This window comes from Lysobacter sp. CFH 32150, from assembly GCF_022758295.1.
Classification (GTDB): domain Bacteria; phylum Pseudomonadota; class Gammaproteobacteria; order Xanthomonadales; family Xanthomonadaceae; genus CFH-32150.
The window spans coordinates 1-115,343 of record NZ_JALDWJ010000001.1 but is presented as its reverse complement, the minus strand read 5'-3'; the positions used below and the strand labels follow the sequence as shown (position 1 = coordinate 115,343).

Genomic DNA, 115,343 nt, shown 5'->3' with positions numbered 1-115,343 from the left:
GCGAGGGCCACGGCCTGCAAGCCCGAGGAACAGAAGCGGTTGATGGTCTGCGCAGCGACCGTGTTCGGCAGGCCTGCCAGCAGTACGCCGATCCGGGCGACGTTCATGCCTTGCTCGCCCTCGGGCATCGCGCAGCCGATGATCGCGTCATCGATCCGACCGAGGTCGATGCCCGGCGCCTGTGCGACCACGCTGCGCAACACGTGCGCGAGCATGTCGTCGGGACGAGTATTGCGGAACACGCCACGGGGTGCCTTGCCGACCGGAGTGCGGGTGGCGGCGACGATGTAGGCGTCTTGGATTTGCTTGGTCATGGGATCTCTGGCAGGCAGGTGTTTTTAAACGTAGCCGGCAACAACAACCCTCTTGTTGAACCGGTGCTGTTCGTAGGCGTTCTCTGGCGGGGGAATCCTGACGACTTGCTTGAATCCGACTTTCTTCATGAGCCAGATCAAGCCTTCGATGCTTGGCGCCATGCAGATGCCGGTGGTGCTCGCTTCGGGAACATGGGTTTCGTGGGATTCGTCGATCAATCCGAATACCCCGTGCAATGGCTGGACATATTCGTACGAGCCCCAATCGACGGTGCCCGACATGTTGGGCACGACTTGCGTTTCCACGACGCATGCACCGCCGTTCGCGCCGATCAATTCCCGGCAAAGGCGCAGCAGGCCAACGGGATGTTCAACGTGGTAGAGCAGTCCGTAGCAGACGACCAGATCGAAACTGCCCAATTGGGCAGGCTTTACTTCATAGATATCGTGTTGCGCGAGCCGAAGGTTGTCGAGGCCGTATGCCTGGCGGATCAGTTCAGCGTCGGCGATGTGTTCAGGCCTCGCATCGATGCCGAGGACATCGCGTGCCCCACGTCGCGCAAGTTGCGTCGCGAAGTAGCCTTGGTGGCATGCGATGTCGATCGCGGACATCTGTCCCCATCCACCGCGTTCGGCCACATAGGGATCGAGTGCATCCCACAACATCGCCAGCCGGGTCGGATGGATGGGTTTGACGTGTTCCGGCGTCCGGCAAGGTGCGGTCAGGTCGTTCGGAAGGTCGAACTCGTAGAACCAGTCCCTTGCGGCGATGCGTTGCGACAGCGAATTATCCATGCGTCCGTTTCCGAATTTGTTGAACAAACATAGTAAGCGGTCCGCAAGGCAGGGTGGTTCAGTACCGATCAGTTACGCAGCGGCTTGCCGGTCTTGAGCATGTGCGCGATGCGTTCCTGCGTCTTCGGCATCTGCGCCAATTCGACGAAGTGCTTGCGCTCCAGCTTGAGCAGCCACTCTTCGTCAACCAGCGCGCCGCGATCGACTTCGCCGCCGCACATCACGGTGGCGATGCGCGTGGCTACCTCGAAGTCGTGCGGGGAGATGAAGCGGCCTTCGAGCATGTTGACCAGCGATGCCTTAAATGTGGCGATGCCGACGTCGCCGGCCACCGCAATGCGGCGTGCGGGCAGGGGCGGGCGGTAACCGCCCTCGGCCATTGCGCGCGCCTGCGCCTTGGCGACGTGCAGCAGCTCGTAGGCATTGAACACGATGCGATCGCCGGCACGTGCCAACCCTAGTTCGCGGGCTTCGAATGCCGACGTCGACACCTTGCCCATCGCTGCGCTTTCGAACGGCGTCTTGAGGTGGACGAACACGTCACCACCCGGACCCGCTGCTTCGGACGCGCGTACCGCGAATTCTTTCAGGCCGCCGCCTGCGGGCAACAAGCCCACGCCCGCTTCGACCAGCCCGATGTAGCTTTCAAGCGCCAGCACCGTGGCCGCCGAATGCATCTGGAACTCGCACCCACCGCCCAGCGCCAGACCGCGCACCGCCGAGACAACGGGCACGAGCGAGTACTTGATCCGCTGGCTGGTGGCCTGGAAGTTGGCGACCATCGCTTCGAACTCGGCCAGCTTGCCGGCCTGTAGCGCAGCGAGCGCACCGGCAAGATCGGCGCCGGCCGAGAACGGCTCCTTCGGCTGCCAGATCACCATGCCCGCGAAACCATTCTCGGCGCGGGCGATGGCCTCAGGCAGGCCGGCGAGCACGGCATCGCCGACGGTATGCATCTTGGTCTTGAAGCTGACGACGGCGATCTCGTCATCGTCAGTCCACAGACGCACGCCTTCGTTCTCGTACACCGTGCGGCCCTGCGAAAACTTCTCGCCGGGGATCGGGTCCGGGAAACGCTGGCGCGTGTAGACCGGATTGGACGAACGCGGTACCTGCGCGTTGCGCGCTGGACTGAAGCTGCCGTCGCTGCCATGTACGCCTTCGCGGCCATCGAACACCCAGTTGGGCAAGGGCGCACTGCTCATGGTCTTGCCGGCGACGATGTCCTCGGCGATCCAGTCGGCCACTTGCTTCCAGCCTGCGGACTGCCAGGTCTCGAACGGACCTTGCGACCAGCCGAAGCCCCAGCGCAGCGCCTGATCCAGGTCGCGCGCGGTGTCGGCGATGCTGACCAAGTGATACGCGGCGTAGTGGAAGGTGTCGCGGAAAACAGACCACAGGAATTGCGCCTGAGGGTGCGGGTTGGCGCGCAGTGCTGCGAACTTCTCGGCGGGATTCTTGAGCTTGAGGATTTCGACGACTTCAGGCGCGGCTTCACCGGCGCTGACACGATAGTCCTGTGCCTTCGGATCCAGCACGAGGATGTCCTTGCCGCGCTTGGTGTAATAGCCCGCGCCGGTCTTCTGGCCCAATGCGCCTCTTTCGACCAGCGCTGCCAGCACCTTGGACGGCTTGAAGTGCGCGTGCCACGGATCGTCGGACAGGGTGTCGGCGAGGGTCTTGATGGTGAGGGCGAGGGTGTCCAGGCCGACCACGTCCGCGGTGCGATATGTCGCCGACTTGGGACGGCCGATCAGCGGACCGGTCAGTGCATCGGCCGTGTCGAAATCCAGCCCGAACTGCTCGGTGTGGTGCATGGTCGCCGAGATGCCCATCACGCCGATGCGGTTGGCGATGAAGTTCGGCGTGTCCTTGGCGATCACGACGCCTTTGCCTAGCGTAGTGACCAGGAAGCTTTCCAGCACTTGCAGCACCGAAGCGTCGGTAGTCTTGGCCGGGATTAGCTCGGCCAGGTGCATATAGCGCGGCGGGTTGAAGAAATGCACGCCGCAGAAGCGGTGGCGCAGCTGCTCAGGCAGTACTTCGGCCATCTTGTTGATGCCCAGGCCCGAGGTGTTGCTGGCCAGCAAGGTGTGATCGGCGACGAATGGCGCGATCTTCTTGTACAGATCCTGCTTCCAGTCCAACCGCTCCGCGATGGCTTCAATGATCAGGTCGCAGCCGCGCAACAGTTCCAGGCCAGTGTCGTAATTGGCCGGCGTGAGCTTCTCAGCAAGCGATTTGCTCGCCAGTGGGGCGGGACTGAGCTTGCCAAGGTTGGCGATGGCCTTGGCCACGATGCCATTTGGATCGCCTTCCTTCGCCGCCAGATCGAACAGCACGGTATCGACACCCGCGTTGGTGAGGTGCGCCGCGATCTGCGCGCCCATGACGCCGGCGCCGAGCACGGCGGCGCGGCGGACAAGCAGTTTGTCAGACATGTTCAGCAAGTCCTTGTTTATGAAATATTTTTTGAAGCCGATTTATTGCTGGAAACCGGCAGCGGCAAAGCGGATCAGTTCGCGGGCCGCATGTTCACGATGCGCCGCCTCGGTGACACCGGCGGGTCGCCTGATCAGGCCGAAGTCAGCCATGGCGTAGGTCAGGGCGCCGACCAGGATGTCGAGTCGCCAATACAGGTCTTCCTTGCTCAGTTTCGGCAGGCAGGCGGCAATCGCCTTGGCGAATTCGCGCAGCACGTGGCCGTAGTGGTCGGACACGAACTTGCGTAGCGAATCGTTCTTTTCCGCATAGGCGCGGGCGATGACGCGGGCGAACGAGCCGCCGTGGCGGTCCTGGGCGATCGCAAGCGCGGGTTCGATGAAGGCGGCGAGGATGGGTTCCAGCTCGCCCGGGTGCTGTTCGGTCGCGGCTTTCAATGCGGCAAGGCGTTTGGTGCTCATGTCGTCCATGCGCCGGCGGAACACCTCGTTGACGAGGTTTTCCTTGCTACCGAAGTGGTAATTGACTGCGGCGATGTTCACGTCGGCGCGGCTGGTGACCTGTCGCAACGAGGTGCCGGTGAAGCCGAACTGCGCGAACAGTTCCTCGGCGGCACCGAGGATGCGGTCTTTGGTCGAAAAGTGGGTGGTTGCAGTCATCGAGCCGATCCTAATCAAACGCTTGTTTGATGCTAGCCCCATACGGTAGCGCACGTCAATTCAAGCGACGCGGGCGATGCTGCAAAGCAGAGCGTCAATCGGCTAGAATTACCGCCAGCCATATCGGCTAAACCCGCGTCGCTACGCGGGTTTTTCTGTTATTCTTCGGGCCCGCACACGGACGTGTAGCGGCCCGCCTACTGGAGATATTCCCCATGGCGCTGGAGCGCACCCTGTCCATCATCAAGCCCGATGCCGTCGCCAAGAACGTCATCGGCGAAATCTATTCGCGTTTCGAAAAATCCGGCCTCAAGGTCGTCGCCGCGAAGATGAAGCATCTGTCGAAGCAGGAAGCCGAAGGCTTCTACGCCGTGCATCGCGAACGTCCGTTCTTCAGCGCGCTGGTCAACTTCATGATCTCCGGCCCGGTGATGATCCAGGTGCTGGAAGGCGATGGTGCGGTGCTGAAGAACCGCGACCTGATGGGCGCCACCAATCCGAAGGACGCCGCGCCCGGTACGATCCGCGCCGATTTCGCCGATTCGATCGACGCCAACGCCGTGCACGGTTCGGATTCGCTCGAGAACGCCACGAACGAAGTCGCGTACTTCTTCCCCGCCACCGAAGTCTACGCGCGGTAATAGGCCAGTGACCGCAGCCCTCCGATGAGTACAGCAGCCGCCAAGCAAAACCTGCTCGACCTCGATCGCGAGGGCTTGGAGTGCTTCTTCGCCGACACGCTCGGCGAGAAGCGCTACCGTGCCCACCAGGTGATGAAGTGGATCCATCACCACTACGTCACCGATTTCAGCGAGATGACCGATCTTGGCAAGGCGCTCCGTGCCAAGCTCGAGGAACACGCGGAAATCATCGTGCCCAAGGTGCAGTTCGAGAAGCCATCGACCGACGGCACGCACAAGTGGCTGCTCGGCATGGACGGCGGCAACGCCATCGAAACCGTGTTCATTCCCGCCGATGGCCGGGGCACGTTGTGCGTTTCTTCGCAGGTCGGCTGCGCGTTGAATTGCCAGTTCTGCTCGACTGCGACGCAAGGCTTCAACCGCAACCTGAGTACCGCCGAGATCATCGGTCAGGTATGGGTGGCGGCGAAGCACCTCGGCAACCTCCCGCACCAGCGCCGCAAACTCACCAACGTGGTGATGATGGGCATGGGTGAGCCGCTGGCGAATTTCGACAACGTCGTCCGCGCGATGAGCGTGATGCGCGACGACCTTGGCTTCGGCCTCGCTAACAAGCGCGTGACGCTCTCAACCGCGGGCATGGTGCCGATGATCGATCGCCTCGGCGAAGAGAGCGATGTCTCGCTCGCCGTGTCATTGCACGCACCATTCGATGAGTTGCGCAGCGAACTCGTGCCGCTCAACAAGAAGTACCCGATTGCCGAATTGATGGCCGCCTGCCAGCGCTACGTGAAGCGCAAGCCGCGCGCGTCGATCACCTTCGAATACACCATGATGAAGGGCGTCAACGACCAGCCTGAGCATGCGCGGGCACTGGCAAAACTCATGCGCCAGTTCGGTAACGCGGTGCAGATGAAAGATGCGGCCAAGGTCAACCTGATCCCGTTCAACCCGTTCCCGGGCACACGCTTCGAGCGGTCGTCCGATGACGAGATCCACGCGTTCCAGAAGCTGCTGCAAGTGTCGGGCGTGCTGACCACGGTGCGTCGCACCCGCGGTGATGACATCGATGCGGCCTGCGGACAGCTCAAGGGCCAGGTCATGGACCGCACGCGCCGCCAGGCCGAGTTCCGCAAGCAGCTCGCGGCGCAGGACATATCCGATGCTGCGTAGCACGGTCGGCGTGTTGGTGCTTACGCTGCTGGTTGCCAGCGGTTGTTCGCGCCTGAGCTTCATCCGTCCGGACCCTGGCACCAAAGAATTCGAGCGGGTATCGGTCTCGCAGCCCGTCGAGGTGCGCGAGTCGCCCGCGGCGGAACAGCGTACGGCTGTACGCAATCGGCTATTGCTGGCACAGCGCGAAATCATGCGCAGCAACCTCGATGGTGCCGAGCGCGAAGCCCGCGGGGCATTGAAGATCGACGGCAACTCTTCCGACGCCTACACGCTGCTCGCAGTCATCGAGGAACGGCGAGGCCGTAGAGCCGAGGCCGGCGGTTACTACCAGCGAGCAGCCGAGCTGGCGCCGAAGAACGGCGGTGCTCTCAACAATTACGGAGCCTGGCTCTGCAGCAATGGCCGCGCCGGCGAATCCTTGGTGTGGTTCGAACGTGCCCTGCAGGATCCCTCGTATGCGACGCCGGCTTCTGCCCTGGCCAATTCTGGCGCCTGTGCGGATGAGATCGGCCAGGCTGCCCGTGCCGAGCGCGAACTGCGTGCTGCGATCGAACTCGATCCGCAGAATGCTGTTGCCCTCGCAGCACTGGCTCAGCTGCATTTCCGCGCCGGACGATACATGGATGCCCGCGCCTTTTCGGAGCGTCGACTCGCCGCGGCACCGGCCGATGCGCGTGCGCTACAACTTGCGTCACAAATCGAACATAAACTCGGCGACACAGCCGCAGCCGCTCGCTATGTTCGGCGATTAGGGGAGGAGTTCCCGGGCGCAGTGCAGGGGACCCCAGGGGGATCTACGCAGCGATGACGTACGACCATCAAATGATGACCGTCGGCGAAAGCGGTTGCGGCGAGCGGTTGCGTAAAGCGCGCGAAGCCGCCGGCCTGAGCCTGGAAGACGTGGCCAGCCAACTGAAGATGCCACGACGCGTTGTGGAGTCTCTGGAGAACGAGGACTGGGACCGGTTGGGCGCGCCGGTCTTCGTCCGTGGCCAGTTGCGGAGCTACTCCCGGCTGCTCGGCCTGACCACATCGACCACGCTGTCGGCTTCCGGAGTTGCTCCGATCGAACCGACCACCCTGGTCAGCCACAGCTATACCCCGCGCGTGCAACGCCTGTTCGAACAGGGGACGCGCCGCATCATCTATATCGTCATGACGATCGCGATCGCGGTGCCGGTGTGGCTGGCAACCAAACCGCATCTGAACAACAACGCCAGCGTGCAGCCGCTCGATGCACCAGTGCCAGGCGGGGAGATGGCTGGCCCGGTATCGCTGGATATGACGCCGGAGCCAAACCAGGCTGCCACCACAGTGCAGGCGCCGCTGGTGGCTTCATTCACGCCGATGTCCCCGCGGCCATCGGCGAAACCGGCCCTGTCCCTGCGTTTTTCCGGCGATAGCTGGGTGCAGGTGACCGCGCCGGACGGGCGCACGCTGGAGCAGGGTCTGCTGCCCGCGGGCGAGACGCGTAACTACGCCGTGGGCGAAGTCGGGCGCGTCGTGCTCGGCAATTCCACCGCCGTGGTAGTGCAACAAGCGGGGCAACCGCTCGACCTCACGCCGTTCCGCCGAGCGAATGTCGCGCGCTTTACGGTATCCTCTGACGGTTCCCTCGCGCCGGTCGCCGACTGACCCGCGTCGCGGGTCCATCCCAGCCAGTCGGCCAGCCGGCGGTGCGGGGCGCAGCGCCTGCGTGTGATCCGATCTTCGTGATTCGATCGCGTCAGCGCTAACAGGCCTGACGCGCGCATTGGCGCGGATGGCACACCGGATCACACAACCCAGAGGCGGCATGGCAGCGGCATGGCGATAGACGACCTGCTTGACGAGCACGAACAAAGCGAACGCGTCCGCGGCTGGCTGCGGAACAATGGCGCCGGCCTGATTGGCGGCGTGGTGCTGGGCTTGGCCGCCATCGGCGGCTGGCAGTGGTGGCAGCAGCAGCGCAACGCCGCCAGCGAAGCCGCCGGCGCGCGTTTCGACGCGGCACTGAAGACGATCGAATCCAAAGACCTGAAAAAAGCCGGCCCGCTCGTGAAGGCGCTTGCCCAGGATGGCGGCACCTACGCCGCGCTTGCGAGCCTGCAACTGGCCAAGGCACAGGTCGAAGCTGGTCAGCGTGATGCCGCCATCGCCACCTTGCGTGCGACCAAGACCGACGACGTCGCGCTCGCCGTGGTGGTTAAGTCGCGCTTGGCGCGATTGCTGATCGACGCCGGCAAAGCCACCGAGGCACTGACGCTGATCGGCGACAAGCCCGAAGCCGCCGCCGCAATCGAGGCCCGCGGCGATGCGTTGGCCGCACTCGGCAAGCAAGTGGAAGCCCGCGCCGCCTACTCGCAGGCGCTGGCCAAGATCGATGTCGCGGCGCCCCAACGCCGTCTGGTCGAACTGAAACTGACTGAGGTCGGCGGCACGCCGACCCGTCCTGAGGACCGGACTTTATGAGGTTTGATCTGATGAGGTCATCGTCGATGCCGAAGCGCTCTGCCGCCATTCCCGCTTCCATCCTGATTTGCTGCGTGCTTGCCGTGAGCGGGTGCTCCACCGTCAAGGGCTGGTTCGGTGGCGGCAAGGACGACAAGAAGGCGCTGGAGCCGGCCGAGCTCACTGACTTCACGCCGTCCGTCACTGTCAACAAACTTTGGTCGGCTTCGGCCGGCAAGGGTGAAGGCCGCGCCGGCGTGCGCCAGGGTCCGGCGATCGCCGATGGCCACGTCTATGCCGCCGCGATCGAAGGTGGCGTGCGCGCATTCGACCTTCAGACCGGCAAGCCACTGTGGCACTACGACCCGAAGAAAGAGAAAGACAAGCCAGAGCTACGGCTTTCCGGCGGCCCGGGTGCAGGTGAAGGCCTAGTCGTGGTCGGCGGCCTCGATGGTGAGGTGATCGCGCTCGATGCCAGCAACGGCGCCGAAAAGTGGCGCGGTAAGGTCAATAACGAAGTCATAGCCGCGCCGGTGATCGGTAACGGCATGGTGTTCGTGCGCAGCAACGATGGCCGCCTCACTGCGTTCGACGCCGCCAGCGGTGAGCGCCGTTGGTTCTGGAGCCGTGAACTGCCGTCACTGAGCGTACGCGGCAACGATGCGCCGGTACTTGGTCCGGGTTATGTCTTCGTCGGCAACGACGATGGCACCGTGGCCGCGCTCTCGATGCAGGACGGCAGCCTTGCGTGGGAACAGGCCGTCGCGCAGGCAGAAGGACGCAGCGAACTCGACCGCATGGCCGACGTCGACGGGACGCCCGTGCTCGATGGCAGCACGCTGTACGCAACCAGCTTCAAGAAGCAGACCATGGCGATCGATGGCCCGAGCGGACGACCGCTGTGGACGCGTGACAACGGTGGCGTCGGCCGTCTCGGCAATGCCAGCGACCGCCTCATCGTCTCCGACCCGGCGGGCACCGTCTGGGCGATCAACAAGACGGATGGCGGCGCGCTCTGGTCGCAACCGGCCTTGGCGCGTCGCAAGCTGACTTCACCGGCGGTGCAGGGCGATTACGCCGTGGTCGGCGATTACGACGGCTACCTGCATTGGTTGCGCCTCGACGACGGCCAGTTCGCCGCGCGCAGCCGTGCCGGTGGCGACGCCTTGCGTGCCGCGCCGGTGGTGGTCGATGGCGTCCTGGTCGTGCAGAACATCGATGGCGAACTGAGCGCGTTCCGCCTGCAGTAAGGCGAGGGCGCATGGCGCCAATCCGCGGCCCCGGGTAGTCTGCCGGGGCCGCAGCTTTTTTACGGCCTCCCAGGCCTTCAACAGGATCCATCCATGTTGCCTCTCGTCGCCCTCGTCGGCCGTCCCAACGTCGGTAAATCGACGTTGTTCAACGCGCTGACCCGTACACGCGACGCGCTGGTGCACGACGAACCCGGCGTCACCCGCGACCGCAACTACGGCGTGTGCCGGCTCGACCCCGAGAGCCCATTCGTGCTCGTCGACACCGGGGGTATCGCAGGCAGCGATGAAGGCCTGGCCGGTGCCACCGCCAGGCAATCGCGCGCCGCGGCGGAAGAAGCCGACCTGATCCTGTTCATCGTCGACGGCCGCGAAGGCGCGTCCACCATCGACGATGACATCCTCGCCTGGCTGCGCAAAGTCGACACGCCGACCTTCCTCATCGTCAACAAGATCGACGGTCTCGATGCCCAGGCTGCGCTGAACGAATTCGCGCGCTATGGCATCAAGGACATGCTCGGCGTCTCCTCCGCGCACAAGCACGGCATCGATACGTTGCTTGCGAAGATGCTGGCGACGCTGCCGAAGGATGGCGATGCCGAAATCCTCGACGACGATCCGGAACGCGTGCGTGTCGCCTTCGTCGGTCGCCCCAACGTCGGCAAGTCGACGCTGGTCAACCGCATTCTCGGCGAAGAGCGGATGATCGCCTCCGACGTGCCCGGCACGACCCGCGATTCGATCGCCGTCGATCTCGAGCGCGACGGCCGTAAATATCGCTTGATCGACACCGCCGGCCTGCGCCGCCGCGGCAAGGTCGAGGAAGCGGTCGAGAAATTCTCGGTGGTCAAGACGCTGCAGGCGATCGAGCATTGCCAGGTCGCGGTGATCATGCTCGATGCCGGCGAAGGCGTCACCGATCAGGACGCTACCGTCCTCGGCGCGGTACTCGACGCCGGTCGCGCACTGGTTGTTGCCGTCAACAAGTGGGACGGGCAGAGCGAGTACCAACGCCAGCAGACCGAAGGGTTGCTGGCGCGCAAGCTCGCCTTCGTCGATTGGGCCGAGGCAGTGCGAATTTCTGCGCTGCACGGTTCGGGCTTGCGCGAGCTGTTCAAGGCGATCCATCGCGCCCACGCGTCGGCGACGCACAAGTTCAGTACTGCTGAAACCACCAAGGCGCTCGAAGTCGCCTACGAAACCAATCCGCCCCCGGTGGTCCGTGGCCACGTCGCCAAGCTGCGTTTCGCCCATCCGGGCGGCGAGAATCCACCGACGTTCATCGTCCACGGCACTCGCCTGCGCACACTGTCCGAGACCTACCGGCGCTATCTCGAAAACTTTTTCCGCAAGCGTTTCAAGTTGGTCGGCACACCGATCCGGTTCGTGTTCAAGGAAGGCGAGAACCCGTACAAGGACAAAAAGAACGTGCTGACCGACAAGCAAGTGGCGAAGAAGCGGCGTCTGATTCGGCACGTCAAACGCGGCAAGTGATCGCCTCGCGCGACATCACCCTCGGCATCCTCGCCGGCGGCCGTGCATCACGGCTCGGTGGACTCGACAAGGCCTGGCTCGAACGTGATGGCGTGCCGCAGGTGCTGCGGATCGCACGTCGCTTCGCGCCAGAAGTTGGAAAAGTACTGGTCAGCGCCAATCGCGAGCCCGAGCGCTATGCCGGACACGGACTTGATGCCGTGGTCGACCGCATCCCGGATGCCGGCCCGCTCAGTGGCCTCGATGCGCTGGCGCAGGCTTGCACCAGCCCGTGGCTGCTCACGTTGCCGGTCGACCTGATCGGCGTCAACGAATGCTTGTTGCCAAGCCTCGTTGCCGCAGGCGAGCAGGGATCCTATGCAGAGGACGATGACGGCCTGCAGCCATTGGTCGCGTTGTGGCGCGTTGTCCTGCTGCGTGAAGCCGCGACGCAAGCACTCGAAACGCGGGATATGGCGATCCAGGCGTTGCAGGCGCGGGTCGGCATGGTCCGAGTACGTTTTGCCGGCGTACGCTTTGGCAATCTCAACACGTTCGCGGATCTACAAGCTGCCGGTTTCCAGACATGACGAACTTCCCGACTGGCCTGTTGTTCGACGAAGCCCGCGCCGTTATCGAGCAGGTGGCATCCGGGCAGCGCCTCGCACATGAGCGCTTGGCGCTCTCGCGCACGCACGGCCGCGTGCTGGCGCAGGACGTGATCGCGCCAATCGCGCTGCAGCCGTTCGACAACAGCGCGATGGATGGTTACGCCTTGCGCCATGTCGATCTGGCTGGTGATGGCGAAATCGCATTGAGGCTGACCGGCGAGCAGTTCGCCGGCCGCGCACTTGGTCTCAAAGTCGGCCATGGCGAATGCATTCGCATCACAACGGGGGCACCGCTGCCGACAGGGGCGGATACGGTCGCGATCAAGGAAAACGTGCGGGTCGATGGCGACACCGTGTTCGTCCCCGCCGACACCAAACCCGGTGCGAATGTCCGTCGCGCTGGCGAAGACGTGCGGGTTGGCGATCTGGTGCTGCAACGCGGCTGCATGCTGACGGCGCCGCGCGTTTCAATCGCCGCCTCGCTCGGCGTCGATCAGCTCGAGGTCAGCCAGCGTCCCACGGTCGCGGTGTTCACCACGGGCGACGAACTGGTCGAACCCGGGCTGCCGCTGCAACCAGGCGATATCTACAACTCCAATCGTGAGCTGTTGATGGGCCTGTTGCGCGCCGACGGATTGGAGCCGACCGCTTGGCCAACCCTGCCTGATGACCCGGCACGCGTGGCTGCGATGCTGCGCGATGCCGCATCGAGTTTCGATGTCGTGATCACCTGCGGCGCGGTGTCCGCCGGCGAGAAAGACCATATCCCGGCGCTGCTTGCCGAGCATGGTCGTGTGCATTTCTGGAAGGTACGGATGAAGCCCGGCATGCCATTGTTGTTCGGCCACCTCGACCGCGCACAGTTCCTTGGCCTGCCGGGGAATCCCGTGTCGGTCCTGGCGACCTACCTGACGCTTGGGCGCGAGTTGCTCGATGGGTTGCAGGGCAGGGTGGAGCCACGCCCACGCTTCAAGGCCCGACTCAGCGCCGCCATCGACAAGCCGCATCCACGCCGCGAATTCATGCGCGGCCGGCTCGGTTACGGCGATGACGGCGGGCTGCATGTCACCCCGAATGACGCTACGGGCTCACACCGGCTGCATGCCGCGGCGCAATCCGATGCGTTGATCGTGGTCGCCGATGGACCACAGCATCTTGCCGCCGGCGGCGTGGTCGAGGTGCTCCCGTACTGAAGACGGCGGATAATCGCGATATGGGCATCCGCGAACTCACCCCCGTCGAAGCACTGGAACGCCTGCAGGCCGGCGCGCTACTGATCGACGTGCGCGCCGAGCACGAGCGTGCCCTGGGGATGGCGAGCGGTGCCCGCGGCATCGTGCGCGAACAGCTCGAAGCTGATCCTGCCGCATCAATCCCCGACCGCGACATGGAAGTGCTGCTGATCTGCCAAAGCGGTCGTCGCTCGCATGACACTGCATTGGCGTTGTATGCGAAGGGATACACGCGGGTCGCATCCATCGCCGGCGGGACCACCGCCTGGGACATGGAATGCCTGCCGATGGCGAAACCCGACCTCGATGCCGATTTCAGCGAACGCTACTCACGCCATTTGCGATTGCCCGACGTCGGTCTCGACGGCCAGAAAAAACTCGAAGCTGCACGTGTGTTGCTGATCGGGGCGGGCGGACTCGGCTCGCCCGCCGCGTTCTACCTCGCCGCCGCGGGCGTTGGCACGTTGCGCCTCGCCGACGACGACGTGGTCGATCGCAGCAACCTGCAACGCCAGATCCTGCACACAGAAGCGCGTATCGGCATCGCGAAAGTAGACTCGGCCGCCACTACGTTGTCGGCACTCAACCCCCGCACCAAGATCGAAGCCGTCGCCGAACGTGTCACTTCCGGCAATGTCGAACGCCTGCTCGACGGCGTCGATGTCGTGATCGATGGCGCCGACAACTTCCCGGCGCGCTATCTGCTCAACGATGCCTGCGTGAAGCTGGGCAAGCCACTGGTATACGGCGCAGTGCATCGCTTCGAGGGCCAGACCAGCGTCTTCGACGCGGGCCGCCAACGTGGCGTCGCGCCGTGCTACCGCTGCCTGTTCCCGGAACCGCCGCCACCGGAAGCCGCACCCAATTGCGCCGAAGCCGGCGTGCTCGGGGTGCTCCCCGGCGTGGTCGGCCTGCTGCAAGCGACGGAGGCGATCAAATTGATCCTCGGCATCGGCGAACCGCTGACCGGGCGGCTGCTGCACTTCGATGCGCTGGCGCTGCGCTTCCGCGAGACGCGGTTGTCCCCCGACCCGGACTGCGCAGTCTGCGCGCCGGGTGCACCATTCCCTGGTTATATCGACTACACCGCATTCTGTTCCGGGCGGTAGGAGCAAGCCCGCCACCGAGGAGGCAGTCATGGAAGTCATGCATCGGCTGGTGTTAGCCGGGATCCTGGCGTGGACTTCGACGGATGTGGATGCGACTGGCGCCTGCGGCGCAGCGTCGGGCGCGGGCCATGGGGAGCGGATTGCGACCATCGCCTGCAACGAAAACACCTTGTGGTTCAGCCCGTTCATCGACACGGACGGCCATCTGGCGAGCACAAAGGTGGCCGAAGGCGAGACAAGCCGCCTGAACGACGGCATGACGCCGGCATGGAAACGCGTCGTCGAGTACTGGAAAGGAAGCGGGCTGCTGTGGCGGATGACGGGAACGGAAGGCGCTTCCGACTGCGCATATCCGGTCGACGATCGCATCCATGCGTCCTCCTGCCGTGCCTTCGTCATCGATACGCCGTGGTCTGCCGCCTTCGTGTCCTATGTCATGGCGAGGGCCGGCGTCCCAGGATTCCGGCCTTCCGCCAGCCACATCGACTTTGTCCGCGATGCATACCTGCGTACCGCAGGCAGTCCGTTTCAATTCTCCGATCCCGATATCGAAAGACCCGGAGTAGGCGACCTCTTGTGCTTCTCGCGATCGTCGTCGGTGGTGTTCGGTCACCAGGGATTGAAGGACTTCCTCGACCGGGACCCGCATGGCTCCCTCGACATGCACTGCGAGGTCGTCGTTGCCGCCAATCCCGGTGGCAATGGCAAGGTGCACCTGGTCGGTGGCAACGTCCTGCAGGGGGTCACGATGCGCGAGTTGCACGTGAACCGGAATGGGTTGCTGTGGTCCTTGCCGCGTCGATTCGGGATCGACACCACGTGCAGTCCGGATAACGGGAAGGGATGCAGTTTCAATCGACAGGACTGGGTGGCTTTGTTGAAGCTCAATCCAGCGTTGGCGACTCCCCGATCTCCGCAGCCGGCCACGACGCCTGCCACGCGTCCGCCCACTTGCTGCCTGAAATGCGCCGCGGATGTCGCCCCTGGGATTCCGCGCTGTTGAGCGATCAGCCCCGGTATCTGCAGCGTTTCATTGCTCTTTGGGGGTGGTCGCTTTCCGCCGCGTCCGTCGCTTCGACCGCGGATCGACCTGCACCCCGAGCACGGCATTGCAGTGGATGCAGCAGTAGCTCAGGCAGCGGCCGTTGGCCTCGCCACCGATCATGCCGACGATGTTCTCGATGTTCACGTGCAGCACCCGCTTTCCGCATTTCGGGCATTCGCCTTGGTTGGTCATGTCAGGACCTCGACGATCGTTGGCTCAGGGAGATGGCGGGACGGCCGCGAAGGCCGACAAAGCCTTCCCATAGCCGGAGTCTGCGCCAACGGTGTTGTGGTCGGCGTTAGGGAAGTCGACGATCTGCGGCGGTTTAGGTAGCGCTGCGATCAGGCGCGCGGTGTTGGCGGCGGGAATCACCTGGTCCTTGCCGGCGCGGACCACCAGGATCGGTCCAGCGTATTTCGCCAGATAGCGCGTCGATTCGTAGCGATCCTGAACCAGCCAGCGCACCGGCAGCCATGGGTAATGCGCCTGGGCGACGTCGGCCATGCTGTCGAAGGGCGTGACCAGCGCCAGCTTGGTCACCGGTCTCTGTGAGGCGACGTAGCTGGCGACACCGCTGCCGAGGCTGCGACCGATCACCACGATCGGCGCGTCCGGCTGCCGTGCGCGCACCTGGTCGTACACCGCCAGCGCATCTTCGAGCAGGTCGGCTTCGGTCGGCGTCCCTTCGCTCGCACCATAGCCGCGATAGGGAACGAGGTAGACGCTGCTTTCGGGGAACCATTGCGCGAATTCGTCGCGCCGTTCCTCGACGCGTTCGGCGTTGCCGCCGAAATAGATGATCGCGTTCGGCTTGCCGATGTTGACCAGCCAGCCATTGAGCATGACGCCGTTGCGCGCGATGCCGAAATCGGTCTGCTGGACTTCGGCCTTGGTCAGTTGCGGGTAATACAACAGTTCGCGCTGCTTGGCGTAGAGCCAGGCGCAGGCGGCGCTGTAACCGAGGACGGGCAGGGCGACGAGACCAAGGATAAGTTTGTTTCGCATGCTGGCTTTGGGAGTCATTGTTTCAGTCGTGCTTGCGTTGGGCGGCTTCGAACGCGGCCAACTGCTCCGGCGTCGCGTCGCGCTGATGTTGCGCCTTCCACTGCGGGAAAGGCATCCCGTAGATCGCCTCCCGTGCCTCGTCCTTGGTCATGGTAATGCCGCGGGCCTCGGCGGCTTCGCGGTACCAGTCGGACAGGCAGTTGCGGCAGAAGCCGGCGAGGATCATCAGGTCGATGTTCTGCACGTCCGGGCGCTCCTGCACCAGGTGCTGCAGCAGGCGGCGGAAGGCGGCGGCCTCGATCTGGGTGGTTTCGAAATCTGTGTCGGACATGGCAATCGGCCGGTCGGAGAAGGACGCTGTCGGATAAGCCCACATGCCAGATAAGCATGCGGTCAGATAAGCGATAATGCGCGGCCCGAACTCTAGCGCAGCGCCTACCCGAACGCATGACGTCCTCCGCGCGCACCGCAAAGATCCTCGACGGCAAACGCATCGCCGAGGACCTGCTCGACAACCTGAAGGCGCAGGTCGACGCGCGGGTGGCGGCCGGCAAGCCGCGACCGGGGCTGGCCGTGGTGCTGGTCGGCAACGATCCGGCGTCCAGCGTCTATGTGCGCAACAAGCGTCGCGCGGCCGAGAAAGTCGGCATTCGCGCGATTGATTACGACCTGCCGGCCGACACCTCCGATGCCGAGTTGCTGGCGCTGATCGACAAGCTCAACGCCGATCCCGAGGTCCACGGTATCCTCGTGCAGCTGCCACTGCCGGACCGCCGCGACGCGACCCAGCTGATCCACCGCATCGACCCGCGCAAGGACGTCGATGGCTTCCATCCAGAGAACGTCGGCCACCTGGCGTTGCGCCAGTTCGGCTTGCGTCCGTGCACGCCGCGCGGCATCACCACGCTGCTGGCCTACACGGACCGGCCGGTGCGGGGCGCCAGCGCCACGATCGTAGGGGTCAGCAACCACGTCGGCCGGCCGATGGCATTGGAACTGCTGATCGCCGGCTGCACCACGACCAGCTGCCACAAATTCACGCCGCCTGAAGTGCTGGAAGCTGCCGTCCGCGGCGCAGACATCCTGGTGGTGGCGGTCGGGCGTCCCGCACTGATCCCGGGCGAGTGGGTGAAACCGGGCGCTGTGGTGATCGACGTCGGCATCAATCGCCTCGACGACGGCCGCCTGGTCGGGGACGTCGGCTTCGCGGAGGCCGCACAGCGTGCCAGCTGGATCACCCCCGTGCCGGGTGGGGTGGGGCCGATGACGGTGGCTACGCTGATGCAGAACACCCTGGAAGCGGCCGACGCGGCGGTCGGCACGTCGTAGGAGCGGCTTACAGCCGCGAGCTCTTGGCCAGATAACCCGCGAAAATCAGAAGCTCGCGGCTGTAAGCCGCTCCTACAGGACACGGCATTGCAACTGCAACGAGCGCCGGACCCGCCGAACGGGTTACAATGGCGCGCTTCTCCCCCCGGACCCGCCCATGCTGCGCATCCAGGCTGAAGCGCTTACCTACGACGATGTTTCCCTCGTCCCCGCGCACTCGGTCGTCCTGCCAAAGGACGTTTCGCTCGCCACGCGACTGACCCGCGACCTGCGTCTGAATCTGCCGATCCTCGCCGCGGCGATGGATACAGTCACTGAAGCGCGCCTCGCCGTTGCGATGGCCCAGCTCGGTGGCATCGGCATCATCCACAAGAACATGAGCCTCGAACGCCAGGCGATGGAAGTCGCGCGGGTGAAGAAGTTCGAAGCCGGTGTGATCCGCGAACCATTCACCGTCGGTCCCGAAACTACCATCGGCGAAGTACTCAAGCTCACCCGCGCCCGCAACATCTCCGGTGTGCCGGTGGTTGACGACAACGGCCAGCTGGTCGGCATCGTCACCGGCCGCGACATGCGTTTCGAGAAGAAGCTCGACGATCCGGTCCGCCACATCATGACCAAGAAGGATCGCCTCATCACGGTGCGCGAGGGTGCATCCGATGACGAAGTGATCCAGCTGCTGCACAAGCACCGCATCGAGAAGGTGCTCGTGGTGAACGACGAGTTCGCGCTGCGCGGCCTGATCACGGTCAAGGACATCCAGAAGAAGTCCGACAACCCGAGCGCCGCTTACGACAGCAGCGAACGCCTGCTGGTCGGCGCCGCAGTCGGCGTGGGTGGCGACACCGAACAACGCATTGAGGCATTGGCGGCTGCCGGCGTAGACGTCGTCATCGTCGACACCGCGCATGGCCACTCGCAAGGCGTGATCGATCGCGTTGCCTGGGCCAAGAAGCGCTTCCCGGGCCTGCAAGTCATCGGCGGCAACATCGTCACCGGCGATGCCGCGCTGGCGCTGATGGATGCGGGCGCGGATGCGGTGAAGGTTGGCGTCGGTCCCGGTTCCATCTGCACCACCCGCATCGTCGCCGGCGTCGGCGTGCCGCAGGTCACTGCGGTCGCGATGGTCGCCGAAGCGCTGCAGGATCGCATCCCGCTGATCGCCGACGGTGGCATTCGCTACTCGGGCGACATCGGCAAGGCGATCGTTGCCGGCGCCTCGACGGTGATGGTCGGCGGCCTGTTCGCCGGCACCGAGGAAGCTCCCGGCGAGGTCGAACTGTTTCAGGGTCGCAGCTACAAGAGTTATCGCGGCATGGGCAGCCTCGGCGCGATGGAGAAGGGGTCGAAGGACCGTTATTTCCAGGACGCTTCCGACGCCGACAAGCTGGTGCCTGAAGGCATTGAAGGCCGTGTTCCGTACCGCGGCCCGCTCAGCGGCGTGGTGCACCAGCTCGCTGGTGGCCTGCGCGCGACGATGGGTTACGTCGGCTGCGCGACGATCGAAGAGATGCGCAAGAAGCCGTCGTTCGTGAAAGTGACCGGCGCCGGGCAGCGCGAAAGCCACGTGCACGATGTGCAGATCACCAAAGAGCCACCGAATTACCGGATGGGCTGATGCCGACCACAGAAGGGAGACGCGAGTTTCCCTTCTTCGTTTTGGAACCACGGAAAGTACTGACTAGAAGTGCCATGACCGACATCCATAGCGACAAGATCCTCATCCTCGATTTCGGCGCGCAGTACACGCAGCTGATCGCCCGCCGCATCCGCGAGATCGGCGTCTATTGCGAAATCTGGGCCTGGGACCACGATCCGGCCGAGATCGCCAAGTTCGGCGCGAAGGGCATCATCCTTTCCGGCGGTCCGGAGTCGACCACGCTCGAGGGCGCTCCAAAAGCACCGCAGCAAGTGTTCGATGCCGGCCTGCCGATCCTCGGCATCTGCTACGGCATGCAGACGCTCGCTGCGCAGCTCGGTGGTGCGACGGAAGCGGCCGATGCACGCGAATTCGGGCATGCCGAAGTCGAACTGGTCGCGCAGGATTCGTTGCTCGATGGCCTCAAGGACCATCCAGGTTCGCCGCCACGGCTGGATGTCTGGATGAGCCACGGCGACCACGTTTCGGAGGCGCCGCCGGGCTTCACCGTCACTGCGCGTACCGACCGCATCCCGGTAGCAGCCATGGCGAACGAGGACAAGCGCTGGTACGGCGTGCAGTTCCATCCTGAAGTCACCCACACCAAACAGGGGCAGGCGCTGTTGCGCCGCTTCGTGGTCGACATCTGCGGGTGCCAGACGCTGTGGACCGCCGAACACATCATCGGAGACCAGATCGCGCGGGTTCGCGAGAAGGTCGGTTCGGACGAAGTCATCCTCGGCCTGTCGGGTGGTGTCGATTCCTCGGTGGTCGCCGCGCTGCTGCACAAGGCCATCGGTGACCAGCTGACCTGCGTGTTCGTCGATACCGGCCTGCTGCGCTGGCACGAAGGCGACCAGGTGATGGCGATGTTCGCCGAGCACATGGGCGTCAAGGTTATCCGCGTCAATGCGGCCGATCGTTACTTCGAGAAGCTCCAGGGCGTCAGTGACCCGGAAGCCAAGCGCAAGATCATCGGCAACCTGTTCGTCGAGATCTTTGACGAGGAATCGCACAAGCTCACCAACGCCAAGTGGCTGGCGCAGGGCACCATCTACCCCGACGTGATCGAGTCCGCGGGCAGCAAGACCGGCAAGGCGCACGTCATCAAGAGCCACCACAACGTCGGCGGGCTGCCCGAGGACATGAAGCTCGGCCTGGTCGAGCCGTTGCGCGAGTTGTTCAAGGACGAAGTGCGCCGCCTCGGCGTCGAACTCGGCCTGCCGCGCGAGATGGTGTATCGCCATCCGTTCCCGGGCCCGGGCCTGGGCGTGCGCATCCTCGGTGAAGTGAAGCGCGAATACGCGGAACTGCTGGCGCGCGCCGACGACATCTACATCGACGAACTGCGCAAGGCCGACCTGTACGACAAGACCAGCCAGGCGTTCGCAGTGTTCCTGCCCGTAAAGTCGGTTGGCGTGGTCGGCGACGCACGCGCGTACGAATGGGTGATCGCCTTGCGCGCGGTCGAGACCATCGACTTCATGACGGCGCATTGGGCACACTTGCCCTATGAGTTTTTGGGCAAGGTTTCTAATCGAATTATTAATGAGTTACGCGGTGTTTCTCGCGTTGTTTACGATATCAGCGGCAAGCCGCCCGCGACCATCGAGTGGGAATGAGCGAGACCCCCGACGAACGCTGGATGCACCACGCGCTCGCGCTCGCGCAGCGCGCGGAGCATGAGGACGACGAGATCCCGGTCGGCGCCGTGCTGGTCTCAGCCGAAGGCGACATCCTCGGCGAAGGCTGGAATCGCAACATCACGGAGCGCGATCCGACCGCGCATGCCGAGATCGTCGCGATGCGCTCTGCCGGCGCGAAGGTCGGGAATCATCGCCTCCTCGGCAGCACGTTGTATGTGACCCTCGAACCCTGCGCGATGTGCGCGATGGCGATGGTGCACGCACGCATCTCGCGGCTGGTCTTTGGCGCCAGCGATCCCAAGACCGGCGCCGCCGGCAGTGTGTTCGACCTGCTTGCCGATCCACGCCACAACCATCGCGTGGAAGTGCAGGGCGGGGTGCTGGCGGATGAAGCTGGCGCCAGACTCAGCAATTATTTCCGCCGCAAGCGCGGCAAACCGCCGCTCGCCTGATCAGCGGCGCCGCGCGCGCGCATGCGCGTGGTCCATCTCGTCGTTCACGAGCTTGACCGCAAGGGCCGACTCGCGCGCCAGCAAGATGCTGGCGGCGAACATGCTCAGCACGCCCAGCACGGCCAGGATCGTCGGTGCCGCACCCAGGCGATAGCCAAGCAGCGAATCTGCGGCGACGGTCAAGCTGGTGCCGACGAAGAAACTGATCGCCAGGTAAAGGCATTGGCTGCCGCGCATGACGAGCAGGGTGCGGCGCCGCTGTAGGGCGATCCGCTGGTCTAGCAGGTCGCTCTCGGCGGGATCGTCGGCTGCGGCGAGGTCCTTCAGCAGCACCCGCGTGCGGTCGATGATGCGTGCCAGCCTTGTATTCGCCGACATCAGCAACGATGCGGTCGCCGTGAGGAAGAACGCGGGCGCGAGCATCGCGGTCAGGATCGCGTAATGGGTCAGCGCGAGGTTCTGCGGCATGGGGACGGTCCGTGGCGGGTGCTGGGCTATCATGCCGCGACCCCAATCCAACTACGAGCCCGACCGCGAGCGCATGGCTGCGAATTCATACGAAGGCCGGCTGATCTGGATCGACCTGGAAATGACCGGGCTCGATACGGAGCACGACTCGATCCTCGAGATCGCCACCATCGTCACCGATGCGCAGCTCAACGTGCTGGCCGAAGGCCCGGAACTGGCGATTGCGCACCCACTGGCCGCGCTCCAAGCCATGGACGAATGGAACCGTACCCAGCACGGCAAGTCGGGGTTGTGGCAGCGCGTGCTCGACAGCACCGTCAGCCTGGACGCGGCGGAGGCGAAGACCCTGGCGTTCCTGTCCGAATGGGTGCCGGCGAATGCATCGCCGATGTGCGGCAACTCGATCTGCCAGGACCGCCGCTTCCTGCACCGGCTGATGCCGGCGCTGGAAAAGCACTTCCACTACCGCAACCTCGACGTCAGTACGGTCAAGGAACTGGCGCGGCGCTGGGCGCCGTCGGTGTTGGCCGGGGTACGCAAGCAGTCGGCCCACACCGCGCTCAGCGACGTCCACGATTCGATCGCCGAGTTGGCCTACTATCGGCGCCATATGGGCACTTTGGCGGGATTGCCGCCGGCCTGAACGGTCACCCGGGGATGTTCGGCGGTAGGCATGGGGAAGTACGGCACAGCGGGTAGCGGCGACCGATGCAGCGGTCTGCGTCGCATGCTCGCCTGCTTGTTGTTGTTTCTGCCATTGGCCGTACTCGCTGCCGGTCAGGCTCCGGCCAACACACCGGCACCCACGTTCGACAAACAAGCCATCGACAAGCCGGTCAGCGCCTACTTCCGCGAAACCTGGACGACACGCGACGGCCTGCCGCACAACCAGGTCAACGCGATCGCCCAGACCCCCGATGGCTACCTCTGGCTCGGCACCTGGGAAGGCCTGGTCCGCTACAACGGCCTCGAGTTCCACGTCTTCGACCGACGCAACACGCCGGCACTGCAGGACAACGGGATCCGCGCGATTCGTATCGCCGCCGACGGCGCGCTGGTGCTCAGCACGTCGCGCGGCGGCGTCACCATCCACCGCGGCAACACCTGGCGCACCCTGACCACTGCCGATGGCCTGGCCCAGGACGAGGTCATGGACGCCGTCGAGGACCGCAAGGGGCGCTTGTGGGTCGCCACGGAAAGTGCCGGCATCACCCGCATCGATGGCGGCAAGTCGCGCCAGTTCACCCAAGGCAGTGGCCTGCCTTCGAGCGTGATGTTCGGGCTGCTGCTGGACCGCGACGACTCGGTCTGGGCTGCGACGGCGGAAGGGCTGGTGCACCTCGTCGACGATCGCACGACCCTGTATGGCGCCGCGGCGGGATTGCCGGATGCCCCCGTGTTTCGCCTGCTCCAGACTGCTGACGGCCAGCTCTACGTAGGGACCGAGAACGGCGCTTACCGCCGCGTCGGCGAACGTTTCGTACCGCTATCCGAACGCCTGCCAGCGGACGGCGTGCCGAGCCTCGCACTCGATGCCAGTGGAGCGATGTGGGTCGGCACGGTCAACCACGGCCTGCTGCGGCTGACCGACAACAGTGTCGAGCAGTTCAGCAGCCAGCGCGGTCTGCCCAACAACCGCGTGGCAGCACTGTTCGTCGACCGCGAGGGCAGTCTCTGGGCCGGCACCAACGCCGGGTTGCTGCGCCTTCGCGATGCGCCATTCAGTACCTACAACACCGAGCACGGGCTTAGTGACGACTACGTGCGCGCGTTGGCCGAGAGTCGCGATGGCAGTATTTGGATCGGCACGAGCCGCGGCCTCAACCGCTGGCGTGGTGGCAAGCTCGACGGGGTGTTCACCAGCGCTGATGGCTTGCCTGGCGATTCGATCCTCAGCCTGCTCGAAACCGCCGATGGCAGCTTGTGGGCCGGTACGTACGTCAGCGGGTTGATGCAGCTGCGAGATGGCCGCGTGATCGAACACTTCGACACCCGCAGCGGCATGCCTGGCAGCAATCAGGTACGCGCTTTGGCGCAGGCGCCGGACGGCACCTTGTGGATCGGCACTTCGCGCGGCCTGGTGCAATTGCGCGACGGCAAGTTCCGGCGTTTCGGCGTGGCCAACGGGTTGCCGCGCGAATTCATCCTCAGCCTCCACATCGCCAAGGACGGCACGCTCTGGGTCGGCACCGCCAACGGCGCTGCACAGGTCATCCGCGATCGCATCGTGCCGCTGGATCTGCACGCGATGAACTCGGCGCAGGACGTATTCGATTTCCACGAGGACATCGACGGCACGCTCTGGGTCGCGACCGATCGCGGATTGGTGCGACACCGGGCAGGGCGCAACCATGTGATCGGACTGGCGCAAGGATTACCGGTCGACACCTTGTTCCAGGTCATCGACGACCGTGCGGGTGGTCTCTGGCTGACCTCCAACCGCGGCGTCATGCGCATCGACCGCAAGGAGGCGGAGGCAGTGCTGGATGGCCGGCGTCCGCGCCTCGACGTCGACCATTTCGGCGAAGCCGATGGTCTCGCGAGCAGCCAGTGCAACGGCGGTTCCGGCCCGGCGGCGTTGCGCGATCACCGCGGCAACATCTGGGTTGCGACTGCCAAGGGCGCCGCTACGGTCAATCCATCCGTGCTGCACAGCTACCAGCGGCAGCAGCCCTCGGTGGTGATCGAGCAATTGCTGGCCGACGATCGTGCCGTGCTGCCGCAGCCGAAGCTCGTCCTGCCTGCAGGCACGCGCAAGCTCGAGTTCCACTACGCTGGTCTGAGTTTCCAGATGCCGAGGTTGATCCGTTACCGCTATCGCCTCGAAGGCGTCGACGATCACTGGGTCGAACGCGGCAACCAGCGCTTCGCGCAGTACACCAATCTCAAGCCGGGGCAGTATCGTTTCATCGTCAGCGCTGCAGCGCCCGGGCTGGGGCAGGGCTGGAATCCGGACAACACGGTCGTGCAGATCGAGATCCCGCCGCATTTGTGGCAACAGGTCTGGTTCCTGCCGCTGTGCGCGCTGGCATTGTTGCTGCTGGCGTTCGGCTTCTATCGCTGGCGGATCGGACAGCTTGACCGGCGTGCCACGCAACTGGCGGCCCTGGTCGACACGCGCACCCAGGACCTGCGCGAACAGACCGCACGCTTGCTGGCCGCCGATAACGAGAAGACCCGCCTGCTGCAGCAATTGCAGGAAAAGTCGGAAGCGTTCGAGCGTCAGGCGCGCGAGGACGCGTTGACCGGCCTGGCCAATCGCCGCAGCCTCGATGAGCAGCTTGCGCGCGAGTTCGAAGCAGCAGCGCGCGATCAGCGCCCACTCAGCTTCGCGTTACTCGACCTCGATGATTTCAAACGCATCAACGACGACTACTCGCACGCCGCGGGCGATATCGCGCTGCGGGAAGTCGCCATGGCGCTGCGAAACGAATTGCGCGATCACGGCATCGGCGCCCGTTGGGGTGGCGAGGAATTCGCGGTGGTTTTCCCCGACACGCCGATCGAACAGGCGCGAGTGCACTGCGAACGTATCCGCCGGGCCATTGAAGCGCTCGACTGCAGTGGTTTCGCGCCGGGCTGGAGGATGACGCTCAGCGGCGGCGTGGCCGAACGCACGGGTTTGGCCCACCACGAAAAACTGGTCAGTCGCGCCGACTCGTTGCTATACGAAGCCAAGCGCGCCGGTCGCAACCGCATCCACGGTTGAGACCGGCGATCGGAAGGTCTAGCTCGCCTTCGACTTCGCCAGCTTCAACCAGGTGTCGACCACCGTGTCGGGATTCAGCGACACCGACTCGATCCCTTGCTCCATCAGCCACTGCGCCAGATCCGGATGATCGGATGGGCCCTGGCCGCAGATGCCGATGTACTTGCCCTTGGCGCGTGCGGCGCTGATCGCCATCGACAACATCTTCTTGACCGCCGGGTCACGCTCGTCGAAGAGGCCGGCGACGATGGCCGAGTCGCGGTCGAGGCCGAGGGTGAGTTGGGTCAGATCGTTGGAGCCGATCGAGAAGCCGTCGAAGATGTCGAGGAACTCGTCGGCCAACAAGGCGTTCGACGGTACTTCGCACATCATGATCACCTTCAGGCCCGGCCCTTCTCCAGAACGGTCGCCCTGCTTGAGGCCGTTCTCTGCGAGCACCTCGAGCACCTTGCGGCCTTCACTAAGGGTGCGCACGAACGGAATCATCACCCACAGGTTGTCCAGACCCATCTCGTCACGGACCTTGCGCACCGCGCGACACTCGAGCGCGAAGGCGTCCTTGAACGAAGGGTCGACGTAACGGCTGGCGCCGCGGAAGCCGATCATCGGATTCTCTTCGTGCGGCTCGTAACGCGAACCGCCGATCAGGTTGGCGTATTCGTTCGACTTGAAGTCGGACAGGCGGACGATCACGGGATTGGGCGCGACTGATGCGGTGATCGTGGCGATGCCTTCGGCCAGGCGATCGACATAGAAATCGACCGGGCTGGCATAGCCGGCCATCTTGGCGTCGATCTTCTTCTTGGTTTCCGCGTCCTGTTGTGCATATTCGAGCAACGCCTTCGGATGCACGCCGATGTGGCTGGCGATGATCATTTCCAGCCGTGCCAGGCCGATACCCGCGTTCGGCAGCATGCCGAAATCGAAGGCGCGATCGGGGTTGGCGACGTTCATCATGATCTTGAGCGGCGCCGGCGGCATGTTGTCGAGGTCGGTCGTCGTACGCTCGAAGGGCAGGGCGCTGCCGTAGATGAAACCAGTGTCGCCTTCGGCACAGCTGACCGTGACCACATCGCCATCGACGATGGTGTCGAGCGCATTGCCGGTGCCGACAACCGCGGGCACACCAAGCTCGCGCGCGATGATCGCGGCGTGGCAGGTGCGGCCGCCGCGGTTGGTGACGATGGCGGCGGCGCGCTTCATCACCGGCTCCCAGTCCGGATCGGTCATGTCGGCGACGAGCACGTCGCCGGGCTGAACGCGGGACATGTCGGCGAGGCTGCGCACCACGCGCGCGGTGCCGCTGCCGATCTTCTGGCCGATCGCGCGGCCTTCGGCGATCACTTCGCCGCGTTGCTGCAGGGTGTAACGCTCGATCTGCGTCGCGTGGCCGCGCGACTTCACCGTTTCAGGGCGTGCCTGCACGATGAAGAGCTTGCCGCTGACGCCATCCTTGGCCCACTCGATGTCCATTGGGCGGCCGTAGTGCTGTTCGATCACCAGCGCCTGCTTGGCGAGCTCGTGGACGTCGGCGTCGGAGATGGAGAATTTGTTGCGCAGCTCTGCGGGCGTGTCTTCGTTGCGCACGCGTTCGCCCGGCGTCGACGAATACACCATGCGGATCTGCTTGGAACCGAGCGAACGGCGCAGGATCGCGGGCTTGCCCTGTCGCAAGGTTGGCTTGTAAACGTAGAACTCGTCCGGATTGACCGCGCCCTGGACGACGTTCTCGCCCAGGCCATAGCTGGCGGTGATGAACACCACCTCGCGGAAACCGGATTCGGTGTCGAGCGTGAACAGCACGCCTGACGAACCGACGTCCGAGCGCACCATCAGCTGCACGCCGGCGGAGAGGAACACGTCCTCGTGCTTGAAACCGTGGTGCACGCGGTAAGCAATCGCGCGGTCGTTGTAGAGGCTGGCGAAGACTTCCTTGACCTTGTGCACGACGTCATCGGCACCGGTGACATTGAGGAAGGTTTCCTGCTGGCCGGCGAAGGAGGCGTCGGGCAGGTCTTCGGCCGTGGCGGAAGAACGCACTGCGACCGCCACGTCGTTCCCATTTGAAGCCGCACCACCGTTCTCGTCGCACAGCTTGCGGTACGCAATGCGGATGTCCGCATCGAGATCCGGCTGCAACGGCGCGTCGATCACCCAGCCACGGATTTCGCCGCCGGCTGCGGTGAGCGCAGGGACGTCCTCGACATCCAGCGTCGCCAGCTTGTCGAAGATGCGCTGGTGAAGGTTGTTGTGGGCGATGAAGGCCTTGAACGCATCCGCACTGGTGGCATATCCCCCTGGCACCGACACCCCGAGCTTGGCCAGGTTGCCGATCATCTCGCCGAGCGAGGAATTCTTGCCGCCGACCTGGGCGAGGTCGGTCAGGCGCAGGTCGTGCAGCCACAGGATGTTGGCGCTCAAGGCGGGCACTCCGAAGGAAAAAGCAGGGGAGGACCGGACAAGCGCCGGCCGAAGCCGTTATTTTAGCAACCCAGCCAGCCGCGGCGCTTGCCGTTCACATGGAGTCCCTCGCATGTCCGTCACGCGTCCGGTGTTCTATGTGTCCGACGGCACCGGGATTACCGCCGAAACCATCGGCCACAGCCTGCTGACCCAGTTCTCCGGAACCGTTTTCGCGACCGACCGCATTCCGTTCGTGGATACCGCAGACAAGGCGCGTGAGGCGGCCACGCGCATCCGCGAAGCTGGCGAAGCCGGCGGCGTGCGCCCGATCGTGGTCAATTCCTGCGTCGACAGCGAACTCAACCGATTGCTCGCCGAGAGCGGGGCACTGATGCTGGATGTGTTCGCACCTTTCATCGCACCGCTGGAGCACGAACTTGGGGAGCCGCGTCAGCCGCGGGTGGGACAGGCCCACGGCATCGCCGACTTCGACACCTACCATCGCCGCATCAACGCGATGAACTACGCGCTGACCCACGACGATGGCATCAGCATCGACTACAACGAGGCCGACATGATCCTGGTCGGCGTGTCGCGTGCCGGCAAGACACCGACCTGCGTATACCTGGCGCTGCATTACGGCATCCGCGCGGCCAATTACCCGCTGACCGAAGAGGATCTCGAATCCGACCGCCTGCCACCGCGGTTGCGCGTGCATCGCAACAAGCTGTTCGGCTTGACCATCGACCCGATCCGCCTGCAGCAGATCCGCCAGGAACGGCGGCCGAATTCGCGCTATTCGCAATTCGATACGTGCAAGCGTGAAGTCGCTGCTGCCGAAGCGATGTTCAGCATCGAGCGCATTCCGACGCAAAGCACGACGCACACTTCGATCGAGGAAATCGCCAGCAAGGTGCTGACCACCCTCGGAATCCATCGCGAGATGTTCTGAGCGAAATGTTCTGCAGCGAGATGTTGTGAAGCTGGGGTCCCGCGGATCGCGCAATGTCGGGCACTGCGGAGAATGATCAAGTTAGGCCTGAAAAAGCCATTCGTCAATGCTGCCGAAGATGCTTTTGCGCGTGTAGCATCGGGCCATGTCTCAGGTTCTCGCCCGCACCGCACGCATCCCCAGGCTGAGCCGTTTCGGCTGGCTGATGGGGCTGTATGCCGAGAATCACACGCGCCTGGTACGCCTGTTTGCGCCGGGTGATCTCGCGGTCGGCAGTTACGCCTCCAGCATCAGCGACGGCATCGACGTGGCGCTGGAAGTGATCGAGCAGCACGCCTACACGGTCGAGCTGCGCCTCAGTTATGCCTTGCGCGATCCGGTCACCGGTGAACCGGACCCTTCCGCGCACCTGCGCCTGTACCGCGATGCCCGCCAGGTCGAAGCCACGCATTGCTACGTCGGCCGCCGCTGGCAGGACGTGATCGGCATGTACCCACCGCCGGCCGAAGTAATCAGCCATCGCCTGCGCATGAACACGTTCCTCGGCAAATGGCTGCAGTACCTGGCCGAGCAGGGGCATGGGGTCGCCACCTTGCGGCGATTACCACTCGTAGCGCCGATCGCCGCCTGATCCCTAAAAAAGAAGGCCCGCTTGCGCGGGCCTTCTTTTTTGTTTGGCGTCCCCACGGGGATTCGAACCCCGGTCGCTACCGTGAAAGCGCACGAAGCGGCGACCGCCGCCGTTCGCAGGCGTTCACAGAATGGCGTCACCATTGACTTTCAGAAGGGCCGGCGTACATTGCGGGTCGCGGGCGTTCGCCATGAATTCCCCATAACTCCCCAAGATGGACGGTCACCACCGTGGCAAGGTTGCCGATCGAACACCAACTGGGCACGCCGAGCGCGCGCGCGAAATTGAAGCCGCGCGGCGAGCCGTACTGGCGCCAGGTCATCGCCGGCACCTTCCTCGGCTATCGCAAGGGCAAGCGCGCCAGCGCGTGGGTGGTGCGTCAGCGCACGACTGGCGGCTATGCCGAGCAACGCCTGGGCACGCCCGACGACACGCTGCGTCCCGATGGCGAGATCGTGCTGACCTACAGCCAGGCGATTGCGCGGGCGCAGGCGGTGCAGGTCGATGCGCGCCAGCCCGAGCCGCGGCACTACGGCGACGGCCTCACGCTCAATGGGGTGCTCGACTATTACTTCGCGCAGCATCTGGCCGGCAAAGGCTCCGAAGCGATGGCGAAGGCCTCGATCGCGCGCCACGTCGCCCATGGGATCGGCGAGAAGCTGATCACGGCGCTCGATGCCGGCGCGCTACGCGCCTGGCATAAGGCGCTGGCCAGCAAGCTGCCGGCGCGGCGCAAGCCGAACCCGCTGGCCAAGCGCAAAGGCAAGTCCGACGCGGACCCGACGCGCGCCTATGACATGGCCGACCCGAGCAACATCCGCGCCCGCCGCAACACCGCGAACCGGGTGCTGTCGATCGTCAAAGCGGCATTCAATTTCGCTTGGGAAAACGATCGCCTGCCGGCCAATCTGCCGAGTTACTGGATGAAAGTCGCGCCGTTCGCCATCGGCGAGGATCCGCTGCCGCGCATGCTGGAACGCGACGAGATCGTGCGCCTGCTCAACGCCGCCGCACCCGACCTGCGCGACCTGCTCTCAGGCGCGCTGATGACCGGCGCCCGCTACGGCGACCTGCGGCGGCTGCGCGCCCGCGATTACCTGGCCGATGACGCGCTAGTCCGCATCGCGCAATCGAAAACCGGCAAGACCCTCATGCAGCCTCTGACGCCTGAGGGCATCGCCCTGTTCGATCGCTTGACCGCTGGCCAGATGGCGGCGGCCCTGGTGTTCGCACGCGCCGACGGCCGCGCCTGGGAGCGCGGCGACGTGCGCCGGCCGATGCTCGCGGCAGCGACGGCCGCGCAGCTGGTCGACGTCACGTTCAAGACCACGCGTGCGACCTACGGCAAGCTGTTGCTGCAGGCGACGCGCGATATCGAAATGGTGGCCAAGGCGCTGGGGCACAGCGACAGCCGCATCACGCGCAAGCATTACGCGCAGTACCTGCCCAGCGAGTTGCAGCGTGCCGTTGCGCAACTGCCCGCGCTGGGGCTGGGCACGGACAACAAGATTTCCCGCATGGGGAAAAAGCGGCGCGCCGGCTGATTAGAGCAACCGGCGCGCCTTCCACAACCGAAAGGAGCCTTCGATCATGGCAACAGCAAACGTAACAAATCTCGCGCAACCAGACGCCTCGCGTCATTGCCTGCCGATCGCCGACCTCGACCGTGCAGACGATCTTGTCGGCAGGGCTCGCGCGATTGTTGACTTGATGGGCGCAGCCAGCGTCAGCGACGCGCGCCCAGGATGGGACTCAATCCAGCTCGCGGGAAACGCCCTCCAGGAGATGCTGCAAGAATTGCTGGAAATCACCCAACGCAAGCGGGCGGAGTAACTGACATGGCCGCGCAAATCATTCCGTTTCCGCGACGCGTTAGGCCGCTTGATGCGTCGGCACGCAGTCTGCGGGCGCTGCTGCTCGCGCAGTCAGGCGTGCGCGCGCTGCCCGCATCCGGACGCTCGCCGATCGAGGATGCCACGCAGTTGGTCCAGCGTGAATTCCCCACCATGCCAAGTGACGAAATCGAGGCCTATGCCCGACGACTCGTGCGGATGCGTGAGATCCTGGACGAAGCGACGCCACGCGGACGCACATGAACTCGTCACTGCCCTGGGCCGTGCGACGCAGCTGCGTCGCGGCGCACCGCGTGCAGCCGATTGGCAAAGGGCGCCAAGCGGAGCACAAAGCGAATCCGGATCCGCTATACGCCGCTGCTCGCGCAGCGGCGTCACGGCTCGCGCGGCTGCCGGCTACCGTGTGGGCGCTCGATATCAATTGGCGCCAACACGCGATCCAACTCGACTACGCAGCCCGCGTCCAGCCGATCAGCCGCAAGGCGGGGGAGGAAAAGAAAGCGCACGCGGCCATCGCCAGCAGTTTGCGCAAAGCCGCGCATTACTTGGGTCGTGACGGGCAAGTCGACCCGCTGTTCGCAGGCACATTGCATGCGTTGTCTCTCCGCTGGGAGCAGCGATGGAAGCCTTACCTGGCGCCAAAGACGTGGCCAACGCTCAATGCTGACTCGCCGCGCCTATCCGACTTCCTGGACGACCTGGCGGCATGGATTGACGGAGGCGCCGGGGCATCCTACGGCATGCACATGCATGGGTTCGAGAGACAGCAAGATGGGCCCAACGGTGCGGCGATGGTGGCCTATGAGCGAGTGACATGGCTCATGGAAGAACTCACCGGTCAGCCGCACCCAACGCGGGTCGCTGAGATCGTGACCGCCTACCATCCGACGGCAGATGACCGGGATCGAGGCCGGACGCTCAGAGCCCGACGCGGAAAAACCGCGAAAAAATAGCTGCGACTTTTCCTCGCCTGCCGTTCGCGGCGCTGGTCGAATGTCTCCGCACCCCTAATCGTTCACCGGGGGTCGGAGGCTCAAGTAATGCACCAAACGCCCGACAGTCGCGATACGCGGAGCGATGATCTGCTGGCGACTATCCAGCCCTCCTATGCGCCGTTAGTGCCCGCATGCGCCCGCTTCGGCATCGGCCGCACGATTGCCTTCAAGCTCGCGCGGGAGGGCACGATCGAGACCTTCCGCATCGGTGCACGGACATTTGTCACCCTGGCGTCGCTCGAACAGCTGCCGCGGTTGATGAAGGCGCGACGGTGAACGGCGCAGCACTGGCCACGACGAGGGCTCGCTGGCTGTTTGATGATGCGTACTTGCGTCTCCTGGTGCCCAGGATGCGCACCTGGCTCGCCGGGGAATGCGTGCGGTACGCATATGGCAAGGACACGGTGCGGAGCGCATATGGGGGCGTGCTGTCTACCACGGCCGCCGACGCCGCACACGGATTGTTGGCTGGTCCGCTGGACCGCGCGCTCCGCGGACGGCATCTCACGCGTGAGCAAGCTGCTTACCTGCTGGAACAGCTTGGCTGCGTTGAAAGGCTGATCGCGGGGCATCCAGGCACCGCCTGCGTCCGCTACTACATTCCGCTGAGTCTGGTGCGGGAGCTCGCCTCGTGATTCGTCCCCCCACCCCTCGGTGTAGAGGGTCGCCGCAGCACAGCTCGGCGTGGCAATCGCGCGGCGCCGAGATGGGTCCTCCCTTGATAGGTGCCTATGCGGGTAATTCGGACCGCGTTTGCTGTGTAGATAGCGCCCTGAGGAGTTACTGAAACATGGCGAGTCGTCGCTACTGGATTGTGTTGTCTCGAAATTCGCGACCGAGGAACCGCAAGCCGTGCGGGATGTGCGCCCTCATGTGCGGCCACTCGTGCGGGGATAACTCTTTGATCCTAAAGGCGTGTGCGGCATGTGCGGGGTCACTCGCACGTAAGGCGCGCGCAGGCGCATGCGCCCGCGGACGCGCACATGCGCGCAGGCGCCCGCGACGCACGCACGCCGCACACCCCACACACGCTTGTCGTGGCGCGCATTTCACCCCGCACGAGTGGCCGCACATGAGGGCGCACATCCCGCACGCGCGCATGTTCCCTCTCTCACACTGTTCTGAAAAAGTAAGAAGAGGAAGAAATCCCACTGCCGCCCGCACCTGGTGCGCTCTTGCAGTTGCGATTGAACGACGCGCGCAACAGAAAGTGACGCTGCGCGCGCGCACTCACTCCAAGGGGGTGCGGGGGCAAGTGCGCAATGGCTGACTTCTTGCGCCGCTTTGCATCATGGTTGCGCCACATCTTGGGCAAGGCGCCTATGCAGGCCCCACAGCGAGCAGAGCCCGCGCAGCGCCCTGTACGTCGTGAGCGCTGGGAAGACCACGATCTTCCTTGCGATAGCGAGTAGTCCAATGTCAGCGCAGACCCTGCAGGCGCAACTGCCGGTATTACCGGACAAGGCGATCTTCAGTGACCCGGCGCACACGATCCGTTCCGCCGATGGCTTGGCGTTGCTGACATACGATCCAAGCACCCGCGCGGCATTCATCTACATCATCGCAAGCAAGCGGTGGACGATTCTCGCGCCGATCGATTTTGCGGCATTCGCCATCCTGGTCGCGGCTTCCGGTCATGCCATTCCCGATTCGGAAGATGCGCGACGCTGGGTAGCCACGTGTATGCCGCGTGGCACCGGCGCCAAGGTGCATTGAGCGGCACGGATGACCTCCTTGATCGCCGACACCGTCGCCCGACTAAGGGTGTGTCGAGATGCGGGAATGGCGCCGCCGCCAGACCTGGTCGACAGTGCTGTCGCGTGCTTAGAAAACACGATCGATGCGGCGCTGCTACGTGAGGATCGGGATCTTCTGATCCGGCGCGCAGCGCTTCTATTGCCGGGTACGGCTTACCAGCGGGCTGCGGCGCTAGCGATCGTGGCGAAGGCGCTCATGCGCACCCGGCCCCTCTGGAAAGCAAAGCCGCCAGCCAACCCGCTCACGACACCGCGAGAGTTTCTCCACGCGGCCGCCTTGCGCGCAGATCTTCCAGTGTCACAGCGGCAGTTCTATCGCTTGTTGAACGTTACTCCGACTGACACGGCTGGGTATGGTGCTGTCAGTGGAGATGCACCGACGATAGCGCCATGAAGATCGTGTTGACGTTCTACGATGAGATAGAAGACGGCCACGCCGAACAGGTGCTGGCGCAACTCCGATCCGAACCCGCCGCCGACGTAGATGTGCGGATCAATTCGCCAGGCGGATCCGTGTCCGCAGGGCTCGCGATCTTCAATGCATTGAAGCCGCGCAAGCCAACCGTCTACATCGACGGGGTAGCAGCCTCGATCGCCAGTCTGATTGCAATGGCAGGCGCTCGCATCATCGCTGCTGAGAATGCATTGGTGATGATCCACGATCCGTGGGCCAGCACGCAGGGTAACGCAGCCGAACTGCGCAGGACTGCAGAAATTCTGGACAAACACCGCGATGCAATGCTGAGCGCTTACGCGCGCTCGGGCCTTGCACGCAAGGATCTGCTGACCTTGCTTGCTGCTGAAACGTGGATGAGCGCAGAGGAGGCGTTAGCGCTCGGCTTCGTGGATGAGGTCGCGGAAGCCTTGCGCTACGCCGCACATGCACCGGCCAGCTTCGCCGGCTACTACAACACCCCAAAGGAGTTACTCATGGATCCGAAAAAAAAGCGCGGTGCTGTCGGCGGCGATCCGCAGGTGCCGAACCCTTCGGCGAGCACCGAAACACCTTCGTCGCCGGCGCCAACGCCCAATGCAACCGAGGTCCTCATAGCCGCGCTGCGTGATCGCAATGTCACGATGACCGCAATGGTTGCGCCCTACATCGATACCAATCAGGACATTCGCAACTACACCCTGCAGGCACTGGCGGACCCTGCGATCACAACGGCCGCTTTCGGACAGCAAGTGCTTGCGCTGCTCGGTCGCGACTGCGCACCGATCGCCGGCGTGGTCACGGTCGACGGCTACGGCAATACGCTGCTGAACGGGCGCCCATCCAGTGATATGCGCGTCAGTGGCGGCCATGCAGACGGCGGCGACTTCGTCCAGGCCACGAGTGATGCGCTTGCGATCCGGGCTGGAATCAAAGTCGAAAAACCGCACGCTGGTGCGCGGGACGTACAGGGCATGAGCCTGTCTGACATCATGCAGGCGTGCGTGCGACGCAGCGGCCGTAGCGTTGTTGGGTTCGGTGACCGGTCGCGCGGCGGTCTGGTTCGCGCGGCACTGTCGACTTCCGACTTCCCCGCGATCCTGGAAAACTCACTCAACAAGGCCCTGCGCGGCGGTTTTGAAGCCGAGCCGGCTACGTTCGAGGCTTGGACGCGCAAGGTGTTGGTACCGGATTTCAAACCGCAGTCTCGACCAATCCTCGGTAGCGCACCGGACCTGTTGAAAGTGGTCGAAGGGGCGGAATACACCTTCGGTGCGCTGGACGAAGACAAGGCCGTGCCGTACAGCGTCGGCAAGTTCGGACGCCTGGTGCGGCTGACCTGGGAAGCGATGGTGAATGACGATCTCGGTGCCTTCCTGCGCATGACGCAGGCACTCGGGCAGGCGGCAGCACGTGCCGAAGGCGATGCTGTCTATGCAACCTTCGCCGAAAACAGCGGCGCAGGTCCGACGATGCAGGACACAGTGCCGCTGTTCCACGCGACACACGGCAACCTGGCCACGAGTGCGAGCACTATCGATGCGGATTCTCTCGGCGCCGCCCGCGTGCTGTTGCGCCGGCAAACCGCCCTGGGTGGCGGTGTGCTGAACCTGACGCCGCGTTACCTCTTGGTTGCGCCCGAGCACGAACAGGCCGCCGAAACGCTGCTCGCAGCTGCAGCGCGCAGCATGTCGCAAGGGGCCGACAACGCCCTCGTGCCGGCATGGTTGGCCAAGCTTGAGCTGGTCGTTGAGGCCAGGCTCGACGGCGGCGCGTTCTATGTCCTCACCGGCGCCGAATCAATCGACACGCTGGAGCGCGCATGGCTGGAGGCTGACAACGGCCCGGTGGTCTCCGAGGAAGATGGTTTCTATGACGATGCCAAGGCGTTCAAGGTCCGGCACGTGTTCGGTGGTCGCTGGCTCGACTGGCGCGGAGCCGTCAAGGTGCCGATCACCTAAATGGCTTGTCATTCCACATGCGCGTTCTTCGAGACGGGGTCGCGCGTATGTGCTGCTGGGAGCCAGCCGGGCCAGCCGATGGTGTCCGCAACAACATCGGCAGCAAGGGCCGCAGCTTCATCAGGCGTGGTGACCTTGTAGAGATCCCGCCGGGGATAACCTCGGCGGGGTCTAGTTTCATTTATCGAGGCTAATGGCGATGAAGCAGCAGGAACGACGCTATTTCGACTTGCCGGACGGACGAAAGTTACCGCTCCCCTTGCTTCCCAATCTCGATGAATTTTTGCTCGCCGGCAATTTTCGCGAGTTTACAGAGGGCCGGTTCTGGGCCTTCTTCGATGACGATACGCGCACCGGCGCGACCTATCAGTGGGATCACCAACTCTGGCACCTACATCAGCCCCACACGCGTGAATCCTTCTGGGCGTATTGCGAAGACCTGCTGCGCTGGGATGAAGAAAACGAACGTAACCGGCAGGTTGTGACTGCGCTAGGCACAGCGCTCGGTGTTCCTACCAATGACGGAGGCGCCAATGACTGAGCCAAATTTACGTGTCCGGATCTCCGCAGATCTTGCCGATATTAAACAAGGCCTCGGCCTGTTACGCGGCGACCTGGCCAAACTGAAAACGGACGCTGCGCGAGCGGTGCCCGATGCTGGTCAGTGGTCGCGCGGGATTGCGGGTGCTCGCCATGAGGTTGTCAAGTTAGCGGGTGCGTTCCTGAGCCTTCGCGCTGTCGGTGCAGTCATCCGCGGAATCATCGAGAACACGCGCGAGTCCGAAGAGGCTATGGCGCAGCTTCGCGCCGGCATCAAGTCGACTGGCGGCATCGCCGGCGTTACGGCCGATGAGATTGCGCTCTACGCCAGCGCGCTTCAAAAGACGACGACTTTCAGCGATGACGCGATCGTTCGAATGTCCGCGGTGGTCGCGACGTTCACCAATATCCGTGGCGCGGTGTTCAAGGATGCAATCCCCGCGATCCTCGATCTCAGCGTTCGACTTGGCACCGATCTCAACTCCGCTGCCATCCAGGTGGGCAAAGCGCTGAATGATCCGGTCAAAGGCATCACCGCGCTGGGTCGCGCAGGTGTGCAATTCTCGACGCAGCAGAAGGAAGTCATAGCCGACCTGGTCGAGACCGGAGACGTCGCCAAGGCGCAGCGCATCATTCTGGCCGAACTCACTACACAGATGGGCGGATCAGCGCCGGCCGCAGCGGATACGCTCTCCGGGGCGCTGCAGCAGGCACGAAACGCTTTCGGTGATCTGCTGGAGGGTGACAGCAGCCGCGGTGGGCTGAAGGACGCCAAGGTCGCGCTGCAGGAGCTCGCGCGGACCCTCAACAGTGCTGAGGTCAAAGCCGGCTTCGCATCGATCGTGAACGGTCTGGGAAACCTGATCAACTTCGCTGCTCGCGCAGTGGGTGCTGTCAATGGCATCCGCGTCGCGATCATTGACGCTCTGGCCAAGGATTCGCAGAAGACCTACCTCGGGTTGCTGGCGAAGTACTCAGCCCTCCAGGACGATCTGGCCAGTCTGGAGGGTGGACCCTTGCAGCGCGCCAGGCTGGTCGCCGGCGGTCGCTCTGGTGAGGTCGATCCATTGAAGGGACCGGCGGAGAATGCGGAGAAGTTGCGAGCCAAGCTCCAGGACATCAACGTGCTGCTGGCGAAGATGCGAGCGCAGCAATCCGCGAAGACCGCACCTGAGGGAGCCGCCGCTTCCGACAACCCCACGGGCGCAGCTTCCAGTTTCGACCCAGGGAAGGTTGGAAAGGGATCCGACGAGGCACGGCGCAAGGCCGAGGCCCTACGCAAAGAGATGGAGCGACTGGAAGCCCAGAGCAAGCTGGCGATGGAGCGGCTACAGCAAGAGGAGATCAAGCGCGAAGAGGCGCTGCAGGATCAACTCGATGCCGCTGACATCGAACTACTCCGCGCTACTGGCCGCAACGCTGAAGCATCGTTCAAAGAGATCGAAGCACGCTATGGCGAATTGCTGGATCGGCTGCGCAAGAACAGCAACGTCGCCGGCGTCGCGATAGTCGAGCAGTTGATCGACATCAAGAAGGTCCAGGCACGCCTGGAAGAGTTCCGGACCAAGATGCAGGAAATCACCGGAGCTCTACAGGCTGGCCAGACATCCCTCGGCGCCCAGGCAGCCGGCGGACTCATTAGAGATAACGAAGCCGAAGAGAAGGTCGCCACCCTGCGGGCAAAGTCACTGCAGCAGCTGCAGGATCTGCGCACCGCAGTGCAGGCCTACTACGAATCCACCAAGGATCCCGCCGTCCTCGCCTTCCTCCAGGAGCTCACCGGCAATATCGGTGATGTCGCTGCATCTCAGGATCGCCTGCAGCAGCAAGCGAAGGATATCGCGGTCGACTCGCTGACCAACTTCCTGACTGACCTAGCGACCGGCGCCAAGTCAGCGAAGGATGCCTTTAGGGACTTCGTGAGTTCCTTCGTCCGAGGCATCGCGCAGATGATTGCCCAGCAACTCGCGTTGATGGCGGTAAAGACTGCCATGCGGGCGATGGGGTTCGCGGTTATGCACGGTGGTGGCGTCGCCGGCGAAGGGGGCAGCATTCGCCAGGCAAATCCAATGCTGTTGGGGTTCGCGCCGCGTTACCACGGCGGGGGCATCGCCGGCCTCGGGCCGAAGGAAGTGCCAGCGATCCTCGAGCGCGGAGAGGAGGTGCTGACCAGGAACGATCCGCGGCACATCCGGAATGGTGGCGGCCAAGATCGCACGATCGTGAAGACACCAGTGGTGGCGATTGGCGACCGAGCCGTGGCCGACGCTTTAGCCGGTGCTGCAGGTGAACAAGTGATTCTGACCCACGTGCGCAATAACTGGGAGGGCTTGGTTCGTTATGCCGGCAGCTGAAAACACACGTCCTACGCGAACTGCTTCGTTGCAAGCGCAGAGATGAGGGCGGCAAGGATGGCCACCAAAATGGCCATGCGTCGATCAGTGCCTTTGTCGGCTTCCTCCTCTAGTCGGAGCAAGCCATCGGCGGTTGCGAATACACGTACCTCGCCGGCTTCCCATGGCTCGCGAGGGCAGCCGTAAATCTCAAAGCTCTCGCCGGGCTTCAGCATGATCTGGCAGAGCAACTCCGCGGTTTGATTGATTTTCTCTCCAAGAGAGCCTGCGGGTCTTCCTTGGCTCGCCATCGTGTCGGCGTGGACATAACCGGCATGGAAGAGCGCCGCAGCACCATAGAAGTCGACATACGTTCCGCGATTACGCGGCACCGCCTTCAGCCAATCAGTTGCCGACATCTCGCCTGCAGCTGCAAGAGATCGCAACAATTCCAGCTCGAAACGTTGTTTCTTAACCCACGGAAGTTGCATGGCCAGTCCAGCGCAGTTGTCGGCTCCGGCGCATGGTAGCCCTGGATTCAATCTGAGCCGTGCAACTATTCCCCAACCGCCCCCCAAAAACACTTAGGGCCGCCTCTCGGCAGCCCTAAGTGTTTGTTTTAACTGGCGTCCCCACGGGGATTCGAACCCCGGTCGCTACCGTGAAAGGGTAATGTCCTAGGCCTCTAGACGATGGGGACAGGTGAAACTTCAGCAAAGTGGTGGAGCCAGCCGGGATCGAACCGGCGACCTCTTGCATGCCATGCAAGCGCTCTCCCAGCTGAGCTATGGCCCCACTGCTGGAAAGCGCGAAAGTTTAGCGGGCTGCTGGAGTAAGCGTCAAGCGCCGTGTGCGCGCTTTAGTCGTCAATGTCGCCCTCCGGTTCAGAACCATACGCGCAGGCCCATCACGAAACGGGTGTCCTCGATGCTTGCGTCCTCGTCGCGGCGGAAATTCGCGGCGTCGCCATAAGCCCGTTCCCACGCGACGCCAATGTAGGGCGCGAACCGACGGGTGAACTCATAGCGCAGGCGTAACCCACCCTCGATCCGATTGAGCCCAGGACCGATGCCGCGGGGCGCGTCGCCCTGGCCATAAAGCTCTGCTTCGGCCTGCCACTGGAGGATTAGGCGATTGGTCAGCAAGGTGTCGTATTCCGCCTCCAACCGCGCAGCAGTCTGGCCGGACTGACCGATGTAAACGGTGGCTTCGACCTCGAATTTGTACGGCGCCACGCCCATCACCCCGAACGCGACGAAATCTTGCGAGGCGCCGGGCTCGCTGTCATGGCGAATGCCGGCGACGACATCCCACCAACGGGCGACGCTGCGTCCGTAGAGCACCTCGAGGTCGGCGCGCCGCGTGCGGCCGTCGATGCGCTCGCCCTCGCTACGCAAGCGGAGTTTGTTGAGATCGGTGCCGATCCAGCCTTGGCCTTTCCATTCCAGGCCGTTGCCGTGGTCGGCATTCGATGTTTCCAGACGATCCAGCAAGAAGTAGTACTGGATGCTGTTGTCATGCGCCGCATGGCCGCCAATATCCTGGAAGGCGGCAGCGCGGTCGTCATCCGTGAGTTCTGGAATCGGTGTGCGCGGCTGTTCAGTTGTCGCCGCAGGCTTCGGTTTGACCTCATGCTGCGCGTGGTCCTGCGTGACGGCTGTTGGCATCTGATGTTGCGAATGGTCCTGGGCACGCGCCACTGCGCTCAACGCCAGCAGGCCGATCGTGAATGGGGCGAGTGCGATGGTACGCGTGCTCATTCCTCGACCCTCACTTCACGCATCATCCCGGCTTCCATGTGATAGAGCAGGTGGCAGTGATACGCCCAGCGGCCGAGCGCATCGGCACGGACGCGGTAGCTGCGCTTGCTGCCTGGTGGCATGTCGATGGTGTGTTTACGCACCTGGAAGTTGCCGTGTTCGTCCTCCAGGTCGCTCCACATGCCGTGCAGGTGGATGGGATGGGTCATCATCGTGTCGTTGACCAGCACGATGCGCATACGCTCGCCGTAATTGAGCTTCAACGGGTCGGCGCTGGAGAACTTGACGCCATCGAATGACCAGGCGAACTTCTCCATGTGTCCGGTGAGGTGTAGTTCGATCGTGCGCCCGGGATCGCGCCCGTCGGGATCTTCGAATGTGCTCTTGAGATCGGCGTAAGTGAGCACCTTGCGGCCGTTGTCGCGCAGGCCGATGCCCGGATCATCGAGCTTCGGCGTTGGCGACATGGTCTGCATGTCGACCAGCGGGTTGCCAGTTTCGCTGGCGGGATGGCTCACCATGTTGCCGTGGTCCATGCCTTGCACCTGCATGTTCGCGCCACAACCGCCTTCCATGCCTTTCATCTTCGACATGTCGTGGTCCATGCGGCTGCCGTGGCCCATGTCCTGCATCGTCAGCAGCGGACGCGGATCGACTGCAGGCACGGGTGCGCGCAGACCCTCGCGAACAGCAAGCGTGCCGCTGACGTAGCCGGTGCGCCCCATGTCTTGCGCGAAAATCGTGAACGCGTCCTGGCCCGATGGTTCGACGATCACATCGAAGGTCTCGGCAGCGGCGATGCGGAACTCCTCCACCGATACCGGGTGCACGTACTGTCCATCGGCGGCGACCACGGTCATCTTGAGGCCGGGGATACGCACGTCGAAGTGGGTCATCGACGAGCCATTGATGAAGCGCAGTCGCACTTTTTCGCCGGAGCGGAACAAGCCGGTCCAGTTGCCGAGCGAAGTCGTGCCGTTGATCAGGTAGGTATAGGTGTGTGCATTGACGTCCGACAGATCGGTCGGCGTCATGCGCATTTCACCCCACGACTTACGGTCTGCGCTCGTCGCATCGAGTCCGTTTTTATCGACATCGCGGAAGAAATCGCCGACCGTGCGTTTGTAATAGTTGTCGTGGCTCGGCATTTTCTTCAGCCGCGAGAACAGCGCTGCCGGATTCAGGTCGGTCCAGTCCGACAACAGGACCACGTAGTCGCGGTCATAGGCGAACGGCTCGGGATCGGCAGGATCGATCACCAGCGCGCCATAAAGTCCGGCTTGTTCCTGCATCGCGGAGTGGCTGTGGTACCAGTAGGTGCCACCCTGGCGCACCTGGAGGCGGTAGGTGTAGGTCTCGCCACGATGGATGCCGTTGAAGCTCAGCCCCGGCACGCCGTCCATGTTGGCCGGCAGCAGGATGCCGTGCCAATGCAGTGAAGTTTCATGGCCGTGGATCGAACCGGCCGGCAATTGATTGGACACGCGCAAAGTGACGGTGTCGCCTTCGCGCCAACGCAGGATCGGCGCGGGCAGGGAACCATTTACCGTGATCGCAGTGCGCGTGCGACCGGTGAAGTTCATCGGGGTTTCGCCGATGGCCAGATCGAACTCGGTGCCGGCGAGCACATTCGGCCGGTCCGGTGATTTCAGCGCCCATAACGGCTTCGACCAAAGCCCGAGGCCGGCGACGGCGCCACCCGCGGCTAGTCCCTGCACGAAATGTCGTCGCGACAGTTTGGAGCGCTGTTCGTAATCGGAAAAATCTGCAGACATCGAGCACCTCGCAAAAGTTATCCGCAACAGGACGAGCCTTGCTGCTTGGGCGGGCAGGGCACCGTTCCATAGGAACAGAACACGCAGCAGTCGCCAGTTTTGGGTTGCAGGACTTCGCCGCAGCCGGCGCAGTCATAGAAGAACCAGCAGGCGTCGACGGGCATGGTTTCGGCCGTGCGATGCCCGCAGAGCGGGCAGGTCAATGTGCTTTGCAGTTCAAGCTTGGTCGTGATCAAGACAGCCTCGGCAGGACGAATGCGAACAACGCTCCAATCGCCGTGCAGAGCAGGGCGATACTCCACAGCCACCCACTGGCCCGACGCAGACGATTGCAGGCCCTCGCAAGATCCGGATCCGCAGGACAGGGCAGCGCGCGTGCGCGCCAGAGGAGGGCGCCTGACAACGCCAGCATCGCGAACGCGACGCTGAAGACGCCTGCTTTGTGTTCCGACAACCAGATCAGCTGCGGCACCGCAGTCACCAATCCGGCCAACGCTGCGCCAGCACCCAGCGTCACCATCACCGCGGGCAAGACGCAGCACACCAGCGTGCCGCTGCTGGCGATCAACGTGACCGCCGCTACGCCGAGGTTGCGGCGCAACGGTGCATTGGCGGCGTCAGTCATCGGTGGCCACCCGCTGCTTGATGGCTTCCAGCGAAGCGTCGCTGCGCCGGATCGCCACGATCGTGTAACCAGAATCCTTGATTGCCTTTTGCAGGGCGGCATCGTCGATGTCCATGCCGTCCTTCAGTTCCACCGCGACGAGGCGATGTTCGAGACTGACGTACACCGCGTGCGTGGCCGGGAACTTCTTCAGCGTCTTCTCGATGCCCTGCGCGCAGAACGCGCAGACCAAACCGTTGACGTCCATCTCGATGGTCCTGGCCGAGGCCAGCATCGAAACGCTTAGCAGCAAACCGAATGCGGTTGCCTTGAGGAATTTCATTTGCGCTACTCCATATCAGAAGGTGAACATGGCCATGGCCTGCAATTTGCCGTCGGTCGTAGCGCCGATCTCCACCCACGTTCCACCCTTGAAGAAGCGGACGAGCAGGGCAGTCTCGGTGCCATCAAACAGATCGCCGGTGTAGCGGCGGCCCTGGACGACGAACCAGGTGGCCAGTGTTTCGTAGTCGTGCGCGTAGGGCGCCCAGCCGAGTTGCAGGGTGTCGATGCGATGCGAGTACCAATCGCTTTCCTGCAGGTCGGAACGAAACGCGGCATACAGCCGCCGGGTTTCGAGATCGGCCTGGAAGCCGGCGTTGCGCGCCAGCGTGCTGCCGGCGAAATCGTTGCCGGTCGCACGCCCTAGCCCGCCCCAGACGAACACGTTCGCCTGCGCGCCCGGCAGGTTCCAGCGCTTCGCCAGCAGATTGCCGCGGATGTAAGTGATATGACGCTGCTTGGCGCCGTCCTCGCTGGTCAGCGCGGTCCAGCCGACGCCCGTCGACCACCAATAACGCGGCGCATAGAACACCTGCGCCTCGCTCATGGTGCCGGCGCCGTATTCGAACATCGCAGTCGTGCCTTTTGCGAATGCGATCGGCTTGGCGCCCAATGGCGGCGCCAGCATGCCCAGGGCAAGTGCGCCCAGGACAGGGAATATCGGTTTCATGGGAAGTCTCCCGAATGCGTCGCAATCGCGACGAACCATGCCGCACTACGGCATGGAGTCGGAACCGGGGAGACTCAGGCGATCGGTGGCCTCAGCGGCGGTCCGTGTGCAGGCGTGATCCGCCCGAGCACGGGCGGCGGGAACTCATTCGCGGCCATGGCCAAGTACGGCAGCAAGTGCGATTCGGCTCCAGGTACCGCCAGGAAATTGCCGGCCATGCAATACGCCATGCCGCAGCCGTGATCGGGCCCGCAGCAATCGCCATCGCAATTTTCATCCGGCGCAGTATCTGCCTGCGGCGGGGCGATGGCGTCGGACTTGTCGGCCATCATCATGTCGTGACACGGCATATCTTCGTCGTCAGCGGCCACTACGGCTGGAACCGGCTCGAGTGCTCCTGCGACCTGCGCAAACGTGTTGCTGGCCACGGCCATGCCTTGCAGCGACATCAGTACGGCCAACAGGCCGCACAGGCTGCGTTTGATCGATTGGCGGGTACGGCTGCGCATGGGTGCAAATTAACCCCTAAACCGGGGCAGCGGCAAGGCGAGCGGCAATCGGCAGTCGGTGCGGATTTACCGTATATCGGCAGAGGACGCTGTCAGGCTATCCCCTCAAGCGCGACAGACGGTGCAAGCCATGCGCTGCAAGCTCTTCTGAATGGCGGCTGGTGGCAATGCCGAAGGTGTCCAGTGCGTGCGCGTAGAGCGTCAGCAGGCGGTCGTTACCGATCAGGTGAACGTGTCGCGGATGCGGCGACTGCGCGCGGATCTCGTGCCCGATCAGCAAGCCCGACAGGTACGAGGGCGATTCCATGTCCGACAGTCGTCCGAGGAGTCCTGCCGTGCGCACTCCGAACAAGTGGTGCAGCAATCCGCCTGCGTCGCCGCTGCGTAGGAGGCCTTTGTCGAACGCTGCGGCATCGAAAGGTGGATCCTCCGCCGACATCAGCCTTGCCAGCACGCTGTGGGTGCGGAACAAGGCGTAGGCTTCGCCGGTCATCGCGGTATGAATGGATTGGATCATCCCATCGCGTACTTGGGCCCATTTGCTGTGCGTCCCGGGTAGGCAGACGGTGTGGGTACCGTCGCCGATGGCATCCAACAGGCCAATGATCTGCGTTTCCTCGCCACGCATGACGTCGGCCGTCGAAGTGGAACCGTGATTGATCATACCGGGGACGATTCGCAATTCACGGCCGGCCAACGCAGTCGTGGATTCTTCGAGAGACACGATCGCCGCCGCAATTTCGCTCGCGCCCGCCGGACATTTCACGTACGGCACTTCCTTCCAGCCGCCACGCGCACCGACCATGCCGCACATCATGATGAGCGTGTCGTCCCATCCATCGATATGGCGGGCAAGCACGTCAGCGAACCGGCGCTCGCAGGACAGTGCGCCAACGTCGACACGGCGCTGGTCGAGGACAACGCCACGATCATCGAGGCAGTAGGCACGCAGGCTGCTGCTGCCCCAGTCGACCGCGATCATGCGGTCGTCACCAGGCGGTCTTCCGGCAAGCCGCGCACATCCGCCATCGGCAGGCGATAGATGCCACCCGCATGGGGCATGTGCACCAACTCATCCACAGTCATGTCCTCACGCGCGGTAGTGACGTACAACTCGGCGAAGTTCGCGCCACCGAACGTGCAGCACGATGGATTCTTGGCCGGGATCGCGAGGATACGCTCGATGCTGCCATCGTGGCGGTAGCGCACGACGCGCGCGGCGCCCCACTGCACGTTCCACAGGAAGCCTTCGGCATCGATGATCGAACCATCCGGTGAAGCGCCTTCCGCATCGACATGCGCGAACCCACGCACGTTGGAAACCGACGCGAGATCCGCCTCATAGTCGCAACAAAGAATTTCTGGCACCCGGGAGTCGCAGAAATACATCGTGCCACCATCGAGACTGAAGCAGATGGAGTTGGGAATGGCGGCGGCTGGCAAGGCGAGGCGGCGTAAGCCGCGGGCGAAGGAAAACTGGTAGTAGCCGCCGGTCGCCGAGTCGTCGCGCTCATTCTTGGTGCCGAACACGAAGTTGCCATGGCGATCGGTGCGGCCATCGTTGATCCGCGTATCGTCGCGGTCACGCTCGACTTCGGCGACTTGCTTCAACGCCAGGGCATCGACGCCATCGACGTCGGTCAGGTAGAGGCCCTTCGCCAGGCCCAGCAGCAGCTGGCCGTCGTCGCACAGCGAAAAGCAGCCGAGGCGCTCGGGCAAGTTCCAATGGCGGGTGACACCGCCGTCCGGCACGTGCATCCACAATCGCGCCGCCGTGATGTCGGTCCAGAACAGTGCGCTGCGTCGTTCGCACCACAGGACGCATTCGCCCAACTCGCAGCGGCTGTCGACCGCGAGCTCCGGTTCGACCTTCGCCGCTGCGTATGCGGTCATGCCATTACCACTCGGCGACGCTGCCGTCGGCATGCCGCCATACCGGATTGCGCCATTGTGGCGGACTGGCAGCAGCAGCACGCAACCGCTCTTCGTCGATCTCCACGCCCAGGCCGGGGCCCGGCAACGCGGCGATGTGCCCGTCCACGCATTCGAAATCTTGCTTGTTGATCACGTAGTCGAGCAGGTCGGCGCCATGGTTGTAGTGGATGCCGATGCTTTGTTCCTGCAGCACGGCGTTCCATGAGACGAAATCGACTTGCAGGCACGCCGCCAATGCCACCGGCCCGAGCGGGCAGTGCGGTGCGAGCGCGACATCGTGGGCTTCGGCCATGGCTGCAATCCTGACGCATTCGGTGATGCCGCCGGCATGCGACAGGTCCGGCTGCACGATCGACAGGCCACCGCCTTCGAACACGCGCTTGAAGTCGAACCGCGAGTACATGCGCTCGCCGGCGGCGAGCGGGATGGGGGTCGCCGCCGCCAGCTGCGGATAGTACTCGGACTGTTCAGGCAGCACCGGCTCTTCGACGAACAGCGGACGCAGCGGTTCCAGCTCGCGCAGAAGCACCCGTGCCATCGGCACGCTGACGCGGCCGTGGAAGTCGATGCCGAAGCTGACCGAATGCCCGAATGCAGCGCGGATCTCGGCCACTTTTTCCACCGCCGCATCCACGGCACGCGGCGTGTCGATCATGCCGAACTCTTCGGTACCGTTGAACTTGAACGTGTCGTAGCCCAATGCCTGCAATGTGTTTATCTGCGCAATGATGTCCGCGGGCCGATCGCCACCGACCCAGCGGTATGTCTTCATGCGGTCGCGCACGCGTCCGCCAAGCAATTCGTAGACCGGCACGCCCAGCGCCTTGCCCTTGATGTCCCACAAGGCCTGGTCGATGCCGGCGATGGCGCTCATCAGCACCGGGCCACCGCGATAGAACCCGCCGCGATACATGGTCTGCCAGAGGTCGTTGATGCGCGATGGATCCTTGCCTATCAGGTATTCCGACAGCTCGTGCACGGCCGCTTCCACGGTCTGCGCGCGACCTTCGACAACCGGTTCGCCCCAGCCGGCGATGCCCTCATCGGTTTCGATCTTGAGGAACAACCACCGCGGTGCGGCGTGATAGGTGCTCAGGCGCACGATCTTCATGCTGTGTGTTCCAGCAAGGCCTGTCGGAAGGCACGCGCGTGCTCGCGCGTGGTTTCGACCGACTGGCCTGGTTTGTAAAGGTCGCCGCCGATGCCGGCCCCGGTGCTGCCCGTGGAGAGGTAGGCGGGCAACATGGTCGGGGTAACGCCACCGACGACGAAAAGTGGAATAGGGGGCAACACCGCGCGCAGCGCGGGCACCAGTGATGGTCCGTACACCGAGGCCGGAAACAGCTTGAGCATCTGCGCGCCGGCCGCGATGGCGGCGAACGCCTCACTGGCGGTGGCGAAGCCGGCGACGACCTGCAACCCGCGCTGGACTGCATGACGGATCACGGGCGGATTCGTATTCGGCGTGACGATGAAACGCACGCCGAGGTCGAGCAGCGTGTCGACGTCCTGCTCGCGCAGCACGGTGCCGCCACCGATCCAGGCCTTCGCACCGAACTCGCGCACGACGGCGCCGATGCTGGCAGTCCAGTCCGGTGAGTTGAGCGGAATCTCGATGGCGTCGAAGCCTTCCTCGACCAATGCACCAACGTGCTCGACTGCTTCCTCCGGCCTGATGCCGCGCAAGATCGCGATCAGTGGCAGTCGAAATGGCGGGTCAGAGGCGAGGGCGGCTTGGCTCATCCGTCGTGGCTCACTCGTGATAGAGCTGCGACCGGCCGCCATCGATCAGGATGTCGGTGGCGTTGATGAAGCGTGCTTCGTCGCTGGCGAGGAACAACGCGGTATAGGCGACCTCTTCGGGCGTGCCGATACGCTTGCACGGCAGCAGTTCGGTTTGCTCGCGGCGCTTGGCCTCGGGGTCGGGGCTGGCTGCGAACCAGGCCGCGATGCGCGGCACCAAGATCAATCCGGGGGATATAGAGTTGACCCTGATGCCACGCGCCGCGTATTCGATCCCCAACGCACGGGTCAGGCCGATCAGGCCGTGCTTGGCGACGGGGTAGGGGAATGCGCCAGGAATGATCTTGTGCGCATGCACTGAAGCGATGTTGACGATGCTGCCCGCGCCCTGCGCCAGCATCGATGGCAGCACGGCGCGCGTCGCGTTCCAGGCGCCTTTGAGGTTCAGCGACAGGCAACGGTCCCAATCGTCGTCGCTTAACGACAGCGGATCGCGGAACACGTCGCCGCCCGCATTGTTGATCAGCACGTCGATTCGGCCGTGGCGGGCACGCGCCTGTTCGATGGCCGCTCCGATGGCGGCGACATCGGTCACGTCGGCACGCAGGTATTCCACCTGGGGCGATGGCTCGTCGGGGGCATCGCGATCGACGCCAAACACAAGCGCCCCGTGCTGGGCGAACAACTGCGCCGTCGCCGCGCCGATGCCGCGCGCCGCGCCGGTGACGATGGCGATCTTGCCCTGCAGGCGGGCGCTCATGACGCGCACCGCAGATGCAGGGGCAGCAAGCGACTCAAGCGGCAAGCCTTGTCGTCGTCCTGCTTCGCCATGCTTGGTCCTCCCGGCCCTGTGCTTCCTGTTGCCTGTGGAATCCGGAGACGTACGAACCCGCATTGGTCCCCTGCGCGGGGTAGCGAAATGGCCGTCCGGCGGCGCTGGCGGGGGATAGCCCCGCGGCAGCACGATGCGTGAAAAAGATATATTCGGCCAATGAAATTTTCGTCATATTGTATTCCTCCAGAGAATACTCAGGAAAAACACATGAGTCAGTCAGGCACGAACTGGGCGAACGCAACGCGACTGAAGACGCGGCAATTGCTGTTGCTGTTGCAACTGTCCGAGCACGGCTCGGTCCTGCGTGCAGCCGAGGCGGCGAATATGACCCAGCCGGCGGCATCCAAGCTGCTGACGGAGATGGAGAGCATGCTCGGGGTCAAGCTGTTCGACCGCCACGCGCGCGGTGTGGTGCCCACCTGGTATGGCCAGGCCCTGATTCGCCATGCCCGCGCCGCGCTGACCGAACTCAGCCGTGCGCATGATGAGATCGTCGCGCTGCGCAAGGGGCAGATGGGGGAGGTGGCCATCGGCACCGTGGTCAACCCGGGTACCAACCTGGTGCCGCAGGCCATTGCAGCGGTCAAGCGCGAATTCCCCAACCTGCTGATCCGCGTCGAAATGGACTATAGCCGCCCGCTGGTGGCCAAGCTGGTCGACGGCCGGTTGGACATGGTGGTCGGCCGCATCCTCGGGCCGGACGGGTTGGCGGAACTGGACTTCGAGCCCTTGGCCGACGAGCCGCATTCGCTGATCGCACGCGCCGGGCACCCCCTGACACGCCGCCGCGACCTGGAGCATTCGGACCTGCTCGAGTACGGCTGGATCCTGCCGCCGCCGGCCAGCCTGCTGCGTGCGCGCATGGATGCGATGTTCCTGGAACACGGGCTTCCGTGGCCGCAGAACATCGTCGAAACCTCAGCCTTGCCGGTGATCACCGACCTGCTGCGAAACAGCGACCTGCTGACGGCGCTGCCGGTGGATTCGGTCGCGCCCTACACGCAGGCGAATATGTTGACCGTGCTACCGATCGAGTTGGGCGTGAGCATCGAATCGTTCGGCATCATCCGCCGCCGCGACCAGTTGCTCTCGCCGGGCGGACAACGCGTGCTTGAAGTGCTGCGTATCACCGCCGGTCGGCTCTACGCGGAGCCACCGCCTCAGCAGAACGCACGGCGCCCGCGGTCAAACAACCTCGACCACTTGGGCGAGGACTGAGTAGTGCCGGCCGTTTAGATGTATTCCAGACAAATATAGATCGCTCGGAATATTTCATTTGTATGGCATGACGGCGGATGCCTATTCTCCGCCCGAAGCCGCGCAATGCCTCTCATCCCACCCCCGGGCAAGCACGGTCGACATCCGCCGAAGAGTGGAGATCGCAAGCCAGTTTGAAGCGGTACATCGGGCGCCGGCCAATAGGGCCCCGACCACAACTCGAGATCGTGCCAAGGGTCCTGGGAGGGAACTAGCATGTCAACGCGCCAACCGCGCCACCCGTCAAATCGGGGGGTGCTTCAATGTCATACCCGCGAATCAACGCGCCAACCGCGCCACCCGTCAAATTGGGGGGTGCTTCAATGTCATACCCGCGAATTCCAGCGTTCGGCCCTTGCCCTCGCTGCATTGAGCGCTAGCGCGCATACACGGCAGCGCGCGTCTTCAACGATGTCTGGTCGATTTGCCTGGATGGCCCTGCCGGATTCCCGGCCCGAGACCTGCACGTTCAACGAGTCGCGACCGCGCGATTACCGCATCGGTCGCCACCACGGCGTCACGTGACGGACCGGTTCTGTAGCCGCTCCGACCGCCATTCCAAATCTCGCATGTGCCCCTGGGAGGGAACATCCATGTCATCGCACCAGAGCCAGCCGGTTTCCCGGAAGGCGAATCAAGGCTCCATCCGCGACGCGAAGCGTTCGGCCATCGCGCTCGCCATCGCTGCATTGTTGAGCGCTAATGCGCACGCGCAGGATGCAGCTGCGGCCAAGGACGACCAGGAAACGAAAGAGGAAGCGAAAAAAGAGGAAGCAACCTCGCTCGATACCGTCGTCATCACCGGAATCCGTGGTTCTGTCTACAGGGCGCAGGACATCAAGCGTGACGCCGACACCTTCGTCGACTCGGTCACTGCACTCGATATCGGCGCGTTGCCCGATCGCAGCGTCACCGAAACGCTCTCGCGCATTCCCGGCGTGACCATCGACCACTTCCTGTCGGTGGGCGATCCGGAACACTTCTCGGCCGAAGGCAACGGCGTGCAGGTCCGCGGTTTGACCCAGGTTCGTTCCGAACTGAATGGTCGCGACAGCTTCTCTGCATCCGGCGGCCGCAGCCTGAGCTTCCAGGACGTGCCATCCGAACTGATGTCCGGCGTCGACGTCTACAAGAACCAGAAGGCCGACATGATCGAAGGTGGCCTGGGCGGCACCGTGGATCTGCGCACCTTCATGCCCTTCGACTTCGATGGCCAGAGGATCAGCGCCAGCGTCAGCGAGAACTACGGTGACTTCGTCGAGAAATACAAGCCTTCCGTCTCCGCGCTGTACAGCAACAGCTGGGACACCAGCGTCGGCAAGGTCGGCTTCCTGGTCGATATCGCGCACTCGGAACTGGCCACCCGCACCGACGGCATGTTCGTGCGGCCGTTCTTCAAGAACGACAACAACGATCTGAACGGCGACGGCGTCAACGAGGAGCTCTGGCTGCCGCGAGGCGCCGACTGGCGCACGCTGGAGTACGAACGCGAGCGCGATGGCGCCTATGTCGCCATGCAGTGGCGCCCCACCGACGCCATCGAGCTCTACGCAACCGCCTTCCAGAGCAAATACGACGAGCTCTGGTTCGAGGACGCCATCTTCGTCTCGAACGATCCCCTCCAAGTAGCGCTTGACACAAGCCAGCCTTATGTAATGGACGGCAATGTGTTCCGTTCGGGCCGGCTCACCCAGGCCGGCGGCGTCCCCATGGGAACGGATATCCGCGCTTCCCACCGCGATTCCAAGACGACCGACTACTCCGTCGGCATGAATTGGAAACTCACCGACAGCACCGAACTTTCGACCGAGCTGCAGTACATCAAGGCCACCACCAAGAGCCTGGATTCCACAGTGTCGTTGGGCGTCAACGTGCCCTATATCGACGTTGCCGTCGGTGACGGTGGCGTGCCGTCCATCGGCGTCGACGAGCAGTTCACGGGAAATCCCAATAACTATTATTGGGGCTTCACGATGGATCATCAGGACGACAACAAGGCCGATGAAGTAGCCTGGCGCGCCGACCTCAAGCACAGCTTCGACGGCGGCTTCCTCGAGTCGTTCGAGTTCGGCGTCCGCTTGACCAATCGGGACGCCACCAGCATCGATACCGGCTACAACTGGAAGCCGGTGTTCCAGACCTGGATGCGTGGGTGGGCGCTGCCGGGCACCGGCCCAATGCCGCCGCTGGATCTGAACAGCACAGTCAACTCCAGCCTGGTGCACCTCAATACGTTCAACAATTTCTACCGCGGCGACGCCAACACGCCGGGTTCCTTCTTCGCGCCCATACTGGAAACTGCGCTTGGTTATCCAGGCAGCTACCAGGACATCCACGATGCCGCATCCCCTTACTACAATTGCTGCATAACGTACGCACGGACGGAACTGGACAACCGGCACACCAACGTCCAGAGCGAGAAGACCCAAGCCGCCTATGCGATGCTGAACTTCGCCCTGGACGACGCACGTATCGACGGCAACATCGGCGTGCGCGTGGTTCGCACCAAGAATTCCGCCAAGGGTTTCCTGATCTACCCGAATGTTTCCTATGCGCCCTACCTGGGGGCCGGTGAATCGGAGCCCGTCACTGCCAAGAATTCCTACACGGACGTGCTGCCCAGCCTGAACCTGCGCTGGGAAGCTGCCGACGACCTGATCGTGCGTTTCGCCGCCTCCAAGGCCATCGCCCGACCGGCCTTCAGCGACATGCAGGCCTACCAGGTGCTGAACGCCAGCCCGCGATCCGGCGTCACGCCACCGACCGACGGCAGCCCGCTGCCTGTCAGCGACCTGGAGCTGACCGGCAGTTCCTTCGACAACCCCTACCTGGAGCCGATGAAGGCCAACCAGTTCGACCTGTCGCTGGAGTGGTACTTCGCTCCGGACAAAGGCGGCATGGCCTGGATCAACTTCTTCCACAAGGACATCAAGGACTATTTCCGCCGCCAGTCGCAACTGGTTGCCTATCCGGGCGCCGATGGCAACGAATACAACTACCTGATCAGTCGCCCCGTGAACGTCGGCACGGCGCGCATCCAGGGTGCGGAGATCGGCTGGAACCAGTTCTTCGACTTCCTGCCTGCGCCCTTCGATGGACTGGGAATGTCGGCGAACTACACCTATATCGACAGCTCGACCAAGGTGCCGAACAATCTTGATACGGTGCCGCGAGACACCGATGGCTCGCTGTTTGGCGACCAGCCGGCCGATGGCCTGTCCAAGAATTCCTACAACGTGGCCGCCTTCTACGAGAAAGGCCCCTGGCAGATCCGCCTGGCCTACAACTGGCGCAGCGAGTACCTGCTGTCGGTCGGTGCCAATGGTTACAACGGCGGAGACGGCGGTATTCCCTGGAAACTGCCGGTGTACAGCGACGACTACGGCCAGCTGGATGGCTCGATCTTCTACAAGATCACCGACCACATCCAGCTCGGCCTGGAGATGAACAATCTCAACAACGCCGAGCAGCGCACGATCATGGAGCAGAACGCGGCCGGCCGCCGCGTCACCTCCTGGTACGTGAACGACACGCGCTACGCCGCGACCCTCCGCGTGACGTTCTGAGCGTGACTGGGAAGGGGAGGTGCTTCCTCCCCTTCCTCGGTCAGCTGGATGCCTCGCTGTTCTACACCATCAACAACCACGTTTGGATCGGTGTGCAGGCACCGACCGAGATCGGTATCGACTGGAACAACTGAACCGCGCGAGCTGCCGGCATCGGTACATGACCTGTGGCGACATGAAGACCTCGCTCCGGCAAGCAACTACTCCGCAATGGTGCAACGCATGGGGTGGTCGTGCTGAAGATCCAACCTCGAACCCGAACCGCCGAGACTCAATGAAGAAGATGCCACGCCAATCCGTCGCGACCTCACGATCGATCGCAGCGGGACTAACTGCGGCCCTGATGTTGTGCGCATGCGGCCCACAAGCTGCGCCACCGCCCGCACCGCAGGCTGCGACGGCCGGCATTGCGAATCCAGCCTCGTGGCCAAAGTCGGCCAGCCACGGCTTGAAGAACGCGGAGACCGAAGCCTTCGTCGGCGAACTGATGGCGAAGATGAGCCTGGAGGAAAAGGTCGGCCAGATGATCCAGGGCGACATCTCCAGCGTCCGCCCCGAAGACCTGCGCAAATATCCGCTCGGTTCGATCCTCGCCGGCGGCAACTCGCCACCGCTGGGCGCGCCCGATCGCGCGCCGGCCGGACCGTGGATCGAAACCGCCCGCGCCTATCGCACCATTTCACTCGAGGAACGCGAAGGCCACGTGCCGATCCCGGTGATGTTCGGCATCGACGCCGTGCACGGCAACAACAACGTGATCGGTGCGGTGATCTACCCGCACAACATCGCGCTGGGTGCTGCGAACGATCCTGCATTGATGCGTCGCATCGGCGCCGCCACCGCGGCGGAAACCGCAGCAGTCGGCATCGACTGGGCGTTCGGACCGACGCTGGCCGTACCGCAGAACGACGGCTGGGGTCGTGCGTACGAAGGCTATTCCGAGAATCCTGATCTGGTCCGCAGTTATGCCAGCGAGATGGTGCTCGGTTTGCAGGGTGAAGCAGGCGCGCAACTACCTTTGCAAAGCGGCCATGTCGCATCTTCGCCCAAGCACTTCCTCGGCGATGGTGGCACCCACGCCGGCATGGATCAGGGCGACAACCGCTCCAGCGAAGCGGACCTGATCCGCATCCATGCTGCGGGCTATCCCGCTGCGATAGAAGCCGGCGCGATGACGGTGATGGCATCGTTCTCGAGCTGGCAGGGCGTGAAGATGCACGGCAACCGCAGCCTGCTGACCGATGTGCTGAAAGGGCGCATGGGCTTCGACGGTTTCGTCGTCGGCGACTGGAACGGGCACGGACAAATTCCCGGTTGCAGCAACGAGAGTTGCGCCGCGACCTTCAATGCCGGCGTCGACATGGCGATGGCGCCGGACAGCTGGAAAGGCCTGTACGAGAACACGCTGGCCCAGGCACGCTCCGGCGAAATACCAATGGCGCGCATCGACGATGCGGTACGCCGCATCCTGCGGGTCAAGTATCGCCTGGGCCTGTTCGATCAGGCGCGTCCATGGGAAGGCAAGGCTGGCGTGATCGGTGCGCCCGAGCATCGCGCACTGGCACGCGAGGTGGTTCGCAAATCGCTCGTGCTGCTGAAGAACAATGGTGGGGTGTTGCCGATCAAGGCGTCGGCGAAAGTGCTCGTCGCCGGTTCCGGTGCCGACGACGTTGGCCAGCAGTCCGGTGGTTGGAGCCTCTCGTGGCAGGGCACGGGCAACCAGCGTGCCGATTTCCCGAATGCGCAGACGATTTTCGAAGGCTTGCGCGAGGCGCTGCAGTCGAGCGGCGGACTTGCGGAGTTGAGCGTCGACGGGAAGTTCAAGCAGCGTCCCGACGTGGCCATCGTGGTGTATGGCGAAACGCCTTACGCGGAACTTGTTGGCGACATCCAGACCCTCGAATTCCAGCCGGGCGAGAAACAGGACCTTGCCTTGTTGAAGAAGCTGAAAGCGCAGGGCATTCCGGTCGTATCGGTGTTCCTGTCCGGACGTCCGTTGTGGGTGAACCCGGAGCTCAACGCTTCCGACGCTTTCGTCGCAGCATGGCTGCCGGGCACCGAAGGCGGCGGCATCGCCGACGTGCTGGTCGCTGGCGCCGATGGCAAGCCGCGTCATGATTTTCACGGCAAGTTGTCGTTCTCATGGCCACGCACCGCGGCGCAACTGGAATTGAACAAGGGCCAGGCGAACTACGACCCGTTGTTTCCACTCGGCTATGGCTTGACCTATGCATCGACAACGACCGTGCCGATGCTCGCCGAAGTCTCCGGCGTGAGTGCCGCCACTACCAACGCCGGCAACTACTACCGCAACGGGCGCAGCCTGCCGCCATGGCAGTTGGCTTTGCGCCACGACGCAAAAACGACGCTCGCCACAGGCAACAGCGCGGACTCCGACGGCGGCGCATTGTCGTTGCGTGCCACCGACGCCAACGGCATCCAGGAAGGTGGACGTCGCCTGCGCTGGAGTGGCAGCAGCGAAGCATCGGTGGCCGTCGTCAGCAATGCCGCTGAGAAGTCGGTGAACCTCGAACGCCAGGCCAACGCCGACATGGTGTTGCAGCTGCAATACCGCGTCGACAGCGCGCCGGAGGGACCAGTGTCGCTTGCAATGGATTGCGGCGCGGGTTGTCGCGGCGCCGTCGACGTGACTTCGATCTTCAACGCACCTCCGGCCGGGCAGTGGCGCACGGTCAAATTCAGGCTCGACTGTTTCCGCAAGGCGGGCGCGAAGCTGGCGAATGTCGTCGAACCGTTCGTACTGAGCACGGCTGCCGCGTTCGAACTGTCGATAGCGGAAGTGCGACTGGTGGCGGACCCGGCCGGCGCGGTGTGTCCCGGCCAATGATCAGCGTGCGCTCCTACTGCCTGGCTGCGTTGCTTGTTGTCGGCAGTATCGGCGCTGCGCGTGCCGCGGATGCGGCTGCGCCGTACGAATGGAAGAACGTGGCCATCGGTGGCGGCGGATTCGTCACCGGCGTGACGTTCCATCCACGAGAGAAGGGTCTTGCTTACGCGCGCACCGACGTCGGCGGCGCCTATCGTTGGGACGACAAGTTGCAGCGCTGGATTGCGCTGACCGACTGGCTCGGTCCCGAAGACGACAACCTGATGGGCATCGAAAGCATCGCGATCGATCCCTCCGATCCCGAGCGGCTGTACCTGGCAGCAGGCACCTATCTCAACGCGAAGGTAGGCAACGGCGCGATCCTGCGTTCATCTGATCGCGGCCGCACGTTCCAGCGCACCAACCTGCCGTTCAAGCTGGGCGGCAACGAGATGGGTCGCGGCAACGGTGAGAGGCTGGCGGTCGATCCCAGCGATGGACGCGTGGTGTTCTTCGGCTCGCGCAACGCGGGACTGTGGCGCAGCGAGGACGGTGGCGCCGTCTGGGCCCCGGTCAAATCTTTTACCAACATCGCCACCTCCGTGTCCGCCGGTGTGCAGACGTCATGGGCCGGTTTGCAACCGGTGGGCATCGTGTTCGTGGTGTTCGATCCGGCCAGCAGTCAGCCGGGCAGGGCGACGCCGAAGCTGTACGCCGGCGTCTCCACCCGCGACACCAGCCTGTACGAATCCAACGATGGCGGCGCGACATGGATCGCGGTGCCGAAGCAGCCGAAGGGCCTGCGCCCCAACCACATGGTGCACGCGAGCGATGGCGCCTTCTACCTGAGCTACGGCGACGAACCCGGCCCCAACACCATGAACAACGGCGCGGTGTGGAAATACACGCCGACCTCGGGCGAATGGGAAGACATCACGCCCGCGCCGCAATCCACCGACACCGAACGGGACGGTTTCGGCTGGGGCGCGGTGACGGTGGATCCACGCAATCCGCAGGTCCTGCTCGCCACCACGTTCTGTCGTTATGAGCCGCACGACGAGATCTTCCGTAGCACTGATGGCGGCAAGCATTGGACGCCGTTGCTGCAGCATTCCCGCTTCGATCACTCGGCTGCGGCGTGGACGCGCGATGCTTATCCGCACTGGATGGCGGACATCGAGATCGATCCCTTCGATGCGGATCACGCGATCTTCGTCACCGGCTACGGGCTTTGGGCCTCGCGCAACCTGACTACATCCGATCGCGGCCAGGGTGTGGAGTGGTGGTTCAAGAACGCCGGCCTGGAGGAAACGGTACCGCTGGCTTTGATCAGCCCGCCGCAAGGCGCGCATCTACTGAGCGGCGTGGGCGACATCGACGGCTTCCGCCACGACGACGTGGACAAGCCGACGTTGCAGTTTGCCGGCCCGCGCCTCACCAACACCGAAAGCATGGCCTTCGCCGGACAAGCGCCGCAGATCGTTGTGCGCAGCGGGCGCATCCGCGACCGCCGTAACAACGAAGTGCGTGCAGCGTGGTCGCAGGATGGCGGCACCACGTGGCAGCCCTTCGCCAACGAACCGCCGCAGACGAGCGAAGGGGCAGGGCACATCACGATCGCCGCCGACGGCAAGCGCGTGATCTGGACGCCGGTGAAATCCGGCGCGTGGATCACCGCAGATTTCGGCAAGCACTGGCAAAAGGTCAAGGGTGTGCCCGATGGCGCGGTGATCGAAGCCGACAAGGTCGATGAAGGCATCTACTACGCATTCGATGGTGCTACCGGCAAGCTCTACGTCAGCGGCAACGGCGGCGTTGAGTTCAAGGAAGTCGCCGGAGGCGTTGGCGAATTCGGCGACTGGTTCCGCCCTGAAATCCATCCGGATCCGCAGCGCAGTGCGGTGGTCTATCTCACTGCATCCTGGCGCGGTTTGCTGCGCTGGTCGGCAGGCAAGCTGGAGCGATTGGCGGGTGTGGAGCACATCGAATCGCTAGGCCTGGGCAAACCGAAGGAAGGCAGCACTGCGCCAACATTGTTCGTGGCCGGCAAAGTTGATGGCAAGGCAGGCCTGTTCCGCTCCGATGACGACGGCAGCAGCTGGCAGCGCATCGACGACGACGCGCATCGCTTCGGCAAGATCTGGCGCGTCACCGGCGATCCGCGGATCCATGGTCGCGTGTATTTCGCCGCCAGCGGGCGGGGAATCCTGTATGGCGATCCGCGCTGACTCCAAGAAAATGCGCTTCGCCCGTCGGCTCGCCATTGCGCTGCTGACACTCCAGCCGTTGCTGGCGAAGGCACAGGGTTACACCGCGCGCCCGCAAGAACGCGTGCGCGAAGCGCTTCCGGCTGCTGCAGGCGTTGCATCCGCGCCGCTGACAAACCTGCCGGCACGCAAGCGGCATAGTCTCAACGGCAAGTGGCAGGTGTTGGTAGACCCGTACGCTTCCGGCATCGGCGACTGGAAAGCGGTATGGAAAGATCGAACCGCCGAAAGCAAGACCGAGTTCTACGAATACGGCTTCGATGACACCATCACGCTGGACGTACCGGGTGATTTCAACACGCAGCGGCGGGACCTGACGTGGTTGGAAGGTTCGGTGTGGTATCGCAAGGCATTCAGGTACGAGCTTGGTGAAGGGCGTCGCCTGTTCGTCCACTTCGGCGGTGCCAATTACCGCGCGGATGTGTTTCTCAACGGCAAGAAACTCGGCAGCCACGAAGGTGGATTCACGCCGTTCCAGTTCGAACTCACGGACCTGCTGCAGGACGGCGAGAACCGTCTGCTGGTGCACGTCAACAACGATCGCCGCAAGGACGGCGTTCCGGCGCAGGGCTTCGACTGGTTCAACTATGGCGGTCTGACCCGCGATGTGGATCTGGTCGAAACGCCGCGGAGCTACATCCAGGATTATTCCATCCAGCTGGCACCCGATTCGCTGCAACACGTCGACGGCTGGGTGAAGGTTGCCGGCGGCACACCGCGGCAACAGGTCACCGTGCGCGTTCCCGAGTTGAAGGTGGACGTGCGCACGCAAACCGATGCGGATGGCTACGCGCGTGTGCGCTTCGATGCACAGTTCGCATTGTGGTCGCCGGAGCAGCCAAAGCTGTATCGCATCGAGGTTTCCACCCGCGACGAAGCGCTGGAGGAAGACATCGGCTTCCGCAGTCTCGCTGTGCGCGGCGACGAAATCCTGCTCAACGGCAAGCCGCTGTTCCTGCGCGGTGTCAATCTGCACGAAGAGATCGACGGCCGCCGCGCTCACTCCGAAGCGGATGCAAAGCGTCTCCTGGAACAGGCCAGGCAATTGGGCGCGAACTTCGTGCGCCTGGCCCATTACCCGCACAACGAGCATCTTGTCCGCTTGGCGGACCGCATGGGATTGCTGCTGTGGCAGGAAATCCCGGTCTACCAGGGCATCGACTTCGCTGACGCTGGCATGCAAGCCAAACTGGAGACGATGTTGGCGGAGATGGTCGGGCGCGATCGCAATCGTGCTGCGGTGGCGCTATGGGGCATCGCCAATGAAACCTCGCCAAATCCGCAACGCGATACGGCACTGTCCGCACTGGCGCAACATGCACGTCGACTTGATCCCACCCGGCTGGTGAGTGCAGCGCTGTATGCGCCGGGCTTCGATGCCCACACGCTGACCGTCGCCGATCCGCTGGTGGCATCGCTCGATGTAGTCGGCGTCAACGAGTACTTCGGCTGGTACACACCATGGCCGGTCGAGCCCGAGCAAGCCGTGTGGAAGCCGTTCGGGAAGCCGCTGCTGATCAGCGAATTCGGCGCCGAAGCTCGGTACGGCAATCACGGAGCGGACGATGTGGCCTCTGGCTGGAACGAGGAATTCCAAGCCGAGTTCTATCGCAAGCAACTGCGCATGCTCGAGCGAATTCCGTTCCTGCGTGGTGTGGTGCCCTGGGTGCTGATGGACTTCCGTTCGCCCGTGCGCATCCATCCGTTCCAGGCGGGGTACAACCGCAAGGGCCTGCTATCCGAACGAGGGGAGCGCAAGCTGGCTTGGCAGATCATTCGGGACTATTACGTGGAGGCGAAGCTTTGAAGCGTTATTCGACCTGGTTTGCACTGATGCTGTTGGCAGCGCCACTCGCGCAAGCCAAAGTCACGCTGCCATTGATGTTTTCAGATGGTGCCGTGGTGCAGCGCGATCGGCCGCTGCCGGTCTGGGGCTGGGCGACACCGGGGGCGAAGATCGAAGTCGCGTTCGATGGTCGCAGCGCCAAGGTTACTGCTGATCGCGATGGCGCCTGGCGCGTCGAACTTCCTGCGCATGCAGCGGGCGGTCCTTTCGTGTTGAACGTCCGCGAAGGCGATGGCGACACCGTCGCCGTGCGCGATGTGCTGGTTGGCGATGTGTGGCTGGCCTCGGGCCAATCGAACATGGAATGGCCAGTGGAACAGGCGCAGGACGCCGAGCAGGAAATCGCTCGCGCGAACGATTCCCGCATCCGCCATTTCAAGGTACCCAGGTCCTGGTCGAGCAAGCCCGAAGCGCGCCTCACTGGAGGTCAGTGGCGTGCGGCATCGCCGCAGACGGTCGGCCAGTTCTCCGCCGTCGCCTACTACTTCGCGCGCGAACTGCGCGCAAATAGCGACGTGCCGATCGGCATCGTCGACAGCACTTGGGGCGGCAGCAGCATCGAAGCGTGGATGGACGCCTCGTCGCAGGGCGTCGACGCCGCGACGACAGCTGCGAAGTTACGCGACGTGCGCGCGGCCGACGATCGTGCGCTGGCATCGACGCGGCAGCGCATGGCGCGTTGGCCCGAAGGTGCCGACGATGCGTCGTGGAAGGATGTCGACGTGGACGATCGTGATTGGGATGCCATGCCAGTACCCGGTCTGTGGGAAACATCGGGTTACACCGGCATGGACGGCGTGGCCTGGTATCGCACGACGTTCGAACTGAGCGCGGAGGAAGCTGCGGCAGGCGTGGTGCTGGGCCTCGGCATGATCGACGACTCAGACGAAGCGTGGGTCAACGGTCAACCAGTCGGCGGGCTGAAGAATCGCTGGAATACGCCGCGCGAATACCGCATCGCTCCGCAAGCGTTGCGGAAAGGAATCAATCATCTGGCCGTCCGCGTGACCGACACCGGCGGTGGTGGCGGAATCCATGGCGATGCCGGCCTGGTGTATGTGCATCCACAGGGGGCCGCGCGACGCGCGTTGCCAGCATCGTGGAAATTCCGTCCCGCCACGGTCACCGTGGCCATGCAGGACGACAAGAACCAGATCGCGACATTGCTGTTCAACCAGATGATCCACCCGCTGCAGCCGTATCCGTTGCGTGGTGTCATCTGGTACCAGGGCGAAGCCAACGCGAGCGCCGAGCTTGCCTATCGCTACCGCGACCAGTTCGCGACGATGATCCGAGCCTGGCGCAATGACTGGACGCAGCCGGAGTTGCCGTTCCTGTGGGCGCAGCTGGCCAACTTCCGCTCCGGTGGGGATACCGCGACGCACAGCCCGTGGGCGATGTTGCGCGAATCGCAGTCGCGCGCACTGGCATTGCCTGCCACTGCACAGGTTGTGACCATCGATATTGGCAATCCGACTGACATCCATCCGCTCAACAAGCAGGAAGTCGGCCGCCGGCTTGCCTTGGCAGCGCGCCACGTCACCTATGGTGAATCGCTGGTGCACTCCGGGCCGGTGTACCGCACGGCGAAGTTCGGTCGCGGCAGCGTGCGCATCAAGTTCGACATGCAGGGCAGTGCGCTGACGACACGTGGCAACCAGGCCGTACAAGGCTTCGAGGTCGCCGGCGACGACCACCACTTCCACCCGGCAATCGCCGTGATCAAGGGCAACCGTGTCGTTGTGTCCAGCGATGCCGTCGCACGGCCGCGGGCAGTGCGCTACGCGTGGAGCGACAATCCGGAGCAGGCGAACCTGGCCAATCGTGAAGGATTGCCGGCCTCGCCATTCCGTACGGACGACTGGCAATGACTGCATTGACTTCAGGAGTATCGGTGATGCGATTGGAAAGGCGTATTTCGCGAACCTCGCGCGCGTTCCTGCGCAATGCCGCACTGCTGGCAATGTTTCTGGTGGCTGCCGCCTGCGGTCGCCTGCCTTCGTCCGCGCAGGATGCCGATGCTCCACAAGCCAAGCGCTCCGCCGAAGCGCCCATTCCCAGGCTGGTCACCGAGAACGGGCGCCACGCCTTGCTGGTCGACGGCGAACCCTTCCTCATCCTGGGCGCGCAGATCAATAACTCCAGCGCTTGGCCGGGAATGTTGCCGCAGGTGTGGCCTGCAATCGAAATGGTCGACCCCAATACGGTGATGGTGCCGATCTCGTGGGAACAGATCGAGCCGAAAGAGGGCACTTTCGATTTCTCGTTCCTCGACACGCTTCTCGCGCAGGCCCGCGAGCGCGACAAGCGCCTGGTGCTGCTGTGGTTCGCCACGTGGAAGAACAACGGACCCAATTACGCGCCAGCGTGGGTCAAGCTGGACAACAAGCGTTTCCCGCGGGTTATCACCGCCGACGGCAAGACCCTCAATTCCCTGTCGCCGCTCGCCAAAGCAACGCTGGAAGCCGACAGGAAAGCGTTCGTGCAGCTGATGCGTCATCTCAAACAGGCGGACCCGCAGCGCACCGTCATCATGATCCAGCCGGAAAACGAGCCGGGCACTTACGGTTCGCCTCGTGATTTCTCGCCGCTGGCGCAACAGGTCTTCGACGGGCCGGTTCCCGAGGCGCTGGCGAAGGGGTTGAACAAGCAACCCGGCAGCTGGAGACAGGTGTTCGGCAAGGATGCGGATGAGTTCTTCCACGCCTGGCACGTCGCGAAATACATCGACCAGGTCGCGGCAACCGGCAAGGCGGAGTATCCGCTGCCGATGTACGTCAATGGCGCATTGCGCGACCCGTTCACGCCCGGTCTGCCAGGCCAGTACGAAAGCGGCGGTCCGACCGACAACGTGCTGGACGTCTACAAGCTGGCCGCGCCCAACATCGACCTGCTCGCGCCGGACATCTACATGCGCGAGTACGAGAAGCAGGTCGCCGTGCTCGATCGGTACTCACGGCCAGACAACGCGCTGTTCGTCGCCGAAACCGGCAACGACAAGCCCTTCGCTCGATTCTTCTTCTCCGCGCTTGGACGGCAGGCCATTGGCTGGTCGCCGTTCGGAATCGACTTCACAAAATATTCCAATTGGCCGCTCGGCGCGAAGCGCATGGATGCCGAAACGCTGGCGCCGTTCGCACTCAACTACAAGCTGGTGAAGCCGGCGGCGCGGCTGATTGCGAAGCAGAGCTTCGCCGGCAAGGTACGCGGCACCGCCGAGCAGGCGGGCGAACCCGAACAACACCTGCAATTGAATGAGCGCTGGAACGCCGTGGTCACCTACGGCGTGCCGCAGTTCTGGTTCTCCGGCCCACCGCAGGGAAATCCGGAACCGACCGGAGCGGCATTGATCGTCGAACTGGCGCCGGATGAATTCCTCGTCACCGGTTATCACTCGCGCGTGACGATCTATCCGGCCGGCAAGGACGTCCAAATGATCTACGACCGGGTCGAGGAAGGCACTTACCAGGGTGGGGAATGGAAATTCCTGCGCATCTGGAACGGCGACCAGACCGATTACGGGCTCAATTTTTCCAGCGCCGTGCAATTGCTGCGCGTGAAGCTGGCGACGTACGAAGCCGCGCCTGCACCTGCATCTTCAGTGGATGCGCAATGACCCGCGTTGATGCCCATCTGTCCGCACAACATTCCCAGAGGTATTCCGGCATGACCTGTTCCGTTGATCCAGCCTCCTCGCTATCGCGAGCAGTCTCCGCGCACCGATGGCTGCCGTGGCTGGCGGTCGCGCTGCTGTCGGCCTGCGGAGCGGGTAACGAACCATCAACAGTGCCGGCTTCGGCAACGTCGGAATCGCAAGCTTACGAAAAGGTCGACCGCGGCATCGTCGTGCATCCGACGGTACAAGGTGCTGCCGATGTACGGCTGCAGGTGGTCAGCGACGGCATCATCCGCGTCAGCGCCGATCCTGACGGCGGCTTTGCACGCACGCAGAGCCTGATGCGTGTCGAAGACGGCAGCGCAGTCCCGGCATTCGAAGTGACGACCACCGACGACGGCAAGGTGCGCCTGGCGACCGCGCGCGTGATCGCCGAAGTATCGACGGACACCGGTCGCGTCGCTTTCCTCGACAAGAGCGGCAAACCAGTCCTGTCGGAAGTGGTCGGCGGCCGCTCGTTCGCGCCGCTGAAGGTCGAAGGCAAGGACTACTTCAGTGTGCGCCAGCGCTTCGAATCGCCGGACGACGAGGCGATCTACGGTTTCGGCCAGCACCAGCAGGGCTGGATGAACCAGAAGGGACGCAATGTCGAACTGCTGCAGCACAACATCGACATGGCGGTGCCGTTCCTGGTGTCCAGTCGCAACTACGGCTTGCTGTGGGACAACAACGCGATCACGCGCATGGGCGATCCGCGTGGTCTGCAGCCGTTGCCGACGTCGCTGAAGCTATACGACGCCAGTGGCAAGGAAGGCGCGTTGACCGCGCGTTACTCGGTGGGTGGCGTACAGAAAGTCGAACGGCGCGAATCGGAGATCAACTACCAGTACATCAAGGACCTCAAGCAGTGGCCTGTCGAAGCGAAGGCGACGGCGGCGGGGCAGGGGCAGGTGCCGCCACGCCTGCAGGTGACGTGGGAAGGCGAGATCGAGGCAGCGAGCGCAGGTCTCCACACCTTCTCGCTGTACTCCAGCGAATACGCCAAGTTGTGGATCGACGGCAAGCTGGTGGTCGATCGCTGGCGCCAGAATTGGAATCCGTGGCACAACGAATTCGCGCTGGAGATGAAGCCGGGCGAACGCCACAAGCTACGCATCGAGTGGAACCTGATCGATCCGAGCTACATCGCGTTGCTGCACCGCGACCCGCTGCCGGCCGACGAGGCGAAGAACCTGTCGCTGTGGTCCGAAGCCGGACAGATGATCGATTACTACTTCGTCGCCGGTGATTCCTCCGACCAGGTTGTCGCCGGCTACCGGCAACTGACCGGCAAGTCGGTACTGCTTCCGAAGTGGGCTTACGGATTCTGGCAAAGCCGCGAGCGCTACAAGACCCAGGCAGAACTCACTGGTGCACTGGACGAGTACCGCAAGCGCAAGCTGCCCGTCGACAACATCGTGATGGACTGGTCGTACTGGCCGGAGAACAGCTGGGGTTCGCACGACTTCGACAAGGCGCGGTTCCCGGACGCGAAGGGCATGGTCGACCACGTCCACGCCAACCACGCGCAGATCATGATCTCGGTGTGGCCCAAGTTCTATCCGAACACGGACAACTTCAAGGAACTCGACGCCAAGGGCTACATGTACAAACGCAACATCGAGGTCGGCGAGAAGGACTGGATCGGCCCGGGCTACACGTCGTCCTTCTACGATCCGTACGCCAAGGAGGCGCGCGAGATCTACTGGCGCCAGATCAACGACAAGTTGAACGTGCTCGGGATGGATGCGTGGTGGATGGACTCGGATGAACCCGATCTGCATTCCAATCTCGACATCGGCGAGCGCAAGGCACGTACCACGCCGACGGCACTGGGCCCGTCCACGGAATTCTTCAACTCGTATCCCTTGCCGCACACGCAGGCCGTGTACGAAGGCTCGCGTGCCAAGGATCCGGACAAGCGCGTGTTCATCCTGTCGCGCAAGGGTTATGCCGGCACGCAGCGTAATGCCGTAGCGGTGTGGAGCGGCGATGTGGTCTCGCGTTGGGACGACATGCGCGACCAGATCTCCGCCGGTGTGAACATCTCGATGTCGGGCCAGGCCAACTGGACCTTCGACATCGGCGGCTTCGCAGTGGAGAAGCGCTACGACAGCCAGGATCCGAAGCATCTCAACGAATGGCGTGAACTGAACCTGCGCTGGTACCAGTTCGGTGCCTTTGCCCCGATCTTCCGCTCGCATGGCCAGTTCCCATATCGCGAGATCTGGAACATTTCGCCCGAAGGGACGCCGGTCTACGACAGCATGGCGTACTACGATCGCCTGCGTTACACGCTGCTGCCGTACATCTACACGCTCGCGGGCGACGTCTACCATCGCGACGGCATCATGATGCGCGGCCTGGCAATGGATTTCCCAAACGATGCCAAGGTCCGCGATATCAACGACGAGTACTTGTTCGGTCCGGCTTTCCTCGTCGCACCGGTCACGCAGTTCAAGGCAACCAGCCGCGAGGTGTATCTGCCGGCCGGTACTTCCTGGCTGGATTTCTATACCGGCAAACGCTACGAAGGCGGCCAGGCGATCCAGGTCAATGCGCCGCTGACGCGGATGCCGCTGTTCGTGCGCGCAGGTTCGATCGTGCCGACCGGTCCGGTGTTGCAGTACGTCGACGAGAAGCCGGATGCACCGCTGACGGTCGTCGTCTACACCGGGACCGACGGCAAGTTCTCGCTGTACGAGGACGACGGCAGGAGCTACGGCTACGAGAAGGGCCAGTTCAGTCGCATTCCGTTGTCCTGGAATCAGGCCAGTAGCGAGTTGTCGATCGGCGCGCGCGAGGGTTCGTTCCCCGGGATGCAGGCCACGCGGACGATCCATGTGCGTTGGGTCAGTGGTCCACGCGACGATGCAGGCGCCTTGGAACCAAAAACCGATGCCACCGTGCAGTACGACGGCAAGCCGATCACCGTGAAGGCTGCGGGCAAGTGATCGAAGGCTGAGATGGGCATCGATCTGACCAGGCGTGAGCTGTTCAAGGCGGTAGGCGCGGGCCTCGCGATTGCGGGCCTCGCGCCGTCTGCCATGCACGCGGCGGATGCGAACGATGCCGTCGGCAGCGAGGCGCTCAAGCTCTGGTATCGCAAACCGGCGACGCGATGGGTCGAGGCGTTGCCGCTGGGCAACGGCCGCCTTGGCGCGATGGTGTGGGGCGGCATCGAGCACGAGCGCCTGCAGCTCAATGACGACACGCTGTATGCCGGTGGTCCGCATGACGCCAACAACCCGGAAGCATTGAAAGCGTTGCCGGAAGTGCAGCGCCTGATCTTCGAGGGTCGCTACGCCGAAGCCGAAGCCTTGGCGAACGCAAGGATGATGGCGCACCCGATCAAGCAGATGCCGTACCAGCCGCTGGCCGACCTGGTGCTGGACTTCCGCGACATCCCCGACATCTCCGATTACCGCCGCGAACTCGATCTCGATACCGCCATCACCCGTACGCAATTCCACACATGGCAGACGGTGCATACGCGTGAGGCCTTCGTATCGCCCGTCGACCAGTGCATCGTCATGCGCCTGGCGACCGACCGCCCCGGGGCGATCAATCTCCGCGTCTCGCTGGACAGCGACCAGCAGAGCGAGGTGCTGGTCGAGGACGGTGCGCTGTTGTTGCGTGGCCGAAATTCCGCGCGACATGGCATCGAAGGCAAGTTGAAGTTCGCGTCGCGCGTGCGGGCGATCAATCGCGGCGGTTCGCTGGTCGTTGGCAAGGAGCGCATCGAGATCGAAGGTGCGGACGAAGTCATCCTGTTGCTTACCGCCGCCACCAGTTACCGCCGCTATGACGACGTCAGCGGCGATCCGGAGGACATCACGCGCCGACAGCTGGCGGCGGCGCAGCAGCGTGGTTTCGATGCGCTGCGTGCGGTGCATGTGGCCGAGCACCAGCGCTTGTTCCGCCGCGTTGCGATCGACCTCGGGCGCAACGAAGCCGAAAACCTGCCAACCGACGAGCGCGTCGAGAAGTACGCCAGCGGCAACGACCCGGCGCTGGCCGCGCTTTATCACCAGTACGGCCGTTATCTCCTGATCGCAAGCTCACGCCCCGGTACGCAACCGGCCAACCTGCAGGGCATCTGGAACGATCTGATGGACCCGCCGTGGGAGAGCAAGTACACGATCAACATCAACACGGAGATGAACTATTGGCCCAGCGAGGCCAACGCATTGCACGAGTGCGTCGAGCCGCTGGAAGCCATGCTGTTCGATCTTGCCGAAAAAGGCGCGCGAACGGCGAAGGTGATGTATGGCGCGCCCGGCTGGGTCGCGCACCACAACACCGACCTGTGGCGACAGACCGGCCCGATCGACGGGGCGCAGTGGGGACTGTGGCCGATGGGCGGCGCATGGTTGCTGCAGCAGTTGTGGGATCGCTGGGACTACGGCCGCGATCGCGCCTATCTGCAGAAGGTCTATCCGCTGTTCAAGGGCGCTGCGGAATTCTTCGCAGCGGTGCTGGTGCGCGATCCTGACACTGGCGAAATGGTGACCAACCCATCGATGTCGCCGGAGAACGTCCATCCGCATGGCGCGTCGTTATGCGCAGGACCAGCGATGGATTCGCAATTGCTGCGAGACCTGTTCGCGCAATGCATCGAGGCGGCAGGATTGCTGGGCGTCGATGCCGCGTTCGCCGAACGACTCACCACGCTGCGAAAGCAGTTGCCGGCCGACAGGATCGGTAAAGCGGGGCAGCTTCAGGAGTGGCGTGCGGACTGGGACATGCAGGCCCCCGAGATCCATCACCGCCATGTCTCGCATCTGTACGCACTGCATCCCAGCAGCCAGATCAACGTGCGCGACACGCCGGATCTTGCAACGGCGGCCAAGCGCTCGCTGGAAATCCGTGGCGACGACGCCACTGGCTGGGGCATCGGCTGGCGGCTGAACCTGTGGGCTCGCCTGGGCGATGGCGAGCATGCGCACAAGATCCTGCGCATGCTGCTCAGCCCGGATCGCACGTATCCCAACCTGTTCGATGCGCATCCGCCGTTCCAGATCGACGGCAACTTCGGCGGCACCGCCGGGATCACCGAGATGCTGCTGCAGAGCTGGGGTGGATCGATCTTCCTGCTGCCTGCGCTGCCCGAACAGTGGAAGAGCGGGGAAGTACGTGGGCTGCGTGTGCGCGGTGCGGCCGGTATCGATCTGAAATGGAAGGAAGGGCGCCTGTCGAACGCGCGCCTGACCAGCGACCAGGGCGGCGATTACACGCTGGCCTATGGCAAACAGACAGTGGAGGCGACGTTGGCAGCAGGACAATCGGCCGATTTCGGTTTACGCGGCAGCAAGCTGGTGCAGCTATGAGCTTGTTCGTCGGCCTCGACATCGGTACGCAGGGCGTCAAGCTCGTCGCCTACGACCCGGAACGGCGGCACATCGCCGCCACCGCCAGCGCGGCGCTGGAAATCATCAGCCGCGACGACGGCACGCGCGAGCAACTCGCGAGCTGGTGGATCGACGGCCTGCGCGATTGCTTCGCGCAACTGGGACCGGCGGTGCGCGCGCGCATCAGCGCCATCGGCGTCTCCGGCCAGCAACATGGCTTCGTCCCGCTCGATCGCGAAGGACGCGTGCTGGCACCGGCGAAACTCTGGTGCGACACCAGCACGACCGTGGAATGTCGCGAGATCATGGATGCGGTCGGAGGTGCGCAACGCTGCATCGAACTTGCCGGCAATCCGATCCTGGCCGGATACACAGCATCCAAATTGCCGTGGACGCGCAAGCACCGTACAGATGCTTATCGCAACCTGGCCACGGTGTTGTTGCCGCACGACTACATCAATTTCTACCTGACCGAACAGCGCTTCACCGAATACGGAGATGCCTCCGGCACCGGCTGGCTCGATGTGCGCCGTCGCCAGTGGTCGCCGGAGTTGCTGGCAGCGATCGATCCGCAGCGGGATCTCAGCAAATGCCTGCCGCCGTTGGCCGAACTCGGCACGACCTTCGCGATATCGCGTACCACCGCCGGCGAACTCGGCCTGCCGCCCCACGTGCGCGTGTCCGTCGGCGGAGGCGACAACATGATGGCCGCCATCGGCACCGGCAACGTCGTGCCGGGTCGTTTGACGATGAGCCTCGGAACCTCGGGCACGCTGTTCGCCTTCGCCGATCATCCCGTGGTGGACCACGACGCCGGCTGGGCTGCGTTCTGCGCTTCGTCCGGCGGCTGGCTGCCGCTGATCTGCACGATGAATTGCACCGTCGCCACTGAAGCCATGGCGCGGCTGTTCAAGCTGAAGGCCGGCGAGGGCGAAGCGATGCTGGCGTCGACCCAGCCCGGTGCCGACGGTCTGGTGCTGCTGCCGTTCTTCAACGGCGAACGGACGCCGAACCTGCCCAACGGCCGTGGCTGTCTGCTCGGCATGGATCTGCTCAACACCACGCCGGCGAATGCCTATCGCGCCGCGATGGAAGGGGCCACCTACAGTCTCAGAAACGGTTACGACGCCTTCGTCGGCGCAGGCTTGCAGTTCGACCGCATCTGCCTGACGGGCGGAGGCAGCAAAAGCGCAGCCTGGCGGCAGATGGTCGCGGACGTCTTCGCGTTGCCGGTCAGCGTGCCGGAGCACGCCGAAGGCGCCGCATTCGGTGCTGCGCTCCAGGCGCTGTGGTCGCATCACCGCGAGAGTGGAGGGCAGGGCAGCATCGCCGACCTGGTGCTCGAACACGTCCGCGTGCAGGACGCGTACTCCGCCGAACCGCACGCGCATCACGTCGACGCCTACCGCTCGCATTACGAACGTTTCCTGCAGCACCTCGATGCCGTCAGCCCGCTCTACGCGAGCTGACCGGCTTCATTTACCAGCACAACTGAAAGAGAAAGACCATGAGCCAAGACATCTTCATCGGCGCGAAAGAATACTTCTCCGGGATCGGCCGCATTCCGTTCGAGGGCAAGGGCTCCGACAATCCGCTCGCGTTCAAGGTCTACGACGAACACAAGAAGATCGGTGGCAAGACCATGCGCGAGCACCTGCGTTTCGCGGTGTGCTACTGGCACAGCTTCTGTGGGGTGGGCAGCGATCCATTCGGACCGGGAACGCGCGTGCATGGCTGGGATGCGCCGGCCACGCCGATGGCGCGTGCCGAAGCGCGGGTCGATGCCGCATTCGAGTTCTTCAGCAAGCTTGGCGTGCCGTACTACTGTTTCCACGATACCGACCTGGCACCGGACGCCAACGATGTCGGCGAGTACGAGGGCAATCTCAAGCACATGGTCGCGCTGGCCAAGGAACGCCAGAAAAGCACCGGTTTGAAGTTGCTGTGGGGCACCGCCAACCTGTTCAGCCACCCTCGTTACATGAATGGCGCGTCGACCAATCCGGATTTCGCCGTGGTCGCGCGCGCCGGCGCTCAGATCAAGGCGGCGCTCGATGCCACGGTCGAACTCGGCGGCGAGAACTACGTGTTCTGGGGCGGTCGCGAGGGCTATTCGTCATTGCTCAACACCGACATGAAGCGCGAGCAGGAACACTTCGCGCGCTTCCTGACCCTGGCGCGCGACTACGGTCGCAGCATCGGCTTCAAGGGCAACTTCCTGATCGAGCCCAAGCCGATGGAACCGATGAAGCATCAGTACGATTTCGATGCGGCCACGGTGGTCGGCTTCCTGCGGCAACACGGCCTGGACGCGGACTTCAAGCTCAACATCGAAGCCAACCACGCCACGCTCGCCGGGCACAGCTTCGCCCACGACCTGCAGGTCGCCTCCGATGCCGGCTTGCTCGGCAGCATCGACGCCAATCGCGGCGATCCGCAGAACGGTTGGGATACCGACCAGTTCCCGCTGGACCTGTACGACACCGTCGGCGCAATGCTCGTCGTGTTGCGCCAGGGCGGCCTGCAGCCGGGCGGCCTGAACTTCGACGCCAAGGTACGTCGCGAATCCACCGATCCTGCCGACCTGTTTCTGGGACACATCGGCGGCATGGATGCATTCGCGCACGGACTGGAAGTGGCGCATGCGCTGCTGCATGAATCGCCGTTGGAAAGCTGGCGCAAACAGCGCTACGCCAGCTTCGAGGAGGGCGCCGGACGCGATTTCGAGCAGGGGAGGGGCAGCCTGGTAGGCCTGCGCGATTTGGCGGCTCGTTCCGGCGAACCTGCGAACACCAGCGGTCGCCTGGAGATGTATGAAAACCTATTCAACCAGTACCTGACCCGTTAATGCGTTCTTATGGCGCTGCGTCGCTCCGCCAACTCCACATAACCAAGGTGTCCTCATGACGAGCGTATCCATCCCGCGAGACTTCGCAGCTGCCGGCGAGAACACCCGCCTCATCATCCTGATCAGCTGCGTCGCGACCATCGGCGGTTTCCTGTTCGGGTTCGACAGTGGCGTCATCAATGGCACCGTCGACGGACTCAAGCAGACCTTCCAGTCCAGTTCCGCAGGCACTGGCTTCGAAGTGGCTTCGATGCTGCTGGGTTGCGCATTCGGTGCGTTCTTCGCCGGCCGCCTGGCAGACCGTTGGGGCCGGCGTGCAGTGCTGATCATCTCGGCGGTGCTGTTCCTGCTGTCCTCCATCGGCGCGGGCATGGCGAACACATCGCTGGTGTTCATCGTCGCGCGTGTGTTGGGCGGCTTTGCCGTCGGCGCCGCGAGCGTGATGTCGCCGGCCTACATCGCCGAGGTCGCGTCCGCGCGTTATCGCGGCCGGTTGGCGACGGTGCAGCAGATCGCGATCATCAGCGGCCTGTTCTGCGCCTTCCTCAGCAACTACCTGCTGGCCAAGACCGCGGGCGCTTCCACCGAAACGCTGTGGATGGGTTATGCGGCATGGCGCTGGATGTTCTGGATGATGGCGATTCCATCGACGGTCTTCCTGGTGCTGCTGCTGTTCATCCCCGAGAGTCCGCGCTACCTGGTGGTGAAGGGCCGCAAGCAGGACGCACTGGGCGTATTGACCCGGCTCTATGGCACGCAGGAAGCAAACGCCAAGTTGGGCGAGATCGATGCTTCCCTGTCGGCCGATCATCATCGTCCGCGCTTGTCCGATCTGATCAACAAGGCGACCGGGAAAATCCGCAAGATCGTCTGGGTCGGCATCGGCCTTGCCACGTTCCAGCAACTGGTCGGCATCAACGTGGTGTTCTACTACGGCGCAGTCCTGTGGCAGGCGGTGGGTTTCTCCGAAAGCGATGCGCTGCTGATCAATGTGCTGTCCGGCGCGCTCAGCATCGGCGCCTGCCTGGTGACGGTGGTGCTGATCGACAAGATCGGTCGCAAGCCGCTGCTCTGGTTCGGCTCGGCCGGCATGGCGGTATCGCTGGCGCTGGTGACCTGGGCCTTCGCCAGCGCTTCCCTGGATAGCGCCGGCAAACTGGTGCTGTCCGATTCGATGGGTGTGCTCGCCCTCGTTGCCGCCAACGTCTACGTGATCTTCTTCAACATGTCGTGGGGTCCGGTGATGTGGGTGATGCTGGGCGAGATGTTCCCCAACCAGATCCGCGGTTCCGGCCTGGCCGTCGCGGGTGCCGCGCAGTGGACTTCCAACTTCGCGATCACCATGACCTTCCCGATCCTGCTCACCAGCATCGGCCTGGCCGGCGCCTACGGCCTGTACACCATCGCTGCCATCATCTCGGTGTTCTTCGTGCTGAAGTACGTGCACGAGACCAAGGGCAGGGAACTCGAGCAGATGGAAGGCTGAGCAGAACGTCGCTCAGTAAACGAAAAAGCCGCGTGCGCATCCTCGCGAGCGCACGCGGCATGAACTGATCGTTAGCAGGGGAGAGGGCAGTGGGCTTGTCGACGTTGGATACCGTGATCGTACTGACCTATCTGGTCGGTATTTTTGTGCTCGCGCAGCTGGTCTCCCGCGAGGAAGCGGGCCACAAGAAGTCGGCGAGCGACTATTTCCTCGCCAGCAAGGCATTGCCCTGGTGGGCCATCGGCGCATCGCTGATCGCCGCCAACATCTCGGCTGAGCAGATCATCGGCATGTCCGGTTCCGGTTATGCGATCGGTTTGGCGATCGCATCGTACGAATGGATGGGCGGACTGACGCTGCTCATCGTCGGCAAATTCTTCCTGCCGATCTTCCTGAAGAACAACATCTACACCATGCCGCAGTTCCTCGAGCGGCGTTACGGCACGCGCATCCGCTCACTGATGGCGGTGTTCTGGCTGGGACTCTACGTCTTCGTCAACCTGACCTCGATCCTGTGGCTCGGCGCGATCGCAGTGACCCAGGTCACCGGTATGGACCGGATGCTGGCGTTGTCGCTGCTCGGTCTGTTCGCCTTGGCTTATCAGTTGTACGGCGGACTGAAAGCGGTGGCGTTGACCGACATCGTGCAGGTGTCGTTGCTGGTGCTGGGCGGACTCACGGTCGGGGCGCTTACCCTGGGCCAGATCGGGGAGGGCGCGGGCATCGTTGCCGGCTTCAAGCGTCTATGGGAAACGCATCCGGAACACTTCCAGATGATCCTGACGCCCGACAATCCGTTCTACAAGGATCTGCCAGGAATCAGCGTGCTGATCGGCGGCATGTGGATCATGAACCTCAGCTACTGGGGCTTCAACCAGTACATCATCCAGCGCGCACTTGCAGCGAAGAACATCGGCGAGGCGCAGAAGGGCGTGGTCTTCGCTGCATTCCTCAAGTTGCTGATGCCGGTGGTGGTCGTGCTGCCGGGCATCGCGGCGATCATGCTGGCGCCGGACTTGCAGAAGCCGGATGAAGCGTACCCGACGATGATGCGGCTGCTGCCGAGCGGCGTGCTCGGCCTGGTGTTCGCGGCGCTGGTGGCGGCGATCGTGGCGTCGCTTGCATCCAAGATCAATTCCGTCGCGACGATCTTCACTTTGGACTTCTATGCCAAGTGGGGCAGCGGCACATCCGACGAATCGCATTCGCACCAGAAGCACCTGGTGCGGGTGGGACGCATCGCCGCGGCGGTGGCGATCGTGTTGGCCATTCTCGCCGCCAAGCCACTGCTAGGCAGCTTCGACCAGGCCTTCCAGTACATCCAGGAATACACCGGATTCTTTACTCCCGGCATCGTCGTGATCTTCTTGCTCGGCCTGTTCTGGAAGCGCGCCAACGAAGCCGGCGCGCTGGCTGCCGCCATTGGCTCGTTCGTACTGTCGGTCGTGCTGAAGCTGGCCTGGCCATCGCTGCCGTTTATCGACCGCGTTGGACTGGTGTTCCTGCTGTCGCTGGGACTTGCCGTGCTGGTATCCCTGATCACGCCCGCGGCGGCAACATCGGATCCGATCCGCACGGACGACGTGGATTACCACACACCAGCCGCATTCCGATTCGGCAGCGTCGGCGTAGTCGCCATCCTCGTCGCACTGTACGTGTTGTTCTGGTGAGGCGTGAAAGGGCTGCATTCCCGGATAGACGGGGGATGCAGCCGCGGACGGCTTGGGAGAGACATCGTTTGATTTACATAATATACATTATGCGAAGTTGGCTATGGGGGCAGATCAAGCTGTTCCTCTCGTTTTGGTTCTCTATTACCCCCTACGAGAACCCCCGTCATGGATCGACCACCCTGTTGGCCTGAGGGCCAGCCGTGCCCGAATAACTGTGCGTACCAGCTGGCCGAGCGCACCGTCTACAACCTGACACCGCTGTACGGTCAATGGGCCGGCTGGCGGATGGCTGGCCGTGTCCTGGTGTCGCCAGATGGTGATCGCATTTCGCCGGAACGGCTCCGCGGCATCCTGTTCCGCGAAGCCGGACAAACGCGCCTACAGAAGTTACGACTCAAAAAGCTGCCAAGATCCTCGCAGGTCATTTCACTGCCGGCCCGGGAACCATTCGAGGGTTGTGCATAGAACACAGCTAACCGGCTGATATGCTCCTCTGAATGCTGTACTCAGAGCGCGATGATGGACCGGAAGTTTTCATTGTCATCTCGTGAACAGGTGGCACGCTTCGAAGAACTTGCAAACTCCTACCTGTTAACAAGAACGCGGGTACCTCTTGCATACCCATCGCTTGTTTCATTCTTCGATTACTGTACGACCCGATCTGATGGCAGCAAGCTTTTCGCCGCGGCACTTGATGTGTTTCTGAATTACGTAGCCCTCCATATGGAGATGTCGAGCCTTGGCGGAACCTGGAATGACAATTTTTCTATAACAGCGGAGTCTCAAAAGGGCTCAATTCTAGATTCTGAGCATAACTTCTTCGGCAAGCTGGACCTCCTTCGCCACCAGTCATCCTTCGTCTTACGCTACAGAGCAATCTGGGAAAAGATATTCGGTCTCCTGCTATTGATCTATGCGCCCCAAATGTATGAGGTGTTCTCAGGCGCAAAGCGTAAGACAAGCCGGTTCCTTACGTATGCAAAAGACATTAAGGAAATTCCAGCGAATTTTTGTGCACTATCAAGAGAAGTTACAACGCGTTTTGACCAAACCTTCAGAACGCCAGAGTCACACGGGACCGGATCACTGCGAAAATGGACTTTACTCATGGAGGCCATGGACCAGAACCCGCAAATGCAACTTATCGGGTATTGGAACGTCCTGAACGAGTCTGTTCGCTGCCTAAAACTAGCAATTGATGCGAGCTCGCCAAATCCACTAGAGGCAGCAGTAGCCAACTATTTACGGAAGCCGAAGCAGCCTCACGACTCGGCTTGATCCAAGGGCTTTAGCAACGCGCTATAAGTCCAGACCAAACAAGAGGCTATATATGGCTCTCATACCTCCCGGCTTTCTCGACTGCGTCGTATCTATTGGCGTTCCAACCCAAGATGCCGGTCCTAGCTGGATAGGCACCGGCTTCATGGCGGGCCACTACGTCGATGGAGAAGGTGAGGAAAAGCGATACAGCACATTTCTTGTTACAAACAAGCATGTACTGAACGGCAAAGACAATATCATCGTGCGCTTCGGTAACAGCGACCACTCTGGTGTCCTGGATTATCCAGTCCAGTTGCAAGATGCCAACGGCGCTATTTGGATAGGCCACCCCGCACCGGACATTGATGTAGCGGCAATCTCTATAAATGCGCACGTCTTAAGAAGAGACACCGCGGCATTCGAATTCTTCTCGTTGGATAAGAATGCCGTAGGCATCGCAGAGATGCGATCAATGGGCGTGTCCGAAGGTGACGGCGTATTTGTGCTCGGCTTTCCGATGGGAATTGTTGCCGAACAGACGATGTTTGTGATTGCACGCGCCGGTTGCATTGCACGCGTGCGTGATGTGCTGAATAGCCATGCATCGGCTTTCCTCATCGATGCAAATATTTTTCCTGGCAATAGCGGGGGGCCGGTTGTAATTAGCCCTGAGCTTGCTTCCATCACAGGCACCCAAGCGATACATCGCTCAGCCTTGATAGGCATAGTAAAGAGCTATGTGCCTTATCAGGATGTTGCTATCAGCAAGCAGACTGGAAATGCCAGAGTAATATTTGAGGAGAACTCCGGATTAGCTCTGGTCGAAACAGTTGATAGCATTCGTACCGCCGTGGAGCTGTGCCATAGAATTCGAGTTGCACCGCAACTCGCCCCTACGATCGATCCCGCCCATAGTGCGTTACCCGATGCGAATGGCTGATGCTGTTGAACCAGGGCTTCCAAGGCAGGATTACGTCCCGGCGCGGAAGGCTCCGTATCCAAGCTGGACATCGTCAGCGCTGCCTACACCTTGAACCGCCTGCGGCGCGCTAGCGGCCTCTTGTGAGGCCATACCCGCAGGGGAGACTCCCCTGCACCCCTGCCCGCCCCGTTCGAATGCCTGGCGCTCTTGTACGGGTTATACGCCGGGCCGTGCCTGGCAATCGTGCGGCACACCGCAAGCTGCAACTCATAGTCAGTGCCCTGCTCCGTGATGCAGCTACAGGTGTCGGGCTGTGGATCGCCGTTCGCATCGAAGCCCGGTGAACTGGAAGCGCAGAAGATTTCTGGATCGGACCGCACACGGCGTTCATCCCAAGCGGGCGCGGACCAGGGCATGCCGGCAATGCGTGGCGTGACCTGCTGCAACACATCTTGCGCCGTGATCTCAGCAACGACAGCACCAGGCTTCGCAGTCAGCGCCGTCGCTCCCGCTCCGTCGCTGACTGCTACGCCGGGCTTGCCTTCGCCTTCAAGTTTGCGCTTGACGTCGCTACCAACGAGGAACACGCCGAGCGGAATAGCAATGGCGAGTGCAGCCGCCGCCCAGTAATACCAGGGAATCCGCTTCTGCGTGGTGTCGAGCTTCGTGGATTCGTACAGCCCGCGCGGGCGCTTTGGCAACGTAACGCGCTTGAGCCAGATCGGGTGCGCCTTGTCCGGGTTCCGTTCGAACTTATCGAAGCAGCGCAAATGCACGAACTGCGTGCCGAACCGACGACGCACGTGCACGTGTTCCTCGATGAGATCATGCACGAAGTCATCGACCTGCCGCGCCGGTGACTGCGATACGAAGATGAAATCCAAGCCGCGATGGCGATGCTTTGCAAGCTGTTCGACGTGATGCGGCACCTTCATGCCGGGCCCGCGCTTCGGCAGCATGCCGTGCTCGTACGCTTCGTCAACTAACGCAACCGCACCGTCAGGTAGACGAAGACAAGAAACAAGATCGGCATCGTCATGCTTGCAAACCGGAGTTACCCAATTCCTGATCGCGTTGCGGCCGCCTGGATGACCCTGGAACACTTGCATCGGGCTCCGGCTCAAACTGAGCCGAGCGGATAAACCCGGTCACCCTCTCCCCCGAGTGGGTGCCGGGTTGGCCCTCGGAGCAGCGGAACGGATTGGAAACTAGGCACGGCTACAGCGACGCTCCGTTGTTTCTCCTGATTGGTACTCCTCCACGGTACGCGACAACGAACTGCCGGCGTCTTGCTCTTCGCCACTCGTTCCCAGTTGTCCTCGACGTTGGCCACACCAGTCCTTTAGGCGTCTCGACTGGCGGTTCATCGCGGCACACTTACGACAACGACCGATTTCGGCGGCAGTTCGAGCGTCAACGGCGCACCGTTCGCTCCCGAGCTGTAGGGTGCAGGCACCAGTGCATTCGGCTTCGCGAAAGTGTTGTGCGCATCCAACGCATCGGCGGTCAGGATCCGGCCCCTGACGGCGCCGCTGAGATTGGTCTGCACGCGCGCGGTTCGCCAGGGATCGAGGTTGACGAGTGCGAGGACCATGCTGCCGTCGGCCGCACGTGCCACCGACGCGTCCACGGCCGGCAGCTCAATTTCGCCCTCATGCCAGCGCGGGGTTTCCAGTGTCGCCTTGAGCGGCACCGCGCCGCGGAACGGCTTGTAGAGTTCGAACACGTGATAGGTCGGCGTGAGCGCCATGCGCGGCCCGTCCGTCAGCGCCATGGCCTGCAGCACGTTGACCATCTGCGCGATGTTGGCCATCTTCACCCGCTCGGTGTGGCGGTGGAATACGTTGAACGTGAGGGCGGCGACCAGCCCGTCGCGCAACGTGTTCTGCTGCTGCAGGAAGCCTGGGTTGGTGCCGGGCGCCGGGTCGTGCCAGGTGCCCCACTCGTCGACGTACAGCGCGACGCGCTTCTTGGGGTCGTGCTTGTCCATGATGCCGCTTACCGCGACGATGCGTTCCTCGATGCCGAGCGCGGACTGCAAACCCTTGGCCCAGCGGTCGGCGCCGAAGCCGGTGGCAGGCCCCTTGTCCTCCCACTCGCCGGCGGTGGTGTAGTAGTGCAACGTGAACGCGTCCATGTGGGCGCCGGAACGTTCCATCAGCACTTCGACCAGATGATCGTTGCGCTGCCCGTCGCCGGACGCCACGCGCAGCGTGTCTTGCAGGTAGGTGGCGTACCGGTTGTGCAGATCAGCTTGATACTCGGGGCGCATGTTGCCGCCGCAACCCCAGCTCTCGTTGCCGACGCCTACGTACTTCACCTTCCAGGGCCGGTCGCGCCCGTTGCGGCGGCGTTCCTCGGCGAGCGCGGACTTGCTGTCCGAGGTCATGTATTCCAGCCACTGGCTGGCATCCCGCGGCGACATCGAACCCATGTTGGCGGCGATGTAGGCTTCGCTGCCGAGCATCTCGACCAGGTCCATGAATTCATGCGTGCCGACGCGGTTGGTCTCGGGCACCCTGCCCCACCATCTGTTCAGCCGCACCGGCCGCTTCGCCGGGTCGCCGATGCCGTCGCGCCAGTCGTAGTCGTCGGCGAAACAGCCGCCCGGCCACCGGATCACCGGCACCTCGATGCGACGCAGCGCCTCGACCACGTCATTGCGCCAGCCGCGGGTGTTCGGGATCTTCGATTCAGGCCCCACCCACAACCCGTCGTAGACGCCGGTGCCGAGGTGTTCGACGAAGTGGCCATAGATCTCGGGCTCGATGCGCGGGCCGACGGCTTCCGTCGCGATCGTCAGGCGCACTTCGGCGGGTTCGGCGGCGATGGCCGCGGCGCTCACGGACAGTGCCAAGGTTGCAGCGTGCAGCAGATGCTTCATCTTCACGTTCATCGGGTCGCTCGTCGTCAGTCAGTATTTTTCAGTTCGCCCGCGGCGCCTATCCAAGCGGCTCGATCGCGTGCGGCGGAGTGAAGCGTTGTTCTGGAGCCGGCGCTTTGCGCCGGATCAGCGGAAGATCCTCTGCGCGAAGTGGTAGAGATTGTTGGCCCAGCTGTCGCCGTCGTGGCCGTGGTTGTCGACGTTCCAGACATGCGTAACGCGGTGCTGCTTCAGGTATGCATGCACGCCTTGCGAAACGTTGATGAGACCGTCGCGGTTGCCACATGACAGGTATAGCAGCGCGAATCGCTCCCGCGCGGCCTCGGGATCGGGCAACAGTTCCACCGGCGGCCGAGTGTTGGGCGCCGGGGAGAAGGCGCCGACCCAGTCGAACGCGTCGGGATGGCCGAGGCCGAAGTTCAATGACTGCCCGCCGCCCATCGAGAGCCCGGCAATCGCCCGGTGTTCGCGGTCAGCGTAAGCCGAATACTTCGCTTCGACCGCTGGCATGAGGAACTCCAGCAGGTCGCGCTCGAATTTGGCGAACCCGGCCGCGTTCTCCGGCGTGAACACGCGCTCCTGCGGCGGGCTGCGGTCGTCCGCCAGCGCGCGGCCGTTGGGCATGACGACGATCATCGGTACCGCCTTGCCGTCTGCGATCAGGTTGTCCAGGATCGCGTGGGCGCGCACGTAGCCTCGCCACTCGTCCTGGTTGCCGCCGATGCCATGCAGGAGGTAGAGCACCGGGTACTTGCGGTCGGCCGAGTATCCGGCCGGCAGGTAGACGTTGGCGCGGCGCCGCGTTCCGGTGACGCCCGAATCGTAGAAGAACGCCTCTACCCTCCCCTGCGCGATGCCGCTGCGCGCTTCCCGGAAACCGGCCGGCGCATCGGGAAACGCGCGCACGTCTTCCGCGCCGAGCACGACGGGTCGGGCGAAGTTGGCGCGCGCCCGTTCGGGGGTGACCTGCTCGTCGTCGCGGGCAAGCGAAGCGCCGGCGATGGAGAACAGCAGAATGCAGGCCAGGACACCCAGCAGCCTGCCGGACAGGACCGTGGCCCGGGCAGCGCCGGAAAACGCTTCGTGCCCTGCCCGGTTGCGCATGGCATTCGTACTCATCGGATTGCCGCTCTTTCGGAGAGCGGGTCAGTTGCACGGGGCGATTTCTCCAGCAGGTCGACGCCAAGCGGACCCAAGTGCAACGTGTCCGACCAGCGCTTCCCGGAAAGCACGCCGTGCATCGCGCCGTCGATCGCCACTTCCCTGCCCTCGCTGGTGGTGTTGACGTACAGCACCCTGCCGTCGACCTCGCGCGCGAACACGCCGTCGGGCGTCTTCGGTCCCGGTTCGATGCCGAGGCTCGCGTACAGCTGCCGATACAGCGGCCCCATGATCTGCGGCTGCGACGGCGTGGCGACGTAGATCGCGCGCCCCTTGCCGAACCGGTTCACCGAGATCGCCGGCGGCGTGCCGTCCACATTGGAGAACAGCGCCATCGTTTCCGCCGTGGACGGTTCCAGCACCTCGTAGTACGCGATCTTGCTCTCGATATCCTGGTCGTCCAGTCCGGCCACCATCGTGACGGTCCGATAGAACTCGCTGGTGCGTAGCCCGAAGACATCGGAGAGGCGTCCCGGCAATGGCGTGTCGTACCACTGGCTGTGCTCGTCCACCTTGGCGGAGAACGCCGTCATGATCACCGTGCCGCCGTCGGCGACGAACTTCCGCAACGCGTCGGCGCCGGCTTCGTCCAGCAGGTAAAGCCCCGGCACGACGACCAGGCGGTAGCGCGAGAGGTCCTCGTGGGCGATGTTGATGACAGCGGCGTCGATGTTGTCCTTCAGCAGCGGCTCCAAGGCGTTGTGCGCCTGTTCGATATAGGGCGTGGTGATGTACCGGCGCACGCCATCTCCGGGTGGGCTGGACGCGATGCGGTTGTCGAAGGAGTACGCGATCGCGATCTTCGGCTGCGTCTCGCGCGGAAAGCCCAATGCCTGCAGCCTGGCGAACTCGCCGGCGATGGTCGCCCATTCCTTCAGCTTCCAGGAAGGCTGGTCGTCGTGATCGATGAGGCCGAAGAGCGTCTGCTCCTCGCCGCCGAGGTGGGTGTTGAAGGTCCACGCCAGCGCCGTCTGCGCGCCCAGCAGCAGTCCGAAATGCGCCCACATCCGCGACCGCCCTTTAGTCCCGTAGACGCCAGGACTGCCGGTGGTGAATTCGTTGAACCAGATTGGCGTGGGCAGGCCGCCCTTGATCATCAGCGCATCGAAGGCGGTGCCCACCGGCGGGTCGCCGTAGTACTCGGGGTAGAAACCCATCGCGCCGTAGCTCGCGTACTCGCGCTGGGTCGCCAGGTAATCGAAGCCCTTGCGGCCGGCACCGTCCCACAGGTTCGAGATGACCGGCTTGTCCGGCACGTTCTTCTTTCGGACCGACTCCAGTTCCCGGAGCACATCGATGGTGGTGTCGGACCAATAGCGGCGCAGATCGAGGTAGCGCTCGAATGGGCCGGGACCTTCGGCATACGGCAACTGCACCTCGTCCCAACTGTTGATGTGCCGCGACCAGCGTTGCGTGGCCCAGGCCTTGTTTAGTTTCTCGACGCTGCCGTAGCGCTTCTTCAGCCATTCGACGAAGCGCTCGCGGTCGGCCGGCGAATAGGAGAGATAGCCGTTGCCGATTTCGTTGTTGAAGCCGATCGCGAACAGGGCCGCGTGCCGGGCGTAACGCTTGGTCAGTGTGTCGGCCATGCGAGCGAGCAGGCGCCGGTAATCCGGATCGCCGATGTTGTCCATGTAGCGTTCGGCCGCATGCAGGCGCGCGCCCTGCTGAGTCACGATGTCCACGCCCGGATACCGGTGATGCAGCCAAATCGGCGCAGGCTGCCCGGGAATGTCGAGGATCACCTTGATGCCGGCGTCGTGCATCCGGTCCATGATCCAGTCGAAGGTCGCGAAATCGAACCGGCCTTCAGCGGGCTCGAAGTAGTCCCACGACAGGTCGCCCATGCGAACGACCTTGAAGCCCGACTGCTTCATCAGCGCGATATCGCGCTGGATCTGTTCGCGGCTGCGATCCACCGGCTGGTAGCAGGTGCCGACGAACAGCTGGCCGGGTCCCGGCCAGTCGGGGTGCCCTTCGGCGCTTTGCGCGCGCGCAACGCCGGGGACGAGCACGGCCACCGCGAGTACGCACGCAACGAGCAACTTTCCAGGCTTGAATCCCATCGCTCACACCTCTGTGGTTAAGAGCAGTTCGGTGCATTGGGGATGGATGCTCGATTCAGTCGCGCGCCGGTCGCGCGGCCATCGTCGTCGCAGCCCAAGGCTTCGGTGTCTGCCCCGCACCCGGGCTTCACCGTCGGCACCGTCACTCATGACGTTTCCAGGCTGCGAATACTGGATGCTCACGACGTTCCGGCGTCAGCGTCACCAGCACGACATCGTTGCTGCGCATCTCAACCTCGAACCTGTACTCACCAGCAGGTCCGATTTCGATCCGGCGATCGGTCTCCGGCAAGTCGCGCGTCAGTTCGCGCAGCCTGTCGAGCTGACTGCCGCTCAGGGAAGCGGGAGCTCCCATCTCGATGTAGGTCGAGTACGCGTCGTTGGCACGAAACCCGGTACGCCTGACTTCAAGCCGGTACACGCCCGCCGCGAGGTGTTTGAACGCGAGCTTCGCCGCGGATACCGGCGAAGCGGGAACGAGCCTGGTGTAGAACGGCCGATTGCTGACGTTCTGCTGGGGAGAGGTCCAATTCCAGATCAATGCGGAAGTTCGGGCGCCATCCGTCGCCAGCAGCGACTCGGCATCGGAGGATGGAATCTCCTTGCCGCTGAGGGCATGCAGGTACTTGTAAGCGAAGAACGCCGGCTTGCGGATGCCTTCGCGATTGATCAGCCCGAAGCCGCCATGAAACGGGGTCGGCGGCGGACCCGGTTCCTCGAACAGATCGGTGTAGGTCCAGTAGCTCATGCCCTGCACCAGTCCCTGCGTCGCCTTGAGCTTGCTGAGGATGTACGGCGCACTGACATACGAGTCGTGCACGGCGTCGCGCGGCGTATAGCTGGTGCTCCACTCCGTGAAGTACAGCGGCAACGACGGGAACGGCGATGCGCCGATCTGTTCCCTGACCCTGCGCACATCGCCGACGATGGCGTCCGGCGACGGCGAAAGCTTGGTGTCGGCTTCACCTTTTTCGTCCAGGAAACCGCCGTCCACGCCGTAGCTGTGCGTGGTCACGAAATCCACCGGCACGCCGTTCCTATGCGCGTACTCGAGGAATTCCGGAACCCATGCAGCGCCCGCAGTCGAGGGACCGCCGACCTGCAGCGTCGGATCGATCGCCTTGATCGTCCTGGCAGTGACGTCGTAGAGCCGGAAATAGGCCTGCTGGTCGGCGCGCTCCCAGAAGTCGCGGAGATTCGGTTCGTTCCAGACCTCGAAGTACCAGTGCCGTACTTCCGCCACGCCGTAGCGGTCGCGCAGGTGGCGAACGAACGCATCGACGAGATCGCGCCACGGCTCCAGCTTCGGATGCGACGTATTGCCTTTCCAGTAGAAGATGGTCTGCCCGGACGTGGCCATCGCCTGGGGTGAGAATCCCAGCTCGATGAAGGGCTTGATCCCTTTCGACAGCAGATCGTCGTAGAGCTGGTCGATCCTGGTCCAGTCGTACACGGTGCGCCCGTCGACGACCCGCACGGTGCCCAGCACGTCGTGAAAGATGTCGTGGAATCGGATGTAGCGGAAGCCCAACTCATCGACTGCGAGCTTCAGGTGCGCCTGACTGTCCGGCCGTATCAAAGTGCCCGGAAAATCCGAACCGATCGACAGGTCGAAGAACCGGTCCAGCGGACGTTCGGCTCGCGCAAGGTCGATGGTGATTTCGCGCGGTGGAGCTTCAGCGGCGCTCGCCGCAATGGGCGCGACGCTGGCAGCTGCCGCGACCCAGGCCATCAACGGCCAGCCGGCGCGCCGCAGATTCGACAACAATACTTGCATCTCTTTCTCCGGTAGGTTCACACCGAACGATCAGGCGAAGGCCACAGGTCCACGCCCATTGCGACGTGCCGTGGCCGCCGACGATGGCTGCTGCCCGCTGGTCATCGCACCGGCGTGATGCGCAGCATGATCACGCCATGCGGAGCGACCGTGCCGCCGTAGCTGCCGCGCACCTTCTTCGAGACCTTCTTGCTCCAAAGGTCCTTCACGTCGGCCTTCTGGCCGGCAGGCAGTTCGAGCTGATCCCAGCTCACCTTCATGTCGGACGGCGCCTCGCCGCGGTTGAACAGCACCACTACGTGCCCGCCGCCCTGGAGCGGGCGCGCCCAGATCTCGAGGTCGCCCTCCTTCCAGATGCGCCGCGCCTGCTGGCCCAGCGGGTCCTGGTCGACGGCGATGACGTCGGTGTTGGTGAGGATGCGGCGGGTGTCCGCGTCCATCGTCGACAAGTCGTTGCCGGCGATCAGCGGTGCCGCCAGCATCGCCCACAGCGAGAAGTGCGACTCGTACTCGGTGGTGGTCATGCCGCCGTTGCCCACTTCCAGCATGTCGGGATCGTTCCAGGCATTGGGCGCGGCGTGGCGCCAGCGCTCGACCTGCATGTCGAGGATGTTCGTCATGCCGTGCGACCAGTCCTTCTTGCCCTCCCAGGCGTCGTAGATGTCGCCGGTGGTGCGCCACAAGTGGCCGACCGTGGGGCCCCAGCGCTCGGGCTGGTTGGTGCCCCATTCGCAGATGGACAGCACGATGTCGCGCCCCGACTCGCGCAGCGCCTTGGCCATGATGGTGTAGGCGGCCTCCGCGTTGCGGGGGCCGGTGTAGCACCAGTCGTACTTCAGGTAGTCCACGCCCCAACTGGCGTACTGGCGCGCGTCCTGGAATTCGTGGCCGGCGCTACCGGGACGGCCGCCGCAGGTGAGCGCGCCGGCATCGGAATAGAGGCCGAACTTCAGCCCCTTCGAATGCACGTAGTCGACCAGCGCCTTGATGCCGCCGGGGAAGCGTTCGGGGTCCGCGACGATGTTGCCGTCGGCGTCACGGCTCTTCTGCCAGCAGTCGTCGATGACGATGTACTGGTAACCGGCATCCTTCATGCCGGAGGCCACCATCGCATCGGCCTGCTTGCGTACCAGCGCCTCGTTGATGTTGCAGGCGAACTTGTTCCACGAGTTCCAGCCCATGGGCGGCGTGGGTGCGAGCAGCGGCTTGGGTGCTTCGAGCTTGAGCGTCTCGTGGGCGTAAGCAGGTGCCGCGGCGATGAAGCCGAGCAAGGTGACGGCCAGCAAAGCGCGTCGGACAAGGTGGAGCATGCGGAGGATCCTCGAGGGTGATGTCTGTTTGGTTCGGCGGCCACGGCGGCAGCCAGGGCCGCCTTGATCGCCTGGCGTCGCGACAAGGTGTGCATGGTCTTCATTCGTTTCGGAGGAGACGCAGATCGAACAAGCCACTGGTTCGCCGACCGGGGAAGGCGACCAGCTTGATCGTGATGCCGCGGCGGGCAGCGGCCCGGGCGAGGTCCTTTGGCAACGCGATCCTGCGCTCGACGAATGTGTCGTTCGCATCGCCTTGCAGCCTGATCGTCTCCAGCCTGCGTCCGTCGACCAGCACATCGAAACCCTGATCATGGTCTCCGCCATGGAAGGCAAGCAGCAGCTCGACAGCGGTGGCCGGATCGGTGCCGTCCCGCGCTTTCAGCCGATAGGAAATCCACCGGCCCGTATCGCGCCAGTGGCGTGCCATGCGCAGACCGGTGTTGCTGTCCTCGCCCTGGTACTGGTGCTCGACTTCGGGCTGCTGTTCGCCGGGAGCTACCCGATCCAGGGTGCGATCCTCCAGCGCCTGTCGCTGGCGTTCGTCGGCCTCGATCCGGCGCACCAGCGCGGGATAGGCGGACACGGTGGCCGTGCGCCAGTACACGACGTAGCGCGCGTCATGCACACGGAACAGCGGCTCCAATCGCAGTGATTCGAACGCAGTGGGCCGAATCAGTCCGCCGGCCTCGAAGGTGAGCGGGCGTCCCGGCACAGGCCTGACCTGCGTCGCCAGCGTATCCCGATCGCCGACCAGGATCGGCGCGCGGTCCAAAGGCAGAAGCGGGCCCGGTGCGACGTGGCTGCCGCGGCCATCGTCGGCAATCAATCCGTCCAGGTCCTCGGTGCCGGTGCGGGCCGCCAGCACGATCGGCCCATGCATCAGCGCCACGTAGTCCGAACCGTCCGGCAATCCTTCGGCGCGGGTGCGCATGGGCAAGGCGATCTCGACGAGATCTCCATCGGCCCATTCGCGCTCGATGCTGGCATAGGAGGACGGCGTGGACTGCAGTGGCCAGGGCTTGCCGTTGACGCGCACGTCGAGCGGCCCTTCCAGCCAGTGCGGATGGCGCAGACACAGCCGGAAGCGCTGTGGTTTGCGCAGCTGCAGGGACAACCGGCTCGACTCCTCGTCCGGGAAACGCGTGTCCTGGTGCAATACCAGATCGCGCTCGCGCCATTGCACCTGCGAAGCCATGTACAGGTTGACGGTCAGCGAGTGCGCGTCGTGGGCGTAAGCGAATGAACCGTGGCGACCGTGGTTCTCGATACCGGTGCCGACGCAACACCAGAAGCATTCCTGCGGCTGCGAATAGACCCGGTAGTGGCGCGGACGGATCGGGGTGAAGTAGACGAGCCCGCCGTGCTGCGGGTGCTGGCTGGAGAGGATGTGGTTGAACAGTGTGCGCTCGTAGAAGTCGGCGTAGCGCGGCTGCGGATCCAGCCGGTACAGCTGCATGCTCAGGCGCAACATGTTGTAGCTGTTGCAGATCTCCGGGCCTTCCGGCGATCCGACCATCGCACTGAAGTCGCCGACAGGATTGAAATGCTCGCGCACGCTGTTGCCGCCGAAGGCGATGCTGCGGCGCCGGGTGACCGTCTCCCAGAAGAACGTGGCCGCGTCGATCCAGGCTTGATCGTTGTCCAGTTCGCCGATGCGGGCGAAGCCGATGACTTTCGGGATCTGGGTATTGGCGTGCAGGCCGTCCAGCGCATCTTCGCGGCGCAGCAGCGGCTCGAGCAGCGCACGGTGGGAAAAACGACGCGCCAGGGTCAGATAGCGTCGGTCGCCGGTGATGGCGTAGACGTCGGCCAGCACCTCGTTCATGCCGCCATGCTCGGTGGCGAGCAACGCCTGCATCCGCTGCTCGTCGAGTCCCGCCACCAGGCGATCTGCCCAGTCGGCGAAGGCGATCAACATCCCGCGGGCCTGGCGGTTGCCCGCATGCAGCCAGGCATCGCGCAGGCCGGCGAACATCTTGTGCAGGTTGTAGAACGGCACCCACGCATGGCCCAGCGAAAAAGAACCGGCGTCGACCGTGCCCGCCGCGACGCTGTTCCACAGCACGCGGCCGTTGGGCACGGCGCCGACGTAGCCGTCGCCGTTGGCCTGCTGGCACGCGGCCAGCTCCGTCACCATGTAGTCGAGGCGTTGGCGCATTTCGTCATCGCCCTGTGCGGCCTCCTGCGCCAGCGCCGACAGGTAGTGCCCGGCCGTATGCCCTTCCAGGCCCATCGACTCCCAGTTGGGGTACTTGGACGCGCGCGGCGCAAGGGCCGCTTCGATCCGATACGGAGCGACCAGGCGGTCGACTTCGAGTGCGGCCAGATAGCGACGATTGAGCGCATGGGAGTGCGCGAACACGCCTTCGCCGAGATCTATATCGGCAAGCGCGAACATGCGCGCAACGCCGTTGCCTCCATCGATGGCGCTGCCGGCCCAGGCAAAGCGCGGGATGGCTGCGGCCAAGGCCAGGGATTTGACGAAGCTGCGCCGGCTGAGTCCGTTGGCGTGGTCGATGCTCATGACTGCGGCGCGCTACTTCGTGTACCGGGCCAACAGCCGGATGTAAGTCGCCTGGTAGCCGTTGGAGTTCTCGGTGATCGGCCAGGAATTCAACGGCCAGCCGTCGTTGAAGTCCTTGTATGCCTTCTGCCCCGGTTGGCCGTACGGCGGCGAGGGCCGCGTAGATCCGCACCTCGGCGATATGCCGGGGCAGCGGCTGTCCCAGTCGTACTGCGTATTGTTGGGGCCACCCACGAGAAAGCCGGGCGCGGGACCGTATTGCGAGTCCCGCACGCTATCCCACGGGGTGCCATCGGCGAACCATGAGTGGAAGAACTGGTCGACCGAGTTCTCCGCGCCGTAAGCGCCCATATTCGACAGATACACCTTGCCCAGCGGGTTGACGCCGTGCAGGTAGTGCAGGTACGCCGCACCCGCGTCGGCGATTTCCACGGAACTGTGCTGGCTCAAGCCGTACAGCCCCTGGTCGGCGAACATGCCGCCCATCTGCGCCTTGATCCCGTTGCTGCCCCAGACGTAACCATCGAGATGGGCGCGATAGGGATCGCGCTGCGCGGCGATGGCGCCCCAGCCCGCATAGTCGGCCCGTTCCCACAACTCGGTATAGCGGTTGCGTATGTTTGCCGCCACGCTGGCCGTCGCGCCCGGCAGCGATGCGTAGTACAGCAGCGGCCGGTTCACGCCGGCGTCGTAGGGCGACAGCCACCAGGACGAGAACATCGGTACTTCGGTGTAGTGGCTATCGACGTAGCTGCGGTAGGTGGCATCGCCGGTCAGGGCGTACAGATACACCGCCGCGACCAGGCGTAATCGCGCACGGCCCGCGTCGTCGGTTTCCTGCTGCCCTGCCCCAAGGCCTGCGGTACCGCGTGACGCATCGTTGTTGTAGAAGATCACGTTGGGATTGGCGACGGCCCAATCCCATGCCCGCTGCGCACGCAGCCTCAGGTCGGCGGCGTAGGCGTCGTAGGCCGGCATGTTCAAGGAGGCGTACACCTTTGCGCCGTAGGCGTAGGCCGCGATGGAAGCCAGCGTCGCCGAAGTACTCGCATTGCCGTACAGGCTCTGCCGGGTAGCGGCCGAGGGCCGGCCGCCTCCATCGGCCGACGCCAAGCCCACGATGGACAGCACGGAGCCATCGTCGTTCTGCATCCGCACCAGCCAGTCCAGTCCCCACTTCACCTCGTCCAGCACATCGGGCACGCCGTTGCCGGATTCGGGGAGGTTGAAGTCGTCGGTCCACACCGAGGTGCTCTCGCTGTAGGCATGCAGCAGATCGACGACGTAGCCTGCGCCCCAACTGGTGTACTTGTTGAAGTCGCCGGCGTCGTACCAGCCGCCATGCAGGTCGCGCTGGGTCGATGCATCGCCGGCCGCGTCGTAGCGGCGCGCCTGGGTGTCCTGCAACGGACCGATATGGCTCGCGCCGTCGGCCCACCGGGTTCCCGCGTACTGCGCAAGCTTGGCGTGGCCGGCTCGCTGGTAGAAGAAGGTGCGCACCGCCTGCACCAACACCGGCCGGTACACGTTCGCGCCTATCTCGAAGCGGGCCGATCGGACGTTGCGCGCCACGTCCACCACCTCGTAGGTGCCGGGCGCGGTGACGGCACTGAAATCGAAATGCCAGACGCGATCGCCGGACGAGGCGTCGACGGCGCCGCCGTGCCATGGCGTGGGCGAACCGCTGAACACCACGGTATTCATCGCCGTATTCACCACTTGCAGCATCGGGCCCGGCACGTACTGGTCCGCGCTGTCGTAGCCCTCTGCTGGGTCGCGCAGTACAGCCACCTTCTTCAGGCCGGGCAGATAGCCGAACTGATCGACCGCGATGAACGGGCCGTTGCCGATAAGGTCGATCAACATCGGTGGGAGTGCGCCTCCCGTTCGGCGCGCCGGGGAGACAGGTTCCTCGGCGGCTCCGGCTCCGTGCGCGGACACCGTCGTCGACACGGATACAAGGGCGGTCGCGGATGTGGGCGCGGTCGCGGATACGCGTGCGCGTGGTGACGGCGTACTACTGCTACCTACGCAGGCCGGCAGGCCGGCCACCACGCCGAACAGAGCGAACAGGATCGCCATGCGCCGCAAATGCCGTCGCGTCATCGCCGGTTCCACTCCAGTGCACCTGATCATTGGTCGGTCGGCTCCAGGATCACCGCGGCGCCGCCAGCAGGCGATAGAAGCAAGTCGAGGACGTCGCGCGCCGTCACGATGCGCTCGCTACGCAGCACTTCGTTGGGCGCCTTGCCGTCTTGCCACACCGTCGCGCGGTACCGGCCTGTGGGCAGGAACTGCAAAGCGACGCGTGCAGTGCGCCCCTCGTCGGCGGTCATCGCACCGATGTACCACGCCGTGCCCGAGCGCCGCGCCAGCACGATGTCGCGTCCGGGTTCGCCCGAGAGAAATTGCGTTTCGTCCCACGCGGTGGGTACGCGCTTGATGAACTCGAAACCGGCGGCGTCGCGATACGCCTCGGGAGCGTCCGACACCATCTGCAACGGGCTGTCGTAGACGACGTACATCGCCAGCGCCTGGCCGCGTGTGGTCCGGGTCAGCGGCATCGAAGCGCGCACCTCGAACTCGTGCGGCGCAACGTTGCGGAAGCCGCCCGGCGTGTAGTCCATCGGGCCGGTCAGCATGCGGGTGTACGGCAGCATCAGGTTGTGCTGCGGTGTGATGCGCTTGTCCATCTTGTTCCACTCGGCGCCGAGCACGCCTTCCTGAGTGATGTAGTTGGGATAGGTGCGCTGAAGACCGGCGGGCACATAGGCGCCGTGCATATCCAGGAGCAGGTGCCGCTTGGCGGTCGCAGCGGCGAGGCGCTGGTAGAACGCGACCATGTCCTGGTCGTCGCGATTCATGAAATCGACCTTGACGCCCTTGATGCCCCAGCGCGCGTAGGTGTCCAGCACCTCGTCCATGCGCGGCCCCAGATGCTCCCAGTGCACCCACAACAGCAGGCCCACGCCCTTGTCGGCGGCGTAGCGCACAAGCGCCGGCATGTCGATGCCTTCGGCGGCGCGGGTGATGTCGGTAGTGGGCAGTGGATCGCAGCAGGGACCCGCCCCCCAGGACCAGCCGGCGTCGATGAGGTAATAGGGGAAGTCGGATTCGGCGGCGAAGTCGATGAAGCGCTTGTACGTTGCCAGATCAGGCTTCACGCCTTCCAGCGGGCCCGACCACCAGTCCCACGCCGCCTTGCCGGGCCTCACCCAGCCGAAGTCGCCCTCGGGCGGCGGATTGAGATTGCCAACCAGGTGCGACTCGATCAATTCGCCGGCGCGGTCGCCCAGCAGGATGGCGCGCCAGGCCGTGGTCAGCCCGCTCGGCGAGGTGTAGGCCGGGCCCTGTCGCTTGGGAACGGCCGACAGATGCACACGCAGTCCCGCCCCCTCGCGCCGCAACGAAGCGCCGGTGTAGCCCTGCAGATGCGCCTGCGTGATCGCGTAATGAGCGCGTCCCGACGGTGCGGCGCACACGACCGGAACGTCGTAGGCGACGTCTTCCTTCAACTGCGAGATGCGCAGACGTTCGAAGGGCATTTCATGCGCGCCATAGTCGCGCGGGGTGACCAGGCAGGAAGGATCGCCCGCGGGCACGAAGGCCGTGCGCTCGCCGCGCAGTTGCACGGGCTGCGTCGTGTCGATGCGGTAGCGGAATGCGACGCCGTCGTCGTACGCGCGCACGTCGATCGCGAGCCTGCGCGCGGGCGCGCCGGTCTCGCGGAAGGTCAGCGTGGCGCCGCGGTAGTGGTCGTGCGCGACCGAGGCCTTGGTCGCGATCAGCGGGATCTTGCGGTCGATCTCGGTGTCCTCGCGGCGTTCGAGCGCCAGCGTGCCGAACGCGGGGGCGCCGTCGAGTTCCAGTCCCAGCGGCGACGCGGCGACGACGGTTTCGCCGCGCCAGCGCACCGAGAAATTGCTGCCGTCGTCCTCGATGCGGATGACCGCATCGCCGCTGGGCGATGCGACGGTTTGCTCGCCGGCGATTACGGGTGCCGTCGCTGCAGCACAGCAGAGTGCGACGATCGCGGCGGACAAGCTCTTGTGCGTCTTCATGGAATGACCTGCCTGTCTTTCATGGCGTGAAGTGAAGTTCGACCGGCGCGCCGCGGAAGCGCACCGTCTTCGTCTGGACGCGCTCGCCCGGGTGCGCCGGCATCAGCCGCACCTTCAGCGTTCGCTGCTCGCTCATCCCGGGGTAAGCGCCCTCGCGCGTGCCGATGCGTAGCGTCCGCTGCGCCTCGTCCCAGGCGAGCGCGACGGTGGCGTACTCGCCCTTCTCGTAGCGATAGGTCTCGCCGTCGTCGTCGTAGAGGGTGAAGCGGCCGTCGGCGCCGGGATAGATGCGGATCTCGTAGGGCGCATCGGGCTGCTCGCCGGCGTACTGGACCACCGGACCCAACGGCACGATCGAGCCGGCGCGTACGAAGAGCGGGAACTCGTCGATCGCATAGCGCCGCGTGGCATTGGCGCCGCCCGCGTGGCGCTGGCCGGTCCAGAAGTCGTACCAGTCGGTTCCCGCCGGCAGCAGCGTGGCCTGCCGAAGATCGAGCTGCTGCTGGCGCTGCGCGAGTTCGCTGCGTTCGCGCGGCGTGCGCCACGCCAGCCGCATCACCCGGCCGCCGCCCTTCTGGAAGTAGTCGATGCGCACGCGCACCATCTGCCCCTTGCGCAGCACGACACGCGCTCCTGCGAAACGCGCGCCGGATTCCTTCCAGTCTTCGACGACGAGCTTGTCGTCGAGCCAGACGCGGAAGCCGTCGTCGCCTTCGACGCCGATCTCGTGCTCGCCGTCTTCGGCGGCGACGATCTGGCCTTGCCAGCGCGCCGAGAAGTTCTGCAGCCCGTCCAGGCCGGGCGGCACGCTGCCCAGCGGCGGGTCGGGCCAATGATGTTCGGCCTGCGTGTCGACCGTGCGGCTGACGAGCCGCTCGAAGTTCATGCCGCGGTAGTACTCGAGTTCGAGTCCCGGTTGACCGCCGGGCGTGCGCAGCTGCGCCGCCGGCACCGTGGGCGGCGGCGGCAGTTCGGCGTTGAACATCGGCTTCGTGATCGGCTGCACCAGGAACGCCGGGCCGAACATGTAGGTGTCGTCCACCTCACGCAGTGCCAGCTGGTCCGGGAAGTCCATCGCCAAGCCGCGCATCATCGTGTAGCCGTCGCGCGTGCTGGCCCAGGCGAGACTGTAGATGTAGGGCAACAGGCGGTAGCGCAGCTCGGCGGCGCTGTGGATCGAGCGGTACACCGCCGGATCGAGTGCCTTGAACGTCCACGGCTCGCGCTCGATCGAGGTGCCGTGGATGCGGTAGATCGGATTGAAGATGCCGAACTGGTTCCAGCGCGCGAACAGTTCGCGGTAGGCCGGGTCGCGTTCGCCGCCGGGCGCGTTGACGAAGAAGCCGCCGGTATCCTGCGTCCAGTACGGCAGGCCGGCCATCGAGACGTTCAATCCGCCGGCGATCTGCGCGCGCAGCGCGGCCCAGCTGGCCGTGGTATCGCCCGACCATGGCATTGCGGCATAGCGCTGCTGCCCAGCCCAGGCGGAACGGGTGAGCGTGACGACGCGCTTGTCGCCGAGGTCGGCGCTCGCGCGCTGACCTTCGTAGACGCCGCGCGTCGTCAACAGACTGTAGACGTTGAGGTAGCGCCCGAAGTCGCCCATTGCAGTGCGGCCCAGGCGCTTGATGTCGGCCTCCACCTCGGCCGGATCGTGCGCGGCACCGCCCACTTCCACCTCGGTGCCGTCCATCCACAGCGCGTCGACGCCGAGGTCGAGCAGGCCCTTCTTCAGGTGTTTGAAGTAGATGGCTCGGCCTTCGTCACTGAAGGCGTCGTAGATGCGCGCCCGCTTGGAAATCCAGTGCAGCGGCTCGAAACGCAATCCGCTGGCATCGAGCTCACTCGCGAGCGCGGTGTCGTTGCCGATCGACGGCCAGATCGACACCATCAGCCGAGTGTGCAGATCATCGTGCAGAGTGCGCACCATGCTGGCGGGGTCCGGGTAGCGCTCGCGGTCCCAGACCATGCCGCTCCAGTTGCCGTCCCACTGGCCGTTCTTCTCTCCACCCCAGTACTGCCAGTCCTGCACGATGACGTCCAGCGGGAAGCGCTCACGGCGGAAGCGCCGCGCCACTTCCAGCAGGCGCTGCTGCGTGGCATAGCGTTCCTTGCTCATGAAGAGCCCGAACGCGTATTTCGGGAACATCGGCGCGGCGCCGGTGAGGTGGCGGTAGCCGGCGATCACCTCGTCCATCGTGTCGCCGGCCACGAGGTAGTAGTCGACTCCGGCGGGCGCGCTTTCGGAACGCAAGGCCATGCCTTGCGGGCCGTCGGCGAACGTCGTCTTCGAATACGTGTCCCACAGCAGGCCATAGCGGCGCGTCGACACCAGGAATGGCACGACGATGCCGATGTTGGTTTGCACCATCAGCACTTCGCGGCCGCGGTAGTCCATGTACGGCTCGTTGTACTGGCCCAGGCCGTAGAGCGATTCGTCCGTCGCCAGTGCGAAGCGCTGCTCGATGGCATACGTCGTGGTTCCCGAGGGTTCGGTGCCCGGCGTGAGCACAGGCGCCTCCTGCTCGCGGACCAGCGGCGTTCCGTCGGGTCGTTGGAACGCGACAGTCCCCGTGCGCTTGTCGACGACGACGCGCAGCCCAGGCGCGGCGACGGTGAGCGCGTCGGCGGATTCTGCAATGTCCAGTTGTGGCGCCTGCGGCGACGCCACGACGACCAGACTTGGCTGCTTCGTATACGTCTCGCCCTTGTGCGCCGAGACGCGCACGACGCCGTCGCCGTAGAAGAGCACGCTTTTGACGGTACGGTTCACCTGGAACTGGATGCCGCCTTCCGTGCGTAGCCATCCGAAGCCGGCGCGTGCGTCGACGGGCAGCCGTTGCAGTTGGCCCGCTGCATCGAACGCGCTCGGCAGCTCTGCAGCGCGTGCCATCCCGGCGCCGGCCAGCGCGACACCCACGAGGCTTCCGACGAACGTGCGGCGAGCGAGCGAGCGGATCATCCGCGAAACGCCTGGGCCGATGCTCATGCGAGCCCCGGTCCCCTCAACTTCAGCGCGATCGCCGCTTGTCCGGCGAGACCGGACGGCAACCTGATTTCCAGGCCCGTGCGGCTGCGCGTGAACGACAGGCTGTCAGTCGACCCGAGCGCCTCGACGCGTTCGATGACACCCGGCGCCAACGCCGACTCCTCCGCCAGCGACGCGATGCGCAGCACCCCGTCGCGCGGCCAGCCCATCGCTATGGCATGGAGCGCGCCGTCCTTGGTGGTGAAGCGGATGTCTTCGGCAGTGAACGCCTGCGACTGGCCCTCGCTGAACATGCCGCCGGCCACGCGCGTGGGCCCCTCGCCGAACGTGCGCCAGGGCCGCGTGCCGTGGATGGCCTCGCCGTTGCGTCCCATCCACGCGGCGATTTCGTCCAGGATCTTGCGCTCGTCCGAATCGATGGTGCCATCGCCGCGCAGCGGCACCGACAGCAGCAGGTTGCCGTTCTTGGAGACGATGTCGCACAGGCGGTGGATCACCGTCGTCGCCGACTTGTAGTGGTGGTTGTCGAAGGTGGAGCGGTTGTAGTGCCAGTCGCCCAGGCAGGTGTCGGTCTGCCATGGCAGCGGCTCGATCCCTTCGCGGAAGCCGCGTTCCACGTCTTCCACCACGCCGGCGCGGCGCTCGGGCGGCAACACCTTGGCGTTGACCACCGCCTCCAGCTTGCCGCCGTGCCAGGCCATGCTGGCGTTGTAGTAGTGGGCGGTGATGTCCAGGCCCGCCTGCCCCAACGGCAGGCCGGAGTTGTCGAAGTACACGAGGTCGGGGCGGTAGCTGTCGATCAGGTCGCGGCAGCGCAGGAACCATTCGCGCACGAACGCCGGATTCTGCAGCGGCGGCTTTTCGTCCCAGAAGCGCGTGTTCTCGTCGTGCCAGGCGCTGGCCGCGCGGGCGGTCCTGAAGCCGTCGGGCATCACGATGCTGCGGCCGGTGTAGAGCTGCTGCGGATCCAGGCCTTCCCACCAGGTGCCGCGGCCATCGGCCTTGGTCAGGTGGAAGGCGTCGTAGCGCTGGCCTGCATACGGGCCTTCGGGGTCGTAGCCATAGGCGGTCTGGAACCAGTGCCAGGCGTGCGCCCCGTGGTTGCTGACGCCGAATCGCAGGCCGCGTGCGCGCGCGGCCTTGGCCCAGATGCCGATGAGGTCGCGCTTGGGGCCCACGCGCACGCTGTTCCAGCCGTGGTAACGGGAGTTGTAGTTGTCGAAGTTGTCGTGGTGGTTGGCGAGCGCGACGAAGTACTTCGCGCCGGCCTTCACGTACAGGTCGAGCAGCGCGTCAGGATCCCAGTTCTCGGCCTTCCAGCGGTTCTGCATCTCCATGAAGCCGACCTTGGTGGGGTGACCATAGGTCTTCAGGTGATGCTCGTATTGCCAGTTGCCCTGGATGTACATGTGGCGCCCGTACCAGTCGCCCATCTCGGGCACGCATTGCGCGCTCCAATGCGCCCAGATGCCGAACTTGGCGTCGCGGAACCAGTCGGGCGTGCGGTAGCCGTCGACCAGCGAATCCCAGGTCGGCGAGAAGGCGGGCGCGAGCGCCGCGGCACTTGCCCCCCACAAGGGAAGCGAGGCCACCGCGGCCGTGGATTGGATAAATGAGCGACGAGATAGCTTCATGGGCAGGCATCCGTCGGAAGGCAGCAACGCGCTTGATTCTGCGGGCTGCATGCATATGCCACAAATACCTAAAACATCATTATCGATATACGAATCGATATAGAGAACACGGCAACGCCCACCGTGCCAGGGAGGCACTGAACATGTCGCAGTCGGCAGGCTCCAAGCCGCTCAAGAACCTGGAGGAGCTGATCGTGTCCTCCCAAGCGCTGGCATGCCCGGCACCCACCACCGACTGGACCGCGAAGAATGCGTCGCTGGTTGCTGACGGCTCAAATCAGGGCCGCCATGGCCTGCTCCCAGCCGCTGCCCGGCGCGATGGAGGCGAAGCGGTAGGCGATACGGCGCACGTATTGCTCACCCGGCTGCAGGATTGCGTCGGGAAACCCCGGGTGGTTTGGCGCATCAGGAAATCCCTGCGGCTCCAGGCACACGCCACGGCCGAGCCGGGGATGATGGGCGTCGAGGATCTGCCCTTCGTAGAACACCACCGCCGGAGCGTCGCTCGACAGCCGCATCGCCACGCCGCTATGCGGCGAGTACAACTTCGCGATGCAGTCGGCGTCGCCGGCCAGTACCAGGCAGTGGTCGTAGCCCTTGCCCATGAGTATCTGCGGATGCGTCCGGTCGGTGTTGCGGGCCGGCGTCGTCGGTCGGCGAAAATCGAACGGCGTGTCGTCCACGCGGGCGATTTCCCCCAGCGGGATCAGTTCGGCGTCCAGCGGCAGATAGCAGTCGGCCAGCACCTGCAACAGTTGCTCCGCCGCGGGCACGGTGGGGTCGCCGGCCAGATTGAAGTACGGGTGATAGGTCGGGTCGAACGGCGTGGCCGCATCGCAACGTGCCGTGTACGCGAGATGGAGCGTCGTGCCTTGCAGGCGGAATTCGACACTCGCTTCCAGACGGCCTGGATAGCCGTCCTCGCCGTCTTCTAGCGTGCAAGTCAAGCGCACACGATCGACGTCCTGCTCGTCCACGCGCCACAAACGCTGGCCGAATCCTCCGCTGCCACCGTGCAGATGATGGCGCCCGTCGTTGATGCTGAGTCGATGTGTCCTGCCGTCGTGTTCGTAGCGGCCGTGCGCAATCCGTCCGCCGCAACGGCCGACCAGCCGGCCCAGGTTCACCGAGTCGGCCAGGTACGCAGGCAGGTCGTCCAGGCCCAGCACCAGCGGCACGGGCTTGCCGCCCGCATCCAGGCGCAGCGCGCGCAGGATGCCCCCATAGGTGAGCACTTCGGCTTCCAGTCCTTCGTCGCTGCGCAGCGTAAGCAGATGGACTTTCCGTCCGTCGGGCAGTGTTCCGAAATCGCGTTTCATCTGGCGTCCTGTAGGGAAAAAACGCGGCCGCCCATTACCGTCGAGCGACCAGCAGGCGTTGCAGCAGACAGAACGCCAGCAGCAGCACGCCGATGGCGATGCGTGTCCACCAGGAACTGAGCGTGCCGTCGAACACGATCAGGGTCTGGATCAGCCCGAGCACGAGCACGCCGACGAAACTGCCCAACACATGGCCGCTACCGCCGGACAACAGCGTGCCGCCGATCACCACCGCCGCGATCGCGTCCAGCTCCAGGCCCATCGCGTGCTGGCTGTAGCCGCTGAGCATGTAGAAGGTGTAAGTCACACCTGCCAGCGCCGAACAGAATCCACTCAGCGCGTAGACGCCGACCAGGGTGGAACCGACCGGCAGCCCCATCAGCCACGCCGACTGCTCGTTGCCGCCGATGGCGTACACGGTGCGGCCGAAACGGGTCGCGCTCGCGAGCAGCGCGCCGCCCGCCACAACCGCGAGTGCCGCCAGCGCTCCGAACGACAGCGAGGCGCCGCCTCCCAGTGGAATGCGCAGCGCCGCCACCGCCGTGTAAAAGGGATGCTCGATGCTGATGGAGTCCACGCTGATCAGCGTGGCCGCGCCGCGCGCGAGGAACATCCCTGCCAGCGTCACCACGAAGGGTGGCAACCGGTAATACCGGATCAGCGTCCCCATCAGCGCGCCGAAGCCTGCACCAAACGCCAGCACCAGCGGTATGGCGGCGAGTGGATGCCAGCCATGCTGCTGCACCAGCGTTGCAGACAGCACCGAGGTGAAGGCGATCACCGCGCCTACCGACAGGTCGATGCCACCGCTCAGGATGACGAAGGTCAGACCCACCGCGACGATGCACAGGAAGGCATTGTCGATTAGCAGGTTAAGGAACACCTGGGGCGAGAGGAATCCGTCGTACAGCACGCCGCCGCCCGCCGACATCGCCACGAACAGCGTTGCCGTGACCAGCAGCGGCAGCCGTTCCGCGACGCGCCACGCACGCGCGTCACGTGCGCCGGCAGCGGATGTCGGATGCACGACGCTCATCGCGCGCCTCCCGGAACCACGCGCCGCATCCAGCCGCGCACGCTGCCGCGGAATTCGGCCGATTGCAGCAGCATCACCGCGAACACCAGCAGCGCCTTCGCCACCAGGTTGACCTGCGGCGGCACGCCGATGGCGTAGATGGTGGACGTCAAGGTCTGGATGATGAGCGCGCCGAGCAGGCTGCCCACCAGGCTGAAACGTCCGCCGGTCAGCGCGGTGCCGCCCAGGCACACCGCCAGGATCGCGTCCAGTTCCATCAACTGCCCGACACTGTTGGCGTCGGCGCTGGAAACGTTGGAACTGACCAGCAGGCCGGCCAGGCCCGCGCAGAAGCCGCAGAACGTGTACAGCGCCAGCGATATTCGCTTGGTCCGCACACCGGCCACGTGCGCGGCGAGCGGATTGTGGCCCATGGCGCGAACGAACAGACCCAGCGCGGTGCGCTGCAGCAGCACGTGCAGCAGCGCGAATGTCGCAGCCACCACGAACAACGCGAACGGCAGCCCCAGCAGGAAGCCGTTGCCCAGATACGAGTACGGCGCGTTGTAGACGGTGAGGATCTGGCCATTGCCGATGAGTTGCGCAATGCCGCGCCCGGCGACCATCAGGATCAGGGTGGCGATGATCGGCTGCATGCCGGCCTTCACCACCAGCAGCCCGTTCCACAAACCGCACGCGGCAGCGACTGCGAGCGCAGCGGCGAGCGCTGCGAACAGCGGCTGCAGACTCGGCGCATCGCCGTCACCCGCGTGCAGCCGCAGCAGGGTCCAGGCGGCTATGGTTGCGGCGATCGCCGCAACCGCGCCGACCGAGATGTCCAGTCCGCGCGTCGCGATCACCAGGGTCATGCCCAGCGACACCAGCACCAGCGGCGCGGCACGATTGGCGATGTCGACCAGGCTGCCGTAGAGGTGCCCGTCGCGCCATTGCAGGGAAAGAAATTCCGGATTGACCAGGCCGTTGCCAGCGAGCAACAGCGCAAGCGTCAGCAGCGGCCAGAACAGGGGCCGCAAGGCGAAGGCCCGCATGCGCTGCGCGAAACCGATGGTGACAGCAGTCTTCATGCCGCGCCCGCCGCTTCCGCTTCATGCCCGGCAATGAGCGCCAGCACCTGCTCGGCGCCGCTGCCGCCCGGCAGTTCCCCGGCCTTGGCGCGTTCGCGCATCACCGCGATGCGATCGCACAGACGGGTGAGTTCCTCTATCTCGGCGGAAATGAACAACACCGCCATGCCCTCGTCGGCGCGCCGCTCCACTTCGGCCATCACCTCCTGCTTGGCGGCGATGTCGATGCCGCGCGTGGGCTCGTCCAGGATCAGCAGCGTCGGCTCGGTCGCCAGCCAACGCGCCAGCACGACTTTCTGCTGATTGCCGCCCGACAATGCGCCGACCGGTGTCTCGATGCTCGCGGACGCGATGCCAAGCAGATCGACGAACCGTCGCGCCAGCTCCTCCTGCCTTGCGCGCGGCAGGAAGCGGCGCAGTCCCATGCGCGCCTGCAGGGCCAGGATGATGTTCTCGCGCACCGACAGCCCGGCGACGATGCCTTCGGTCTTGCGCTCTTCGGGGCACAGCGCGAATCCCGCGGCGATCGCGTCGGCCGGATCGCGGAACGCGGCATCGCGACCCGCCACGCGCAGGCGGCCCTGCCCTGGCCTGTCGAGCCCGAACAGCAGCCGCGCCAGTTCGGTGCGGCCGGAGCCGAGCAGACCGCCGAGCCCCAGCACTTCGCCTGCGCGCAGGCGCAGGTCGGTCGGTTGCAATCTGCCGCGAAGGCCGAGGCCTTCGGCCTCCGCCACGACCGGTGCATCTTCGGCCATGGCGCCGCTGCGCGCATGGCCTTTCGCGAGGACCACTTCGCGCCCCACCATCGCCGTCACCAGCGCCGACTGCGGCAGTTCGGAAGGTGTGTATTCGCCGACGCGCCTGCCGTTGCGCAACACCGTGATGCGATCGCTGACCGCGTACACCTGGTCGAGGAAATGGGTGACGAAAAGGATCGCCATGCCGCGCTCGCGCAACTGGCGCATCACCCGGAACAATTCGCGCACCTCGCCTTCGTCCAGACTGGACGTGGGCTCGTCGAGGATCAGCACCCGCGCCGACACGCCCAACGCGCGCGCGATCGCGACCATCTGCTGCACCGCCACCGGATGGCTTCCCAGCAGCGAATCGACGTCGACATCCAGGTGCAGCTGCGCCATCAGCTCGCGTGCACCACGTCGCACCCGCGGCCAGTCGATCAGTCCGAACCGGTTGCGGGGAAACCGACCCGCGTAGAGGTTCTCCGCCACCGACAGGTTCGGACACAGGTTCACTTCCTGGTAGACCGTGCTGATCCCCTCGCGCTGCGCATCGAGCGGCGTGGCCGGGGCGATCGCGCGACCGTCGATGCGGATGCTTCCGGCGTCAGCGCGCTCGGCGCCGGTGAGCAGCTTGATGAGTGTCGATTTTCCGGCGCCGTTCTGCCCCATGAGCGCATGCACTTCGCCGGTCCGCAGAGTCAGGGCGACGTCATCCAGCGCCAAGGTCTCGCCGAAGCGCCTGGTCAGGCCTTCGGCCTGCAGCACCATGGAATCGCCTGCAGTCCTGGCGCTTGGAGAATCGATTTGCATCGACTTGGGTAGCGACGCTCAGTACTTGCGCTTGGGCAGTTCGGCAGCGGCCTGGTCGGCGGTGAATACGCCTTCCTCGACCTCCACCCGCTTCGGCACCGGTCTGCCCGCGCTCACGTCGCGGATGAGTTGCGCCAGTTGTTCGCCGAACAGTGGATTGCACTCGATGGTGGCATTGAGCTTGCCGGCCTTCATCGCCTCGAACGCGCCGCGCACGCCGTCGATGGAGACGATGCGGATGTCCTGGCCCGGCTTCAGGCCCGCCTCCTCGATCGCCTGGATCGCACCGATCGCCATGTCGTCGTTGTGGGCGAACAGCACGTCGATGTCGCGGCCCTGCGACTTGAGGAAAGCTTCCATCACTTCCTTGCCCTTGGCGCGGGTGAAGTCGCCGCTCTGCGAGCGCACCACGGCGAAACGTTTGTCGGCATCGATGATTTCCCTGAAACCCTTCATGCGGTCGATGGCGGGCGCCGAGCCGACCGTGCCCTGCAGCTCGACGATGCGGATCGGTCCCGCCTTGCCCTTGCTGTCCTCGACCAGCCAGCGGCCGGCCTTGCGCCCTTCCTCGACGAAGTCCGAACCGATGAAGGTGGCGTACAGCGAGTCGTCGCTGACCTTCACCGCGCGGTCGGTCAGCACTACCGGAATTCGCGCGGCGCTGGCTTCGCGCAGCACGGTCTCCCAGCCGGACTCGACCACTGGCGAGAACGCGATCACGTCCACGCGCTGGGCGATGAACGAACGCAGCGCCTTGATCTGGTTTTCCTGCTTCTGCTGGGCATCGGAGAACTTGAGCCGGAATTCCGGCGGAGCCAGCGCCGCCTTCACCGATGCGGTATTGGCGCTGCGCCATTCGCTTTCCGCGCCGACCTGGCTGAAGCCCACGGTGATCGGCTTGCTTGCGCTGCCGTCTGGCGCGCTGCCGGAGCAGGCCGAGAGCGCCAGCATCGCGGCGCACATCATCACGATCTTTCGCATGCCTTTCGCTCCCGAAGAACCGATGCCGTGGGTGGTTTCATGCCGCCGTGTAAGCGGTCTTCACCGTAGTGTAGAACTCGACCGCATGGCGCCCCTGTTCGCGCGGGCCATAGCTGGACGCCTTACGGCCACCGAACGGCACGTGCGGGTCCACGCCCGCGGTGGGCAGGTTGACCATCACCATGCCCGCCTGCGCATGGCGCTTGAAGTGCGTGGCGTGGCGGAGCGAATTGGTGCAGATGCCCGCGCACAGGCCGAACTCGGTGTCGTTGGCCAACGCCAGCGCATGCTCGTAGTCGTCGGCCCGGATCAATGCGGCGACCGGGCCGAAGATTTCTTCGCGCGCGATGCGGTGCTCGGGCCTCGCGGCGAACAGGGTCGGGGCGAGGAAGTGGCCCTGCGTGGCGCATTCGACCTGCTCGCCGCCGAACAGCAGCTCGGCGCCTTCGTCGCGGCCGATGCCGATGTAGGACAGGTCGGTGTCCAGCTGCGGCCCGCTGGCGACCGGGCCGATGTCGATTCCCGATTGCAACGGATCGCCAACAGTGAGCTTTGCCAGGCGTTCCTGCATGCGCGCGGCGAATTCCTCGTACACCGCGCTTTCCACGATCAGGCGGCTGGACGCGGTGCAGCGCTGGCCGGTGGAGAAGTAAGCACCGTTGACGGCGCATTCCACGGCCTTGTCCAGGTCGGCGTCCGCCAGCACCACCAGCGGGTTCTTGCCGCCCATCTCCATCTGTATCTTCAGTCCGCGCTCTGCGGCCTGGCGCAGCAGCGTGCGACCGGTCGGCACAGATCCGGTGAAGGTCAGCGCGTCGAGCTTGCGATGCGCCACCAGCGCCGCGCCCACGACGCGGCCGGCGCCCAACACCAGGTTGAACACGCCGGCCGGCACCCCCGCCCGGTCGAGGATGTCGGCGAGGGCCCAAGCGCAGCCCGGAACGATCTCCGCCGGCTTGAACACCGCGGTATTGCCGTAGGCGAGCGCGGGCGCGATCTTCCAGGCAGGGATCGCCAGCGGGAAGTTCCAGGGCGCGATGACGCCCACCACGCCCACCGGCTCGCGGGTGATCTCCACATCCACGCCCGGGCGCGTGGACGCCAACTTCTCGCCGGGGATGCGCAGCGCCTCGCCGGCGAAGAACTTGAATATCTGCCCTGCCCGCGCGGCTTCGCCGATGCTCTCCGGCAGGGTCTTGCCTTCCTCCATCGCCAGCAGTCTGCCCAGTTCCTCCTTGCGCGCGAGGATCTCGCTGCCGACCCGGTCGAGGATGTCCGCCCGCTGCTGCGGCGAACCCAGCGACCAGGCGGGCAGCGCCGCGGCAGCTGCGTCTACAGCCTGCGCCACCTGCGCCGCGTCCAGCACGCCGTACGTGCCGACCGGCGCCGCCAGATCGGCAGGGTTCTCGTCCTCCGACTCTCCGCTGCCGGTGACCCACTGGCCATCGATATAGCTTTTGAACTGATGCGCCATGTCTCGTCTCCGGTGATCCCGCGCCGCGCTCAGCGCACGGCCACGCCGCCGAGCGCGAAGCCGGAGGCGACGGTACGCAGGGGGTTGCGCAGCGGTGCGCCTAGCCCGGGCAGTTCGATTTCGAACACGTCGCCGTCGCGCGTGCCCACCTGGTCGGCGAAGCTCAGCGTGGCCGTGCCGAAGAAGTGCAGGTGGACATCGCCGGGCCGGCGGTGCGCGGCGTACTTGAAGTGGTGGTATTCGAGATTGGCCAGCGAGTGGCACATGTTGGCCTCGCCGGTCAGGAAGGGCTTTTCCCACAACACGCGGCCGTCGCGGCGGATGCGACTGGTCCCGCGCAGGTCGCGCGGCAGCTCACCGGTGCGCAGTTCCGGGCCGACCGCGCAGGCGCGCAGCTTGGAGTGCGCCAGGTACAGGTAGTTGCGGCGCTCGGTGACGTGGTCGGAGAACTCGTTGCCGATGGCGAAGCCGAGGCGGTGCGGCGTGCCGTCCGGGGCGATGACATAGAGGCCGACCAGTTCCGGCTCCTCACCGCCGTCCAGCGCGAACTCGGGCGAATCCAGCGGCGCGCCGGGGGCCGCGACGATATCGCCGTCGCCCTTGTAGAACCATTCCGGCTGCGCGCCCGGATGACCATCGCGCGGAATGCCACCCTCCACGCCCCACTGGAACATCTTCATCGAGTCAGTCAGCGTGCCCGCCTCGGCCTGCTGCTGGAGGTTGCGATGCATCGCGTCGCGGGCCGCGGCGCTGCCGAGATGGGTGAGCCCCGTGCCGGTCACCAGGCAGTGGGCCGGATCGGGATGGTGCAGCGGCGTCAGCACACGCCCCTGTTCCAGCAGTCCGGCATAGTCCAGCCGGACGTTGCCGCCCCATTCTGCGGCCACGGCGTCGAGGCCGAGCCCGGCAGCGATGGCCGCGTTGACCAGCTCGTACATCGAGGAAACCTGCTCGAGCAGGCGCACCTGGCGTCCGTCGGCGCAGACCTCGCCCACGCGCATCGCGGAGGCATCGTCGAGAAGCTGGATCAGTCGCATCGTCTACGTCCTGCTGGGCCCGCTCCCCACCCGTGGCCGGCGACAGCGGGTCGCCCGCGCCTTCTGGCGGAAGTGCAGCCGCCGGACGGCGGCAACGACGCTTATTCTGTGGGCTTGATGGATATGCTACAAATACATAAATCATCATTATCGATATCCAAATCGATATCGGAATAGCCGTGTCCACGTTACCCTGGTTCGTCCGCGCCCACCTCAAGACCCGGCAGCTGATGCTGCTGATCGCCATCGAGGAACACGGCACCGTCGGTCGCGCCGCGCAGGCGCTGTACATGACGCAGCCGGCGGCCTCCAAGCTGCTCAAGGACCTGGAGGACCTGATCGGGGTCTCGCTCTTCGATCGGCTGCCCCGTGCCATGCGTCCCACGTGGTACGGGGAAAGCCTGATCCGGCATGCCCGCATCGCCCTCTCCAGCCTCAGCGAAGCCGGCGCGGAGATCGAAGCACTCAAGGCCGGGCACGCTGGCAGTGTCGCGATCGGCGCCATCGCGGGGCCGGCCATGACCTTGCTGCCGCCGGCCTTGGCCCGGGTCTCCCAGGCGTACCCCGACCTGCGCGTGTCGCTGGTGGTGGACGGCAGCGATGTGCTGCTGGATCAGCTGGCGCACAACAAGATCGACCTGATGATCGGGCGCCTGTTCGCACGCCACGACAAACGCCACCTGCACTACGAGCCGGTGGCCGAAGAACAGGTCTGCGCGATCGCCCGCCCCGGGCATCCGCTGCTTTCGCTGGAAAAACCGCGGCTGCAGGACCTGGCGCTTGCCTCGTGGGTGGTGCCGCCGGAGGGCAGCATCCTGCGCCATCGCTTCGAGCTGATGTTCCAGTCCGCCGGGCTCGAGGTGCCGCGGCGCATGATCGGCACGGCCGCGCTGGTCCTGTTACCTCGCCTGCTTCAAGACAGTGATCATCTCGCAGTGGTGCCGGTGGACGTCGCCCGGCACTACGGCGAACACGGCATGGCCGAGATCGTGCCGCTGGAGCTCTCGTGCGGAATGGATTCCTTCGGCTTCATCACCCGCACCGATTGGCTGCTGTCGCCAGGAACGCGCGCCGTGCTGGATACCCTGAAGGACGCCGCCGGCCGGATCTACGCGCCGAAGGCACAGAGGCGGCGCGGGACCTGACGGGCCGCGCAGCGGCCGCCCTCAGGACCAGCCGGCGTCGACCACGTATTCCTGCGCGGTGCAGGACCGGGCCTGGTCGGAAGCGAGAAAGAGCACCATCGCGGCGATGTCCTCCGGCAGGACCTTGTCGGGCAGGCACTGGTTGCGGGCCAGTTCGCGTTCGCCTTCCGCGTCGAGCCACAGGCGCACCTGGCGCTCGGTCATCACCCAGCCCGGAGTGACGACGTTGATGCGGATGCGCAAGGCGCCCAGCTCGCGCGCCAGCCCGCGGGTCAGCCCATTCACCGACGACTTGGCGCTGGCGTAGACCGGATAGCCGCCGGTCTTGGTCTGCCAGCCGGTGGAGCCCAGGTTGACGATCGAGCCGCCGCCGAGCCGCTGCATGCCCGGCACGACCGCCTGGATCGCGAAGAACGCCGGCCGCTGGTTGATCGCCACGCGCCGGTCCCAGTCATCGGTGGTCACCTCGGCCAGCCTGTGGCGGTCGTCGCTGCCGACGTTGTTGACCAGCACGTGGAAATCGCCCAGTTCGGCCGCCGCATCGGCGATCGCCTGCTGCAGCGCGGCCACGTCGACGACGTCGCAGCGCCGCATCCACGGCCGCGGCCAGCCGGCGGCAGCGATGCGCTCGACCAGCGCCCGCCCCTCTTCCTCCGCCACATCGACGAAGGCGACATGGGCGCCCTGACGGGCGAACGCCTCAACCAGTGCCGCGCCGATGCCGCTGCCTCCGCCGGTGACGAACACGCGGCGGCCGCGCAGTTCGGGATAAAGCGCCTGGCCGATGGCCGCGCCCAGGGTCGGCTCGGTCGAGTTGTCGGAACGATGCACGCAGAGTCCTCCGCTGGAGAGCGATCCATATCCGAATGGATATCGAAATCGGCAATTTCGTTATTTTTGAAGCATCAATATGCCTTGTAGCATCAACCGCAGTAAAGCGCCGCCGGACGATCGGCGGATCCGGTTCCGCACTCCCTTTCCGGGGGATCGCTTCATCCATGGGCTCACCCGAAAAGCCGCTTCGGCGCAGTCAGGCGTGGTTCGGCCGCGAAGGCAAGCAAGGCTTCTACTACCGCAGCTGGCTCAAGAGCCTCGGCGTTCCGCACGACGTGTTCGATGGGCGCCCGGTCATCGGCATCTGCAACACCTGGTCGGAGTTGGCGCCGTGCAATAGTTCTCTGCGCGAACTGGCCGAGCACGTCAAGCGCGGCGTCTACGAGGCCGGCGGATTCCCCCTGGAGTTCCCGGTGATGTCGCTGGGCGAAACCCAGATGCGGCCCACCGCCATGCTGTTCCGGAACCTGGCCAGCATGGACGTCGAAGAATCGATACGCGCGAACCCCATCGATGGCGTGGTGTTGCTGATGGGATGCGACAAGACCACCCCGGCGCTGCTGATGGGCGCGGCCAGCGTTGACCTGCCCACGATCGGCCTGTCCGGCGGACCGGCGTTGTCGGGCAACTGGCGTGGGCGCCCTCTCGGCTCGGGCACCGGCGTCATCCAGATGTCCGAGAAGGTGCGCGCCGGCCAGTTGAGTCAGGAGGAGTTCGTCGAAGCCGAAGCGTGCATGCAGCGCTCCAAGGGCAGCTGCATGACCATGGGCACGGCTTCGACCATGGCGTGCATGGTCGAGGCGCTGGGCATGTCGCTGCCGGAAAACGCCGCGATCCCGGCCGTGGATTCGCGCCGCTTCCGCTTGGCGCACCTCACCGGCCGCCGCATCGTGCAGATGGTCGAGGAAGACCTGCGGATGTCGCGCATCCTCACCAGCGCGGCGTTCGCGAACGCCATCCGCACCAATGCCGCGATCGGCGGCTCCACCAACGCGGCTATGCATCTGCTGGCGCTGGCTGGGCGCCTGGGCGTGCCGCTGACGCTGCAGGACTGGGACGACATCGGCTCGAAGCTGCCCTGCCTGGTGAACCTGAAGCCGTCCGGCAAGTACCTGATGGAGGATTTCTACTACGCCGGCGGCCTGCCGGCGGTGTTGCACGAGATCGCAGGCGAGCTGGATCTGGGCACGATCACCGCCAACGGCCGCACGCTCGGTGAGAACATCGCCGAGGCGCCGTGCTGGAACCGCGAGGTCATACGCAGCGTCGACGCGCCATTCAAACCCGAGGCCGGCATCGCCGTGCTGCGCGGCAACCTCGCGCCCGACGGCGCGGTCGTCAAGCCGTCGGCGGCCTCGCCGCACCTGCTGCGGCACCGCGGGCGCGCGGTGGTGTTCGAGAACATCGAGGACTTCAGGGCGCGCATCGACGACGAAACGCTGGACATCGATGAGACCTGCGTGATGGTGCTGAAGAACTGCGGCCCTCGCGGTTATCCCGGCATGGCCGAGGTGGGCAACATGCCACTGCCCCCGAAGCTGCTGCGCAAGGGCGTCATCGACATGGTGCGCATCTCGGACGCGCGGATGAGCGGCACCGCCTACGGCACCGTGGTGCTGCACGTCTCGCCCGAGGCCGCCGTCGGCGGTGCATTGGCGCTGGTGCGCGACGGCGACTTCGTCGAACTCGATGTGCCCGGCCGCAGGCTGCACCTGGACGTCGACGAGGCCGAACTGCAGCGCCGCCGTGGCGAATGGCGCGAAGCGCCACGCCCCGCGCGCGGCTGGGCCAGGCTCTACGTCGATCACGTGCAGCAAGCTCATCTCGGCGCCGACCTCGACATCCTGGTGGGCGGCAGCGGCGATGCCGTCGGCCGCGATTCGCACTGATCGGAATGCGGCGCATCTGGGGAGAGCCCCTGGAGCCGTCGCCATGCCGGAAGCGACTTTCCATCGCCGCGAGGCGCGCGCCAGAACGAGGGAAGGAACCACCATGAGACCAATTTCGGCAACGAGTCGACGCTTGGCGGCCGCGCTGCTCATGGCGATCGCCGCATGTCCTGCCATGGCGGAAGTCCGCAGCCTGTCGCAGGAGTGGCTCTTCCATGCCGGAGAAGCCGCAGGCGCGGAGCGGACCGCGTTCGACGACCGCTCCTGGCACCGGGTGGTCGTGCCGCACGACTTCTCGATCATGGACAGACCTGATGGGAGCAGGCCCGACGGAAGCCCGCCGTTCGACCCCGCTACCGTCAGCGGCCAGGATTCGGGCTATCTGCCAGGCGGCGACGGCTGGTACCGCCGACATCTGGTCCTCACGCCGGACGAGGCTTCCCGCATCGTCCGGCTGAACTTCGAAGCCGTGTACATGGACGCCGACATCTGGGTGAACGGCGAACACCTCAAGACGCACCGCTACGGCTACACCGCCTTTTCCGTCGATCTGACCGGCAAGGTCCGCGCCGGCGGGAACGTCATCGCCGTGCGCATCAACCATCCCGATCCGTCTTCGCGGTGGTATGCGGGCTCGGGCCTGATCAGGCCGGTCGCCCTGGAGCTGCTCGATCCGGTCCACATCGAGCCTGAGAGCGTCTTCGTCACCACGCCGGTGGCGAACGAGGAGCGAGGCGTGGTTTCGGTGAGCGCCACCATCGTCAACCGATCAGGCAAGGCGCAGACCGCCGAGTGGGTGGCCAAGGTGGTTTCGGCAAATGGCGAGACGGTTGCCAAAGCGGAACAGACGCATGCGATACCCGCCGGCGCACGCATCGAACGGTCGCAGGAACTCGCCGTGCCCAGGCCGCGCCTGTGGTCTCCGGACTCCCCCGATCTCTACACACTGGTCCAGGAGATCCGCATCGGCGGCGCTACCGTCGACGAGAGGCGGACCCGTTTCGGCGTCCGCACGATTTCCCTCGATGCCACGAATGGCCTGCGCGTCAACGGCCGGCGCGTGTTGCTGCGTGGCGGCAACATCCACCACGACAACTACATGCTCGGCGCCGCCGGCGCGCCCGACGCGGACGCCCGCAAGGTCGCCCTGATGAAGGCCGCCGGATACAACGCCATCCGCAACGCACACAATCCAGCCAGCCAGGCAACGCTCGACGCGGCAGACGAACTGGGCATGCTCGTCATCGACGAAGCGTTCGACAGTTGGAACAAGAGCAAGAGGCCGCAGGACTATTCGCGCTTCTTCGCCGAAGACTGGTCGCAGGACATCGACAGTCTGATCGTCAGTGGCCGCAACCATCCCAGCGTGCTGTTCTGGAGCATCGGCAACGAGATCCCCGAGGACGGCACGCCCGAGGGCGTCGAGACCGGCCGCAAGCTCGCCGAGCGCGTGCGCCGGCTCGACCCGACGCGGCCCGTCACCCAGGCCATTAACGCCGACCCTCCGAGGAGCACGAATCAGGCCGCGGTACTCGACGTTGTCGGCTACAACTATCACGCCCACATCTTCGCCGAGGAGCACGAGCGGCTTCCCCGACTGACGATGTACACCGCCGAATCCACGCCGAAGGACCTCTTTTCCTACTGGCGTGCCGTCGAAAGCATGCCGTGGGTGATCGGCGACTTCGTCTGGACCGCGGTGGACTACCTGGGGGAATCCGGCATCGGCTGGATGGGATACAGCCAGGACTGGCAGAAGCTCGGCCCCTACCCTTGGCACCTTGCGTACTGCGGCGAGATCGACGCGACCGGCCGCATGCGCCCGGCGGCCTATTACCGCCAGGTCGTCTGGAAGACAGGCGCGGCGCCCATATCCGCGTTCGTCAGGCAGCCCAAGGGCACCGAGGACCTGCCCGGCCGTCACCTGTACCCGATCGTGCCGCCCCACCTCGACTGGTCGCTGGACGATGTGCATCCCAGTTGGACCTGGCCGGGACAGGAAGGCCGGCGCCAGGAGGTGGTGGTCTATTCCGAATTTCCGGAAGTGGAACTGTTCCTCAACGGAAAGAGCCTGGGCCGCAAGCCGGTCGGCGAGGACAGCGAATACAAGGCCACCTATCAGGTGCCCTACGCACCGGGGCGCCTGCTCGCCGTGGGCTATCGCGATGGGCGCGAGGCCGGGCGCTGGGAACTGCGCACGGCAGGCACGCCGACCACCGCCGTGGTTACGGCGGACCGGTCGCAACTCACGGCCAATGGTGAGGATCTGGCCTATGTCGCGGTGGAACTGCACGACGCCGACGGCACCCCCGTCTATGCTCGCGAGGACGACAGGCAGGTACGTGTGCGCGTGACCGGAGCGGCAACGCTGGCCGGCATCGGCAACGGGAATCCCGTGGACGTGTCCGGCTTCCAGTCCGGCGAACGGAAGACCTTCCACGGGCGGGTGGTTGCCGTCGTCCGCGCCGGTGCCCAGGCCGGCCCCATCGTCGTCGACATCGATGCGGAAGGCCTGCCCTCCCGTCAAGTGCGGCTGCACACGGTCACGCCCCGGCTGCTCTGAAGGTCCGTCCCCTTCGGCTGAATTCATGTCCGCTATGGGTCGGAAGCGGACGCTTAGCTCGATGTCCGCTTCCGACCCATAGCGGACAACTGGGGCAGATTGGTGGAGTGCGCTCTGGCACGTGATGGCATCGCCTACGTGCCATTTTTCCCACTCGGCGGGTTCTCGCCGCTGCAGTCGTCCACCCTGACCGACGTCGCCGCGCAGCTAGACGCGACGCCGATGCAAGTTGCCCTCGCCTGGCTGTTGCGGCGTTCGCCGAATGTCTTGCTGATTCCGGGTACTTCGTCGTTGAAGCATCTGCACGAGAACCTCGCAGCCGTGGATCTGGTTCTGCCCGATGACGCGGTGACCGCACTTGACGGAATTGCTGCGCAGTAGCGACTCCCACCTCCCGGCAGCTCATGGGATCGACCACCCTGCTGGCCTGAGGGCCAACCGTAACCACTGTGCCTATTACTGCCGCCTTGGCGATCTCGTGCGCGAGCACATCCGCGATGGTCGTCGGGATTATTGTTCTCGGCTCGCGACAAGCGAAACCCGAACTAGCCAATCAAACCATCGCACGACTTGCGCACGTTGGCAGAGACTTGCTCCCACGCAAGTCCATTGCCTCTGTGCATTTGTGTCCACGTTGCCGCTAGCACGGGCTCGACGTCTTCCCAGCGCTTGTCCGCGCATATCTCGCGAACGATCGCCGCGAAGCCGAGGATATGCCGCCGCTCTTCGGCGGGCAGATCTGCTAGATGGGTCCCCATCGGCCAACATACCCCGGTCGGCCCGACACATGAATCTCGGCGACTCTCCCCCGAGTAGGTGCCGGGCTGGCCTTGGGAGCGTCGCGGGAAAAGCGAGGCCAGGCAATAAACCTGTGCTTGATTGCGTCGAAGCGGCGTCAACTATTATGTGGCCGCCCGCATACCTCACGGGTGATGGCTGGACGACTCAGGGAAACCACGCAATGGCGAAGAAACAAAGATCTGGCTTCTCTGTCGTCAAGATCGCAATCGGCGTAGTGCTTGGACTACTGATCATCAAGGCGTGTGATCGATATGACGCGGTCAAGCTAGCGAAGGCTGGGATTGCCAAGCTCTTTGACATGGCTCCGGAGCCAGGACCGGCGCAAACCCGTGCGCAGCGAGAACGTGAATTGGAGCAGCAAGGGCGTAAGTCGGTGCACGAACCGCTTCAGGCCGACGAACGCTGCGTTGATGGACAGCGATACCGAAGTACCACGGACGGGTGGGTCCTAAACGGCAGCTGCTAGCGGCGCCCGTCGCCACGGAATGCGCCATCGGACGCCCCAAGGCCGCAGGCGTCCCCTCCCCTGCGCCTCCTCCAAAAGAATCGGCCCGCTTGCGCGGGCCGTTCCGGTATTGCGAGTACCGCGATCGATCAGTTGACGTTGATAGCGCTCCAAGCAGCCGCGACAGCGGCGCGCTCGGCCGAGCCGGCCCCGTACAGGTCGCTGGCCGCGTTCAACGTGGCGGTTCGTGCCTGCGGGTAGGTGGTGCCCGAGCTCATGTACACGGTCAGGGCGCGGTACCAGATGGCGCCAGCCGCGGCGCGGCCGATGCCAGTGAGCGACCCGTTGCCGGTGGCGTTCTTGCTGTCGCCGGCGGCGCAGG

The 115,343-nt window shown here is 64.4% G+C and carries 90 protein-coding genes, 2 tRNA genes and 1 pseudogene (1 of these 93 running past the window's edge); 49 read left to right on the top strand and 44 right to left on the bottom strand.

Annotated features, from left to right (window positions below; all coding sequences use genetic code 11):
* From MO486_RS00460 to MO486_RS00445, 4 genes are all read right to left on the bottom strand, one after another.
* A protein-coding gene (locus MO486_RS00460; RefSeq protein WP_242903612.1) for an acetyl-CoA C-acyltransferase crosses the window boundary here: on the bottom strand, nucleotides 1-314 show its start. It extends 892 nt beyond the left edge of the window; the window shows 314 of its 1,206 coding nt (coding positions 1-314); the start codon lies at nucleotides 312-314; its stop codon lies off the left edge, out of view.
* Between the two features lie 24 nt (nucleotides 315-338).
* Complete coding sequence (locus tag MO486_RS00455; protein WP_242903610.1) at nucleotides 339-1,109, bottom strand: DUF1698 domain-containing protein; 771 nt, start codon at nucleotides 1,107-1,109, stop codon at nucleotides 339-341.
* Nucleotides 1,110-1,177: 68 nt separating this feature from the next.
* On the bottom strand, nucleotides 1,178-3,550 hold the full coding sequence (locus MO486_RS00450) for a 3-hydroxyacyl-CoA dehydrogenase NAD-binding domain-containing protein (protein WP_242903608.1): 2,373 nt from the start codon (nucleotides 3,548-3,550) through the stop codon (nucleotides 1,178-1,180).
* A 42-nt stretch (nucleotides 3,551-3,592) separates the two neighbouring features.
* Nucleotides 3,593-4,210, bottom strand: coding sequence for a TetR family transcriptional regulator (locus tag MO486_RS00445; protein ID WP_242903605.1), 618 nt, complete (start codon nucleotides 4,208-4,210; stop codon nucleotides 3,593-3,595).
* A 215-nt stretch (nucleotides 4,211-4,425) separates the two neighbouring features.
* On the opposite strand from MO486_RS00445, the gene ndk reads away from it, so the two are divergent.
* From ndk to MO486_RS00390, 11 genes are all read left to right on the top strand, one after another.
* Nucleotides 4,426-4,851, top strand: a complete 426-nt coding sequence (gene ndk, locus MO486_RS00440) for a nucleoside-diphosphate kinase (RefSeq protein ID WP_242903603.1) — start codon at nucleotides 4,426-4,428, stop codon at nucleotides 4,849-4,851.
* A 24-nt stretch (nucleotides 4,852-4,875) separates the two neighbouring features.
* Nucleotides 4,876-6,024 carry a 23S rRNA (adenine(2503)-C(2))-methyltransferase RlmN gene (gene rlmN, locus MO486_RS00435; RefSeq protein ID WP_242903601.1) on the top strand — a complete coding sequence of 383 codons (1,149 nt, stop codon included), beginning with the start codon at nucleotides 4,876-4,878 and terminating at the stop codon, nucleotides 6,022-6,024.
* A complete protein-coding gene (gene pilW, locus MO486_RS00430) occupies nucleotides 6,014-6,835 on the top strand; it encodes a type IV pilus biogenesis/stability protein PilW (RefSeq protein ID WP_242903599.1) in 822 nt (273 codons plus the stop codon). The genes rlmN and pilW overlap by 11 nt, the downstream gene beginning before the upstream one ends.
* Nucleotides 6,836-6,852: 17 nt before the next feature.
* Entirely contained in the window at nucleotides 6,853-7,662 is an 810-nt protein-coding gene (locus MO486_RS00425) for a RodZ domain-containing protein (RefSeq protein WP_242903597.1), read from the top strand.
* Between the two features lie 171 nt (nucleotides 7,663-7,833).
* The gene (locus MO486_RS00420; RefSeq protein ID WP_242903594.1) at nucleotides 7,834-8,478 is read left to right on the top strand and encodes a tetratricopeptide repeat protein; all 645 of its coding nucleotides are present in this window, start codon (nucleotides 7,834-7,836) and stop codon (nucleotides 8,476-8,478) included.
* A gap of 26 nt (nucleotides 8,479-8,504) precedes the next feature.
* Nucleotides 8,505-9,707: an outer membrane protein assembly factor BamB gene (bamB, locus tag MO486_RS00415; RefSeq protein ID WP_242903592.1), complete on the top strand. Its 1,203-nt coding sequence runs from the start codon at nucleotides 8,505-8,507 to the stop codon at nucleotides 9,705-9,707.
* Between the two features lie 93 nt (nucleotides 9,708-9,800).
* Nucleotides 9,801-11,201: a ribosome biogenesis GTPase Der gene (der, locus tag MO486_RS00410; protein WP_242903589.1), complete on the top strand. Its 1,401-nt coding sequence runs from the start codon at nucleotides 9,801-9,803 to the stop codon at nucleotides 11,199-11,201.
* Nucleotides 11,198-11,770: an NTP transferase domain-containing protein gene (locus MO486_RS00405; protein WP_242903586.1), complete on the top strand. Its 573-nt coding sequence runs from the start codon at nucleotides 11,198-11,200 to the stop codon at nucleotides 11,768-11,770. Before der ends, MO486_RS00405 begins: the two co-directional genes overlap by 4 nt.
* Nucleotides 11,767-12,984: a gephyrin-like molybdotransferase Glp gene (gene glp, locus MO486_RS00400; RefSeq protein ID WP_242903582.1), complete on the top strand. Its 1,218-nt coding sequence runs from the start codon at nucleotides 11,767-11,769 to the stop codon at nucleotides 12,982-12,984. The genes MO486_RS00405 and glp overlap by 4 nt, the downstream gene beginning before the upstream one ends.
* A 20-nt stretch (nucleotides 12,985-13,004) precedes the next feature.
* On the top strand, nucleotides 13,005-14,132 hold the full coding sequence (gene moeB / locus MO486_RS00395) for a molybdopterin-synthase adenylyltransferase MoeB (protein ID WP_242903579.1): 1,128 nt from the start codon (nucleotides 13,005-13,007) through the stop codon (nucleotides 14,130-14,132).
* 28 nt (nucleotides 14,133-14,160) lie between these two features.
* Nucleotides 14,161-15,135: a DUF2272 domain-containing protein gene (locus tag MO486_RS00390; protein WP_242903576.1), complete on the top strand. Its 975-nt coding sequence runs from the start codon at nucleotides 14,161-14,163 to the stop codon at nucleotides 15,133-15,135.
* Between the two features lie 27 nt (nucleotides 15,136-15,162).
* On the opposite strand, the gene MO486_RS00385 is transcribed toward MO486_RS00390, so the two are convergent.
* From MO486_RS00385 to MO486_RS00375, 3 genes are all read right to left on the bottom strand, one after another.
* Nucleotides 15,163-15,321, bottom strand: a complete 159-nt coding sequence (locus MO486_RS00385) for a hypothetical protein (protein WP_242903573.1) — start codon at nucleotides 15,319-15,321, stop codon at nucleotides 15,163-15,165.
* Between the two features lie 72 nt (nucleotides 15,322-15,393).
* Entirely contained in the window at nucleotides 15,394-16,182 is a 789-nt protein-coding gene (locus MO486_RS00380; RefSeq protein ID WP_242903571.1) for an alpha/beta fold hydrolase, read from the bottom strand.
* A gap of 22 nt (nucleotides 16,183-16,204) precedes the next feature.
* On the bottom strand, nucleotides 16,205-16,513 hold the full coding sequence (locus tag MO486_RS00375; protein WP_242903568.1) for a DUF1244 domain-containing protein: 309 nt from the start codon (nucleotides 16,511-16,513) through the stop codon (nucleotides 16,205-16,207).
* 116 nt (nucleotides 16,514-16,629) lie between these two features.
* Between MO486_RS00375 and folD the strand changes: the two genes are divergently transcribed.
* The 4 genes from folD (at nucleotide 16,630) to tadA (ending at nucleotide 21,248) form a co-directional block, all read left to right on the top strand.
* Nucleotides 16,630-17,511, top strand: coding sequence for a bifunctional methylenetetrahydrofolate dehydrogenase/methenyltetrahydrofolate cyclohydrolase FolD (gene folD / locus MO486_RS00370; protein WP_242903566.1), 882 nt, complete (start codon nucleotides 16,630-16,632; stop codon nucleotides 17,509-17,511).
* Nucleotides 17,512-17,668: 157 nt separating this feature from the next.
* Nucleotides 17,669-19,129 (top strand): IMP dehydrogenase, encoded by a 1,461-nt coding sequence (gene guaB / locus MO486_RS00365; RefSeq protein ID WP_242903563.1) that lies wholly within the window; start codon nucleotides 17,669-17,671, stop codon nucleotides 19,127-19,129.
* 74 nt (nucleotides 19,130-19,203) lie between these two features.
* Nucleotides 19,204-20,772, top strand: coding sequence for a glutamine-hydrolyzing GMP synthase (gene guaA, locus MO486_RS00360; RefSeq protein WP_242903561.1), 1,569 nt, complete (start codon nucleotides 19,204-19,206; stop codon nucleotides 20,770-20,772).
* Entirely contained in the window at nucleotides 20,769-21,248 is a 480-nt protein-coding gene (gene tadA, locus MO486_RS00355) for a tRNA adenosine(34) deaminase TadA (RefSeq protein WP_242903559.1), read from the top strand. The genes guaA and tadA overlap by 4 nt, the downstream gene beginning before the upstream one ends.
* On the opposite strand, the gene MO486_RS00350 is transcribed toward tadA, so the two are convergent.
* Complete coding sequence (locus tag MO486_RS00350) at nucleotides 21,249-21,716, bottom strand: DUF2721 domain-containing protein (RefSeq protein ID WP_242903557.1); 468 nt, start codon at nucleotides 21,714-21,716, stop codon at nucleotides 21,249-21,251.
* Nucleotides 21,717-21,789: 73 nt separating this feature from the next.
* Here MO486_RS00350 and orn point away from each other — a divergent pair, with 73 nt between their 5' ends.
* Together orn and MO486_RS00340 are read left to right on the top strand one after the other, a co-directional pair.
* Entirely contained in the window at nucleotides 21,790-22,359 is a 570-nt protein-coding gene (gene orn, locus MO486_RS00345; RefSeq protein ID WP_242904574.1) for an oligoribonuclease, read from the top strand.
* Between the two features lie 96 nt (nucleotides 22,360-22,455).
* Nucleotides 22,456-25,425 carry a two-component regulator propeller domain-containing protein gene (locus tag MO486_RS00340; RefSeq protein WP_242903555.1) on the top strand — a complete coding sequence of 990 codons (2,970 nt, stop codon included), beginning with the start codon at nucleotides 22,456-22,458 and terminating at the stop codon, nucleotides 25,423-25,425.
* Nucleotides 25,426-25,443: 18 nt separating this feature from the next.
* On the opposite strand, the gene ppsA is transcribed toward MO486_RS00340, so the two are convergent.
* Nucleotides 25,444-27,846 (bottom strand): phosphoenolpyruvate synthase, encoded by a 2,403-nt coding sequence (gene ppsA, locus MO486_RS00335; protein WP_242903552.1) that lies wholly within the window; start codon nucleotides 27,844-27,846, stop codon nucleotides 25,444-25,446.
* Between the two features lie 112 nt (nucleotides 27,847-27,958).
* On the opposite strand from ppsA, the gene MO486_RS00330 reads away from it, so the two are divergent.
* The 12 genes from MO486_RS00330 to MO486_RS00275 all read left to right on the top strand — a co-directional run bounded on the left by MO486_RS00330 (nucleotide 27,959) and on the right by MO486_RS00275 (nucleotide 39,304).
* Nucleotides 27,959-28,780 (top strand): pyruvate, water dikinase regulatory protein, encoded by an 822-nt coding sequence (locus MO486_RS00330; RefSeq protein WP_242903550.1) that lies wholly within the window; start codon nucleotides 27,959-27,961, stop codon nucleotides 28,778-28,780.
* A 145-nt stretch (nucleotides 28,781-28,925) separates the two neighbouring features.
* Nucleotides 28,926-29,411, top strand: coding sequence for a DUF1249 domain-containing protein (locus MO486_RS00325; RefSeq protein WP_242903548.1), 486 nt, complete (start codon nucleotides 28,926-28,928; stop codon nucleotides 29,409-29,411).
* Nucleotides 29,412-29,641: 230 nt separating this feature from the next.
* Nucleotides 29,642-30,955, top strand: coding sequence for a tyrosine-type recombinase/integrase (locus MO486_RS00320; protein WP_242903546.1), 1,314 nt, complete (start codon nucleotides 29,642-29,644; stop codon nucleotides 30,953-30,955).
* Between the two features lie 46 nt (nucleotides 30,956-31,001).
* Nucleotides 31,002-31,244, top strand: a complete 243-nt coding sequence (locus tag MO486_RS00315) for a hypothetical protein (RefSeq protein ID WP_242903543.1) — start codon at nucleotides 31,002-31,004, stop codon at nucleotides 31,242-31,244.
* A 5-nt stretch (nucleotides 31,245-31,249) separates the two neighbouring features.
* Nucleotides 31,250-31,507, top strand: a complete 258-nt coding sequence (locus MO486_RS00310; protein ID WP_242903541.1) for a hypothetical protein — start codon at nucleotides 31,250-31,252, stop codon at nucleotides 31,505-31,507.
* A complete protein-coding gene (locus MO486_RS00305; protein WP_242903539.1) occupies nucleotides 31,504-32,217 on the top strand; it encodes a hypothetical protein in 714 nt (237 codons plus the stop codon). Before MO486_RS00310 ends, MO486_RS00305 begins: the two co-directional genes overlap by 4 nt.
* An 87-nt stretch (nucleotides 32,218-32,304) precedes the next feature.
* Nucleotides 32,305-32,535: a hypothetical protein gene (locus MO486_RS00300; protein WP_242903536.1), complete on the top strand. Its 231-nt coding sequence runs from the start codon at nucleotides 32,305-32,307 to the stop codon at nucleotides 32,533-32,535.
* Between the two features lie 74 nt (nucleotides 32,536-32,609).
* On the top strand, nucleotides 32,610-32,894 hold the full coding sequence (locus tag MO486_RS00295; RefSeq protein ID WP_242903534.1) for a hypothetical protein: 285 nt from the start codon (nucleotides 32,610-32,612) through the stop codon (nucleotides 32,892-32,894).
* A 781-nt stretch (nucleotides 32,895-33,675) separates the two neighbouring features.
* Nucleotides 33,676-33,975 carry a hypothetical protein gene (locus tag MO486_RS00290; protein ID WP_242903532.1) on the top strand — a complete coding sequence of 100 codons (300 nt, stop codon included), beginning with the start codon at nucleotides 33,676-33,678 and terminating at the stop codon, nucleotides 33,973-33,975.
* 431 nt (nucleotides 33,976-34,406) lie between these two features.
* Nucleotides 34,407-36,410 carry a head maturation protease, ClpP-related gene (locus MO486_RS00285; RefSeq protein ID WP_242903530.1) on the top strand — a complete coding sequence of 668 codons (2,004 nt, stop codon included), beginning with the start codon at nucleotides 34,407-34,409 and terminating at the stop codon, nucleotides 36,408-36,410.
* Between the two features lie 199 nt (nucleotides 36,411-36,609).
* Nucleotides 36,610-36,951 carry a hypothetical protein gene (locus tag MO486_RS00280; RefSeq protein WP_242903528.1) on the top strand — a complete coding sequence of 114 codons (342 nt, stop codon included), beginning with the start codon at nucleotides 36,610-36,612 and terminating at the stop codon, nucleotides 36,949-36,951.
* Nucleotides 36,944-39,304, top strand: a complete 2,361-nt coding sequence (locus MO486_RS00275; protein ID WP_242903526.1) for a hypothetical protein — start codon at nucleotides 36,944-36,946, stop codon at nucleotides 39,302-39,304. Before MO486_RS00280 ends, MO486_RS00275 begins: the two co-directional genes overlap by 8 nt.
* Before the next feature lie 11 nt (nucleotides 39,305-39,315).
* Here MO486_RS00275 and MO486_RS00270 read toward each other — a convergent pair whose 3' ends face one another.
* The 15 genes from MO486_RS00270 to MO486_RS00200 form a co-directional block, all read right to left on the bottom strand.
* Nucleotides 39,316-39,774 (bottom strand): hypothetical protein, encoded by a 459-nt coding sequence (locus tag MO486_RS00270; RefSeq protein ID WP_242903524.1) that lies wholly within the window; start codon nucleotides 39,772-39,774, stop codon nucleotides 39,316-39,318.
* 133 nt (nucleotides 39,775-39,907) lie between these two features.
* Nucleotides 39,908-39,983, bottom strand: a tRNA-Glu gene (locus MO486_RS00265).
* Between the two features lie 19 nt (nucleotides 39,984-40,002).
* Nucleotides 40,003-40,078 (bottom strand) — tRNA-Ala (locus MO486_RS00260).
* An 89-nt stretch (nucleotides 40,079-40,167) separates the two neighbouring features.
* Nucleotides 40,168-41,043: a copper resistance protein B gene (locus tag MO486_RS00255; RefSeq protein WP_242903522.1), complete on the bottom strand. Its 876-nt coding sequence runs from the start codon at nucleotides 41,041-41,043 to the stop codon at nucleotides 40,168-40,170.
* Complete coding sequence (locus MO486_RS00250) at nucleotides 41,040-42,818, bottom strand: copper resistance system multicopper oxidase (RefSeq protein ID WP_242903520.1); 1,779 nt, start codon at nucleotides 42,816-42,818, stop codon at nucleotides 41,040-41,042. Before MO486_RS00250 ends, MO486_RS00255 begins: the two co-directional genes overlap by 4 nt.
* A 17-nt stretch (nucleotides 42,819-42,835) precedes the next feature.
* Nucleotides 42,836-43,051, bottom strand: coding sequence for a GDCCVxC domain-containing (seleno)protein (locus tag MO486_RS00245; RefSeq protein ID WP_242904572.1), 216 nt, complete (start codon nucleotides 43,049-43,051; stop codon nucleotides 42,836-42,838).
* Complete coding sequence (locus MO486_RS00240) at nucleotides 43,051-43,443, bottom strand: hypothetical protein (RefSeq protein ID WP_242903518.1); 393 nt, start codon at nucleotides 43,441-43,443, stop codon at nucleotides 43,051-43,053. Before MO486_RS00240 ends, MO486_RS00245 begins: the two co-directional genes overlap by 1 nt.
* On the bottom strand, nucleotides 43,436-43,765 hold the full coding sequence (locus MO486_RS00235; RefSeq protein WP_242903516.1) for a heavy metal-associated domain-containing protein: 330 nt from the start codon (nucleotides 43,763-43,765) through the stop codon (nucleotides 43,436-43,438). Before MO486_RS00235 ends, MO486_RS00240 begins: the two co-directional genes overlap by 8 nt.
* A gap of 15 nt (nucleotides 43,766-43,780) precedes the next feature.
* Entirely contained in the window at nucleotides 43,781-44,434 is a 654-nt protein-coding gene (locus MO486_RS00230) for a hypothetical protein (protein ID WP_242903513.1), read from the bottom strand.
* Between the two features lie 74 nt (nucleotides 44,435-44,508).
* Nucleotides 44,509-44,943, bottom strand: coding sequence for a hypothetical protein (locus MO486_RS00225; protein ID WP_242903511.1), 435 nt, complete (start codon nucleotides 44,941-44,943; stop codon nucleotides 44,509-44,511).
* Nucleotides 44,944-45,040: 97 nt separating this feature from the next.
* The gene (locus MO486_RS00220) at nucleotides 45,041-45,925 is read right to left on the bottom strand and encodes a 2-dehydro-3-deoxygalactonokinase (RefSeq protein WP_242903509.1); all 885 of its coding nucleotides are present in this window, start codon (nucleotides 45,923-45,925) and stop codon (nucleotides 45,041-45,043) included.
* On the bottom strand, nucleotides 45,922-46,836 hold the full coding sequence (locus MO486_RS00215; RefSeq protein WP_242903507.1) for an SMP-30/gluconolactonase/LRE family protein: 915 nt from the start codon (nucleotides 46,834-46,836) through the stop codon (nucleotides 45,922-45,924). Before MO486_RS00215 ends, MO486_RS00220 begins: the two co-directional genes overlap by 4 nt.
* A gap of 4 nt (nucleotides 46,837-46,840) precedes the next feature.
* Complete coding sequence (dgoD, locus tag MO486_RS00210) at nucleotides 46,841-47,989, bottom strand: galactonate dehydratase (protein ID WP_242903505.1); 1,149 nt, start codon at nucleotides 47,987-47,989, stop codon at nucleotides 46,841-46,843.
* The gene (locus tag MO486_RS00205; RefSeq protein ID WP_242903503.1) at nucleotides 47,986-48,621 is read right to left on the bottom strand and encodes a 2-dehydro-3-deoxy-6-phosphogalactonate aldolase; all 636 of its coding nucleotides are present in this window, start codon (nucleotides 48,619-48,621) and stop codon (nucleotides 47,986-47,988) included. The genes dgoD and MO486_RS00205 overlap by 4 nt, the downstream gene beginning before the upstream one ends.
* Nucleotides 48,622-48,631: 10 nt before the next feature.
* Nucleotides 48,632-49,381, bottom strand: a complete 750-nt coding sequence (locus MO486_RS00200; RefSeq protein WP_242903500.1) for an SDR family oxidoreductase — start codon at nucleotides 49,379-49,381, stop codon at nucleotides 48,632-48,634.
* Between the two features lie 282 nt (nucleotides 49,382-49,663).
* On the opposite strand from MO486_RS00200, the gene MO486_RS00195 reads away from it, so the two are divergent.
* From MO486_RS00195 to MO486_RS00125, 16 genes are all read left to right on the top strand, one after another.
* Entirely contained in the window at nucleotides 49,664-50,674 is a 1,011-nt protein-coding gene (locus MO486_RS00195) for a LysR substrate-binding domain-containing protein (protein WP_242903498.1), read from the top strand.
* 632 nt (nucleotides 50,675-51,306) lie between these two features.
* A complete protein-coding gene (locus MO486_RS00190; RefSeq protein ID WP_242903496.1) occupies nucleotides 51,307-54,279 on the top strand; it encodes a TonB-dependent receptor in 2,973 nt (990 codons plus the stop codon).
* Between the two features lie 2 nt (nucleotides 54,280-54,281).
* Nucleotides 54,282-54,413: a hypothetical protein gene (locus tag MO486_RS16370; protein WP_255745326.1), complete on the top strand. Its 132-nt coding sequence runs from the start codon at nucleotides 54,282-54,284 to the stop codon at nucleotides 54,411-54,413.
* A gap of 140 nt (nucleotides 54,414-54,553) precedes the next feature.
* A complete protein-coding gene (locus MO486_RS00185; protein WP_242903494.1) occupies nucleotides 54,554-57,127 on the top strand; it encodes an exo 1,3/1,4-beta-D-glucan glucohydrolase in 2,574 nt (857 codons plus the stop codon).
* On the top strand, nucleotides 57,124-59,334 hold the full coding sequence (locus MO486_RS00180; protein WP_242903491.1) for an exo-alpha-sialidase: 2,211 nt from the start codon (nucleotides 57,124-57,126) through the stop codon (nucleotides 59,332-59,334). The genes MO486_RS00185 and MO486_RS00180 overlap by 4 nt, the downstream gene beginning before the upstream one ends.
* Nucleotides 59,318-61,180 carry a glycoside hydrolase family 2 TIM barrel-domain containing protein gene (locus MO486_RS00175; protein ID WP_242903489.1) on the top strand — a complete coding sequence of 621 codons (1,863 nt, stop codon included), beginning with the start codon at nucleotides 59,318-59,320 and terminating at the stop codon, nucleotides 61,178-61,180. The genes MO486_RS00180 and MO486_RS00175 overlap by 17 nt, the downstream gene beginning before the upstream one ends.
* A 26-nt stretch (nucleotides 61,181-61,206) precedes the next feature.
* Nucleotides 61,207-63,090 carry a sialate O-acetylesterase gene (locus MO486_RS00170; RefSeq protein ID WP_242904570.1) on the top strand — a complete coding sequence of 628 codons (1,884 nt, stop codon included), beginning with the start codon at nucleotides 61,207-61,209 and terminating at the stop codon, nucleotides 63,088-63,090.
* 26 nt (nucleotides 63,091-63,116) lie between these two features.
* Nucleotides 63,117-64,835, top strand: coding sequence for a DUF5597 domain-containing protein (locus tag MO486_RS00165; RefSeq protein WP_242903487.1), 1,719 nt, complete (start codon nucleotides 63,117-63,119; stop codon nucleotides 64,833-64,835).
* Between the two features lie 50 nt (nucleotides 64,836-64,885).
* Nucleotides 64,886-67,828: a TIM-barrel domain-containing protein gene (locus MO486_RS00160; protein ID WP_242903485.1), complete on the top strand. Its 2,943-nt coding sequence runs from the start codon at nucleotides 64,886-64,888 to the stop codon at nucleotides 67,826-67,828.
* A gap of 12 nt (nucleotides 67,829-67,840) precedes the next feature.
* Entirely contained in the window at nucleotides 67,841-70,204 is a 2,364-nt protein-coding gene (locus MO486_RS00155) for a glycoside hydrolase family 95 protein (RefSeq protein ID WP_242903483.1), read from the top strand.
* Nucleotides 70,201-71,694: a xylulokinase gene (gene xylB, locus MO486_RS00150; protein ID WP_242903481.1), complete on the top strand. Its 1,494-nt coding sequence runs from the start codon at nucleotides 70,201-70,203 to the stop codon at nucleotides 71,692-71,694. The genes MO486_RS00155 and xylB overlap by 4 nt, the downstream gene beginning before the upstream one ends.
* 38 nt (nucleotides 71,695-71,732) lie before the next feature.
* Nucleotides 71,733-73,073, top strand: coding sequence for a xylose isomerase (gene xylA, locus MO486_RS00145; protein ID WP_242903477.1), 1,341 nt, complete (start codon nucleotides 71,733-71,735; stop codon nucleotides 73,071-73,073).
* 55 nt (nucleotides 73,074-73,128) lie between these two features.
* Nucleotides 73,129-74,559, top strand: a complete 1,431-nt coding sequence (locus MO486_RS00140; protein WP_242903475.1) for a sugar porter family MFS transporter — start codon at nucleotides 73,129-73,131, stop codon at nucleotides 74,557-74,559.
* Nucleotides 74,560-74,648: 89 nt separating this feature from the next.
* Nucleotides 74,649-76,229 (top strand): sodium/sugar symporter, encoded by a 1,581-nt coding sequence (locus MO486_RS00135; protein ID WP_242903473.1) that lies wholly within the window; start codon nucleotides 74,649-74,651, stop codon nucleotides 76,227-76,229.
* Between the two features lie 519 nt (nucleotides 76,230-76,748).
* A complete protein-coding gene (locus MO486_RS00130) occupies nucleotides 76,749-77,510 on the top strand; it encodes a hypothetical protein (protein WP_242903471.1) in 762 nt (253 codons plus the stop codon).
* Nucleotides 77,511-77,655: 145 nt separating this feature from the next.
* On the top strand, nucleotides 77,656-78,432 hold the full coding sequence (locus tag MO486_RS00125) for a serine protease (protein ID WP_242903469.1): 777 nt from the start codon (nucleotides 77,656-77,658) through the stop codon (nucleotides 78,430-78,432).
* Between the two features lie 83 nt (nucleotides 78,433-78,515).
* Here MO486_RS00125 and MO486_RS00120 read toward each other — a convergent pair whose 3' ends face one another.
* The 18 genes from MO486_RS00120 to araD1 all read right to left on the bottom strand — a co-directional run bounded on the left by MO486_RS00120 (nucleotide 78,516) and on the right by araD1 (nucleotide 107,284).
* Nucleotides 78,516-79,523 (bottom strand): zonular occludens toxin domain-containing protein, encoded by a 1,008-nt coding sequence (locus MO486_RS00120; protein ID WP_242903467.1) that lies wholly within the window; start codon nucleotides 79,521-79,523, stop codon nucleotides 78,516-78,518.
* Nucleotides 79,524-79,777: 254 nt separating this feature from the next.
* The gene (locus tag MO486_RS00115; protein ID WP_242903465.1) at nucleotides 79,778-81,310 is read right to left on the bottom strand and encodes an alpha-L-arabinofuranosidase C-terminal domain-containing protein; all 1,533 of its coding nucleotides are present in this window, start codon (nucleotides 81,308-81,310) and stop codon (nucleotides 79,778-79,780) included.
* 114 nt (nucleotides 81,311-81,424) lie between these two features.
* A complete protein-coding gene (locus tag MO486_RS00110) occupies nucleotides 81,425-82,417 on the bottom strand; it encodes an alpha/beta hydrolase-fold protein (RefSeq protein WP_242903463.1) in 993 nt (330 codons plus the stop codon).
* Nucleotides 82,414-84,525, bottom strand: a complete 2,112-nt coding sequence (locus tag MO486_RS00105) for a beta-galactosidase (RefSeq protein WP_242903461.1) — start codon at nucleotides 84,523-84,525, stop codon at nucleotides 82,414-82,416. The genes MO486_RS00110 and MO486_RS00105 overlap by 4 nt, the downstream gene beginning before the upstream one ends.
* Before the next feature lie 142 nt (nucleotides 84,526-84,667).
* Complete coding sequence (locus MO486_RS00100; protein ID WP_242904569.1) at nucleotides 84,668-86,257, bottom strand: beta-xylosidase; 1,590 nt, start codon at nucleotides 86,255-86,257, stop codon at nucleotides 84,668-84,670.
* Between the two features lie 146 nt (nucleotides 86,258-86,403).
* Nucleotides 86,404-87,612, bottom strand: a complete 1,209-nt coding sequence (locus MO486_RS00095; protein ID WP_242903458.1) for a glycoside hydrolase family 27 protein — start codon at nucleotides 87,610-87,612, stop codon at nucleotides 86,404-86,406.
* Nucleotides 87,613-87,712: 100 nt separating this feature from the next.
* Nucleotides 87,713-90,139: a glycoside hydrolase family 127 protein gene (locus MO486_RS00090; protein WP_242903456.1), complete on the bottom strand. Its 2,427-nt coding sequence runs from the start codon at nucleotides 90,137-90,139 to the stop codon at nucleotides 87,713-87,715.
* A 12-nt stretch (nucleotides 90,140-90,151) separates the two neighbouring features.
* Entirely contained in the window at nucleotides 90,152-92,005 is a 1,854-nt protein-coding gene (locus MO486_RS00085) for a glycoside hydrolase family 9 protein (RefSeq protein WP_242903454.1), read from the bottom strand.
* Between the two features lie 266 nt (nucleotides 92,006-92,271).
* Nucleotides 92,272-94,200, bottom strand: coding sequence for a glycoside hydrolase family 97 protein (locus tag MO486_RS00080; RefSeq protein ID WP_242903451.1), 1,929 nt, complete (start codon nucleotides 94,198-94,200; stop codon nucleotides 92,272-92,274).
* A gap of 19 nt (nucleotides 94,201-94,219) precedes the next feature.
* On the bottom strand, nucleotides 94,220-97,189 hold the full coding sequence (locus tag MO486_RS00075; protein WP_242903449.1) for a TIM-barrel domain-containing protein: 2,970 nt from the start codon (nucleotides 97,187-97,189) through the stop codon (nucleotides 94,220-94,222).
* Nucleotides 97,186-98,823: an alpha-L-fucosidase gene (locus MO486_RS00070; RefSeq protein WP_242903447.1), complete on the bottom strand. Its 1,638-nt coding sequence runs from the start codon at nucleotides 98,821-98,823 to the stop codon at nucleotides 97,186-97,188. Before MO486_RS00070 ends, MO486_RS00075 begins: the two co-directional genes overlap by 4 nt.
* 272 nt (nucleotides 98,824-99,095) lie before the next feature.
* A complete protein-coding gene (locus MO486_RS00065; RefSeq protein WP_242903445.1) occupies nucleotides 99,096-100,142 on the bottom strand; it encodes an aldose epimerase family protein in 1,047 nt (348 codons plus the stop codon).
* 34 nt (nucleotides 100,143-100,176) lie between these two features.
* The gene (gene yjfF / locus MO486_RS00060) at nucleotides 100,177-101,178 is read right to left on the bottom strand and encodes a galactofuranose ABC transporter, permease protein YjfF (protein WP_255745309.1); all 1,002 of its coding nucleotides are present in this window, start codon (nucleotides 101,176-101,178) and stop codon (nucleotides 100,177-100,179) included.
* On the bottom strand, nucleotides 101,175-102,242 hold the full coding sequence (locus MO486_RS00055; RefSeq protein WP_242903443.1) for an ABC transporter permease: 1,068 nt from the start codon (nucleotides 102,240-102,242) through the stop codon (nucleotides 101,175-101,177). The genes yjfF and MO486_RS00055 overlap by 4 nt, the downstream gene beginning before the upstream one ends.
* Complete coding sequence (locus tag MO486_RS00050; protein ID WP_242903441.1) at nucleotides 102,239-103,750, bottom strand: sugar ABC transporter ATP-binding protein; 1,512 nt, start codon at nucleotides 103,748-103,750, stop codon at nucleotides 102,239-102,241. The genes MO486_RS00055 and MO486_RS00050 overlap by 4 nt, the downstream gene beginning before the upstream one ends.
* Nucleotides 103,751-103,810: 60 nt before the next feature.
* Nucleotides 103,811-104,773, bottom strand: coding sequence for an ABC transporter substrate-binding protein (locus MO486_RS00045; RefSeq protein ID WP_242903438.1), 963 nt, complete (start codon nucleotides 104,771-104,773; stop codon nucleotides 103,811-103,813).
* Between the two features lie 37 nt (nucleotides 104,774-104,810).
* Nucleotides 104,811-106,247 carry an aldehyde dehydrogenase family protein gene (locus MO486_RS00040; RefSeq protein WP_242903436.1) on the bottom strand — a complete coding sequence of 479 codons (1,437 nt, stop codon included), beginning with the start codon at nucleotides 106,245-106,247 and terminating at the stop codon, nucleotides 104,811-104,813.
* 29 nt (nucleotides 106,248-106,276) lie between these two features.
* Nucleotides 106,277-107,284 (bottom strand): AraD1 family protein, encoded by a 1,008-nt coding sequence (araD1, locus tag MO486_RS00035; protein WP_242903434.1) that lies wholly within the window; start codon nucleotides 107,282-107,284, stop codon nucleotides 106,277-106,279.
* A 230-nt stretch (nucleotides 107,285-107,514) separates the two neighbouring features.
* Between araD1 and MO486_RS00030 the strand changes: the two genes are divergently transcribed.
* Entirely contained in the window at nucleotides 107,515-108,429 is a 915-nt protein-coding gene (locus MO486_RS00030) for a LysR family transcriptional regulator (RefSeq protein ID WP_242903432.1), read from the top strand.
* Nucleotides 108,430-108,450: 21 nt separating this feature from the next.
* Here MO486_RS00030 and MO486_RS00025 read toward each other — a convergent pair whose 3' ends face one another.
* Complete coding sequence (locus tag MO486_RS00025) at nucleotides 108,451-109,260, bottom strand: SDR family oxidoreductase (RefSeq protein ID WP_345779187.1); 810 nt, start codon at nucleotides 109,258-109,260, stop codon at nucleotides 108,451-108,453.
* Nucleotides 109,261-109,427: 167 nt separating this feature from the next.
* Between MO486_RS00025 and MO486_RS00020 the strand changes: the two genes are divergently transcribed.
* The 3 genes and pseudogenes from MO486_RS00020 to MO486_RS00010 form a co-directional block, all read left to right on the top strand.
* Nucleotides 109,428-111,152, top strand: a complete 1,725-nt coding sequence (locus tag MO486_RS00020; RefSeq protein WP_242903430.1) for an IlvD/Edd family dehydratase — start codon at nucleotides 109,428-109,430, stop codon at nucleotides 111,150-111,152.
* A 133-nt stretch (nucleotides 111,153-111,285) separates the two neighbouring features.
* Nucleotides 111,286-113,715 carry a glycoside hydrolase family 2 TIM barrel-domain containing protein gene (locus MO486_RS00015; protein ID WP_242903428.1) on the top strand — a complete coding sequence of 810 codons (2,430 nt, stop codon included), beginning with the start codon at nucleotides 111,286-111,288 and terminating at the stop codon, nucleotides 113,713-113,715.
* Nucleotides 113,716-113,814: 99 nt separating this feature from the next.
* Nucleotides 113,815-114,096 (top strand): annotated as a pseudogene (locus tag MO486_RS00010) (aldo/keto reductase); the annotation flags it as partial.
* A 1,014-nt stretch (nucleotides 114,097-115,110) separates the two neighbouring features.
* On the opposite strand, the gene MO486_RS00005 reads toward MO486_RS00010, so the two are convergent.
* Nucleotides 115,111-115,343: M4 family metallopeptidase (locus tag MO486_RS00005; RefSeq protein WP_242903426.1), on the bottom strand; the 233-nt coding region annotated here is incomplete at its 5' end.

Excerpts from the sequence above, each read along its gene's own strand:
- MO486_RS00140 (WP_242903475.1), top strand. The coding sequence starts at position 73,129 with ATGACGAGCGTATCCATCCCGCGAGACTTCGCAGCTGCCGGCGAGAAC.
- MO486_RS00255 (WP_242903522.1), bottom strand. The coding sequence starts at position 41,043 with ATGAGCACGCGTACCATCGCACTCGCCCCATTCACGATCGGCCTGCTG.
- yjfF (WP_255745309.1), bottom strand. The coding sequence starts at position 101,178 with ATGAGCGTCGTGCATCCGACATCCGCTGCCGGCGCACGTGACGCGCGT.
- folD (WP_242903566.1), top strand. The coding sequence starts at position 16,630 with ATGACGTCCTCCGCGCGCACCGCAAAGATCCTCGACGGCAAACGCATC.
- glp (WP_242903582.1), top strand. The coding sequence starts at position 11,767 with ATGACGAACTTCCCGACTGGCCTGTTGTTCGACGAAGCCCGCGCCGTT.
- MO486_RS00290 (WP_242903532.1), top strand. The coding sequence starts at position 33,676 with ATGTCAGCGCAGACCCTGCAGGCGCAACTGCCGGTATTACCGGACAAG.
- MO486_RS00275 (WP_242903526.1), top strand. The coding sequence starts at position 36,944 with ATGACTGAGCCAAATTTACGTGTCCGGATCTCCGCAGATCTTGCCGAT.
- guaA (WP_242903561.1), top strand. The coding sequence starts at position 19,204 with ATGACCGACATCCATAGCGACAAGATCCTCATCCTCGATTTCGGCGCG.
- MO486_RS00080 (WP_242903451.1), bottom strand. The coding sequence starts at position 94,200 with ATGAAGACGCACAAGAGCTTGTCCGCCGCGATCGTCGCACTCTGCTGT.
- MO486_RS00125 (WP_242903469.1), top strand. The coding sequence starts at position 77,656 with ATGGCGGGCCACTACGTCGATGGAGAAGGTGAGGAAAAGCGATACAGC.
- orn (WP_242904574.1), top strand. The coding sequence starts at position 21,790 with ATGGCTGCGAATTCATACGAAGGCCGGCTGATCTGGATCGACCTGGAA.
- MO486_RS00120 (WP_242903467.1), bottom strand. The coding sequence starts at position 79,523 with ATGCAAGTGTTCCAGGGTCATCCAGGCGGCCGCAACGCGATCAGGAAT.
- ndk (WP_242903603.1), top strand. The coding sequence starts at position 4,426 with ATGGCGCTGGAGCGCACCCTGTCCATCATCAAGCCCGATGCCGTCGCC.
- MO486_RS00230 (WP_242903513.1), bottom strand. The coding sequence starts at position 44,434 with ATGAAACCGATATTCCCTGTCCTGGGCGCACTTGCCCTGGGCATGCTG.
- MO486_RS00390 (WP_242903576.1), top strand. The coding sequence starts at position 14,161 with ATGGAAGTCATGCATCGGCTGGTGTTAGCCGGGATCCTGGCGTGGACT.
- MO486_RS00220 (WP_242903509.1), bottom strand. The coding sequence starts at position 45,925 with ATGATCGCGGTCGACTGGGGCAGCAGCAGCCTGCGTGCCTACTGCCTC.
- pilW (WP_242903599.1), top strand. The coding sequence starts at position 6,014 with ATGCTGCGTAGCACGGTCGGCGTGTTGGTGCTTACGCTGCTGGTTGCC.
- MO486_RS00115 (WP_242903465.1), bottom strand. The coding sequence starts at position 81,310 with ATGAACGTGAAGATGAAGCATCTGCTGCACGCTGCAACCTTGGCACTG.
- moeB (WP_242903579.1), top strand. The coding sequence starts at position 13,005 with ATGGGCATCCGCGAACTCACCCCCGTCGAAGCACTGGAACGCCTGCAG.
- MO486_RS00215 (WP_242903507.1), bottom strand. The coding sequence starts at position 46,836 with ATGACCGCATACGCAGCGGCGAAGGTCGAACCGGAGCTCGCGGTCGAC.
- MO486_RS00075 (WP_242903449.1), bottom strand. The coding sequence starts at position 97,189 with ATGAGCATCGGCCCAGGCGTTTCGCGGATGATCCGCTCGCTCGCTCGC.
- MO486_RS00160 (WP_242903485.1), top strand. The coding sequence starts at position 64,886 with ATGACCTGTTCCGTTGATCCAGCCTCCTCGCTATCGCGAGCAGTCTCC.
- xylA (WP_242903477.1), top strand. The coding sequence starts at position 71,733 with ATGAGCCAAGACATCTTCATCGGCGCGAAAGAATACTTCTCCGGGATC.
- MO486_RS00050 (WP_242903441.1), bottom strand. The coding sequence starts at position 103,750 with ATGGTGCTGCAGGCCGAAGGCCTGACCAGGCGCTTCGGCGAGACCTTG.
- MO486_RS00270 (WP_242903524.1), bottom strand. The coding sequence starts at position 39,774 with ATGCAACTTCCGTGGGTTAAGAAACAACGTTTCGAGCTGGAATTGTTG.
- MO486_RS00090 (WP_242903456.1), bottom strand. The coding sequence starts at position 90,139 with ATGAGCATCGACCACGCCAACGGACTCAGCCGGCGCAGCTTCGTCAAA.
- MO486_RS00425 (WP_242903597.1), top strand. The coding sequence starts at position 6,853 with ATGACCGTCGGCGAAAGCGGTTGCGGCGAGCGGTTGCGTAAAGCGCGC.
- MO486_RS00030 (WP_242903432.1), top strand. The coding sequence starts at position 107,515 with ATGCTGCTGATCGCCATCGAGGAACACGGCACCGTCGGTCGCGCCGCG.
- MO486_RS00095 (WP_242903458.1), bottom strand. The coding sequence starts at position 87,612 with ATGCTCCACCTTGTCCGACGCGCTTTGCTGGCCGTCACCTTGCTCGGC.
- MO486_RS00195 (WP_242903498.1), top strand. The coding sequence starts at position 49,664 with ATGAGTCAGTCAGGCACGAACTGGGCGAACGCAACGCGACTGAAGACG.
- MO486_RS00105 (WP_242903461.1), bottom strand. The coding sequence starts at position 84,525 with ATGGGATTCAAGCCTGGAAAGTTGCTCGTTGCGTGCGTACTCGCGGTG.
- MO486_RS00300 (WP_242903536.1), top strand. The coding sequence starts at position 32,305 with ATGCACCAAACGCCCGACAGTCGCGATACGCGGAGCGATGATCTGCTG.
- guaB (WP_242903563.1), top strand. The coding sequence starts at position 17,669 with ATGCTGCGCATCCAGGCTGAAGCGCTTACCTACGACGATGTTTCCCTC.
- MO486_RS00450 (WP_242903608.1), bottom strand. The coding sequence starts at position 3,550 with ATGTCTGACAAACTGCTTGTCCGCCGCGCCGCCGTGCTCGGCGCCGGC.
- MO486_RS00445 (WP_242903605.1), bottom strand. The coding sequence starts at position 4,210 with ATGACTGCAACCACCCACTTTTCGACCAAAGACCGCATCCTCGGTGCC.
- MO486_RS00100 (WP_242904569.1), bottom strand. The coding sequence starts at position 86,257 with ATGGCCTGGGTCGCGGCAGCTGCCAGCGTCGCGCCCATTGCGGCGAGC.
- MO486_RS00130 (WP_242903471.1), top strand. The coding sequence starts at position 76,749 with ATGATGGACCGGAAGTTTTCATTGTCATCTCGTGAACAGGTGGCACGC.
- MO486_RS00020 (WP_242903430.1), top strand. The coding sequence starts at position 109,428 with ATGGGCTCACCCGAAAAGCCGCTTCGGCGCAGTCAGGCGTGGTTCGGC.
- MO486_RS00310 (WP_242903541.1), top strand. The coding sequence starts at position 31,250 with ATGGCCGCGCAAATCATTCCGTTTCCGCGACGCGTTAGGCCGCTTGAT.
- MO486_RS00380 (WP_242903571.1), bottom strand. The coding sequence starts at position 16,182 with ATGCGAAACAAACTTATCCTTGGTCTCGTCGCCCTGCCCGTCCTCGGT.
- rlmN (WP_242903601.1), top strand. The coding sequence starts at position 4,876 with ATGAGTACAGCAGCCGCCAAGCAAAACCTGCTCGACCTCGATCGCGAG.
- MO486_RS00285 (WP_242903530.1), top strand. The coding sequence starts at position 34,407 with ATGAAGATCGTGTTGACGTTCTACGATGAGATAGAAGACGGCCACGCC.
- MO486_RS00235 (WP_242903516.1), bottom strand. The coding sequence starts at position 43,765 with ATGAAATTCCTCAAGGCAACCGCATTCGGTTTGCTGCTAAGCGTTTCG.
- MO486_RS00175 (WP_242903489.1), top strand. The coding sequence starts at position 59,318 with ATGGCGATCCGCGCTGACTCCAAGAAAATGCGCTTCGCCCGTCGGCTC.
- MO486_RS00190 (WP_242903496.1), top strand. The coding sequence starts at position 51,307 with ATGTCATCGCACCAGAGCCAGCCGGTTTCCCGGAAGGCGAATCAAGGC.
- MO486_RS00225 (WP_242903511.1), bottom strand. The coding sequence starts at position 44,943 with ATGCGCAGCCGTACCCGCCAATCGATCAAACGCAGCCTGTGCGGCCTG.
- MO486_RS00110 (WP_242903463.1), bottom strand. The coding sequence starts at position 82,417 with ATGAGTACGAATGCCATGCGCAACCGGGCAGGGCACGAAGCGTTTTCC.
- araD1 (WP_242903434.1), bottom strand. The coding sequence starts at position 107,284 with ATGCGACTGATCCAGCTTCTCGACGATGCCTCCGCGATGCGCGTGGGC.
- MO486_RS00205 (WP_242903503.1), bottom strand. The coding sequence starts at position 48,621 with ATGAGCCAAGCCGCCCTCGCCTCTGACCCGCCATTTCGACTGCCACTG.
- MO486_RS00240 (WP_242903518.1), bottom strand. The coding sequence starts at position 43,443 with ATGACTGACGCCGCCAATGCACCGTTGCGCCGCAACCTCGGCGTAGCG.
- MO486_RS00305 (WP_242903539.1), top strand. The coding sequence starts at position 31,504 with ATGAACTCGTCACTGCCCTGGGCCGTGCGACGCAGCTGCGTCGCGGCG.
- MO486_RS00045 (WP_242903438.1), bottom strand. The coding sequence starts at position 104,773 with ATGCGAAAGATCGTGATGATGTGCGCCGCGATGCTGGCGCTCTCGGCC.
- MO486_RS00065 (WP_242903445.1), bottom strand. The coding sequence starts at position 100,142 with ATGAAACGCGATTTCGGAACACTGCCCGACGGACGGAAAGTCCATCTG.
- MO486_RS00295 (WP_242903534.1), top strand. The coding sequence starts at position 32,610 with ATGCGCACCTGGCTCGCCGGGGAATGCGTGCGGTACGCATATGGCAAG.
- MO486_RS00165 (WP_242903487.1), top strand. The coding sequence starts at position 63,117 with ATGCGATTGGAAAGGCGTATTTCGCGAACCTCGCGCGCGTTCCTGCGC.
- MO486_RS00055 (WP_242903443.1), bottom strand. The coding sequence starts at position 102,242 with ATGAAGACTGCTGTCACCATCGGTTTCGCGCAGCGCATGCGGGCCTTC.
- MO486_RS00250 (WP_242903520.1), bottom strand. The coding sequence starts at position 42,818 with ATGTCTGCAGATTTTTCCGATTACGAACAGCGCTCCAAACTGTCGCGA.
- MO486_RS00180 (WP_242903491.1), top strand. The coding sequence starts at position 57,124 with ATGATCAGCGTGCGCTCCTACTGCCTGGCTGCGTTGCTTGTTGTCGGC.
- MO486_RS00325 (WP_242903548.1), top strand. The coding sequence starts at position 28,926 with ATGTCTCAGGTTCTCGCCCGCACCGCACGCATCCCCAGGCTGAGCCGT.
- MO486_RS00375 (WP_242903568.1), bottom strand. The coding sequence starts at position 16,513 with ATGTCCGACACAGATTTCGAAACCACCCAGATCGAGGCCGCCGCCTTC.
- der (WP_242903589.1), top strand. The coding sequence starts at position 9,801 with ATGTTGCCTCTCGTCGCCCTCGTCGGCCGTCCCAACGTCGGTAAATCG.
- bamB (WP_242903592.1), top strand. The coding sequence starts at position 8,505 with ATGCCGAAGCGCTCTGCCGCCATTCCCGCTTCCATCCTGATTTGCTGC.
- MO486_RS00315 (WP_242903543.1), top strand. The coding sequence starts at position 31,002 with ATGGCAACAGCAAACGTAACAAATCTCGCGCAACCAGACGCCTCGCGT.
- MO486_RS00420 (WP_242903594.1), top strand. The coding sequence starts at position 7,834 with ATGGCGATAGACGACCTGCTTGACGAGCACGAACAAAGCGAACGCGTC.
- MO486_RS00040 (WP_242903436.1), bottom strand. The coding sequence starts at position 106,247 with ATGGCGCATCAGTTCAAAAGCTATATCGATGGCCAGTGGGTCACCGGC.
- MO486_RS00280 (WP_242903528.1), top strand. The coding sequence starts at position 36,610 with ATGAAGCAGCAGGAACGACGCTATTTCGACTTGCCGGACGGACGAAAG.
- MO486_RS00170 (WP_242904570.1), top strand. The coding sequence starts at position 61,207 with ATGCTGTTGGCAGCGCCACTCGCGCAAGCCAAAGTCACGCTGCCATTG.
- MO486_RS00350 (WP_242903557.1), bottom strand. The coding sequence starts at position 21,716 with ATGCCGCAGAACCTCGCGCTGACCCATTACGCGATCCTGACCGCGATG.
- MO486_RS00155 (WP_242903483.1), top strand. The coding sequence starts at position 67,841 with ATGGGCATCGATCTGACCAGGCGTGAGCTGTTCAAGGCGGTAGGCGCG.
- MO486_RS00070 (WP_242903447.1), bottom strand. The coding sequence starts at position 98,823 with ATGAAGCTATCTCGTCGCTCATTTATCCAATCCACGGCCGCGGTGGCC.
- dgoD (WP_242903505.1), bottom strand. The coding sequence starts at position 47,989 with ATGAAGATCGTGCGCCTGAGCACCTATCACGCCGCACCGCGGTGGTTG.
- MO486_RS00185 (WP_242903494.1), top strand. The coding sequence starts at position 54,554 with ATGAAGAAGATGCCACGCCAATCCGTCGCGACCTCACGATCGATCGCA.
- xylB (WP_242903481.1), top strand. The coding sequence starts at position 70,201 with ATGAGCTTGTTCGTCGGCCTCGACATCGGTACGCAGGGCGTCAAGCTC.
- MO486_RS00330 (WP_242903550.1), top strand. The coding sequence starts at position 27,959 with ATGTCCGTCACGCGTCCGGTGTTCTATGTGTCCGACGGCACCGGGATT.
- MO486_RS00085 (WP_242903454.1), bottom strand. The coding sequence starts at position 92,005 with ATGTTGATCGACCTTATCGGCAACGGCCCGTTCATCGCGGTCGATCAG.
- MO486_RS00455 (WP_242903610.1), bottom strand. The coding sequence starts at position 1,109 with ATGGATAATTCGCTGTCGCAACGCATCGCCGCAAGGGACTGGTTCTAC.
- MO486_RS00200 (WP_242903500.1), bottom strand. The coding sequence starts at position 49,381 with ATGAGCGCCCGCCTGCAGGGCAAGATCGCCATCGTCACCGGCGCGGCG.
- tadA (WP_242903559.1), top strand. The coding sequence starts at position 20,769 with ATGAGCGAGACCCCCGACGAACGCTGGATGCACCACGCGCTCGCGCTC.